At 43.7% G+C, this 115,343-nt stretch carries 108 protein-coding genes, 1 pseudogene and 1 riboswitch (2 of these 110 only partly in view); of the genes and pseudogenes, 44 read left to right on the forward strand and 65 right to left on the reverse strand.

Going from position 1 to position 115,343, the window contains the following annotated elements; genetic code table 11:
* Positions 1-978, forward strand: partial view of a DUF819 family protein gene (locus tag M9194_RS01720; RefSeq protein WP_250610590.1) — the 3' portion only. Its footprint begins 255 nt before the window's first position; 978 of the gene's 1,233 nt are visible here — the last part of the coding sequence; the start codon falls outside the window, past its left edge; it ends in the stop codon at positions 976-978.
* A gap of 81 nt (positions 979-1,059) precedes the next feature.
* On the opposite strand, the gene M9194_RS01725 is transcribed toward M9194_RS01720, so the two are convergent.
* Both M9194_RS01725 and M9194_RS01730 read right to left on the reverse strand, forming a co-directional pair.
* The gene (locus tag M9194_RS01725) at positions 1,060-1,350 is read right to left on the reverse strand and encodes a YciI family protein (protein ID WP_250610591.1); all 291 of its coding nucleotides are present in this window, start codon (positions 1,348-1,350) and stop codon (positions 1,060-1,062) included.
* Between the two features lie 38 nt (positions 1,351-1,388).
* Positions 1,389-2,558, reverse strand: a complete 1,170-nt coding sequence (locus M9194_RS01730; RefSeq protein WP_250610592.1) for an MFS transporter — start codon at positions 2,556-2,558, stop codon at positions 1,389-1,391.
* Between the two features lie 176 nt (positions 2,559-2,734).
* Between M9194_RS01730 and M9194_RS01735 the strand changes: the two genes are divergently transcribed.
* The 3 genes from M9194_RS01735 to nhaD all read left to right on the forward strand — a co-directional run bounded on the left by M9194_RS01735 (position 2,735) and on the right by nhaD (position 6,391).
* Entirely contained in the window at positions 2,735-3,136 is a 402-nt protein-coding gene (locus tag M9194_RS01735) for a VOC family protein (protein ID WP_250610593.1), read from the forward strand.
* Positions 3,137-3,417: 281 nt separating this feature from the next.
* Positions 3,418-4,725, forward strand: coding sequence for a dicarboxylate/amino acid:cation symporter (locus M9194_RS01740; protein ID WP_250610595.1), 1,308 nt, complete (start codon positions 3,418-3,420; stop codon positions 4,723-4,725).
* A 226-nt stretch (positions 4,726-4,951) separates the two neighbouring features.
* Positions 4,952-6,391 (forward strand): sodium:proton antiporter NhaD, encoded by a 1,440-nt coding sequence (gene nhaD / locus M9194_RS01745; RefSeq protein ID WP_250610597.1) that lies wholly within the window; start codon positions 4,952-4,954, stop codon positions 6,389-6,391.
* A gap of 33 nt (positions 6,392-6,424) precedes the next feature.
* Here nhaD and M9194_RS01750 read toward each other — a convergent pair whose 3' ends face one another.
* The 3 genes from M9194_RS01750 to M9194_RS01760 are packed head-to-tail and all read right to left on the reverse strand — an operon-like array spanning position 6,425 to position 8,660.
* Positions 6,425-6,805: a hypothetical protein gene (locus M9194_RS01750; RefSeq protein WP_250610599.1), complete on the reverse strand. Its 381-nt coding sequence runs from the start codon at positions 6,803-6,805 to the stop codon at positions 6,425-6,427.
* Between the two features lie 8 nt (positions 6,806-6,813).
* On the reverse strand, positions 6,814-7,290 hold the full coding sequence (locus M9194_RS01755) for a methylated-DNA--[protein]-cysteine S-methyltransferase (protein ID WP_250610601.1): 477 nt from the start codon (positions 7,288-7,290) through the stop codon (positions 6,814-6,816).
* The gene (locus M9194_RS01760) at positions 7,287-8,660 is read right to left on the reverse strand and encodes a DNA-3-methyladenine glycosylase 2 family protein (protein WP_250610602.1); all 1,374 of its coding nucleotides are present in this window, start codon (positions 8,658-8,660) and stop codon (positions 7,287-7,289) included. Before M9194_RS01760 ends, M9194_RS01755 begins: the two co-directional genes overlap by 4 nt.
* A gap of 662 nt (positions 8,661-9,322) precedes the next feature.
* Between M9194_RS01760 and M9194_RS01765 the strand changes: the two genes are divergently transcribed.
* Together M9194_RS01765 and nagB are read left to right on the forward strand one after the other, a co-directional pair.
* Positions 9,323-9,670, forward strand: coding sequence for a MaoP family protein (locus M9194_RS01765; RefSeq protein WP_250610604.1), 348 nt, complete (start codon positions 9,323-9,325; stop codon positions 9,668-9,670).
* 201 nt (positions 9,671-9,871) lie between these two features.
* Complete coding sequence (nagB, locus tag M9194_RS01770; protein WP_250610606.1) at positions 9,872-10,672, forward strand: glucosamine-6-phosphate deaminase; 801 nt, start codon at positions 9,872-9,874, stop codon at positions 10,670-10,672.
* 62 nt (positions 10,673-10,734) lie between these two features.
* Here nagB and M9194_RS21755 read toward each other — a convergent pair whose 3' ends face one another.
* From M9194_RS21755 to M9194_RS01785, 3 genes are all read right to left on the reverse strand, one after another.
* The gene (locus tag M9194_RS21755) at positions 10,735-11,253 is read right to left on the reverse strand and encodes a restriction endonuclease (protein ID WP_250610608.1); all 519 of its coding nucleotides are present in this window, start codon (positions 11,251-11,253) and stop codon (positions 10,735-10,737) included.
* Positions 11,254-11,578: 325 nt separating this feature from the next.
* The gene (locus M9194_RS01780; RefSeq protein ID WP_250610610.1) at positions 11,579-11,806 is read right to left on the reverse strand and encodes a glutaredoxin family protein; all 228 of its coding nucleotides are present in this window, start codon (positions 11,804-11,806) and stop codon (positions 11,579-11,581) included.
* A 50-nt stretch (positions 11,807-11,856) separates the two neighbouring features.
* Positions 11,857-12,690 carry a MalM family protein gene (locus M9194_RS01785; protein ID WP_250610612.1) on the reverse strand — a complete coding sequence of 278 codons (834 nt, stop codon included), beginning with the start codon at positions 12,688-12,690 and terminating at the stop codon, positions 11,857-11,859.
* 175 nt (positions 12,691-12,865) lie between these two features.
* On the opposite strand from M9194_RS01785, the gene M9194_RS01790 reads away from it, so the two are divergent.
* On the forward strand, positions 12,866-13,129 hold the full coding sequence (locus tag M9194_RS01790) for a DUF3012 domain-containing protein (protein ID WP_250610782.1): 264 nt from the start codon (positions 12,866-12,868) through the stop codon (positions 13,127-13,129).
* Positions 13,130-13,181: 52 nt separating this feature from the next.
* Here M9194_RS01790 and ribB read toward each other — a convergent pair whose 3' ends face one another.
* A complete protein-coding gene (ribB, locus tag M9194_RS01795; protein WP_250610613.1) occupies positions 13,182-13,838 on the reverse strand; it encodes a 3,4-dihydroxy-2-butanone-4-phosphate synthase in 657 nt (218 codons plus the stop codon).
* A gap of 91 nt (positions 13,839-13,929) precedes the next feature.
* Positions 13,930-14,073, reverse strand: a riboswitch (FMN riboswitch).
* Between the two features lie 293 nt (positions 14,074-14,366).
* Here ribB and glgX point away from each other — a divergent pair.
* Both glgX and M9194_RS01805 read left to right on the forward strand, forming a co-directional pair.
* Complete coding sequence (glgX, locus tag M9194_RS01800; RefSeq protein WP_250610614.1) at positions 14,367-16,331, forward strand: glycogen debranching protein GlgX; 1,965 nt, start codon at positions 14,367-14,369, stop codon at positions 16,329-16,331.
* 265 nt (positions 16,332-16,596) lie between these two features.
* Positions 16,597-17,904, forward strand: coding sequence for a GntP family permease (locus M9194_RS01805; protein WP_250610615.1), 1,308 nt, complete (start codon positions 16,597-16,599; stop codon positions 17,902-17,904).
* A gap of 68 nt (positions 17,905-17,972) precedes the next feature.
* Here M9194_RS01805 and M9194_RS01810 read toward each other — a convergent pair whose 3' ends face one another.
* Together M9194_RS01810 and M9194_RS01815 are read right to left on the reverse strand one after the other, a co-directional pair.
* Complete coding sequence (locus M9194_RS01810; RefSeq protein WP_250610616.1) at positions 17,973-18,398, reverse strand: YccF domain-containing protein; 426 nt, start codon at positions 18,396-18,398, stop codon at positions 17,973-17,975.
* Between the two features lie 183 nt (positions 18,399-18,581).
* Positions 18,582-19,274: a sulfite exporter TauE/SafE family protein gene (locus M9194_RS01815; protein ID WP_250610783.1), complete on the reverse strand. Its 693-nt coding sequence runs from the start codon at positions 19,272-19,274 to the stop codon at positions 18,582-18,584.
* Between the two features lie 309 nt (positions 19,275-19,583).
* On the opposite strand from M9194_RS01815, the gene M9194_RS01820 reads away from it, so the two are divergent.
* Entirely contained in the window at positions 19,584-20,240 is a 657-nt protein-coding gene (locus M9194_RS01820) for an outer membrane protein (RefSeq protein WP_250610617.1), read from the forward strand.
* A gap of 65 nt (positions 20,241-20,305) precedes the next feature.
* Here M9194_RS01820 and M9194_RS01825 read toward each other — a convergent pair whose 3' ends face one another.
* The 4 genes from M9194_RS01825 to M9194_RS01840 form a co-directional block, all read right to left on the reverse strand.
* Positions 20,306-20,959 carry a TetR/AcrR family transcriptional regulator gene (locus tag M9194_RS01825; RefSeq protein WP_250610619.1) on the reverse strand — a complete coding sequence of 218 codons (654 nt, stop codon included), beginning with the start codon at positions 20,957-20,959 and terminating at the stop codon, positions 20,306-20,308.
* A gap of 163 nt (positions 20,960-21,122) precedes the next feature.
* Complete coding sequence (locus M9194_RS01830) at positions 21,123-22,016, reverse strand: ROK family protein (protein WP_250610621.1); 894 nt, start codon at positions 22,014-22,016, stop codon at positions 21,123-21,125.
* A gap of 40 nt (positions 22,017-22,056) precedes the next feature.
* A complete protein-coding gene (gene manA, locus M9194_RS01835; protein WP_250610623.1) occupies positions 22,057-23,256 on the reverse strand; it encodes a mannose-6-phosphate isomerase, class I in 1,200 nt (399 codons plus the stop codon).
* Positions 23,257-23,420: 164 nt separating this feature from the next.
* Entirely contained in the window at positions 23,421-25,325 is a 1,905-nt protein-coding gene (locus tag M9194_RS01840) for a PTS fructose transporter subunit IIABC (protein ID WP_250610625.1), read from the reverse strand.
* A gap of 373 nt (positions 25,326-25,698) precedes the next feature.
* Here M9194_RS01840 and M9194_RS01845 point away from each other — a divergent pair, with 373 nt between their 5' ends.
* Complete coding sequence (locus M9194_RS01845) at positions 25,699-26,553, forward strand: helix-turn-helix transcriptional regulator (protein WP_250610626.1); 855 nt, start codon at positions 25,699-25,701, stop codon at positions 26,551-26,553.
* On the opposite strand, the gene M9194_RS01850 is transcribed toward M9194_RS01845, so the two are convergent.
* The 11 genes from M9194_RS01850 to pstS all read right to left on the reverse strand — a co-directional run bounded on the left by M9194_RS01850 (position 26,538) and on the right by pstS (position 36,323).
* Positions 26,538-27,317: a PTS sugar transporter subunit IIA gene (locus tag M9194_RS01850; protein ID WP_250610627.1), complete on the reverse strand. Its 780-nt coding sequence runs from the start codon at positions 27,315-27,317 to the stop codon at positions 26,538-26,540. The genes M9194_RS01845 and M9194_RS01850 overlap by 16 nt on opposite strands.
* Complete coding sequence (locus tag M9194_RS01855) at positions 27,314-27,616, reverse strand: PTS fructose transporter subunit IIB (protein WP_250610628.1); 303 nt, start codon at positions 27,614-27,616, stop codon at positions 27,314-27,316. Before M9194_RS01855 ends, M9194_RS01850 begins: the two co-directional genes overlap by 4 nt.
* A gap of 150 nt (positions 27,617-27,766) precedes the next feature.
* Positions 27,767-28,531 (reverse strand): PilZ domain-containing protein, encoded by a 765-nt coding sequence (locus M9194_RS01860; protein WP_250610629.1) that lies wholly within the window; start codon positions 28,529-28,531, stop codon positions 27,767-27,769.
* Positions 28,532-28,735: 204 nt separating this feature from the next.
* Complete coding sequence (gene pstB, locus M9194_RS01865) at positions 28,736-29,485, reverse strand: phosphate ABC transporter ATP-binding protein PstB (protein WP_250610630.1); 750 nt, start codon at positions 29,483-29,485, stop codon at positions 28,736-28,738.
* Between the two features lie 22 nt (positions 29,486-29,507).
* Positions 29,508-30,371, reverse strand: a complete 864-nt coding sequence (pstA, locus tag M9194_RS01870) for a phosphate ABC transporter permease PstA (protein ID WP_250610631.1) — start codon at positions 30,369-30,371, stop codon at positions 29,508-29,510.
* Positions 30,372-30,376: 5 nt separating this feature from the next.
* Positions 30,377-31,309, reverse strand: coding sequence for a phosphate ABC transporter permease subunit PstC (gene pstC, locus M9194_RS01875; protein ID WP_250610633.1), 933 nt, complete (start codon positions 31,307-31,309; stop codon positions 30,377-30,379).
* 104 nt (positions 31,310-31,413) lie between these two features.
* Positions 31,414-32,235, reverse strand: a complete 822-nt coding sequence (locus M9194_RS01880) for a phosphate ABC transporter substrate-binding protein (protein WP_250610635.1) — start codon at positions 32,233-32,235, stop codon at positions 31,414-31,416.
* A gap of 328 nt (positions 32,236-32,563) precedes the next feature.
* Positions 32,564-33,352, reverse strand: coding sequence for a phosphate ABC transporter ATP-binding protein PstB (gene pstB, locus M9194_RS01885; RefSeq protein WP_431769388.1), 789 nt, complete (start codon positions 33,350-33,352; stop codon positions 32,564-32,566).
* A 50-nt stretch (positions 33,353-33,402) separates the two neighbouring features.
* Positions 33,403-34,239, reverse strand: a complete 837-nt coding sequence (pstA, locus tag M9194_RS01890; RefSeq protein ID WP_250610785.1) for a phosphate ABC transporter permease PstA — start codon at positions 34,237-34,239, stop codon at positions 33,403-33,405.
* Positions 34,239-35,165: a phosphate ABC transporter permease subunit PstC gene (pstC, locus tag M9194_RS01895; RefSeq protein WP_250610636.1), complete on the reverse strand. Its 927-nt coding sequence runs from the start codon at positions 35,163-35,165 to the stop codon at positions 34,239-34,241. Before pstC (M9194_RS01895) ends, pstA (M9194_RS01890) begins: the two co-directional genes overlap by 1 nt.
* A gap of 69 nt (positions 35,166-35,234) precedes the next feature.
* On the reverse strand, positions 35,235-36,323 hold the full coding sequence (pstS, locus tag M9194_RS01900; RefSeq protein ID WP_250610637.1) for a phosphate ABC transporter substrate-binding protein PstS: 1,089 nt from the start codon (positions 36,321-36,323) through the stop codon (positions 35,235-35,237).
* Between the two features lie 384 nt (positions 36,324-36,707).
* On the opposite strand from pstS, the gene M9194_RS01905 reads away from it, so the two are divergent.
* Both M9194_RS01905 and M9194_RS01910 read left to right on the forward strand, forming a co-directional pair.
* Positions 36,708-38,084 (forward strand): sensor histidine kinase, encoded by a 1,377-nt coding sequence (locus M9194_RS01905; RefSeq protein WP_250610638.1) that lies wholly within the window; start codon positions 36,708-36,710, stop codon positions 38,082-38,084.
* Positions 38,084-38,716, forward strand: coding sequence for a response regulator (locus M9194_RS01910; RefSeq protein WP_250610639.1), 633 nt, complete (start codon positions 38,084-38,086; stop codon positions 38,714-38,716). Before M9194_RS01905 ends, M9194_RS01910 begins: the two co-directional genes overlap by 1 nt.
* Before the next feature lie 42 nt (positions 38,717-38,758).
* On the opposite strand, the gene M9194_RS01915 is transcribed toward M9194_RS01910, so the two are convergent.
* From M9194_RS01915 to M9194_RS01935, 5 genes are all read right to left on the reverse strand, one after another.
* Positions 38,759-40,258 carry a peptide MFS transporter gene (locus M9194_RS01915; RefSeq protein ID WP_250610640.1) on the reverse strand — a complete coding sequence of 500 codons (1,500 nt, stop codon included), beginning with the start codon at positions 40,256-40,258 and terminating at the stop codon, positions 38,759-38,761.
* 478 nt (positions 40,259-40,736) lie between these two features.
* Positions 40,737-41,699 (reverse strand): transposase, encoded by a 963-nt coding sequence (locus tag M9194_RS01920; RefSeq protein ID WP_250610641.1) that lies wholly within the window; start codon positions 41,697-41,699, stop codon positions 40,737-40,739.
* Between the two features lie 190 nt (positions 41,700-41,889).
* A complete protein-coding gene (locus M9194_RS01925) occupies positions 41,890-42,804 on the reverse strand; it encodes an omptin family outer membrane protease (protein WP_250610642.1) in 915 nt (304 codons plus the stop codon).
* A gap of 276 nt (positions 42,805-43,080) precedes the next feature.
* Positions 43,081-44,805, reverse strand: a complete 1,725-nt coding sequence (locus tag M9194_RS01930) for an ABC-F family ATP-binding cassette domain-containing protein (protein WP_250610643.1) — start codon at positions 44,803-44,805, stop codon at positions 43,081-43,083.
* Positions 44,806-45,171: 366 nt separating this feature from the next.
* Positions 45,172-46,503, reverse strand: a complete 1,332-nt coding sequence (locus M9194_RS01935; protein ID WP_250610644.1) for a DEAD/DEAH box helicase — start codon at positions 46,501-46,503, stop codon at positions 45,172-45,174.
* Between the two features lie 406 nt (positions 46,504-46,909).
* On the opposite strand from M9194_RS01935, the gene M9194_RS01940 reads away from it, so the two are divergent.
* On the forward strand, positions 46,910-47,155 hold the full coding sequence (locus M9194_RS01940; RefSeq protein WP_250610645.1) for an Lpp/OprI family alanine-zipper lipoprotein: 246 nt from the start codon (positions 46,910-46,912) through the stop codon (positions 47,153-47,155).
* Between the two features lie 72 nt (positions 47,156-47,227).
* Here the strand turns inward: M9194_RS01940 and M9194_RS01945 are convergent, their stop codons facing one another.
* Positions 47,228-47,608 (reverse strand): hypothetical protein, encoded by a 381-nt coding sequence (locus tag M9194_RS01945; protein WP_250610646.1) that lies wholly within the window; start codon positions 47,606-47,608, stop codon positions 47,228-47,230.
* A gap of 572 nt (positions 47,609-48,180) precedes the next feature.
* On the opposite strand from M9194_RS01945, the gene M9194_RS01950 reads away from it, so the two are divergent.
* Positions 48,181-49,890, forward strand: coding sequence for a S8 family peptidase (locus M9194_RS01950; RefSeq protein WP_250610647.1), 1,710 nt, complete (start codon positions 48,181-48,183; stop codon positions 49,888-49,890).
* A gap of 293 nt (positions 49,891-50,183) precedes the next feature.
* Entirely contained in the window at positions 50,184-50,603 is a 420-nt protein-coding gene (locus tag M9194_RS01955; RefSeq protein WP_250610648.1) for a cupin domain-containing protein, read from the forward strand.
* Between the two features lie 16 nt (positions 50,604-50,619).
* Here the strand turns inward: M9194_RS01955 and M9194_RS01960 are convergent, their stop codons facing one another.
* Positions 50,620-51,546, reverse strand: a complete 927-nt coding sequence (locus M9194_RS01960; RefSeq protein WP_250610650.1) for a L,D-transpeptidase family protein — start codon at positions 51,544-51,546, stop codon at positions 50,620-50,622.
* Between the two features lie 250 nt (positions 51,547-51,796).
* On the opposite strand from M9194_RS01960, the gene M9194_RS01965 reads away from it, so the two are divergent.
* The 7 genes from M9194_RS01965 to M9194_RS01995 all read left to right on the forward strand — a co-directional run bounded on the left by M9194_RS01965 (position 51,797) and on the right by M9194_RS01995 (position 60,130).
* Positions 51,797-52,681 carry a metal ABC transporter solute-binding protein, Zn/Mn family gene (locus tag M9194_RS01965; protein ID WP_250610651.1) on the forward strand — a complete coding sequence of 295 codons (885 nt, stop codon included), beginning with the start codon at positions 51,797-51,799 and terminating at the stop codon, positions 52,679-52,681.
* 20 nt (positions 52,682-52,701) lie between these two features.
* Positions 52,702-53,469, forward strand: a complete 768-nt coding sequence (locus tag M9194_RS01970; RefSeq protein ID WP_250610652.1) for a metal ABC transporter ATP-binding protein — start codon at positions 52,702-52,704, stop codon at positions 53,467-53,469.
* Positions 53,466-54,308: a metal ABC transporter permease gene (locus M9194_RS01975; RefSeq protein ID WP_250610653.1), complete on the forward strand. Its 843-nt coding sequence runs from the start codon at positions 53,466-53,468 to the stop codon at positions 54,306-54,308. Before M9194_RS01970 ends, M9194_RS01975 begins: the two co-directional genes overlap by 4 nt.
* A 360-nt stretch (positions 54,309-54,668) precedes the next feature.
* The gene (gene deoD, locus M9194_RS01980) at positions 54,669-55,379 is read left to right on the forward strand and encodes a purine-nucleoside phosphorylase (RefSeq protein ID WP_250610654.1); all 711 of its coding nucleotides are present in this window, start codon (positions 54,669-54,671) and stop codon (positions 55,377-55,379) included.
* Positions 55,380-55,435: 56 nt separating this feature from the next.
* On the forward strand, positions 55,436-56,950 hold the full coding sequence (locus M9194_RS01985) for a lactate dehydrogenase (RefSeq protein ID WP_250610655.1): 1,515 nt from the start codon (positions 55,436-55,438) through the stop codon (positions 56,948-56,950).
* A gap of 128 nt (positions 56,951-57,078) precedes the next feature.
* Positions 57,079-58,563 (forward strand): hypothetical protein, encoded by a 1,485-nt coding sequence (locus M9194_RS01990; RefSeq protein ID WP_250610657.1) that lies wholly within the window; start codon positions 57,079-57,081, stop codon positions 58,561-58,563.
* Positions 58,547-60,130, forward strand: coding sequence for a tetratricopeptide repeat-containing diguanylate cyclase (locus M9194_RS01995; RefSeq protein ID WP_250610786.1), 1,584 nt, complete (start codon positions 58,547-58,549; stop codon positions 60,128-60,130). The genes M9194_RS01990 and M9194_RS01995 overlap by 17 nt, the downstream gene beginning before the upstream one ends.
* Positions 60,131-60,149: 19 nt before the next feature.
* On the opposite strand, the gene M9194_RS02000 is transcribed toward M9194_RS01995, so the two are convergent.
* Positions 60,150-61,331: an MFS transporter gene (locus tag M9194_RS02000; protein ID WP_250610658.1), complete on the reverse strand. Its 1,182-nt coding sequence runs from the start codon at positions 61,329-61,331 to the stop codon at positions 60,150-60,152.
* A gap of 109 nt (positions 61,332-61,440) precedes the next feature.
* Here M9194_RS02000 and M9194_RS02005 point away from each other — a divergent pair, with 109 nt between their 5' ends.
* From M9194_RS02005 to M9194_RS02020, 4 genes and pseudogenes are all read left to right on the forward strand, one after another.
* The gene (locus M9194_RS02005; protein ID WP_250610659.1) at positions 61,441-62,415 is read left to right on the forward strand and encodes an endonuclease/exonuclease/phosphatase family protein; all 975 of its coding nucleotides are present in this window, start codon (positions 61,441-61,443) and stop codon (positions 62,413-62,415) included.
* A gap of 112 nt (positions 62,416-62,527) precedes the next feature.
* Positions 62,528-63,027: pseudogene (locus M9194_RS02010) on the forward strand (GNAT family N-acetyltransferase).
* Positions 63,028-63,190: 163 nt separating this feature from the next.
* The gene (locus M9194_RS02015; protein WP_250610660.1) at positions 63,191-63,370 is read left to right on the forward strand and encodes a hypothetical protein; all 180 of its coding nucleotides are present in this window, start codon (positions 63,191-63,193) and stop codon (positions 63,368-63,370) included.
* Positions 63,371-63,628: 258 nt separating this feature from the next.
* Entirely contained in the window at positions 63,629-64,804 is a 1,176-nt protein-coding gene (locus M9194_RS02020; protein WP_250610661.1) for a patatin-like phospholipase family protein, read from the forward strand.
* A 56-nt stretch (positions 64,805-64,860) separates the two neighbouring features.
* Here the strand turns inward: M9194_RS02020 and M9194_RS02025 are convergent, their stop codons facing one another.
* Positions 64,861-65,571, reverse strand: coding sequence for a TetR/AcrR family transcriptional regulator (locus M9194_RS02025; protein ID WP_250610662.1), 711 nt, complete (start codon positions 65,569-65,571; stop codon positions 64,861-64,863).
* Positions 65,572-65,738: 167 nt separating this feature from the next.
* Between M9194_RS02025 and M9194_RS02030 the strand changes: the two genes are divergently transcribed.
* The 4 genes from M9194_RS02030 (at position 65,739) to M9194_RS02045 (ending at position 71,296) form a co-directional block, all read left to right on the forward strand.
* Positions 65,739-66,770, forward strand: a complete 1,032-nt coding sequence (locus M9194_RS02030) for an aldo/keto reductase (protein ID WP_250610663.1) — start codon at positions 65,739-65,741, stop codon at positions 66,768-66,770.
* A 77-nt stretch (positions 66,771-66,847) separates the two neighbouring features.
* Positions 66,848-68,062, forward strand: a complete 1,215-nt coding sequence (locus M9194_RS02035; protein WP_250610664.1) for a multidrug effflux MFS transporter — start codon at positions 66,848-66,850, stop codon at positions 68,060-68,062.
* 288 nt (positions 68,063-68,350) lie between these two features.
* A complete protein-coding gene (locus M9194_RS02040; RefSeq protein WP_250610665.1) occupies positions 68,351-69,319 on the forward strand; it encodes a TAXI family TRAP transporter solute-binding subunit in 969 nt (322 codons plus the stop codon).
* Positions 69,320-69,376: 57 nt separating this feature from the next.
* Positions 69,377-71,296 (forward strand): TRAP transporter permease, encoded by a 1,920-nt coding sequence (locus M9194_RS02045; protein WP_250610666.1) that lies wholly within the window; start codon positions 69,377-69,379, stop codon positions 71,294-71,296.
* 70 nt (positions 71,297-71,366) lie between these two features.
* Here the strand turns inward: M9194_RS02045 and M9194_RS02050 are convergent, their stop codons facing one another.
* The gene (locus tag M9194_RS02050) at positions 71,367-72,374 is read right to left on the reverse strand and encodes a nuclear transport factor 2 family protein (protein ID WP_250610667.1); all 1,008 of its coding nucleotides are present in this window, start codon (positions 72,372-72,374) and stop codon (positions 71,367-71,369) included.
* A gap of 197 nt (positions 72,375-72,571) precedes the next feature.
* On the opposite strand from M9194_RS02050, the gene M9194_RS02055 reads away from it, so the two are divergent.
* The 3 genes from M9194_RS02055 (at position 72,572) to M9194_RS02065 (ending at position 74,890) form a co-directional block, all read left to right on the forward strand.
* Positions 72,572-73,036, forward strand: a complete 465-nt coding sequence (locus M9194_RS02055; protein WP_250610668.1) for a GNAT family N-acetyltransferase — start codon at positions 72,572-72,574, stop codon at positions 73,034-73,036.
* Between the two features lie 80 nt (positions 73,037-73,116).
* Positions 73,117-73,476: a hypothetical protein gene (locus tag M9194_RS02060; RefSeq protein WP_250610669.1), complete on the forward strand. Its 360-nt coding sequence runs from the start codon at positions 73,117-73,119 to the stop codon at positions 73,474-73,476.
* A 25-nt stretch (positions 73,477-73,501) separates the two neighbouring features.
* Positions 73,502-74,890, forward strand: a complete 1,389-nt coding sequence (locus M9194_RS02065) for a class II fumarate hydratase (protein WP_250610670.1) — start codon at positions 73,502-73,504, stop codon at positions 74,888-74,890.
* Positions 74,891-74,933: 43 nt separating this feature from the next.
* Here the strand turns inward: M9194_RS02065 and M9194_RS02070 are convergent, their stop codons facing one another.
* Together M9194_RS02070 and acnA are read right to left on the reverse strand one after the other, a co-directional pair.
* Positions 74,934-75,764 (reverse strand): isocitrate lyase/PEP mutase family protein, encoded by an 831-nt coding sequence (locus M9194_RS02070; protein WP_250610671.1) that lies wholly within the window; start codon positions 75,762-75,764, stop codon positions 74,934-74,936.
* Positions 75,765-75,775: 11 nt separating this feature from the next.
* Positions 75,776-78,433, reverse strand: coding sequence for an aconitate hydratase AcnA (gene acnA / locus M9194_RS02075; RefSeq protein ID WP_250610672.1), 2,658 nt, complete (start codon positions 78,431-78,433; stop codon positions 75,776-75,778).
* A 331-nt stretch (positions 78,434-78,764) separates the two neighbouring features.
* On the opposite strand from acnA, the gene M9194_RS02080 reads away from it, so the two are divergent.
* The 3 genes from M9194_RS02080 (at position 78,765) to M9194_RS02090 (ending at position 81,919) form a co-directional block, all read left to right on the forward strand.
* The gene (locus M9194_RS02080) at positions 78,765-79,562 is read left to right on the forward strand and encodes a substrate-binding periplasmic protein (RefSeq protein ID WP_250610674.1); all 798 of its coding nucleotides are present in this window, start codon (positions 78,765-78,767) and stop codon (positions 79,560-79,562) included.
* A 116-nt stretch (positions 79,563-79,678) separates the two neighbouring features.
* A complete protein-coding gene (locus M9194_RS02085; RefSeq protein ID WP_250610676.1) occupies positions 79,679-80,005 on the forward strand; it encodes a DUF4286 family protein in 327 nt (108 codons plus the stop codon).
* A gap of 345 nt (positions 80,006-80,350) precedes the next feature.
* The gene (locus tag M9194_RS02090; protein ID WP_250610678.1) at positions 80,351-81,919 is read left to right on the forward strand and encodes an ATP-binding cassette domain-containing protein; all 1,569 of its coding nucleotides are present in this window, start codon (positions 80,351-80,353) and stop codon (positions 81,917-81,919) included.
* 11 nt (positions 81,920-81,930) lie between these two features.
* Here the strand turns inward: M9194_RS02090 and M9194_RS02095 are convergent, their stop codons facing one another.
* The gene (locus M9194_RS02095; RefSeq protein ID WP_250610680.1) at positions 81,931-82,383 is read right to left on the reverse strand and encodes a hypothetical protein; all 453 of its coding nucleotides are present in this window, start codon (positions 82,381-82,383) and stop codon (positions 81,931-81,933) included.
* Between the two features lie 192 nt (positions 82,384-82,575).
* Here M9194_RS02095 and M9194_RS02100 point away from each other — a divergent pair, with 192 nt between their 5' ends.
* Positions 82,576-83,589, forward strand: a complete 1,014-nt coding sequence (locus M9194_RS02100) for a hypothetical protein (protein ID WP_250610682.1) — start codon at positions 82,576-82,578, stop codon at positions 83,587-83,589.
* A 5-nt stretch (positions 83,590-83,594) separates the two neighbouring features.
* On the opposite strand, the gene M9194_RS02105 is transcribed toward M9194_RS02100, so the two are convergent.
* The 5 genes from M9194_RS02105 to M9194_RS02125 all read right to left on the reverse strand — a co-directional run bounded on the left by M9194_RS02105 (position 83,595) and on the right by M9194_RS02125 (position 87,455).
* On the reverse strand, positions 83,595-84,389 hold the full coding sequence (locus M9194_RS02105) for a helix-turn-helix transcriptional regulator (protein ID WP_250610683.1): 795 nt from the start codon (positions 84,387-84,389) through the stop codon (positions 83,595-83,597).
* Between the two features lies 1 nt (position 84,390).
* Positions 84,391-84,873 (reverse strand): YbhB/YbcL family Raf kinase inhibitor-like protein, encoded by a 483-nt coding sequence (locus M9194_RS02110; RefSeq protein WP_250610684.1) that lies wholly within the window; start codon positions 84,871-84,873, stop codon positions 84,391-84,393.
* A 142-nt stretch (positions 84,874-85,015) separates the two neighbouring features.
* Complete coding sequence (locus M9194_RS02115) at positions 85,016-85,441, reverse strand: bifunctional diaminohydroxyphosphoribosylaminopyrimidine deaminase/5-amino-6-(5-phosphoribosylamino)uracil reductase RibD (protein WP_250610685.1); 426 nt, start codon at positions 85,439-85,441, stop codon at positions 85,016-85,018.
* A 108-nt stretch (positions 85,442-85,549) separates the two neighbouring features.
* Complete coding sequence (locus M9194_RS02120) at positions 85,550-86,365, reverse strand: ion transporter (RefSeq protein ID WP_250610686.1); 816 nt, start codon at positions 86,363-86,365, stop codon at positions 85,550-85,552.
* A 181-nt stretch (positions 86,366-86,546) separates the two neighbouring features.
* A complete protein-coding gene (locus M9194_RS02125; RefSeq protein WP_250610687.1) occupies positions 86,547-87,455 on the reverse strand; it encodes an aldo/keto reductase in 909 nt (302 codons plus the stop codon).
* Positions 87,456-87,735: 280 nt separating this feature from the next.
* Here M9194_RS02125 and M9194_RS02130 point away from each other — a divergent pair, with 280 nt between their 5' ends.
* Both M9194_RS02130 and M9194_RS02135 read left to right on the forward strand, forming a co-directional pair.
* Positions 87,736-88,701, forward strand: coding sequence for an HlyD family secretion protein (locus M9194_RS02130; RefSeq protein ID WP_250610688.1), 966 nt, complete (start codon positions 87,736-87,738; stop codon positions 88,699-88,701).
* Between the two features lie 12 nt (positions 88,702-88,713).
* Positions 88,714-90,525 carry an FUSC family protein gene (locus tag M9194_RS02135; RefSeq protein WP_250610689.1) on the forward strand — a complete coding sequence of 604 codons (1,812 nt, stop codon included), beginning with the start codon at positions 88,714-88,716 and terminating at the stop codon, positions 90,523-90,525.
* Positions 90,526-90,888: 363 nt separating this feature from the next.
* On the opposite strand, the gene aroG is transcribed toward M9194_RS02135, so the two are convergent.
* Positions 90,889-91,941 (reverse strand): 3-deoxy-7-phosphoheptulonate synthase AroG, encoded by a 1,053-nt coding sequence (gene aroG, locus M9194_RS02140; RefSeq protein WP_250610690.1) that lies wholly within the window; start codon positions 91,939-91,941, stop codon positions 90,889-90,891.
* Positions 91,942-92,229: 288 nt separating this feature from the next.
* Between aroG and M9194_RS02145 the strand changes: the two genes are divergently transcribed.
* On the forward strand, positions 92,230-92,637 hold the full coding sequence (locus M9194_RS02145) for a hypothetical protein (protein WP_250610691.1): 408 nt from the start codon (positions 92,230-92,232) through the stop codon (positions 92,635-92,637).
* 2 nt (positions 92,638-92,639) lie between these two features.
* On the opposite strand, the gene M9194_RS02150 is transcribed toward M9194_RS02145, so the two are convergent.
* The 7 genes from M9194_RS02150 to M9194_RS02180 all read right to left on the reverse strand — a co-directional run bounded on the left by M9194_RS02150 (position 92,640) and on the right by M9194_RS02180 (position 99,682).
* Positions 92,640-93,287: an ankyrin repeat domain-containing protein gene (locus M9194_RS02150; RefSeq protein WP_250610692.1), complete on the reverse strand. Its 648-nt coding sequence runs from the start codon at positions 93,285-93,287 to the stop codon at positions 92,640-92,642.
* Between the two features lie 80 nt (positions 93,288-93,367).
* A complete protein-coding gene (locus M9194_RS02155; RefSeq protein WP_250610693.1) occupies positions 93,368-93,613 on the reverse strand; it encodes a hypothetical protein in 246 nt (81 codons plus the stop codon).
* Positions 93,614-93,846: 233 nt separating this feature from the next.
* A complete protein-coding gene (locus M9194_RS02160; RefSeq protein ID WP_250610694.1) occupies positions 93,847-94,962 on the reverse strand; it encodes a DUF1513 domain-containing protein in 1,116 nt (371 codons plus the stop codon).
* Positions 94,934-95,977 carry an imelysin family protein gene (locus tag M9194_RS02165; protein ID WP_250610695.1) on the reverse strand — a complete coding sequence of 348 codons (1,044 nt, stop codon included), beginning with the start codon at positions 95,975-95,977 and terminating at the stop codon, positions 94,934-94,936. Before M9194_RS02165 ends, M9194_RS02160 begins: the two co-directional genes overlap by 29 nt.
* An 11-nt stretch (positions 95,978-95,988) precedes the next feature.
* Entirely contained in the window at positions 95,989-97,371 is a 1,383-nt protein-coding gene (locus tag M9194_RS02170; protein ID WP_250610696.1) for a di-heme oxidoreductase family protein, read from the reverse strand.
* Between the two features lie 75 nt (positions 97,372-97,446).
* Entirely contained in the window at positions 97,447-98,685 is a 1,239-nt protein-coding gene (locus M9194_RS02175) for an imelysin family protein (protein ID WP_250610787.1), read from the reverse strand.
* Between the two features lie 430 nt (positions 98,686-99,115).
* The gene (locus tag M9194_RS02180; protein ID WP_250610697.1) at positions 99,116-99,682 is read right to left on the reverse strand and encodes a cysteine hydrolase family protein; all 567 of its coding nucleotides are present in this window, start codon (positions 99,680-99,682) and stop codon (positions 99,116-99,118) included.
* Between the two features lie 146 nt (positions 99,683-99,828).
* Here M9194_RS02180 and M9194_RS02185 point away from each other — a divergent pair, with 146 nt between their 5' ends.
* Positions 99,829-100,716 (forward strand): LysR substrate-binding domain-containing protein, encoded by an 888-nt coding sequence (locus M9194_RS02185; protein ID WP_250610698.1) that lies wholly within the window; start codon positions 99,829-99,831, stop codon positions 100,714-100,716.
* Positions 100,717-100,732: 16 nt separating this feature from the next.
* On the opposite strand, the gene cyoE is transcribed toward M9194_RS02185, so the two are convergent.
* The 4 genes from cyoE to M9194_RS02205 form a co-directional block, all read right to left on the reverse strand.
* Complete coding sequence (gene cyoE, locus M9194_RS02190; RefSeq protein ID WP_250610699.1) at positions 100,733-101,641, reverse strand: heme o synthase; 909 nt, start codon at positions 101,639-101,641, stop codon at positions 100,733-100,735.
* A complete protein-coding gene (locus M9194_RS02195) occupies positions 101,638-102,654 on the reverse strand; it encodes a COX15/CtaA family protein (protein ID WP_250610700.1) in 1,017 nt (338 codons plus the stop codon). The genes cyoE and M9194_RS02195 overlap by 4 nt, the downstream gene beginning before the upstream one ends.
* A gap of 74 nt (positions 102,655-102,728) precedes the next feature.
* On the reverse strand, positions 102,729-103,277 hold the full coding sequence (locus M9194_RS02200; protein WP_250610701.1) for a hypothetical protein: 549 nt from the start codon (positions 103,275-103,277) through the stop codon (positions 102,729-102,731).
* 44 nt (positions 103,278-103,321) lie between these two features.
* Positions 103,322-104,071 (reverse strand): SURF1 family protein, encoded by a 750-nt coding sequence (locus tag M9194_RS02205; protein ID WP_250610702.1) that lies wholly within the window; start codon positions 104,069-104,071, stop codon positions 103,322-103,324.
* Positions 104,072-104,090: 19 nt separating this feature from the next.
* On the opposite strand from M9194_RS02205, the gene M9194_RS02210 reads away from it, so the two are divergent.
* Positions 104,091-104,318 (forward strand): DUF2909 domain-containing protein, encoded by a 228-nt coding sequence (locus M9194_RS02210; RefSeq protein WP_250610703.1) that lies wholly within the window; start codon positions 104,091-104,093, stop codon positions 104,316-104,318.
* 29 nt (positions 104,319-104,347) lie between these two features.
* On the opposite strand, the gene M9194_RS02215 is transcribed toward M9194_RS02210, so the two are convergent.
* The 4 genes from M9194_RS02215 to coxB are packed head-to-tail and all read right to left on the reverse strand — an operon-like array spanning position 104,348 to position 108,629.
* Positions 104,348-105,232, reverse strand: a complete 885-nt coding sequence (locus M9194_RS02215) for a cytochrome c oxidase subunit 3 (RefSeq protein WP_250610704.1) — start codon at positions 105,230-105,232, stop codon at positions 104,348-104,350.
* The gene (locus M9194_RS02220; protein WP_250610705.1) at positions 105,229-105,840 is read right to left on the reverse strand and encodes a cytochrome c oxidase assembly protein; all 612 of its coding nucleotides are present in this window, start codon (positions 105,838-105,840) and stop codon (positions 105,229-105,231) included. Before M9194_RS02220 ends, M9194_RS02215 begins: the two co-directional genes overlap by 4 nt.
* A gap of 12 nt (positions 105,841-105,852) precedes the next feature.
* On the reverse strand, positions 105,853-107,511 hold the full coding sequence (ctaD, locus tag M9194_RS02225) for a cytochrome c oxidase subunit I (RefSeq protein WP_431769383.1): 1,659 nt from the start codon (positions 107,509-107,511) through the stop codon (positions 105,853-105,855).
* Positions 107,512-107,513: 2 nt separating this feature from the next.
* On the reverse strand, positions 107,514-108,629 hold the full coding sequence (gene coxB, locus M9194_RS02230) for a cytochrome c oxidase subunit II (protein WP_250610790.1): 1,116 nt from the start codon (positions 108,627-108,629) through the stop codon (positions 107,514-107,516).
* A gap of 412 nt (positions 108,630-109,041) precedes the next feature.
* On the opposite strand from coxB, the gene M9194_RS02235 reads away from it, so the two are divergent.
* Positions 109,042-110,757 carry a phospho-sugar mutase gene (locus tag M9194_RS02235; RefSeq protein ID WP_250610707.1) on the forward strand — a complete coding sequence of 572 codons (1,716 nt, stop codon included), beginning with the start codon at positions 109,042-109,044 and terminating at the stop codon, positions 110,755-110,757.
* 58 nt (positions 110,758-110,815) lie between these two features.
* On the opposite strand, the gene eat is transcribed toward M9194_RS02235, so the two are convergent.
* The 5 genes from eat to M9194_RS02260 form a co-directional block, all read right to left on the reverse strand.
* Entirely contained in the window at positions 110,816-112,204 is a 1,389-nt protein-coding gene (gene eat / locus M9194_RS02240) for an ethanolamine permease (protein ID WP_250610709.1), read from the reverse strand.
* Positions 112,205-112,369: 165 nt separating this feature from the next.
* On the reverse strand, positions 112,370-113,113 hold the full coding sequence (locus M9194_RS02245; protein WP_250610710.1) for an outer membrane protein OmpK: 744 nt from the start codon (positions 113,111-113,113) through the stop codon (positions 112,370-112,372).
* A gap of 30 nt (positions 113,114-113,143) precedes the next feature.
* Positions 113,144-113,773 (reverse strand): substrate-binding periplasmic protein, encoded by a 630-nt coding sequence (locus M9194_RS02250; protein WP_250610711.1) that lies wholly within the window; start codon positions 113,771-113,773, stop codon positions 113,144-113,146.
* A 201-nt stretch (positions 113,774-113,974) separates the two neighbouring features.
* On the reverse strand, positions 113,975-114,877 hold the full coding sequence (locus tag M9194_RS02255) for an EamA family transporter (RefSeq protein WP_250610712.1): 903 nt from the start codon (positions 114,875-114,877) through the stop codon (positions 113,975-113,977).
* Positions 114,878-115,025: 148 nt separating this feature from the next.
* Positions 115,026-115,343, reverse strand: partial view of an ABC transporter ATP-binding protein gene (locus M9194_RS02260; RefSeq protein ID WP_250610713.1) — the 3' end only. It continues 702 nt past the right edge of the window; the window shows 318 of its 1,020 coding nt (coding positions 703-1,020); its start codon lies beyond the right edge, outside the window; its stop codon occupies positions 115,026-115,028.

The raw sequence follows: 115,343 nt of genomic DNA on the forward strand, positions 1-115,343 counted from the left end.
AAGAAAATTTTCGGACTTGGCCCCAAAGCCGTCATTATGTTTTTCACTGGCACCATCGGAATCATCATCGGTGGCCCTATTGCAATCCTGATAATCGACCAGTTTGATCCTAACCTCGTCGAAGGCGACGTGTGGCGAGGGCTGACAACCGTTGCGGGCTCATGGATTGGCGGCGGTGCCAACCAAGCAGCAATGAAAGAGGTGTTTAACGTCAACAATCAACTCTTCTCAGCCATGATTACCGTTGATGTTATCTGTGCCAATATTTGGATGGCTATCTTACTTATCTTGGCAGGTCGACAAAAGAAAGTGGATAAGTGGCTCAAAGCAGATACAACCGCCATTGAAGAACTTAAAGTAACAGTATCTAAATATGAGAAAGAAAATGCTCGCCCTATCACAACGACGGACACAATCAAAATCATCGCGATTGGTTTTGGCTTAACTGGCTTAGCGCACTTTTTCAGTGATCTAATCGCCCCGTGGATTGCTCATGCTGCGCCAGAGTTGTCTAAGTACAGCTTAACCTCTGGTTTCTTCTGGCTTATCGTATTAGTGACCACGTTTGCGTTGATTGCCTCATCCTTCAAATCAGCCAAGAAGTTAGAACATGCCGGAGCATCCAAAATCGGTTCTGCATTTATTTATATCTTGGTGGCGACCATAGGTATGCAGATGGACATCACTGCCATCTTTGATAACTTGGGTTACTTCTTTATTGGTATCACGTGGTTGACGATTCACGCGGTCTTGATGATAGTGGTCGCTAAATGGATACGAGCTCCATTGTTCTTTATGGCCGTAGGCAGCCAAGCCAATGTTGGTGGCGCTGCGTCAGCCCCCGTCGTCGCTGCTGCTTTCCACCCCGCACTTGCGCCAGTCGGAATATTGCTTGCCGTATTGGGCTATGCACTCGGGACATATGGGGCTTACATCAGTGGATTATTGATGCAATACTCAGCGGCATTGGTGAATTAACACTCTGATATTAGGTTCAAATTCTAAGGTGTGTTAATCAGCCTCCATGAATACACTGAGGCTGATCAGCAACAGGGTTGCTTAGTGTGCAACTAGTGATGAGAGTTCTGGTGACGACTTGGTCGCTGTGAACTCAATTACGTCATACTTAGCAACAGAATGAATCATAAATGGATCTTCAGCTAAAATAGCGTCCAAAGCCTCTCGACTTTCTGCTTTCGCTAATATGACACCACCACTACGTGGAACTTTACGCCCAGATGCTAGAAAATGCCCTGACGCATAATAACGCTCTAAATAATCCACATGATCAGATAGATGAGAATCGACTTCTTTTAAATCAACTAGATAAGTCAAAGATACAACAAACATTCTTCTTCCTTCTTGTTTTACAATACATGCCCCAATGACTAACGACCCACTTCGACATATTTTTTCTGAGGGGATCGTAAGTAAACTAGGGTCAACACCAACATAGCGGCAACGAAAATCACCCCCACTACGTTTACACCTTGCCATCCTAACCCAGCCAAAATGACGCTGGTGACCAAAGACGTCACAGCATTTGAGCCAAATACGACGAGTTCATTGATACCTTGGTAACGAAATTTGTCTTTGGCTGCATAAGTTTGGGTGAATATGGTTGTCGCGCATATAAACGAGACATTCCAAGCTACGCCTAATAACATCAAGCCAATATAATAATGGTGTAGGCTAGTACCAGTTAAGTTGGTCACTAACGAGGCAAGAAATAGTACAATACCAAGAATCACCATATTCACATTGCCCAATTTCCGACATAGCAAACCTATAAATAATGAAGGGAAATACATCGCAAACACGTGCCCCTGGATCACGCTAGCGATTTCATTGAGCGTGAAGCCATTTCCAGACTTCATCTGGATGGGGGTGGAAAGCATGACCAAGGTCATTAAAGAGTAAGATAGAGCCGCAATCACCATTGGCACCCAAGGGGAAAGCTTGGATGCTTTTGTCAGTTTACCAACTGAGTGCTGTGGGGTTTTGGCTTCTGGCTTATAGAACAGCAAAGCAACAAAATTAAACACCGCCATCAGTAGAATAAACGCAAACGAACCCATGTACTTAACCGATAACGACTCTGAAAAATATGATGGAATAGACGTACCAATAAATGCACTTAACACATTGCCGAATAACAAAATCGAAATGTAGTTGGTTTGCTTTTTCTCTTCCAACCCTTCAATGATGGAAAATCGATACTGAAGAATAAAGGAGGCGTTAATACCAAACAATGCCGATGCAAAAGTGAACAAATAAAATGATTCTAACTTAAGTGCCCATAATGCTAACAGCGCGGCCACTATCGAACATGAGCTACCCAAAAGTTGGCCTGTCTTTCGGCCTATTTTGCCCATCAAATTCGCTGAATATTTCGCCGAAATTGCCGAACCCAGAATTAAAAAGGTCAGAGGGAGCGTCGCCAAACTTTGACTTGGTGCTAGCTCTAAGCCAATTAAGCTTCCAAATAAAGTCATTGCAACAGAACAAGTGGTACCAAAAATCTGTGCTGGGAACAGCGAAAAAATATTATTGTTCATGCTAAGGTTTATTTTTCTTTACGAACCCAAAATTGGGCGAATTCAAACTAGGGGTGCAAATTAATTTAACAGGCTACTTGTAACCTATAAACCACGTCATACAAAACGCTTTCATATAGAGAAAACGTCAAACTAAGATTACTCACCTTATCAAGCCCAAAAGTAGGAGGACAGATTTGCACCTCAAGACAAAAACGCTCAGCCATATCGCCATTAGCTGCTCCAACATAGAAACGTCGTTAGCCTTTTATCGTGACCAACTCGGGTTTAACGTGAATGATGCCCTGGGCAGCGTAAAGGGAAATGTTAAATTGGATATAGGTAACGGCACTTACTTGGAGCTTTTCCCTTTTAACGTTTATCAGTCAAGCCTACAGGGGACACTGGCCCACTTCGCTATCGAAGTCCACTCGATAGATGATACGCTCGCCTTTCTAGAAGAAAAATCTATTCCTGTCCTTCGAGGCCCTTTCACGTTGAACACACCCAGTGGTTCTCTCATTAGCAAAGTCGTTTTTATACTTGGCCCAAATCAAGAGGAAATTGAGTTTGTAGAGCGGGCAACGCAACAGTATTAATATTGTTACTAGGTTAATTATCAACCAAACCGTAACGGTATACGCATCTCATTTATTGATGTAATTACTTACTATATTGCATATATATCAAAGTGCCACTACTTGAATAACATCTAATTGTTGGAGAAATAATTGATAGTAGTATGCACTCATTGTAGTGATAATCATCACAAGCTTGCCTACTATTAATTTATTTTCTTTAATTTTTTTGCAATCACCTGTTAACCTTTTCGGCTGCTCCAGAATGACTCTGGTGCATATAAGAAACGGGAGTGTTCAGAATGAATACCAAAAAACCAATGTCTTTAACCGGTCGGGTCCTGCTCGGTATGTTTGCCGGTATCGTCACCGGGTTTTTACTTAGGACGTTATTCGCTGATAACGGATTTGTAGATAATTACATTGTCCACGGGCTGTTTGAAGTCGGTGGTAAAATCTTTATTGCTAGCTTGAAAATGCTGGTCGTTCCGCTTGTGTTTGTCTCTTTAGTGTGCGGTACAAGCTCTTTGAAAGATCTGTCAACTCTCGGACGGATGGGTGGTAAAACGCTGGCGTTTTATATTGTAACGACAGCGATTGCGATAACCTTGGCTCTAACAATGGCGACCCTTTTCCACCCAGGAAGCGGAGCAGATTTGACCTCAGCCGCGAGCTTTAACCATACACAAGCACCTTCGCTGGGCCAAGTCATCGTTAACATGTTCCCTACCAACCCTATCAATGCAATGGCTGAAGGCAATACACTACAAATCATTGTCTTTGCTATCTTATTTGGTATCGCTATCAGTGCAGCTGGGAAGCCAGGAGAAAGAGTTGCTGCTGTCTTTATGGATCTCAATGAGGTCATCATGAAGTTGGTAGCATTGTTAATGCATGTTGCTCCATATGGCGTATTCTTCCTAATGGCCAAGTTGTTTACGGGTTTGGGACTAGATGCGATTCTAAACCTAGCGGCTTACTTCCTTGTGCTCGTTGCCACGTTACTGCTTCATGGCTTTGTTACTTACGGATTGATGCTAAAAGGATTCACTGGTTTAAACCCAATGACTTTCTTTAAGAAGATGGAAGACGCCGTCATGTTTGCATTTTCGACGTCTTCGTCAAATGCAACAATTCCAGTGACTATGGAAACTGCTAAAAACCGTATGGGAGTAGATAACAAGGTTGCCTCGTTTACTGTCCCGCTTGGTGCAACCATCAACATGGATGGCACCGCGATCATGCAGGGCGTGGCGACGGTCTTCATCGCACAGGCATTCAACGTTGACTTAACCATGACGGATTACCTAAGTGTCATCCTCACTGCGACACTTGCATCAATCGGTACCGCTGGCGTACCTGGCGTCGGTCTCATTATGCTGGCGATGGTACTCAACCAGGTTGGTCTACCACTAGAAGGTATCGCTCTAATTATGGGTGTTGACCGTCTACTGGATATGACTCGTACCGCGGTTAATATTACTGGTGATAGTGTTGTGACGATTATCGTTGGTAAGTCAGAAGGCGCGTTCGATGAGTCTCGTTATAACGATCCAAATGCTGGCCAAAAAGAGGAAGAGGTTCACTTGTCACAAGTAAACCAAAGCTAATCTTTTCTTGATTAACGCGCCCCGAGCGATATCTGTCGGTCGGGGCGTTTTTATATTATCCCATGTCATTTCCATACCTTTCTAGGGTGCTTCAGCCTGCTGGGTATATAGCGCTAAAAATCATAGTGTTATGTTGTTTAGTTTTTAACAGTTTGGATACACCTCACTAAGATTTGATTAAAATCGGGGTAGACTGTCAGGCACTCAATTAAATGGAGCAACTGTTATGGATAGACGTTGGTGGGCCATTCTTGGATTGATCGGCCTAGTTCCCTTTCCTTCTTTCTCAGCTGAAACCTCATCCACTTCTCTTTCGCTTACCCACTCTAGCATTGGCATCGCTGCTATTATCGTATTTGCTGTCGCCTACATCGTTGTCATGCTGGAAGAATTTCTTCAATTGAGGAAGTCAAAACCTGTGCTGTTAGCGGCAGGCATTATTTGGGCCATGATTGGCTTTGTCTATCAGCAATCCGGGCACATTGAACTCGCAAAGTCAGCGCTTGAACACAATTTATTAGAATATGCCGAGTTACTGCTGTTCTTACTTGTCGCCATGACATACATCAGTGCCATGGAAGAAAGGCGAGTATTTGATGCCTTACAGGCATGGATGACAAGCAAGGGTTTTGATTTTAAATCCTTGTTTTGGCTCACCGGAATTTTAGCCTTTCTTATTTCCCCAATCGCGGACAATTTAACAACCGCATTGCTTATGGGTGCGGTGGTGCTCAAAGTAGGCGGCGGTAATACGCGATTTATTAATATTGCCTTTATCAACATTGTGGTTGCTGCTAATGCTGGAGGCGCTTTTAGTCCGTTTGGAGACATTACCACCCTGATGGTTTGGCAAGCGGGATACGTTTCGTTTTCTCAGTTTATGCCACTTTTCTTACCGTCATTGATAAATTACTTAGTTCCAGCCCTGATCATGTCGTTCTTTTTACCCAATTCCAAACCCCAAACGACTTATGAACGCGTTGAGCTAAAACGAGGCGCAAAACGAATCATTGGCCTGTTTATCTTAACCATCGCTACAGCTGTCGCTTTCCACGCGGCATTACATTTCCCTCCAGTGATCGGAATGATGATGGGGCTCGCTTACTTGCAGTTCTTTGGCTACTTCCTTCGAGTAACACTTAGACGTTCATTGTCCAAAAAAGCCTCCAAAGCGATTGCGGAAGGCGATGATAGAGCGTTAAAGAACTTAGGTTCAGTTGTGCCTTTTGACGTCTTTAGCCGCGTCTCAAGGGCAGAGTGGGATACGCTGTTATTTTTTTACGGCGTTGTTATGTGTGTTGGCGGGTTAAATTTACTCGGTTATCTGGCGATGGTATCGGACATTATGTATACACAATGGGACCCAGTGTGGGCCAATGTTATGGTGGGTATATTATCGGCCATCGTTGACAACATTCCTGTTATGTTTGCCGTATTGGCCATGGATCCGAGCATGTCGATGGGAAACTGGTTATTGGTGACGCTGACCGCTGGAGTGGGAGGAAGCTTATTGTCTATTGGCTCTGCTGCAGGGGTGGCGCTGATGGGTGCCGCTCATGGAAAATATACCTTCTTTGGTCATTTAAAATGGGCTCCAGTTATACTGCTCGGCTATATCGCCAGTATCGCCGTGCACCTCTATCTCAACGCATCCTTATTCAACTAACGATCTGAATACGATGAAGCAACGCCTCTGTCTTTAAGACTGGGGCGCGGCTCTTTTCCAGCGATTGCCCATTTTATATTTTGCACAAGTCGTGCACGTCAAATATTCTCCTGTGCCATGGATGCTCATCACCAAATCGTCTCGCTTTTCCATCGATGAGTTTCTTAATATGATGCGCACTTGACCGTCTTCCACCTTAAAATTTTTCACCACTTGCATATGCGGTGTCACGTATCTCATCACCCCGTGTTCAAAGCGGATAAAGCTGGCCTCTTCTTCGTCACTTTGATAAATACCATTAAAACCATAGGTATCACTATCTAGCACACGTTCTATTTGCTTTTGAAAACACCCCTGCAAAATTAGTGCTGATAGACCAATGACTAGTCCTTTAGATACTGCTCTTATATCCATATCGTCCCCTATTCCATCACACCTTCCAACTTCAATAACTTCATCTTGCGGTCCATACCACCGGCATAACCGGTTAACTTGCCGTTTTTGCCAATCACTCGATGACAAGGCACAATAATCGAGATTGGATTTTTGCCGTTGGCTAACCCGACCGCTCTTACTGCTTTTGGGTTACCTATCCTCTCTGCCAACTCTTGATAGCTGATTGATGTGCCATAAGGTATCGTTGTCAAAGCGTGCCAAACCTGAGTTTGAAACTTTGTTCCCTGTGCGGCCAGTGGCAAATCAAATGATGTTCGTTGCCTCGAAAAATACTCATCCAACTGCTGCTTGACCTTATTAATTATTGGACAGTCATCAGATTGGCTACCGAGTTGTTCTGGCTGCGTTGTCTGGGATTCAAACCAGACTCCCAACACACCTTCATCGTTAACTTGTATTGTTATCACCCCTAAAGGGCTTTCTATACACGCATACCGTTTCATGATTGATGGCTCCAACAGTGAAATGTGGCATAACTTCCCCAAGGGGAAACGGATTCTCTATCTAAACTTGGGAACTTCGCCAGCATTTTTTTCACCACCAAATCGGTCTCAAGAAAACAATTGGGTAATGAAAGCCCTCTTAACTTGGCGTAATCCGTTGTCCATGGACCAATGCCCTTTATTTCTAACCAATCATTCACTTCGCTATCAGGGTTATTGAGGTAAAATTCCGCAAACCTACGAAGTGTTTGTTTACGGCTTTCTGGCATACGAAGAAAGCCTAAATCTATCGCCAAAATCTCCCGTGGTGTTGGAAAATAAAGGCAACCACTGCTTTTTCTATTTGTATTTGACACTAAAAGGTTTAGCTGAGTTATTGCACTTTTCACCGATACTTGCTGGCCTAATATTGCTCTAACCCCTGCTTCCCATACATTCCAAACACCGGGAATTCGAATCCCTGAGTATTTAATTAAGGGTTGTGACAATAGCCTAAGCTGATTTTCAACTTGCGCAATGTCGGTATCCACATCAAACATTTTTCTTATTTGAGAAACTAATCCCCTTAATTGGGAAATATCCGTCAGCTCAAACTCTACTCTTAATTTATTTTGTATTGGATAAGCTTTAAACCACCCCGAGCAATTATTTAACTTGAATGTCCTTTGATAACTCGTTGCATTTATTTGCTCTACTCCCTCTATCGCCCTTGTTCGATAAAAATTTAGCATGAACTGCCAATTAATTTCGCCATGCACCGTTAAGTCAATCACATTACTCACTTTTTCTAGACTGTGAGTGCTGCGTATTTCAGAAGGTGTCAATTTTAGTTGTTTTATAAATGCATCATTAAAACGACGAACACTTTTGAAACCACTTGCAAAAGCGATGTCAGTCACGCCCATATTGCTAGCGCTGAGCAATTGCTTTGCGAACATTAACTGTAAGTAGAGCGCATACTGTTTCGGTGACATCGAAAGGTACTTATTAAACAACAGCCTTAAATATCGGTCACTAATGCCCAGCCTTTCAGACATCTCGCTCACGCTGGATTGATGCAGCTCACCCGCCTCAATCATCTTCAATGCCCGAATGAAGGTCGTTTCAACTCCCCGCCAAGCCCACGAACTCGGCGCACTGTCAGGACGACAACGTAAGCAAGGCCGATATCCGGCATTAAGTGCTTGAGCCTGCGTATCAAAGTACTCAACATTTTCTTCCTTCGGTAAATTGGCAGGGCAGATAGGCCGGCAAAAAATACCTGTTGTTTTAACTGCAACAAAGAATACTCCATCAAAACGGGCATCGCGTGCCAACCGAGCTCGTTGACATTGTAAATCTGTTAACTGTGAATAATTGGACAAAGTCATCAATAACTCCCTAATTTTACCCAATATTTATATTGTATCGAGCAACAGCAAACCTTCTAGCCATTTTCGGAAGTGAAAATAATCCTTGCCAAACCCCCTAAGTTTTTACTAAATTTTCTAGGACAACGTCACAAAACCTATTAACAAACATAATTAAAAGTAAAGGATACTGGCTATGGTCCTACATACATGCACTATTAAATTAAATAATAATCAGATACTGAAATGTACCACCGTCGAGCAATCACTCGGAATTATTGAATCCCAAGAAGTAAATAGTATTAGTAATGTAATCTTGGATGTCGATGACGGTAACAATATTAAAACTTACCAACATCTCACCCTAGAGGAGTCAATAGAAAGCCTCATGAACTTATAACCCACATTATTTTCTCCGGCCTGATATCAGGCCGGTACCCTCGAGTAAAACCATCCGCTATACATATCTCTTCTACTTTGGTTGTAACAACGCACTTATCATTTCGTGAAGAACAAGATATTCATCACAAGCTATCCCTAATCAGCCGCTTTGTCATAAAGTTGAAAAACAAATCCGCATAATAGTGCTCAAGTACACCGGTAATCAGCAATTAAAATTATTTACGACTACAAAATGCATTATCGATCACATTAATTATTCATTTCAAATCACAGAGGTGGCTATGTCTGAATTTGAGTTTCGCTTCGGCAAGAAACGATTTTATGATAACGTGAAATTCCCACGAGGCTTTGCAAAATCAGGGGACTTTACCCTTGCAGAAGAAGAGTTGCTGCTCCTTTACGGTGACACCATGCTTGGGCTAGAAAATGGGGAACTCTTACCAACCAACTCTGAAGAAAAACGCTTCCTTAAAGTTCTCTCCCAGCCTCAAAAAGCCAAATCGAAACTCGAACGCGTGTGGGTGAAATACACTCAGCTTGCTCGGGGTAGAAAACGCTTCCACTCTCTCAGCGGCTCACAAATGGAATCAAGAAAACCTTCAGACGACCATCTGTCATCTGTAGCATAAAAATTATTAATGACTAGATTTTATCAGTTGTAAATTTTCGATATGAAAAAAGGCTGCCTAAACTAGGCAGCCTTTTACTCTTTTCACATTCATTCAAAGGATCATCTCGATGATGATGGGGAAAATATTGGCGTCAGTCGCAAACTTAATTTATAATGCAAATTATCTTTCAAGCCAAACTGATTTGGATAGAGGCATATCATGAGATTAATCCCACTGCATACCGCATCCCAAGTAGGTAAGTGGTCCGCTGCACACATCGTCAAACGAATTAATGAGTTTAACCCAAGCGAAGATCGACCATTTGTTCTCGGTCTCCCTACTGGCGGCACTCCACTGGCCACTTACGAAGCTCTCATTGACATGCACAAAAATGACGAAGTTAGCTTCAAGCACGTCGTCACTTTCAACATGGATGAATATATTGGCATTCCAGCCGATCACCCTGAGTCCTACCGGACTTTCATGTACACCAATTTCTTCAATCATATTGATATACAAGAGCAGAATATTAACCTGCTTGATGGCAACGCGAAAGATAACGAAAAAGAATGCCAGCGATATGAAGACAAAATAAAATCTTACGGTCAAATTCATCTATTTATGGGTGGTGTTGGCAATGATGGTCATATAGCTTTCAACGAGCCTGCCTCGTCACTTTCTTCTCGCACGCGAATCAAAACACTGACTGAAGATACACGTATTGCTAACTCGCGCTTTTTCAACAACGACATCAATCAAGTGCCAAAATATGCGCTCACGATAGGTGTCGGGACGTTACTGGACTCAAAAGAAATTATGATATTGGTGACAGGGCACAATAAAGCGCTTGCATTAGAAGCGGCTGTGGAAGGCTCAGTCAACCATCTATGGACGGTCTCTGCTTTGCAACTACATCCTAAGTCAGTCATCGTGTGTGATGAACCAGCCACTCAAGAGCTAAAAGTCAAAACCGTAAAATACTTCTCTGAGCTAGAAGCGAAAAACATTGAGGGATTTTAACCGCAACAACCCTCAGTCTGTTGCATAAAATTATTGGGCGAGCGAGAAAGCTCGCCCATTTTCTACCTAATCACCTTCAGCAATTTTAGCAACCTATCACCGCTAATAATGACAGATCGATTCGTGTAGGATTTCGATAAAGAGCCTGTTTTGCCCGTATGGATAAAGTATCCTTTGGTTTTTCTTTTCTTACAAAGATCATCAAAGGCTTTCACATGATTGGCGTTAATGTAGTTAGAATATCGTTTCGACTGGATTAAATACCATTTACTCCTAACTTTTACCTGTCCATCAATTCCCCCATCGTGGCTGTAGGCCTGATTTCTCCGTACTTTATATCCTTGGGATTCAAATGCTAACAATACCAATTCTTCGAACGCATAAGGGCTCATTTTACGCATGTATCTAATTGCTCTCGCAGGAGAAAGACGCCGAATACGTTTCTGTGCTCTTTTTGCCTGCCCAATGTACATTTGATGAGATTTGGGCAAATTCTGAGGTTTAGTACGGTTTCGAAATAGAACCATTAAACTCAGTGCGCAGCAACCCATTGCCAAAACAAACCACCAAATGTTGGTCACTGTTAGGACAGTCGCCAGTAATGAAAGTAAAGATTTAAAGTAGATGATTCCCTTTCGTACAAATTCATGAACGAATAGCGCAACCCACGAAATATGACTGTAGTTAATTATTGTCTCCCCCTTGTTTAGGGCATACTGACCCAAACGCTCACTATTAAACTTTCAACACTTAATTAACATATTAGAGGCAATGCAATAATTTAAGTGTTTGAATTTTATAATAAAGAGATTAAGGTCAGGTTCAATAATTATCTACTTATTGAGGTTTACTGGGCTATTTAATAAACGAAATCCTTTCGATTCAGAAGCACTCTGAATAATAAAGCTAAGCGTTATACATTCGATCAAAGTTTTTTACATTCCAACCTATCATGATTTGATCACCAATTTTTAACACGGGAAGCGAGCGAGCTCCAATCGCGTCTAACTCCTTCCTCCCTCTTTGCAACTTTGCGTTGGTAAGGCGGTACTTGATAGCTTTGGAGTCCAAATAGCGCTGCGCATCTTTGCAGTGGGGACATTTATCTTTTATATATAGTACAACTCTTTTCACAACAACTTACTCATTGATTTCTATACTCGTGCAGCGGCTAGTTTCACAGGCTACTGGGACGCAGCTGTATTTTTCTGAATGGCGTCCACAAACACTTGATCTATACCTTCAATATTTTTCGCTTTTGCTTCCTTAACCAAATCCACCGCTTTAGGAACATTGTTGGACGTAACCGCTGCTTCAATTGCCGTCCGGTAATACTCAGATTGCGACATTACTGGTACGGATCTCGGCTGGGTGTCGAACATTGATTGAGGTTGAGCTTGATACTGGCGGACACTAGCACTGGCATTTTCTACATTAACCGTAATGATCCCCTCGTTAGAATGGGGAACCTGAATATACTTTTTAGGTAGTGTGAGGCCTTGTTGATTTGCTTGAACATACTTCGGATTAATCACTTTGGAATAACCATCAATAGCTGATGGGTTAGTATAGACAATCAAGAAGACGTCACCACTTCCATAAGGTGGCTGAAACGTCTTTTCAGCCACAAGGTGACTACTTAGATCAAGATCTGGCGGCTGATACTTAAACTCACTGCTATTAAAAGACTGTATTATATTTCCCTGAGCATTCATGATGACCGCAGAGGGATAAAAAACACTACTTTTTATTGCACTAGAAATCTTGATATCGAGGGCACCGCTGTCAGCAGGAATATTAAAAGCAGCAACAGGGCTATCGATTGATCCCGATTTTAGATACTGAGTATGTTGATTTATCTCAATGGTGGCAGTACTAGGTACAGTAAGAGTTGTGCGTTGCAATTCAAAAATCGAATGCGATGTTCTTTGACTGACTGGTATCGATTCTTCTACCGTAGTGGTGACACAACCTGACAAGAACAAGCTGCCTACCAATAAAATTAATCGAGTTTTCATACGATTACTACCTCTGCCCTATTCCATTGAGAAGACTCGGACATTCACAAAATTTCTGCTGATGATAGCGACCAATGCGTATTGTGTCTATTATCTTGATTCGCTTAATTTCAGGCTGTTTATCTACAAAAGAAAACGCTATAGTTCAGCGTCTCCTTTTCAATGGATCGTTATGATGAAAAAGCTGTTATTTGTAATTCTTGCCACCCTCGCACTCAGCGCATGCACGGACTCTGTAGGCTCAGTAAATTGGTGTAATCAATTGAAAGAAAAACCAAAGTCAGAGTGGACCACAGACAATGCGGTGAACTTCGCCAAATACTGCGTTTTCCAAAATGAGGTGGGCAGCAAATCTTGGTGTAAAGACATGAGTAATAAACCAAAAGGTGATTGGACTGGCAACGAAGCGGTAGACTACGCCAAATATTGTGTTTTTTAGCTCGCCTATACAGAAATAAACCAGCATCCAGAATGATGCTGGTTTGCCCATTCTATGCCGACTTCTGGTCAATTTGGCTACGATAAAATACGATATCTTCTATAGTGAGTACCGGCATATTATGCTGTTGAGCAAAGGTAACGATTTCGGGCGTTTTCGCCATTGTGCCATCTGGATTGGTCAGCTCGCAAAGCAGACCCGCAGGATTTAACCCAGCTAACTGCATTAAATCGACTGTCCCTTCTGTGTGCCCTCGGCGGCTGAATACACCACCAGAGCGAGCGCGAAGTGGAAATACATGTCCTGGTCTCGCCAAGTCCGAAGGCAAGGCATTTGGGGCAATGGCTGTTTTAACCGTTGTAACTCTGTCTTGTGCAGATACGCCAGTTGTCACACCATGTTTCGCTTCAATAGTCACGGTGAATGCGGTTTGATTTGCACTATTATTGTCTTCAACCATAGGTGGCAACTCTAATTGATTGGCGCGCTCTTCGGTCAAACACAGGCAAATGATGCCACTGCATTCACGAATCATTAATGCCATTTGTTCAGGCGTGATGTGCTCCGCCGAATAGATTAAATCGCCTTCGTTTTCTCTATCTTCATCATCAAGCAGCATAACGCCTTGACCATTTTGTAAAGCGAGGATAGCGTTCTCTACGCGAGAAATTGGTGAGCCATATTGGGCAAGTAAAGATGTCTGATTCATGGTTACTCCTTCAGTTACTACCAGAATCAGGGCTATTTGAGGGACAAAACACAAACCACCAGATCATCGTCAAAGTTATGATCTAGTGTGCGTTAATTCTCTCCCATCCGGACTATCACCGTCGGCTCTGGCTTCTCACCAGATCTGCTGACCTCACAATACGTGAGCGCTCGCGGGCTTACCTCATTTGAGACATACCGCCGGTGGGGAATTTCACCCCGCCCTGAGAATTATTTATTGTCCGTGTTAGCAGACGGAGTAAGGTTATTACAATTAGACTTCGGATGGAACCTAAACTGCGCTTTTATACCCAACAGATACCCAAGTTACTTCGAGATGCAGGATTTAGAGAGAGTATATAAGGTAATTTAATCAAATAACCCCTACATAAGGAGAAACTAGTCACATTTCTTTATGAATCAGATGGATAAGTGAAATAAAATTACAGTAAGGATATATTATGATTCTCTCAACGTAATTTAACAAAGCGATCTCTATAGCTTCGTGAGCACAGCATAACCTATGACTATGACTAAAGTACGTTCTCGCCCCTATCCACTCGGAGCGACGTTAGATTCTAACGGTTGTAATTTTTCTATTTATGCCCCCAAAGATAATGTCAAGTTGGTTCTGTTTGAAGGCAGCGGACATCACTATCATGTGCATACGCTTAATAACGTCGACAACGGCATCCGCCATACGTATATTGACGAAATACACGCTGAGCAAAGGTACGGATACCTAATTGAACTTGAGGGCATTCCTCATCTAATTTCCGATCCTTACGCAAAAGCACTCGATCAACCACTACATTATCAGCCACCTTTTTCTTCTTTGAAAAGCTTCCAGTTGGCCAAATCTGTCGTAATTGATGACGATTTCGATTGGCAACACACTGTAAAACCCGCCATTCCAAGAACCCAATTGGTTCTATTTGAAACGCATGTAAAAGGGGTAACTCAGCTCAATCCATTGGTTGAAGCGGAACATAGGGGAAAATATTTGGGACTAGTGAGCCCGGCGATGCTGGACTTTTACAAACAGCAGAACATTAATGCACTCCAGCTTCTTCCTATTGCCGCCTGCATGCATGAACCGCACTTGCTCGAAATGGACATGGTCAATTATTGGGGATACAACCCTTTCTTGTTTATGGTTCCGGATCCACGATACGCCCTATCCAACGCGCCTTTTGAACTAAAAACGGCCATACGAGAGCTGCACAAACATGGTATCGAAGTTATATTAGACGTTGTGTATAACCACACCGCTGAAGGAGGAGAAACTGGGCCTATTTTCAATTTGAAAGCACTTGATGAGCACTACTACCTTTTGCATGAAGAACAACACGTCAATTACACCGGCTGCGGAAACACGCTCGATCTGACTCACCAACCAAGCCTAAACCTGGTTATGGATACGCTCAGATATTGGGTGACGGAGTATCAAGTCGATGGATTTAGATTTGACTTAGCTGCTACGCTAGGCAGAAATGGCGATGACTTTAACTCCGAGTCAGCCTTTTTTAAAGCCGTTGCTCAAGACCCGATTCTGCGTGACGTAAAACTCATCGCTGAACCTTGGGATATTGGGCCAAATGGTTATCAAGTTGGCCACTTCCCCACGGGTTGGAACGAGTGCAATGACCGATTAAGGGATATAACTCGTAGCTTCTGGCGAGGTGATTTCGGCTTTTTGAATGAGTATGCCACAAGAGTAATGGGCTCAAGAGATTTGTATAGTGCATCTGACTGGCCATACAACCTGACAGTCAACTACATCACTTATCACGATGGGTTTACCATGCAAGATCTTGTCTCCTATAAGCATAAGCACAATGAAGCGAACGGTGAAGAAAACAGAGATGGGCATGGCGATAACCGTTCGGACAACTATGGCACTGAAGGAGAAACCAAAAGCCCTCGCATCATTGCTATTCGTGAGAAGCAGAAACGTAACATGATGGCGAGCTTACTCTTTTCGTTTGGAATCCCTCACATTCTCATGGCAGATGTACTATCGCACTCTCAACAAGGCAATAACAACGCCTATTGCCAGGACAATGAGATCAGCTGGCTTGATTGGACAGACGATACGTCGAAACGCCAGTTTCAGCAGTGGTTAGCGGGTATGGTTCAAGCAAGGCAACAATATATGGCTCCGATCATCGAAGGCTTTTGTGGAGAGAAACGAAATCACAATCGCGTGCTTTGGAAACGATGTAACGGCGAGATAATGGATTATGAAGATTGGAATCAACTGAACTCCCTCGCACTGCATATAAGTATCGGTCAAGATGGTGCCGGAGAGGAGCTTTTTTACTGTATTAACCAAACAAGCTCCCCGACTCGTTTCGTATTGCCTTGTGATAATGAACAACGTTGGACCATGGTCTGCAATACCGCCTGCTATGACCTCAACATCGAAACAAACAAACAAATTGTATTGTTGGCCTCTACTTCCATGGCTATTTTTTATTTCAACCCCGATTAGGGGAAATACCTAAACAACAATGGGTGGCTAGGTCAGTCACCCAATCATTCCTTTCAATCCGTTTTCATATTAAAGAGATCTCGCTCTAACAAATTGTTTACAAAGACAAAGATATTCAACGCACCCATTATATGTCTATTGTTGATTATGCTATGTTCTTGCCCCGAACGTCAGTACTCGATTTCAATTCCCACTATTAAATCATCTGATTGATTCATTGACCTAAAAATACTAATAAATACACCCCATAAGTTTAGGAGTTTATATGATCAGCTTGCTTGGTCTCATTGGTGCACTTGCACTGCTCATCTACCTCACCATCCGAGGGATGAACCTTCTCATCGCTGCACCACTTACGGCGATGATCATTGCGCTTACAGGAGGGCTATCCCTCATGCCAAGTGGCACGCAGAATCACGATTTCATACACAGTTATATGAGCGGTTTTACCAGCTTTATTTCCTCTTGGTTTTTCATGTTCTTGCTTGGAGCACTATTTGGCAAATTAATGGAAGACAGTGGCTGCGCTGACAGCTTAGCTCGGTGGATTGTAAGCAAATTGGGTATACACAATGCCGCTCTGGCCGTTGTTGCGGTCTGTGCCGTGTTAACTTACGGCGGGGTAAGCGTGTTCGTGGTCGCCTTCTCTGCTTACTCAATTGCCCTAAGCCTATTTAAACAGGCTAATTTACCAAGAAGATTTATCCCCGCAGTCATGGCTTTTGGCTCGGTGACGTTTACCATGACTTCCGCAGGCTCGCCAGAAATCCAAAATTGGATTCCGATTAAGTACTTGGGCACTTCTCCGTACGCTGGTTGGCAAGTGAGCCTGATCGTTGCGGTATTTATGGCCTTATTTGGTTACCTTTGGATGCAAAGAATGCTGCGTAAAGCCGTGGCCAATGGCGAGCACTTTCAAGCTCGTGAAGGTGATCCCGTCATTGAAGACAAAGCCTTGCCTAACCCAATGATTGCTGCGTTACCCATTTTTGCTGTGCTGGTAGTCACTTACCTAGGACACAATGCCTTTGCCCAATACGCACTAATCTTAGCTCTATTATCTGGCTGTCTCACCGCCTGGTTGTTAAACACTCGATACATTTCGAATATAAGTATGACAGTAGGTAGTGGTACCACTGGTTCTTTGTTAGCAATCGGCAATACAGCGGCTGTGGTTGGATTTGGTTCGGTGGCGAAAATGTCTCCTGCATTCGCCGGAGCGGTTAACTATTTGACGGCGATGCCAGGAAATGAGTTAGTAGGCGCAGCCGTTGCGGTATCAGCGATAGCGGCAATGACAGGGTCAGCATCCGGTGGTCAATCCATTGCGTTACCTTTACTAGCACCACATTACCTTGATTCTGGTGTCAACCCTGATGCGCTACATAGAGTGATAGCCATTTCATCAGGTGCTTTGGATTCATTGCCTCAAAACGGCTATGTGGTCACCACCATTCGCTCTATTTGCGGGGAAACACACCAAGATGCCTATGGGCCGGTAGCAGCACTTACCGTTATCATTCCACTTATAGGTACCGCGATTGCCGTGGCTCTATTTCAGTGGTTCGGTTAAGCGTAAAGCGTGACTATTGTAAAAACGTCTGCGATACCTGAAATTCAGGTATCGCTGTTACGACTTACTTATCTAGAATACTTTGCCCAAGAAAGCTCACGCTTCGAGACTACGGTCTTGCCTATTGGTGCCAAAGAAATGACCGCTAGCTTCAGGTGCTGTAGGGAAAACGGAATCCCTATAATTGTCACAAAGCACGCGACGGCGGACACCAAATGACCAAGGGAGAGCCAAATTCCAGCAACAAAAAACCAGATAACATTACCAATGAAGCCTAAAGGGCCCGTTCCAATATCTTGTTCACGAAAAATCTCGTTTCTTGAAACGGCTTCATAGCCAAACGGGAAGAAAGAAAATCGGCCTAATACAAAGCACGCTTTTCCCCAGGGAATACCAATAATACTGATGAATGCAATAAGGCCAAACATCCACCACAATAAGCCCATGATCACCCCGCCTAATAAAAACCAAATTATATTGCCTATTGTTCTCATACGTCCTACCTAAATGCTCATTTGCGTTCTTTACCGGAGTGACCTCATATCCACAACTCACAGTAATTTCACTTGACTATATCTTGCTGGACATTACAACTGAATTGGTGAAATTTCTGTCATGATTTCGCACAAATTTAATTCACCAAGGTTATGAATATAACAAAATACATCTAGGCTTGGCTAACCCATAATACCCTGCCAGATCGCAGTTAAGCCACTTACCAAACACAACACAAGTGCACCATAACGAATTTTGTCTTTGGGTAATGAGTGAGTCGTTTTACGCGCGATAAAATAGCCTAGCCAGGCTGGGGGCAACAACGGAATGGTTATCCATAGATGATGCAATGTGAGGTAACCAAATGGAATTTGAACAATCAAAGACATAATCGAACTGAAGACAAAAAAAGCGGCCAAATTTCCTCTTAACTGATTGGCTTCTTGGTGCTGGAGTAATAAAGCCATTGGCGGCCCCCCTATCCCAGAGCTGGTACCAAAAAAGCCCGAGAAAAAGCCAGCAATGCCCATTCGAGTGGGCGTCGGATCGATTCGAAAGGGAAGCAAGCTCACCACAACGGAAAACAGTACCAGTAGACCAAGCCACAACGATAGCATTTGGCTAGACACCATCACTAAAAGAAACCCGCCCGCAATTGAGCCAGGAACCCTGCCATATAAGGCCAGTTTTAACCCACCTACTGACACATCTGAGCGATATTTGATCGCATTGAGTAACGCGACAAACAAGGCAACAATGACGATTGGAGCAGGCACATAACTGGGTGAAATCACAAATAACAAGGGTGCTGAAACAATGGCCAATCCAAAACCAATTGCGGTTTGAACAAACGATCCAATAAAGATCAGCAACATTGCAATAAGAGCAGGAGCAGTAAACCACTCGGACACTACGTACCTCCGGTAAATACATTCAACCTGTGCAAACTAGGTCTCGATACTTGAAGCGTGAAGAATAGCATTAATTAAACGAAAAGAATTAAATTTACATGGCTTTAACACAGGAGTATCGCCTCCCAAGATTTTGTAAAGCTCATGTAAAATGATCAATTAATCGATTGTCTAATTATTGTAACTCCAATCTATTTCTATATACTTCACGCCCTAAAATATAAGCGAATGAAATCTATTCGCAATTTAATCACTTTATATAGAAAAAGCATCATGAAAAAACTTAAGCTCGGATTTTTACTGTCTACTTTATTAGCTTCTGCAGCATCCTATGCCGCTCCTGGAGCGTATGTAGGGGTTAACTTAGGGTCAGGTCGAATGGATACCCCCGATGTTGATTTGGCTTCTTTGGCTACTGGTGGTGCTACAAGTGCTTCCGATGAGCTAGGCGGGGGAGCCGGAAGTATTGACTTGGGCTATCTATGGGGCCAAGAAAAACTTAACTACGGTATTGAACTAGGTGCCTCAAAATATGCCGATAATAAATATACTGTAAACTATGTCGGAGAAACTCTAAATAGGACTTACAAGGGCTATAACGTAGACCTTATGGGTGTCATCAAGTATAACTTCGAATCACGCTACAATGTGTTTGCCAAAGGCGGTGCTGCATACACAAGCCAAGAGTTTGACGTAGACAAAGCTGGTGTCCTAAACAATCACTCTTCGGATAAAAACCATAAAATTCTACCAAAAATCGAGCTCGGTGTAGGCTATGACTACCAAAACGGTTTTGGCGTAAATGTCGCTTACAGCCATATATTTGGAGACAGTCCAGCAGCGTTTACCGATTCAAACGCTACTGCAGATGACCTTAACAAAGTCGCCTCTGTAGATATGTTCACTATAGGTGTGACATACCGCTTTTAAGCCTAACCTAACGAGAGCCCCTTCCCAACTAGGGGTTCTATAAATTTGCTAGTTTGCCTTAAAACTCAACTCTCACCCGTATCCAGCACCGCATCACTTTTAATAAAACCATGGGTCATTAGCTTGATATTGTGGGTCATTAAGTTTTTAAAGAATTCTTCTGAGTCTTCAATACCTTTGCATAGGTCAAAGACACCAGCGGGAAGGAGAAATGGAAACATGACCAAGCTTATCCAGGACAAGCGGCACATTCTAGGATCCATATCCTCACGAATGACTTCATTTTCGATAAGTTTGCTAAATACCACTTCGTATAGGGGTTTGGAGAACTCATCCATCAGGCGCTCTACTAGCTTCCTTTTAGCATCAGATGGCGGCATGTTCATGGCCTGAGTCAATAGTTTGGGGATCATGGGTGCTTTTAAGAATTCATCAGCAATTTTGCTGATCAACTCAATCAGTGAATCACCCGTGGGGTTTTGTACCAAACCTTGCAATTTCTGATAGATAGGGCCCGTCGTTTTTAGAAACATCGCTTCAAACAAGCCTTCCTTACTGCCAAAGTAATAGCTGATCATAGAGCTATTCACTTCTGCTTTATTGGCAATCATGCGAATAGATACTTTCTCATATGGCATACTTGCAAATAAATCTCGTGCACAAACAAGCAGTTTTTCACTGACATTGTCATCCACGTTGGGCCTACCTACTTTTCTCATCGTCAATTCTGTGTAAATTAAATGCTAATTCCTACATTATATACACAAGTTGCTTTGAGATGCTCAGGTATATACCTGAGTAAGCGCGATAAATACGAATAATTACGTTTCCAAAAACATGGGCGCTCCCTGCCCATTTGTTACTTATGCCATAAAATTAGCACTAACTGCACAACCAAGCCGCACCGCGAATACCGCTGCTGTCCCCATATTTTGCTTTGCGGACATTAAGGCGTACTGAATCTGAAAAAACATATTTTTCCATAGCTTGCGGCAAATCTTGATAGAGCTCATCCACATTTGAAAGCCCACCGCCAAGCACAATCACATCAGGATCAAGAATATTTACGATAGACGCAAGACAACGTGCCATCTGATCCACTAACAATGAATAGGCTTGCTTGGCTTTCGCGTTCCCTTCACGGTATTGCTGCATAATCTCAACAGTGGGAACTGGTTGTGAATAAACCTGTTCACCCGTAACACCAAAACCAGTGCCAGAGATAAACGTCTCTATACAGTTTTTGCGGCCACAATAACAGTCTCGCTCAGGGCCATCGATATCAGGCTGATAACTTGGCAATGGATTATGTCCCCATTCGCCGCACAGCGCATTTGGGCCAACAATCACTTGTTTATCAAATACGAAACCACCGCCACACCCGGTTCCAATAATCACACCAAATACCAGCTGACCCTCTTTACCTGCGCCATCAACAGCTTCAGATAGTGCAAAACAGTTTGCGTCATTAGCAATTTGGACTTGCCTATCAAGTTTTACTTCCAAATCATGTTTTAGGTCATTGCCGTTAAGAAATGTACTATTGGCATTCTTAACCAACCCAGTAGCCGGGCTAATAGCACCAGGCAAACCCATACCAATTTTATCGATACGGCCAAACTCCTCTTCACACTCGGCTACGAGGGAAGCAATTTGCTCGATAAAACCTCGGTAGTTTCTCTGTGTCGGTTGTCGCTTCTTTTTTAACTCATGACCTTCATCATCGAGGACACACACTTCTATCTTGGTGCCACCAATATCAAACCCTATCAACATTCAACCCCCCTATAATCATATATATTTTAATTCTTTTGCCTCAGTTATACGCCCTAGCCACTCGGCCTTTGCAGCTCATTTTGTAGTTTTTGGCATACGCTGGAATGAAAACAGATTGTCCGACTTCAATGGTGACCGATTCTCCCGACGAATGGCTCAATTGCAGCACATCATCAATCGGTAAAAGTATTTCAGCACTTTGCACCTCAATTAACCGTTGGCTCGATTGCGAGTACACCGAAAACTTAAAGTCACTGACAGGTATTGAGTAATGTTGTGCCCCCTCCTCGACAGTGGGCGGAAGTACCAGTGATTCTTGCGACTTTTCTTGAAATCGAGTGCAATGAACTAATTCGTCCACGTCCATATGCTTAGGTGTCAAGCCTGCTCGAAGAACATTGTCGGAATTGGCCATGATTTCCAGCCCAGCTCCTTTGATATAAGCGTGAGGTGTTAAGGCATCTAAGTACATGGCCTCACCGGGCTTAAGCGTAATCACATTAAGCATGAGTGGCGCAAATAAGCCGATGTCTCCCGGATATTGCGTTGCCAACTCGACTATCAAGCTATTTGTTGTCGATGTACTATGATTTTTGGCGTAAGTGATAAGTTCGCAAACCGCCTTATCTTTAACCTCGCCTTGCAAAGAAAGTAGCTTTGTAAAGAAACGTTCTAAGCCAGCTGAGCTGACATTTGCCGAAAACTCTTCAACCAGATCCTTTATCGCATTGATATTGGCCTGCTTGAATAATGAAACGATACTGTCGAAACTACGAAATCCGTTCATGGCTTGATAAGGGGTCAGAGCGTAGACAAGCTCTGGTTTATGGTTAGGATCTTTATAGTTCCGATAGCTGGCTTTTAAGGGTATCTGCTGCTCTTCTTCTCTTGCATAGCCTTGCTCGGCCAACGTTTTGCTAGGATGAACTTGAATAGACAATGCACTGTCTGCTGCCAAGATTTTGAATAAATACGGTAATTGACCAAACTTGGCTTTGGTAGCGTCAGACAAGAATGCTGCTTTGTTTTGTTCGATAAGCTCAGCCAGTGAGATTTTTGTTCCATCAACAATAACTTGTGAACAACCATTTGGGTGTGCTCCCATCCAAACCTCTGCTTGGGGTTGTTGGTCTGGGTTCTCGATACCAAATAGTTCCTGAATGGATGTTGTGCTTCCCCACGCATAATGTTGAATGACATTGTGCATGAGATAAAAGCATGAACCTTGGACGTCCGACATTTTGAAATCACCTTAATAAAAAAGCTCCCGAACATGCCTGACCGGGAGTACAACAATTGGTTACGCCTGCGGGAGAGACTCAACCAGGAGCATATGCTAGAACACTAGCGCGTTGTAGAAAATTAGCCCTCTCCCAAAAGAGAGGGCCGAAAAAATTGACTTCTTTAAGCCACAGCGAGTGCCGCCGAGCGCTGTTTACGCACTTTTTTCAATGTGACACAAACAAGCGCTGTTACAATGGCACCGACCAGCATACTTAATAATGCCAGCTCAGGCTTGTTCATTGCACCAAGCAAAGCAACTACGGGTCCACCGTGTGCCACGCTGTCGGTAATGCCAAAAGAGAATGCCATAACTGCTGCCACCATTGAACCTATCATATTCGCTGGAATGACAGAAATAGGATCTTGAGCGGCAAAGGGAATCGCACCTTCAGATATTCCCACCAGTCCCATTGCGCCAGCAGCTTTACCCGCTTCAATTTCTGCCTCTTCGAAGATATCGAGTTTGCGGCCAATAACGGTTGCAATCGCCATCCCTAAAGGCGCAACTGGTATCGCGCAAGCCATAGCGCCCATGAATTGAGTTTGCCCACTGGCAATCATACCCACCGAGAACAAGAAGGCCACTTTGTTAAATGGGCCACCCATATCAAAGCCAGCCATACCACCAAGTACAATGCCCAACAACACAACGTTACCTGTGCTCATCGCTGTGAGAAGCTCTGTCAGTGAATGCATTAAACTTGCGATTGGTGCACCGATAACAAAGATAAATAGGCCTGATATAAACAAGGTACCTGTGATGGGCGCTATCATAATTGGCACGAGAGGCTGAATAAATTTGTGGTAATTTCTGCTTGCTACCCACTTTACAAAATACCCCACCAGCAAACCGGCAATGATCGCGCCAATAAACCCGGTGCCAGCATGTGCGCCGTAAAACGAACCGTTATTAGCAATCCAGCCACCGATCAGACCTGGGGCCAAGGCTGGCCTGTCTGCAATCGCATAGGCGATGTAGCCTGCAAGAATAGGGATCATCAGTTGGAAAGCAACCACACCGACATCCAACACCTTATTCCACATGCTGCCGTGAGGAATTTGCATACCAGATGGCGTGGGTTGGCCACCGATAGCAAGAGATAGCGCAATCAGAAGACCACCAGTCACTACGAATGGAATCATATGTGACACCCCATTCATCAGATAACGGTATAATTCCGAACGAGTGCCTGTCCCCTTATCTGTGGCGCTAGAAGCAAGGCTTCGCTCGTTAGTCTGATAGGGGCTGGCGTCTAACGCTTGTTGAATAACACCAGTGGCATCTTTAATTGGTGCTTTAACGCCTGTTTCAATCAGCTTTTTACCAGCAAATCGTGCCATATCCACTTGCTTATCGCAAGCCACAATAATGGCGTCGGCATTGGCAATTTCTTCCGTGGTAGGACTGTTTTTAACACCAATAGAGCCATTCGTTTCTACTTTGATTTTGTACCCTAGCTCCGCAGCGCCTTTCTCGAGTGATTCTGCCGCCAAATAAGTATGGGCCACACCCGCCGGACAGCCTGTCACGCCAATCAGAAAACCGTTTTCTTCTGATGGTTCAGCGTGCTCAGTTTGATCTTTGGCAAGCAACAACTCAAGCGCTTCCCCCTCATCAGTGGCATTGAGAAAACGCTGTATAAAGCCCTCTTCGATCAGCTTAGAGGACAACTCAGCGAGCACTTCCACATGATGGTTGGCACCACCGTCGGGAGAAGCAATCATAAAAAACAGCTTCGATGGCAAACCATCTTCTGCACCATATTCAATACCAGACTGGCTAACGCCAATGACGACTGCAGGTTCAACCACTGCCGCACTTTTGGCGTGCGGTAGTGCAACGCCATCTTCAAACCCTGTATTACCCAGCTCTTCGCGGGCAAGCACGTCCGCCAAAAAATGTTCTTTGTTATTGATGCGACCTTGCTGATAAAGAATCTCAATCAATTCTTTAAACACATCATCCTTGCTCGTTGCTTTGAGATTCAAATTAATCAAATTCTCATTAATTAATTGAGTGATCATTTGTCCCACCTATATTTGGAATAGTTGTAAACGTTATTCTTGCCCCAGTCACTCAGGCATATAAATTTCTTTATTTCTATTAAATTTTCGAATTTATTTTGTAGCAATATAGCGAGAAGCAATAGTGCAGTAATAATGCATTTACTGGATTATTGTAACATTGTTATATAAACGTGATCTTAGTCTTACTTCTGTCAATAACTAAAATCCTTTAACGAATAATATTTAATCATTAAATTTCAAATAGTTAGTTTTAAATTCTGTAAAACTTTGTTACTTTCTCATATTCCAATACTCATAAACAAAATTTAGAATTGGACATAAGTACCAGTTAAAGACTCACTAATTAGCAGTAAATTCAGGGGGTAAGTCAATGGACAGTTTTAAAGACATCATTGAAACATCACTCAGGGATAGAAGTAATTTTAATCGCATTTGGTTTGGTGGTGATCATTCCACACCTCCACCATTTAGCTATCAAGTGAATTTTCCACGTCTTGAATTAGTACTCAGGGGAACCTACATCAATGAAATTGAAGATCAAGACCACGGCATTAGTACAGTGAATATTCTTCAAGGTGATGCGCTATACGTTCCACCAAACTGTTGGAATAAACCGCATTGGCAAGAATCTTGTCTAGTGCTAAGCCTTCTGTTTGGCCGACGACAATTAGGTTTTAGCTTAGTAGGGAAAAAAAAGGGGCAAGAGGGGTTTACAGACGTACGTAAACACAGCGTACCAACAAGGACAGGCCATGCTATCGATCATATTTTAGAAGCCATAAACGCATTAGCCCGTGAAACCAATAAACAGCCAATGGATGAGCATCTACTTCTAGCACTACTGCATTACTGTAGCAGTATCCTAGATCAGCCAAGTAATGCGACTCACAATCGTGGAGAGGATTTATATCAAGGCATATGCATTTATATACAAGAAAATTTTCATCGCTCCATTACCCGAAGTAATATTGCCAATCGCTTCAATATATCCCCTAACCATTTGTCACGCATGTTTCGCAAACAAGGACATATGACGCTGGCTGATTATATTTCTTGGGTAAGGATTGATAGAGCGAAATTTATGCTCAAACGTTACGATTTTAGGCTGGCTGAAGTGGCCACTCGTTGCGGCTTTCAAGACGTGAATTACTTTTTTAGAGTATTTAAAGCGAAAACGGGCGTTACCCCTAGTGAATACCGTGCCAATTCTCACATTGGCGTATAACTCGCCATCACATGATATAAGATTACTTTGATGAGGAATTCATCATTGTTATTCAGTAAATGACGTTGATTTTCTTCGATTAGTAGCCAACGAGTTAATCGTGTACAAGCGAGCAAAATATCTCTTTCCTTGGTCACTGGCACCAACAAAGTGATAATAATTTCTGGGTTGGGTCGTTCATCTGCCCATGGCACAACGCAATTGGTGTGGTGAACGACGAGAGTGAGCTTATCCACCTTATCGTGGATAATATGCGGTAAGGCTATCCGATCGCTGATTAAGGTAGAAGAAATCGCTTCTCGCGCTTGTAATGCTGCTAATAACTCATCGGCGAACTGGGGGTTAGTCTGCAATGCCGCGCAGGTGAGCACTTCTATTTTGCTCGCCGCACCTTCATCAACAAATGACCAACGAGTGGGCACCGCTAACTTTTCAAAAGGAAGCTGGCGAAAATCTTCCTTTGCCATACGCTTTTGGCTATGTGTCGTAGCAATCAAATGATGATGTTCGGAAAAGTACTCACTAAACACCATACATGCGAGCTCTGCGTCGAGCCCTTCAATCACCAATTGGCACAAATCTCCAGCACAGTTTTTGACGCTCATTGCCTTTAAACTCTGCTCAACGTTAGCTTCTTTACCTCTAGATAAGTTGGTCAGAACGATGACGGAGCGAAACAAACCCGCAATAGTTTTTAACTCATTCAGCTGCCAACCAGGGATCCCCTGATTGGCAACGTAAAACGTCACTCGACTGGCAATCATACCGTTAGGCAGCGCTCTAACACGGATCCCACACTGGTCAATACCTCTTCAATAGAAGCATGCAGAACCTTGCGGTTGGTAAACCTATCGGCCTGTTCCACTTCAACATCGGAAGCAATGAGTACAACATCGCTTTGAGCAATGTCGTTGGAGGTAAGAGGATTTTCGATACCCATCGCGCCCTGAGTTTCGACTTTTAGGCTAATGTGGCGCTTTTGCGCTTCTTTACGTAAACAATCTGCGGCCATATAGGTATGGGCAATACCAGTAGGGCACGCAGTAACAGCAATAATTTTCATAGTAGGATCAGGCAAATTATAATTTTGTAATTAGTAACATATATTAGACCCTAATATTGTCTACGCACGCCCTATTTCGTCAATCTTATTTGCTGCGGGTTTAGTGATATAAACGGATTTTCAGATTTTTGTTAACGATAAACCACAAGATTATAAAAGATATTTATGGATCGATTGATCAAAGCGCAACTTTTCGACCAATTCAATCGAGGTCTCCTGACAGGTCTCTTCAAACTGCACACCATATTTCCAGTATTGGTTAGAGCGTTTTTTATTTTTTATTACCCCTTGCACGACTGGGCTATTGTCAGACAAGATCTGTAACTCAATGTGGTTGCCCACTTTATATTCATTCGCGGTTCTGCTCACGACAATTTGGCATCCATTCGCCGAAATGTCGCGGATTTCACAAAGAAATTTCCTCTCTTCTGGCTCCAAAATGCCCTCCAGCGCAATTTCCAGCCGAGCTTCAGAGCGCAAGTTGTAATCGACTTGAGTTGCGCTTGGTAAAGAGACAATGACAATACTATTGAGTCCAGCTTGCACGACATACTCAATTTTACTTTTGAAATAAATTCTAGCGCCTTCGCCTTTTTGAGAAATCGCACATGCTTTAATCGGAAAACCTCGCTGGAAAAATACCGCAAACTCTTGAGGCGTAACCACTGGGCTTTCAATAAAAAGCAAGTTGTTGGAATGCATGCCGATATATTTAGAGCGACATCTTAGTGTTTTTCCGGTCGGCGTTGAAATGTTATAGGCCATGTCGCTCATTGCATTTACCTGAGCAAACGCATCTTCACCGTTCACCACGTGACTTTCATTAAGCGCTTCTTTATCGTGTGCTGAGGCTTCACCTGAGTGAAAATCTGACGATTGCGGCTTCTCCGCTCCTTGGTCCATTAATTGAGTCATACTAGCCATCCTCGTTACTTATAATTATTCTTTAATATATATTGCATAAATATAACCCGCGCAAGAGTTCAGCACGACATATTGAGCAACTAGTCACTATGACACAAGGTTAAGCTGATAATAATCCAACAAAAAAAGCCCCTTTTTAAAAGGGGCAAAAATACCATCGCTTATAGTTATAATTCCTCCACTTTCGCAACCAAGTTAGCCAAACTCTCCGTTCACATAACCCTGAGTTCGGTCATCTTGTGGCTGCGAAAAAATAATTTGAGTGTCGTCATGCTCAACCAACTCACCCATTAAAAAAAACGCGGTTCGATCTGATATCCTACGAGCTTGCTGCATGGAGTGCGTCACTATCACTATGGTGTAGTTCTTTTTAAGCTCTTCCATCAATTCTTCGATTTTATGCGTGGCTATTGGGTCAAGCGCCGATGTTGGCTCATCCATTAAAATAACGTCGGGTTCCATGGCTATTGTTCGAGCAATACATAAACGCTGCTGCTGACCACCCGATAACCCAAACGCCGGGGTTTTCAGCCGATCTTTCACTTCATCCCAAAGCGCCGCTCCTTTTAAGGAACGCTCAACCACATCATCAATATGCTTTTTATCTTTAATACCTTGAGCGCGCAGTCCATAAGCCACATTTTCATAAATACTCATCGGAAATGGATTGGGTTTTTGAAACACCATGCCCACCTTAATACGAAGATCGGCCACATCAATATTGCCGTAAATATCCTCGCCATCCATTTCAAGCTTACCCGTTATTTTCACGCCTTCAATTAGGTCATTCATACGATTTAAGCAGCGCAATAATGTTGATTTTCCACAACCAGATGGACCAATTAGCGCGGTGACTTGGCGGTTGGGAATAGGCAAGTTAATCGCTTTCAGTGCCTGATTATCACCATAAAATAGATCTAAATTTTCAATATCAAATTTGTTCATTGTCTTGTTCTCTTGTCCACTGCTAGTAGGTTGCAGTATTGAGTTTTCTCGCGATTAACTTGGTCACCATATTAATCAGTAAAACAAGCGCAATCAGGACGGTAGCAGTGCCATATGCCTGATTCCATTCATCAACGGTAAACAATTCCGTGGTGAGTTTGTATAGGTGGACAGTCAGTGTTCGGCCTGAGTCGAGCAGTGACTCGGGAATTCGTGCCACCATGCCTGCCGTTAAAAAGACTGGCGCCGACTCTCCGATGACACGTCCAATACTTAAAATCACCGAAGTTAAAATACCTGGCATCGCGCTTGGCAATATCAACCGCCAGACGGTATAACGCTTAGAAGCACCTAAGCCATAAGATCCTTCGCGATAGGTTTGCGGGACCGCCATTAACGCTTCTTCGGTGGTACGAATTATCACAGGCAGTATCAGAATGCTTAAGGTCAGCGCACCAGATAAGATTGAGAACCCGAGCCCCAAAATGGCGACAAAAAATGTCATACCAAATAAACCAAATATAATCGATGGGATACCTGCTAGTGATTCGGTGCAAAAACGGATCACTTTGACCAAACGGCTGCCCACCTTGGCATACTCAGTCAAATAGATCGCCGTCATGATTCCAAGTGGCGCTGCAACCGCGATTGACGCAAGCACCATATAAATCGTTGCGACAATCATTGGAAAAATCCCTTGTTCATCACCAGTACGGGTATAAATATCTGTGATGAAATTCCAATCTACGTGCTGCAAGCCATTGGACAATATGTACCAAATAATCCAAAACAGTAAACCGACGGTGGCACCAGCTGCGAGCCAAACAAAACCATTTAATAGTTTGTCTTGAAACTCTCTGGTACGTTTGAGCTTGGCTTTATCCATGGTCATTACCTCGCCTTCTCACGATTTAGATAAAGTAACGTAGCGTTGAGTATCATAATAAACGCCAGCAAAACTACACCCGTTGCATACAGAGCGTTGGCGTGAACACCACTGGCGTACGACATTTCAATCGCAATATTTGCCGTTAACGTTCTTGCCGAATCTAAGATACCTTGTGGCATGGCGGGCGCATTGCCCATCACCATAATAATGGCCATGGTTTCACCAAGCGCTCGCCCGATACCTAAAATGATACCGGTCATAATTCCAGAGCGGGCCGCAGGCACCAACAGCTTAAAGATGGTGTATATTTTGGAAGCACCTAACGCGAGCGAGCCTTCTTTGTAAGAGCGAGGCACTGCTCGAATAGACGTTTCCGACACCGTGATTACGGTGGGTAATATCATGATACCTAGAACAATGATCCCAGCTAAGATCGTGTTGCCAGCAGGAACATTGAAGGTCTGTTGTATCAATGGCACGATGATAACAAGACCAAAAAAGCCATAAACAACGGAAGGAATACCAGCCAGCAGTTCAACCGCTGGGCGGATTATATCGGAGACTCGCTTGGGCGCTACTTCGGCGATAAAGATGGCTGTTAGCACACCGATGGGCACGCCAACGACAACCGCTCCTAGCGTGGAAACCACAGATGCCACGATCATGGTGGCCACGCCATATAAAGCAGGTGGCAACCAGTCTTGACCCCAAACAATACCTAAAATACCCGCTTCTTGGAATGCGGGAATACTCTCCATTACGATAAAGTATGCGATCACAGCCAGTGATACGATACCGACGATAGCGTTGGTTAATAGTATTCCGTGAAAAAGGCGCTCTTTCCAATCGACGCGCTTTTTCTCTCGCAAACCCCTTTTCCTAAGTGGTGTCGCTCGAGTATCCATAAACTTGTCACTATTTGTTGCGATGGTCATATAAAGCTCTCACTATTCGATGCATTACAACGACATGTCGAAGTGAACATAAAGCGCTCAGCCCAAATTGGAGCTGAGCAAAATTTAATATAGTTGAAGATGACTTAGTTGACTGAAATGTAGCCTTTTTTTGTGACAATTTCTTGAGCTTGCGGAGAAAGCATCCATGTTAAAAACTTCTCAGCTTCGGGAGAAGGTTGACCTTGCTTGTACAACACTAAAAATGGTCGCGCGACTTTGTAGCTGCCATTTTTCACATTCGCTACCGTGGCGGGTGTTCCATCCACTGATAGGGCGTGAACCGAGCTATCAACCGTACCGAGTGAGATATAGCCAATGGCATATGGGTTAGACGCAACCATGGTTTTCAGCGCACCATTGCCACTGGCGACTTGAGCGCGTTGTGAAATTGCAGACACTTTTTTGCCAGCAATTTTGCGCTTAAGCTTCATGATGTCTTCGAAAGCGCCGCGCGTACCGGACGCCGTGTCACGAGTCACAGCAACGATGGGTTTGTCTGCTCCACCGACTTGCTTCCAGTTGGTCACCTCACCTTTATAAATGGCAGTGACTTGCTCTGCAGAAAGGTTTTTCAACTCGTTACTAGGATTGACAACGACAGCGATTCCGTCACGTGCAATCACTTCTTCGACCAAGCTGGGCTCTTTTTCAGAAGATTTTAGGTTGCGTGAAGACATACCAAGATCCGCAGAACCATTTTTCGCCGCTTTTACACCAGCAGAAGAACCAGGCCCTTGAACCTCAATATAAACATCGGGGTGTTCTTTGCTGTAAGTTTCCGAGAACACTTCCATTAGGGGTGTCACACTGCTTGACCCTACTGCAGAAATGGTTTCCGTCGCAGAAACTGGGGTTATAGTCATAGCACTGAAGAGTGCAATTGCACCGATCACTGTCTTTTTCATCACATTTTCCTTTAGCGGTTAAAGTACCGTCAGTTTTACTTGAACGGTGCCACTGTAAGTGAGCTATGTGACATTTATGTTTCATTTGATTGAAGGATGGATGACAAAGATAATAATCATGAACAGATTAACGAGATACGCATTCAATATTTAAATGTTAGTCACATTGCTGCGTACCCTGCATCTTGAAGTCACTTGGCTATAGAGAAAACATAAAAAATGGCCGCTTACCCAAACTGAGACAGCGGCCATTTTAAGAAGAACGCCTCCTTGCTATGACGACAGATTTTTACAAGGAGACGTGAGCTTAACTATTAGCGAAAAGCGATTAACCGAAATCACCCGAAATATATTGTCGTGTCTTATCTCTAGTCGGGTTCTCGAATAGTTGTTCGGTTACGCCGAACTCTTCTAATTGACCAAGATACATAAAGCCAGTGTAATCCGAGATACGTACCGCCTGTTGCATGTTGTGCGTCACGATAACAATGGTGAACTTATCTCTTAACTCGGTGATCAAGGTTTCAATAGCGGCTGTCGCAATGGGGTCCAACGCTGACGTTGGTTCATCCATCAAAATCACCTCTGGCTCTAATGCGATAGTTCGCGCAATACACAAGCGTTGCTGCTGACCACCAGACAGTCCATTGGCATCGGCATTAAGCTTGTCTTTTACCTCTTCCCAAAGGTGAGCACGCTTAAGTGCTGATTCGACTTTTTGTTTGATTTCCGCTTTGGATTTACCTTGTAGTTTTAGACCAAACGCCATGTTGTCATAGATGGACATTGGAAACGGCGTTGGTTTTTGGAACACCATACCGACTTTAGAGCGCAGATCGTTGACGTCCGTTTTCGAGAAAATCGTTTTACCATCTAACAGGATTTCACCCTCAGCGTATTGGCTACTGTATAGATCGTAAATTCTGTTCATCGTGCGAAGTAATGTCGATTTTCCACACCCCGATGGTCCAATTAGCGAGGTGACGCGGTTTTTATAAATCGGCATTGAAACATTTTTTAGTGCTGGCTTAGTTCCTTTTTTGTAGTAAAAGCTGAGGTTTTGGATCTCCATGCGATGTTTAGGATGAGCTACCTCATCATTTGACGCTAGGTTCATAGTCATTGTTGTCATTTCGCTCTCGCTAATTACTTCTGCTGCTGAGATATTCATGCTTTTCTCGCTTTCATCATCTTAGGCAACAGAGTCGCCAGTATATTCATTATCAAAATAAAGACTGTCACTATCAGCGCACCAGCCCATGCTAGTTGCTGCCACGATGTATATGGGCTCATCGCAAACTGATAGATTGTCACTGGCAAGTTAGCCATTGGTTGGCTCATGTCTTTTGACATAAAGTTGCTGTTCATTGATGTGAACAGTAAGGGGGCGGTTTCGCCGGAAATACGGGCAATCGAAAGTAAAATCGCAGTGATGATGCCCGGTGCCGCTGCTCGATAGCTCAATTGTGTGATGACACGCCACTTAGGTGCGCCTACACCGGAACCCGCTTCTTTTAGGGTTGGTGGTACGAGCCTTAGCATTTCCTCCGTAGAAGAGACAATCATTGGCAGCGCCAACACAGCCAGAGAGATGGCCCCTGCCCAACCAGAATACCCTCCCGTTGGTACCACGATAATTGCGTATACAAATAGGCCAACCAATACCGATGGCGCGCTCATCAACATACCATTTAGAAAACGCACGTATTCTGCAAGGCGATTAGACTTATCTTGATCTGCAAGCCATGTTCCTGCCAACACACCTATTGGTGCCGCGATGACAATACCGACAAAGGTGATCATCAGACTGCCGATTAACGCGTTTTTCAATCCACCGGCCTCACCTGGGCCTGGCGTCAACTCGGTAAATACCGCCCAGTTGATTCCCTTCCAACCATCCAGCACTAAGGTATGCAGAATATTCAATACAATAAACACACCTAACAGCGCAGACGCGGAGCAAAAGCACCAAAATAATAGATTTTTCAGTTTTCTCGTGTTCATCATGAATCCCTCAATAAGCGCTTAGCTAAGACCATGACAATAAAGGTGATAACGAAAAGTACTGCACCTAAACCAATCAAAGAAGAAATATAGATAGTGCCTGTCGCTTCACCAAACTGTTGTGCGATTGTCGATGAGATCGTGCTCGCAGGCATAAATAGTGATTCAGTAATGTTTGCCGAGCCACCGACCACAAAAGCGACCGCCATTGTCTCGCCTAATGCACGCCCTAAGCCCAATATGCCTGCGCTAACAATGGCATTTTTGACTTTCGGGATGAGCACCTTAGTGATGACCTCAAAGTGAGTCGCCCCTGTACCGTAGGCAGCTTCTCGCAGAACATTGGGGATGGAGCACAAAGAATCTCTCGCCAATGAAGTCATGATTGGCAAAATCATGATGGATAAAATGATGCCTGCGGTGAGCAAACCGATACCAATTGGCGGACCATCAAATAAGGGACCAATGACAGGCAGCGTCGCTAAATGCTCGGTTGCCCACATTTGGAAGCCATTGGAAAACCAAGGTGCAAACACGAATAGCCCCCACATGCCGTAAATGATGCTCGGCACCGCTGCAAGCAGTTCAATCGCTTTACCTACAGGTTCACTGATCCAGCTAGGCGTTAGCTCGGCTAAGAAAATGGCTGTCCCTAGGGAAACCGGAACGGCAATAATGATGGCGATGAAAGAAGATACCAGAGTGCCGTAAATTTCAGCTGCAACGCCAAAGTGGCCGCCTACTGGGTCCCATTCACTTTTGTAAATAAAGCCTAGACCGAATTTTTCAAATGCTGGCCATCCACCGTGAAACAGTGAAACCACCAATCCAGCCAAGACTAGAAATATAATTAAAGCGCTAGAAAGACTCAATTTGTTGAAAATTGAATCCCCATTGACTTTATTTTTGAATGTCGTTGTCGTCATAATAATTTAGTCACCCCTATTCACTCAGGCTCATTAGCCGAATGAATAGAGGCGTTTAAGCTCAGGTTATTACTTTGTACTCGCTAGCGTTTTAGCGGTTATCACTTGCTTGCCGTCGTGAGTAATGTCGTTTTGCCATGTTTTTCTAACCATGTTGATTAGGTTTTGTGGCATTGGTACATACGATAGTGACTCAGCAGCTTTAGAACCTTCGCTGTATGCCCAGTTGTAGAACTTAATGACGTCTTTAGTTCTTTCTGGGTTTTTCGGATCTTTTTGAACCAAGATGAAGGTCGCTGCAGTCATTGGCCATGACTCAGCACCAGGCTGGTTGTTTAGTAGCAAGTAGTAACCAGGAGCGTGTTTCCAGTCAGCGTTAGATGCAGCAGCTTGGAATGTCTTCATTGAAGGCTCTAGGTACTTACCGTCACGGTTTTTCATTGCCGTATACGTCAGCCCTGTTTCTTTGGCGTAAGCGTACTCAACATAACCGATAGAGTAAGGAGTGCGAGTGACGTCGTTAGCCACACCAGCGTTACCTTTACCACCTAGGTTAATGGCTTCTTTTGGCCAGCTTACCGATTTAGCGAAACCAATCTTCTTGTGCCAAGTTGGGCTCACTTGATCAAGATATTCTGTGAAGTTAAATGTTGTGCCTGAGCCGTCAGAACGGTGAACAACGTATATTGTGTGATTTGGAAGCTTGAACTCACCTTTTTTGATGGCTTCTTTGTTCAGTGCAACAATCGCAGGGTCATTCCACTTCTTAATTTTGCCTAGGTAAATGTCAGCAATAACTGGACCACTTAGTCTTAGCTCACCCGGCTTGATACCTGGTACGTTGATGGCCATTACTGTCGCACCCATTACTGCTGGCCACTGAACTAAATGCTTCTCTTTCAGTTGCGCTGCCGTTAATGGAGCATCAGTTGCACCGAAATCTACTGTCTTCGACTCAATAGCTCTAATACCCGCACCCGAGCCAACACCTTGATAGTTAATTTGAACATTCGTATCTTTGGCGTACTCTTTTGCCCATTTTGTATAAATTGGGTAAGCGAATGTGCTACCAGCACCATTGATCGTAGTTTGAGCACAAGCACCAAAAGATGCTGCAGCCATTAACGATGATACTAGAGCTGATTTGATAAGTTTCACAATATATCTCCGGATATAGTTTCATTGGTTTTTCGGCCAAATGAACGTTTTTCTTCACATGTTCATGCAGACCGAGTTAGTTTTAGTGTTCAAGTAAAACTAAAGAAAATGATGTCTTTTCTATATGGCCAGCTGGCATTTGGTCAGCTGACGAGACGGAGATTAGAAATTCAATATGACAGATTTATGAAAGATGAGCTAAAACCCTCTGGTAGTGAACAACAATTATCGACACCCCTTAATTTCTGATAAGAAAACTTCACAAAAAGCCGAGAATTAATCAATCCTGACGAATGTATGCATCAACAGTAATATCACTTTCCTATCGTTATCGAGAGTCATACGGATATTGATGTTACACTCAGTGTCGATTAGACTTGCCGTATGGATATGCTAGTTATCTTCAAAATTTACCTGCTTTATGGCCTGATGTTTTTCGCCATATTTTTCGCCATACTATTCAGAAACTTAGCATATAGCCAAATCCGTCTCGCCTCAGCTTTACCGATTTTTGCTGCGTTTGGGCTCATTCATGCCATTCACGAGTGGTCTGAGTTATACCTGCTTATTTATCAACATGAGTTTTTTCCATCCCCAGCTTTAACTTTATTTAAACTGCTAAAATTATGGCTTTCTTACATTGTTTTAGGCATTTTCGCTTGGAAATTGGTAGCTCTCACCAGTTGGCGCTATAAAGCCTGGGTGAGGACCTTGGTTATCGCAGTATTAACCCTATTCGTGGTGAATATTATTTTGCGTTACTCAGATGAAAGCTTTACTTTTTTTGTCCACCACACGGAAATACAGATACGGCTTATTTTCAGTTTCGGCGCAAGTTTGCTGGCAGGCTGTGCTCTGTACAACTACGCCATTTCACTGGAGTTTGATGGACACGGCTCATCGATCCCGTTCAAGTTAACTGGGCTAGCACTGATAACTTACGGAGTCTCATCTGGCATCTTTACTACGGAACTGGGATTATGGGTGTTAACACTGCGCGTCTTTTCTGCTGCTGCCCTACTGGTGACGTTATGGTATGCATTGAGAATATTTGATGACGAAAGAGACAAACAGCTGCAAGGCGCACTCAACCAGTCTTTGCAAGACGCTAAGCTAAAAGAATTAGGCGAACTCACTTCAGCAGTGGCCCACGAGATCAAAACGCCAATCAGTAGCGCGATGATGAGCTGCGATTTACTGGCTAATCAAGTGCCTGAGAATGAAGACTGTCTAAGGCAGCTGGATAGAATTCGCTATGGGCTATCTCGCGCTGCAGAAATCAGCCAAGAGGTGCTAAGTTACGCTCACCACAAGCCTCTACAGCGAAAACCCGTGTATTTACACGCCATTATCGAATCTTCACTTTCACTCAACCAATATCGACTCACTGATTTTCACGTTGATTTGGATGTAGACCGTGATCTTATAATTCTTGGTGATGAAGGTTTACTAGAGCAAGTCGTTAGTAACCTTATTGCCAACTCAATTGATGCAAGTACGAGCAAAAAATATCTACGCGTCGAAGGGCACCAAGATAAGCTTAATGCAACGGTGCGAGTGGTCGATCATGCAGGCGGATTACCAATAAGTTTGATAGATAAAGCGACACAACCCTTTTTTACCACAAAGCCGAAAGGAGAAGGCACCGGAATGGGATTAGCCATTGCCAAACAAATTATTTTACAACATAACGGTACGTTCACACTGTCCAACAGTGAAGGTGGCTTGACCGTTGAAATTCAAATACCAAGGGAAATCTAATGACACTGAAACTGCTTCTCGCTGAAGACGATGAACAATTAAGAGAAGTATTGATTGAAGCGCTGACTTTAGAATCATTCGACGTTTCCGCATACACCAATGCAGAAGACGCACTCGATGCAGCCGCAAATGACCATTTTGATATTGCTCTATTTGATGTGGTCATGTCTGGCATGACAGGCATTGAAGCGTTGAGCACCTTAAGGCGACTTCACCCTAATATGGGGGTCATTATCACCACAGCATTTGCAACGGTCGATATTGCGGTTGATGCAATGAAAAAAGGCGCGGACGAGTTCCTTACCAAACCGTTTAATCTCGCGACTTTATCCATCACATTAAAGCGGGTACACGCGGAGCGCGCGCCCAAAACACCTATAGATGAAAGAAGTGACGATCTCATATTCAATGCCTTATCCAACCCAATTCGGCGAATGGCGGTCAAACAGCTGAAAGCACACCGTAAATTGAAATTTATGGATTTGTGCCGCGTTGTCGGTGTGGAGGACCATACCAAATTCAACTTTCACCTCAAACAACTGGTCAATTGTGGCCTGGTCGAAAAAGAACAAGGACGAGTCTATTCGCTTACCGAAAAAGGCTTGCAAGTCTATTCCAGTATGCTGAGATAATATCCCCAAAATAGGCCCTCCTTAGAAAGGAGGGCGGAACCTCTAGACGATGGCAATGCCTTTATTGCGAAGGGAGTTTTGTAAATAACGCATGACAAACCAAAGAGCCACGCCAGTTACAAATGCCACGAGGCTCATGTTCAAAAAGTAGTCGCCGTAGTTATGGATGGAAGACAGTTTATCTGTGCCATGCGCTACAGCTACGAGCTTACCAAGCTGGCCAGAAATCAAATTTGACATCGATGACGCCAAGTACCAAGCCCCCATCGCAAAGGCAATCATTCTTGGGTGACAGTACAGACCAATCATAGATAGGCCAACCGCACTAACAAAAAGCTCTGCTATGGTGATTAATAAGTAGGAGAGTGCAACATAGTTGCCACTAGAAATGCCTGTCGCGTAACCAGATTCAGCCCCTAGCCAAAGGACTAGAATCGCCAATCCAGCTAAAATCACGCCGACTGAAAACTGATAAGGAATAGTGAACCCTTTAAATTTCCTATAGAAACGAGGCAACAAGCTACCTACTGCTAAGATGATGATAGGATTGATCATTTGGAACTGAGCTGCCTCCAGTTTGACGCCCAATATCTTCAAGTCAGTGTTATTCTTGATAAACATAACCATGGTTGTCGCCATTTGGTTATATAGAACAAAGAAAACGATAGCAACAAGTATCAAAAAGGCCGCTACCAGTTGTTTGGTTCTATCCACGCCTTTTAGCATCATGGTTCGTGCACAGAACAACAGGATACCTACCGTACAACCGAGCCCAATCAGATAAGTGCTTAGATGCGGCTTAAGGAAAGTAACATAAGTCACCAAATAACCAATGACCAAAAAAGCTAAAACCGGAATAAGACGTTTTAACGTCATTTTCGATTTATCCATATTATCTACTACGTTGTCGTAGAGCTTACGTTTAACGATGAAGTTCATAGCCGCTAAGGCCTTACCTACCACAACTAAAGCCAGAACTGACATCACGCCAAGGTGGCTGTTCATCAACATAGGTGCAAGCCCGATACCGATGAGCGAGCCTACGTTGATTGCCATGTAGTAATATGTCATTCCAGACTTGCTACCAACATCATCGTCTTTATAGATTCGACTGACCAATGCCGAAGAGGGAGACATGACCAGAGCATTAACAACTGGCACTAGTGCGTAAGCCAAGATGAAAGCCTGAGTACCAAATACGTGCACGTAACTGCTGCCCACATAAACAAGAGCGTAAGCGATAGCTAATAGAGAGACACCCCATGTGATACCACGGCGGATACCTAGGTATCTATCGATAATCATGCCACCTATGAATGGCATTAGATACCCCATCGCTTGAGTAACCCCCATGAACTCGTACGCTTGAGATTCTGTCATCCCCAATCCATCTTTCACCACCGGCAGGGTTAAAAACAGAATAAAGACCGATATAATTGCATAAGATGCGAACTGGCCTAGAAAAGTGATCGTTGTAACATTGAATACTTGGCTTCGAATCAGCTTGGGTGTTTGAGCTGTGGTTTGTTGTTCTAATTGCAAAATTCGACTCCGCTGTAACTTTTAACTTTAGTCATTTATATTTTCCTTTTTATTTAACAAGTTAATGCACATTGATAAATTTGATGTTCTAAACGAAAATGTAACATAATGCATATATAAAAATTACGCAACAATATGAATTTATTAACTTTTTTATAAATAAGGAGCGCTCCTTTTTTAAAAGGACATACACCTTCAAAGCTTATTAAAGGACATACACCTTCCATCCCATGCCAAAAGAGGACACACACTTTTCTTTGGTATAGGCCTTATAAGGACACTCACCTAAATATCAGATCAAAAGTACAGCACCAGCACTGAGTAGCGTCGAATTTATGAGTTGTTTTGGGCTAGGACATAGCTCAACGAAATCAGAGCTATTTACTGAATTGTTACTGAAGATAAATTAGTTAAAGCATGAAATATCGGGCGCTTTCTAGAGAAGAACTTGCTCATTAAGCTGTATTGAGACTACCACCTAGCCATCCAAACAAAACGAATGGATACGTTTCCGGCTCGTTTGCCGCTTTTGCATTGCTAGACTGCGTGCGCAACCAATCGAGCTAGCTCTGGCTTTCTCCAATTGTGTACAGGCTAGCATCCACTGCTTGGTGGTTAAATTCAGCCGATTCAAGATAGAGGGAGTACTCTCTTTAAGAGAAGCTTTCCCCTCTCGATATTGACGAGCGCTCCAATCCACCAACGTTAGGTAGTCGATGAGACGGAAAGGAAGTCCTTTTATCTGCTCATTATTTTTATTGCCTATGAAGTCGGCTAATCCTGACACAAATGCCTGGTCTCGCTTTAAAGCGCTAACCCGTGCCTTTATCGATGTGTGTGCAGAAGTTTCTGGCATTTCTTCAATTCCTGCTCGCACTGGGTTTAGATCTACGTACGCCATAGCCGCTATCAAAGCTTGTTCATCCATCAACGCTTGGCTTTTGAAACGACCTTCCCAAAAATGGCCTTTACATCCGTCTTCTTGGTTCGCTCGGCAAGCGATATAAAAATTCAGCTCTTTCATAAACCAACTGAGGCTGTAGAGTCGTCTACGCCACTCTTCAATTAAGATCTCTACCGACTCTCGTTCAGCTTGGTTACTCACCTCACCACGCAACCAGCGCTCAACCAATAATGGTAGGCGATGATTTTGTCCCCATCGTTGTACAACCCGCAACTTCGTCAGGGTATCAGCTCCCTCCTTATCGAGATAAACGACGAGATGGTAATGATTGCTCATCACAGCATAGGCGCAGATATCCACACAATAGATATCCGCAAGTTGATAGATTTTTTCTTCAACCCAAGCTCTCCGATGCTCGTAGCTCTTCCCTGTTAACTCATCTTCACCGCATAAATAAGAGCGACGCACGCAACGCGATACGCAATGGTAATAGGCGGTAGATTCAAGGCAAATCAATTGCTTTCGCGCAGTGGTCATTCTATTCACTTCCGTATTTCGTATTGGATATTGAATAGTTTGCAAAGTGGTGAAGAAAAAGAAATCAAAGAGAAGTCAACATGCTACACACAACATTAAAAGTCATACTTTGGCCACATTTAGGCGTCTGTCCCCTATACCCCACATTACCCCACATTGGCTATTTTTTAGTGCCTGTCCCGTATACGAACTAAAACAAATAGTTCAAACCAATAGAGACCGTTGAGTGTTCATTGTCTAAGCCGGCGGCATTTGGTGAGAAAGAGGTCGCGCCTGTGCTGGTGTTAACTGTTGTGGTATCCGCTCGTGCTTCAAAATACTTAGTGTAAACATATTCAGCGTAAATCTTAGTTTGAGAAGAAAAGCGATAACCATAGTTAACTGACAGTGAGACAAAATTAGACAGCTCATTACTGTCATCATAAAACCTCAAATTACGTAAATAGTGGTTGTCTACATCCTTGGCATATACCCATGGACTCCATTTCACAGAGGTGGCAAATTCAGATCGGGATCCCAAGGTGTATTCTCCAGCGAGACCTAAGTAAAATACGCTGTATTGTTGCTTGTAATCGATTACAACAACATCGGCAAAAGAACCAACATTTGCGCCGTTATTGTAAGAAAAAGTCCCGCCTATTCCGTCCCATTTGAATTCGTTATACTGATAACCGCTGAGTAGCCCGACTTTATAGTTGACTTGTTGTACAAACCAATAGATAGAGTTTAAGTCGATTTCAAACGCATGTCGTAACTTGGTGTCAGGATGAATTGAAATATCGGTCGGAGAAGATTGATTCGCATCCTGCCAGTCTCTGTCCTCCATATGAGCGTCTCCATTGCTCGTGAGTACTGACCAAATACGTCCTTGAAGTGTTAAGTCTGACTCGACGTCCCAGATGATACCCAATTTGATAATTGGCACATCCTCAATTTCCCAATCAAGTTGGCTAAGCTTTCTGCCCGAGCTTTCATACACCAACTCTGTTGATGATCCATTTAACACGCCAAGGGAGCCCTCAAAAGTAACATTGCCATTGTTACTCGCCGCCCTAGCTTCAGGTGCGAAAAAAAGAGGAATTAACAACAAGGAGAATTGTTTCATAAGGGGGTATAATACTCCGAGGAAGCATGTATCGATAAATAAATCGATTTTTATTTCAACGTGTTATCGAACAAATATTCAACATTTACTTCAAAACGTAGGGTACAAACGGCAGAGGGTCAATTTGCCGGAACAGGCCATTTAATAAAACGTGATCTTGCTGCGCACCTTCTGATGTTTGCTAAAGGGACAGGCACCATTGTAAGAAGGACAGGCACTATTGAAAAAATGCAAAGGCTGAATTCGCCTTTGCATTTGATATTTACATTCTCCTCTTCACAATTGTAATTGCGTGTTAATCGAGTCGATTTCTTCTCGCCATTGTTTCTGTAAGTTTGGCTTTTGATGCTTAGCTCGCCTGTTGAGATCGTTTTCCAATAAAGACTCCAACTCAATCAATCGTTCAAGTAACTGATCTTGAGTGGATATTGGACTATCTATCCCCTCCTGCATTGGCTGTTCTTTTCCCTTTTCGCCGTTATTTAATATTTCCGGGTACTGAAGCGCCATTTGGAAATACACTTCCTCCGCTGAAAGATATTCCACCAGTTGGCCATTTTGTATTAGCCAAAATCGATTACAACTTTGCTCAATCAAGCTACGGTCATGGCTAACCAACAATGCAGCACCTTGAAACTCAGTCAGGGTTTGGATGAGTTCTTCCTTACCCTCCATATCAAGATGGTTCGTCGGCTCATCAAGGAACAAAAGGTGATGACGAGCAAGTGTTAAACCTATAAATAACAGGCGAGCACGTTCACCGCCGCTCAGTGAATCGACCGTTTGCTGATGTCTTTCATAGCCAAATCCTGCTCGAATAAGTGCGCGCTTACACTGCTCTGAGTTGGTCGCGCCAAAAGAGACAAGAGCATCACTGAGCGTATCTTGATCGCGCAGCTGCTGCAGTGACTGATCGTAATACCCCAAACGACATCGATGGTGAAACGTCACTGACGTCAAATCACCTGCGTTATATGCTCCATGCAGATGGTTAAGTAAGGTCGATTTTCCACAACCGTTTCCACCCAATACAGCAATACGGTCGCCACTTTTGATTCGTATTTCTCCCATCTCAAAAAGTGGCTCACCGCTATTAGGCGGTGTCACATGATAAGGCTTGATTGCTACCAAGCGATCAGCGGGTAACGCCTCTCCATGTAACTTAAGCACCCAAGGTGCGCCTTGACTTAACACCGTTTGTTCTTCTTCCAAACGCTCCTTTCTCGCCATCATGGTTTTGGCTTTTCTGGCCAAATCCTCGTTATCGTAGACTTGCCCCCAAACAGCCAGCCGCTTGGCGCTCTTCTCAATGCGGTCAATTTCCTTTTGCTCAGATAAATGACGTAACCTGTCGGTTTCGTCTTTTTCCAGTAAAGCTTGTCGCGCTTTGGAGCAAGGCATGGAGAAATGGTGTAGACACTGATCACGTAGAATCCAGGTCGTATTGGTTACCGAATCTAGCAAGATCTGATCATGGGACACAATCACAAAACTGCCTTTCCATGACGAAAGAAATTTCTCTAGCCAGATTAGAGAAGGTAAATCAAGGTGGTTACTTGGCTCATCCAACAACAGTAAGTCAGGTTGGTGTATGATTGCTCGGGCAAGCAACAGCCTCATCTGCTGACCGCCACTGCAATTTGCCACAGGCATTTCCCTTTCCGATAAATTAAATCCTAGCTCATCAAGCAAAAGTTCTGCTCGCCAATGCTCATCATCGGCTAATTGAACCGTTAGCGCGGACAATACCGAGGCAGAGTGCAGCGATACGGGAATATGCTGCTCTACATATCTCATCATGCAGTGATTGGCTTTCGCCACCGTGCCATGGCTGGCCTCCAAAGTACCTGCCAAGAGTTTTAGTAACGAGCTTTTACCACAACCATTGTGTCCAATCAGACCAATTTTGTCGTACTTATTGATAGTAAAGTTGAGTCCACTGAAGAGTGTGCTTGACGTATAGGAAAGAGTAAGGGATTGCGCAGTTAATAAAGTACTCATAATTTTCTCAAGAATTTTGGCCATACAAGGCCGTTGTCATAGAGCTGACAATAATCCTGTGAGCTTGAGAGAAAGTACTCGAATGACGTGAACGTCGTTATTTAATGTTTCGCTCAAGTCGAGATTATCGCAGCGCGATATCTAAAACTCTTGAGCGAACTCGATCGCCAAAACAACGTGGGGTTACTGAACACCACATAGACATAGAATCCTCCTTGTATTTCGTTAGTAAAGTGTGACCACTTTAGGTGAATCGATAACAGTATTCTAACCACTTGTTGTAGGATGTAAATACGCAATAAAAAGCGGCATCACACTGGTGACACCGCTTACAAGGAATTGTAGAAATGCTATCGACTGTACTACTTATTCATCGTCTTTCGGAGCCACTTTCTTTTTAGGTATAAACACTGCATCACCCACTGACACATTTTGATGGAAGCTCTTGTCGCGTTTTACTGGCTTCTTAGCTTGATGCTTTGTTTTTACGTTTTTCTTATGCTGCCCAGTTGATTTGCCTTTTTTGGCGTTTGGTTTCTTCGGTTTCAACCCTTTAAATTTCCCCTTTAGATCTTCAAATGCGCTAAAAGATAAATCTTGCTGTAAATAGGTTTCGACCCGTTTAAAGCTCGCCCAGTCTTTAGGCCCAACCAAAGATACCGCATCACCCTTGTTCCCTGCTCGGCCAGTTCGGCCAACGCGATGGACGTATTCTTCTGTGTGCTTTGGCATGTCAAAGTTGATCACGTGCGTCACGTTCGCAATATCCAACCCACGTGAGGCAACATCGGTTGTGACCAAGATTTTGAACACGCCACGCTCAAACTGGCTCATAATCGTGTTACGTTGGGTTTGGTTTAAATTCCCACTCAACGCAATCGCCTTTAGGCCTTGCTTGTTCAGCTTATCTGTCAACCTATCAGTATCATCTCGAGTGGCAGTAAAAATAATCGCCTGGCGGTAATCCGCCTCCTCCAGCACTCGGTTCAGCAGCGCTTCTTTATGATCTAAATGATCACACAGGTAAAATTTCTGCGTAATGTCTTTGTGTTCTTGATTCGATACACCAATGGCGATACGTCTTGGCTCTTCGAGCATTTCAGAAGCAATATCGTTAACTTCAGCGTGATCAAGAGTTGCAGAGAACATCAACGTCTGTCTTCTGCGGTGATTTGCAAGCTTGTGAATTTTTCTTAGCTCAGCTGCAAACCCAAGATCAAGCATTCTGTCTGCTTCATCAAGAATAAGCGTCTCTAAGCCATCGATATACAATGAACGATGCTCTAGGTGATCGGCCAGTCTACCCGGTGTTGCGACGATAAATTTTGGATAACGTCGGAGCGCCTTTACTTGGTCATTAAAGTTTTCACCACCAACAATAAGCGCTGCCGTATAAGATAAGCCACCCAGCATACCACGAAGCTCACCATACACCTGTTTTGCTAATTCACGAGTCGGTGCCAGTATCAACCCCCTTGGGTCGCGTGCAGAAAATGCCTTGTTCTTTAGCGATTTATGAAGCATAGGAAGAACAAACGCCAAGGTTTTCCCTGAACCAGTTTTGGACGAAGCCAGTAAGTCTTTGCCTGCAATAGCAACGGGGATGGCTTGCTGTTGGATATCCGTCGCTTGCTTAAAAGCATAGTGGTCAAGGTTTTTTAGTAGGCGGTTGTCTAAACCTAACTCTTTAAATTGCAAAAGATGCTCCTCTATTAAGGTTTCTCAATCATGTTAATTTCACATAGACTCTCCAATGCGAGGCGAGCGCAACTGAGAGACTAATAAAAAGCAGCGTATAATACCTCAACCAATGTAAGAAGGCCAAAACTGTCGGTGTTGTTTCGTTAAAGATACAAGTTATAAACGAGAGACTCCTGTAAAAAACGCTAATTTAGCCACCATACAAGCCTTGATTTCACATAAAATTTCATCTCAGCAATGAGACTTCAATCAATAATTCGAGGTATTACTTGAATAGTTAGGATAAATTGGCTTTTCAAATGTGGGTCATTTGTAGGATAGTGTCTACACTTTATTTCGTCACTATATAATGAAGAATGTGTAGGGCGACTTTTGATACTTAGTTAATACAAAGGAACAGTATATGAACAAAATCATTCTGGCAGCTGCAGCTTCTTCTGTACTTCTACTCGCTGGTTGTGCAGCAACGGATACGGAAACCGCGTCAAAAGTAGACGCTTTGACCAATAAAGTTGATGAATTAAGCCAAAAAGTTGATTCGTTGTCTTCTGAGGTTCAAAAGAATCAAGCGACATCAAAATCCGCTCAAGAAGAAGCCACTCGTGCCAATGAGCGAATTAACAACATCGCACAATCCTACACTAAATAGCTTCATATAAAGAGGGCCTAAGTTAATTAGGCCCTCTTCAGATTTCTACTGAAATATTCTTACTCTCAGCCGCTATGCGTTCGTTGGCGCTTGGCTTTCACAAGTTTGTTCGTTGTAGTCTAGCGTTGTACCACCAAGGCCTTCGAGTTTAACTCGAACCACCATGCCCGCTTTCACAAAATCACGTAATTGCTTACAAGCGACGCGATAGCTCGCCGTTTGCGAAGTCGCAGGATCCCACATGTAGCGAGTCCCCAAAACGCTTTCATCAAAGTAAATCACACCGTTATCAAGCACTTTAACATGCTTAATATTCGCTAGATCTTTTTGTGCAGTCGCAATGGTTTGTGGAGACGCTGTTGTTTTGATATTGGCAGGATTAATGGTTTGACAACCGGTCAACGTTAGACCTACACCTGCTAGTAATAGACTGAATTTTAATAACGTTTTCATCACGCTCTTTCTTATTCTGATGCTAAATCGCGGCGAATATAAAAGAATAATGTTGTCCCGTCTAGGGCCCATAAAGAGCAAAATTAGCTTTCCGCCTTAGTGATATCATCTATTTATTTATATATATCAAAAAGATAATGAACACTAGTACGTATTTAAGGCCTGAGAAACTATTTTTACATTTGCTTACATATTCAATTTTAAAGTACTATACCGCACTCATACCACCTCTTTATTCCGTATTAAATACTAAATAAAAACAATGTATTAGTTATCATCTAACCTCTTTACGTTACCTACTTACCCATTGCCTCAGTTTAAATGATCGACAGTAATGCAGGCCACTTGTTCAGAACACACCATCTAGATCTCTTTTTTCTGGACCAAATAATTAACCACCTGATTTAAAAGTTAATTATATCAATAAAACTTATCTCAAAGTTTGAGTAATAAACTTCGAGAATAATGAGATCTCAACATCATTTTATTGGCTATATGAATGATTTACTCGCTGTTACATTTTATCTTTTTGTGCGCTTTTCGAGCGCATAATTAAATAGGATGTAATTAAAATGAAAAATGGATGTAAACTATCATTCCTTGCTGCTGCCATCATGGCTACAGCGTCGGTTTCAGCTAGCGTCATTGTCGAACCGGTTCCGGTTAACTCTCCTTTTATCAAAGATGTAAAAGGTAATATTATCGAGGATTACTCTCGCCAGTCAGACAAATCCGTTCCATTATTTTCAATGCGAGCACTGGTTCAGAGCTCTGAACAACGGGGAGATTGGTTCAATATGTCAGCGAACTACACCAATGTACAAGGTGTAGGCGCCGACTATGTTTATGGCTCAGTCATTCCACCATTGAAACCACAACCGATAATCGTTGCAGTACTAGACTCTGGTGTGGACATAGATCACGAAGATTTAAGGAACAAATTGTGGACCAATAAGGGCGAAATCCCAGATAACGGCATTGATGATGATGGTAACGGCTACGTTGATGATATTCACGGCTGGAATTTTCTGGGTAACTCTTTTGGCGTGAATGTCGATCAGGATACATTGGAAGTCACCCGTGAATACAAAAAATATCTTGAGTTGGTCAAGAATCAGCAATGGATTCCACCTAGAAAACGGGAATATTATAAAAAGGTTGAAGCGGAATACCTTGAAGCCGTCGCAAACTATCAACGCTCTCTAGAAACCGTAACAACGACACTCGAGCAAGCCAACCAATTTAAAGAGACGATCACTGAGCTTACCGATCACAAAGACTTTACCGTTGACGGGCTTCAGGTGTTATTAACTCACCCAGATCCAAAAGTCGTCCAAGCTGCCGAAGGATTATTAACCATCTTTGATTCTTGGTATTCCTTTGATTATTTGGAATCTCGCAAAAACAGTTATCAAACCTCTCTCGATTATCACTACAACTTAGAGTTAGATACCCGTCGGGATATTGTCATGGATGATATCAATAACCCATGGGAAAAGGGCTATGGTAACAACGATGTTAAAGGCCCCGTTGGCTCACACGGGACTCACGTAGCTGGGATTATCGCTGCTCAGCGCAATAACGGCATTGGCATCGACGGTTTAGCCGATTACGCTCAAATCATGGCAGTGCGTATGGTGCCAAATGGTGATGAAAGAGACAAAGATATCGCCAACGCTGTTCGTTATGCGGTCGACAATGGGGCAAAAATCATCAATATGAGTTTTGGTAAAAGCTATTCCCCTCGCAAGTTTATCGTCGACAACGCATTCCGTTATGCCGCACGTAAAGGCGTGCTTATAGTGCATTCTGCTGGTAATAGCAGCAACGACAATGATATCAAACCAAGTTTCCCCAACCGCTTTGCCAAGTTCAAATGGTCTAGGCCCATCTCGACATGGCTGGATGTCGGTGCTTCAGCGCAGTACGCGAATGACTCTCTGGTCGCCAGCTTTAGCAATTATGGTAAAGAAACCGTAGATGTCTTTGCCCCTGGCTACCGGATATTGTCATCCACACCAAACAATACTTATGCCGTTAAAAGTGGCACCAGTATGGCAGCACCAGTGGTTTCAGGAGTAGCGGCCATGGTATGGTCCCGCTATCCCGACTTATCCGCGGTTGAGCTGAAAAAGCTGTTGATGGACCAATCTCGCCCTTATCCTGGCCTTCTAGTGAAAAATCCATCTTCCCCACAAGACTTGGTACCATTTAGCGATTTATCAATCTCTGGAGGTGTAGTTGACGCAGAGTCGATTTTTGCCAACTTGCAAAATCGTTAGCACGACAGCGATTAACTCGCTACTTTAACGTCCTTCCCTAGCGGATCTTCTCACTAGGGAAGGATTTTAAATGGTGCACACTCCACATTCCCCTATCGCAATACCAAATCTCCAACTTAAAAGCGCAAGTTCCAGCGAGATAGATTATCTGAAGAGAAATCACACATATATATAAATAGCCTTGGATTTGGGCATGTATCTATATACATTCTGCGCCCTATGTTTCACTTCACCTATAACCTATAACCTATAACCTATAGCAAAAACAACACTGTAAATTGGAAGGGAGTTCAATGAAAAAGCTACTTGTCGGTATCGTATTTTCTTTGCTTGTAACAACAGCGAACGCAGCAAGTTCGGTGGATCTAAATAAATCAACTAAATCATGGAATGGTAATGATCTGCCATCCATATCGCTGACTTCTCCCGAAGTTACGATAAAAGAAATCATCGTTGAGCCAGGAGAAAAGCTGCCGGTGCATCTACACCCAGTGATTAATGCAGGCATCCTGCTTTCGGGTAAACTCACCGTCTATACAGAAAACAAAGATAAAGTACTCCACCTGGAAGCAGGGACACCAAACAACACCATCATTGAAATGGTTGACACCTATCACTACGGTATAAACGAGGGCAAGATACCTGCTAAGATCGTGGTGTTTTACGTCGCAGAAAAAGACGCAGCCGTCACGGAATTAAAGCACGATCACTAGGGCGCGCCCTACTTAATCAAAGCTTACGCCCAAACTCAGGAGTGGCAATTTCAACTGGCACTCCATTTTGGGCAAGAATCACGGCTTTCACTTTGTCATCAGACATATGAAATTCATCCAACCACCAACGTAGCTCCTGAGGAATACGTAGAATTTTTTTGCTGCCATCGCTTCTTGTTAGTGGCTCATGCGCTTCAACGAATACACTGCGATCTGGCTCTAAGGTCATTTTGATCGGCTCATCAATGATCGTTACCTTTTGACCAACTTGTGAGTGCTCAAACAACCATTTGATGTCTTTCGGCTCCATGCGAATACACCCAGAGCTCACTCTCAGCCCTATGCCGAAATTCTTGTTGGTACCATGTATTAGATAGTCTCCGACACCATAAGCCAAACGCAACGCGTAATCGCCAAGGGGATTATCTGGGCCAGATGGAACGATTTTAGGCAATGTAATGCCTTTATCAGAATACTCTTTTCGAATGGACTCAGGAGGCGTCCATGTAGGGTTCTCTCTTTTTTGACTTATACTGGTCTCCATTTCTGGCGTATCACGACCAATCCGCCCAATTCCTACAGGAAAGATGTGTACAATGTTTTTGTCAGGCTCAAAGTAATAAAGCCTTAACTCAGCCAGATTAATGACAATCCCTTCTCGCGGTACATTCGGTAAAATAATTTTCGTTGGAATCGTCAGCACATAACCGGGTTTCGGCAAAAAAGGGTCTACACCTTTGTTTGCTGCCATCAAAGACAAAAAGCCAACGTCATATTGCTTGGCAATATCGGCTAGGCTCTCCCCTTTTTTGACAACGTGGTATTGTGTACGGCCAACAATTTGGCTGCCTTCCATTGGTAATTGATAAGTTGCTGCTAGCGCTGTCAGGCTCGACAAACCCACCATTAAAATCACAACTTGTCTAATCAACCTTGTCCACATTTATTTATACCTTTTCCCTTTGGATACCCTAAGGTTAGCCTTGTTTAAGCTAAACAATCAACCCATCTTCGCACTTGAGGAAACTAAGAACAATTTGAGAAAAAGAAATCTTCTTCGAAAGGCAAAAAATCATTTTCTTTACTATTGTTATGTTATAACATTCGCAACATTATCAATAAACATGCTATTCCTTCGCTTTGTTGATGTCAGTTCGGAAGGGATAGCGACAACATTTAGTATGGAGTACTTCATGAAGTTTCGGTTTTCGCGTTTCACTTTACTGGCAGCAGTGCTTAGCCTGTTTGCATTCCAGTCTTTTGCTAAGGAACAACCTATGCAGGTGACTGTGAGCATCGTGCCACAGAAATATTTTGTTAACGAGATTGGCGGTAAATATGTCGAGGTGAACGTTATGGTCCCACCAGGCGCCGAGCCTGAAGACTACGATCCAACCCCTCTGCAGGTAACTAAGCTTCATGAGAGCAAGCTTTACTTTGCGGTTGGCGTACCATTTGAAACGACTTGGTTAGAAAGATTCCATAGCGCTAACCCTAAAATGACCATCGTCAAAACCCAAAAAGGCATAGAAAAAATGCCAATGGAGTTTGATGACCACGGCCACCACCTATCTAGCACTGCGGGCATCAAAGACCCACACATCTGGCTATCGCCTGCGCTAGTGCGTATTCAGGCAATGAACATTCGTGACGCGCTCACTAAAGCAGACCCAGAGCACGCCCAATATTATCGCGAGAACTACATGAAGTTTGCTAAAGAAATCAATGCAATTGATGAGCAAGTTATCAGTATTACTTCAAAGATCCCTGCGAAAGACAATCAGTTTATGACCTTCCATCCTGCATGGGGCTATTTCGCTGCTGACTATGGTCTACGCCAATTCCCTATCGAGCAAGAAGGCAAAGAAGCGAGCGTTAAACGTTTAAAACAGCTTATTGATATTGCTAAAAAAGAACACATTAAAGTTGTATTTATTGAACCACAATTCTCTAAACAACAAGCAAAGGTGATCGCGAATGAAATCGGTGGTAAAGTTGTCGCCATTAACCCTCTCGCAGAAGATTGGGGACAAAACCTTGTCTCTATTGCGAAAGCGTTCAAAGCAGCTGCAATTTAACCTATACATATTGAGATAAAATGGAAAGTATTGTCGACGTCCAAAACCTGAGTTTTGCTTATAAAGGCAACTTGGTTCTAAAGGATGTCAGTTTTAAACTTAAGAAGGGCGACAGGTGCGCCCTTCTTGGCCCCAACGGGGGCGGAAAAACCACCTTGGTAAAACTGCTTTTGGGCCTAGAAAAAGGCTATCAAGGAAACATTAGCTTATTTGGTCGCCGTCCAGGTAAAGCACCTGATCTTGTGGGTTACGTACCTCAACAGCACCATGTGAAACCTATTCTGCCTATTCGTGTGAAAGACGTCATTCTCATGGGCACAACAAAAGCGCAATATAAGGATAAAAAAGCCCTCAAAGAATGGCTTCGAGAAGTGGTTGAAGTGCTCGAAATTGAGCATATACAAAGCAGTATGTTTTCCGAGTTATCAGGAGGACAGCGTCAGCGCGTCCTGGTCGCAAGAGCATTAATGGGGCATCCCAAACTGCTTATTCTCGATGAGCCAACCAGTAATGTTGACCCAAATATGACCGCGTGCTTTTTCCAGCTATTGGCAAAACTGCCAGAGGACATCGCCGTACTGGTTGTCAGTCATGATCTAAGTATTCTTAGCCACAACATTAATCGTGTATTCGGTCTTAACCAGACCATCCGCATGCAAGAAACCGCCGAGCTCACACCAAGTATGTTGGATCACCTTTATGGTATGAATTGCCATCACCTACATATTCAAAATCAAATCATTAAGCCTACGCAATGCGAGCTTGAACATTGTGAGGAACATTCATGATTGAATTGCTTAGCTATAACTTTATCCAGCATGCCATCATGGCAGCGGTATTGGTTAGCATCGCTGCAGGCATTATTGGTGTGCTCGTCGTGGTCAATCGCTTGGTGTTTCTATCTGGCGGCGTCGTTCATACTGCGTATGGCGGCGTGGGGCTGGCTATCTTTACTGGCAGCACGAGCATCATGCCAGCGACACTAGCTTTTACTAGCTTGAACGCACTACTTTTAGGCGTAATTAGTCTTAAAAAGCATGAACATATTGAGATTTTTGTTGGGTTAATATGGTCATTTGGTATGGCTCTGGGGGTCATGTTAATGGCGTTAACCCCTGGCTATGGCGCGAATTTAGCCAGTTATCTTTTCGGTAGTATTCTCACCGTCCCTATCGATACCATTTACCTAATGCTGACGATAACCGCGATAGTAGTCTGCTATACCATCTACAATTATCGCTCTTTAGTATTAATGGCCTTCGATTCAGAGTTTGCACAAAGTAAAGGGGTCAAAATCAAGCGCATCTACCTATCGTTGTTGGTATTGGTTGCCATCACTAGTGTGGTGATGGTGCAAGTTGTGGGTATTATCATGGTCATTGCTTTATTAACAATGCCCGCCTATTTGGCCTCTCAATACGTCAAATCGACAGCAGCCATGATGATACATAGTATCTTATGGTGCTTGATATTTACCTTAGTGGGACTGGTGATTTCGTTTTATACCAACTTGCCATCTGGCGCGACTATTGTGACCACCGCATCGGCATTTTTGGCGCTAAGCTTCTTAGTTAAAGCCATCGTCAAGTTGGTCAAAAAACCAAAACAAGCCGTCACCGCTGTTTAAACTCACTCTGAGCTAGGGGCATCGCCCCTAGTTACCTTATCCGTCATTATGTAAATGATCTCCAACCTCTAAGGCTACACGGCTACTCTCATTCAAATTTCATATAACAGCCAGCCTTTAAATAAGCGATGAAATATCGGCCAGAAAGATCAACAAATTTGGTTATTACATGCTAGTATTTTATAAATTTCTCAATAAAATGTGACTTAAGTCGTAGGGAGAACGGCGAATTATGACTAGTATCTCCTCAAATTATTGAAACCAAATCAACATATGCGGTTATATGACTAAGGGTGACAAGGTCATTGAATATCAATATAGCCCATATTAACAACGAACCTTTTATTGGAGTTCTACGCTATGACGACCCCTCATATTAATGCACAAATGGGTGATTTTGCTGAAACAGTACTAATGCCTGGTGATCCGTTACGTGCAAAATACATTGCTGAAACATTCCTAGAGGACGTTAAGCAAGTATGTGACGTTCGCAATATGTTTGGCTTCACTGGCACATACAAAGGCAAAAAAGTGTCTGTTATGGGCCATGGTATGGGTATCCCATCTGCTTGTATCTACGTACAAGAGTTGATCGCTGAATATGGTGTGAAAAACGTTATTCGCGTAGGTAGCTGTGGCGCAGTGCGCAAAGACGTCAACCTGATGGACGTTGTGATCGCTATGGGTGCGTCAACAGACTCTAAAATTAACCGCATGCGTTTCAACGATCATGATTACGCAGCGATTGCTGATTTTGACCTGCTAGAAACGGCAGTTGCTGAAGCAAGAAAACAAGACGTGGAAGTAAAAGTTGGTAATGTATTCTCAACTGACGTCTTCTATCACCCACAAACTGACATCTACGAGAAAGTAGAAAAACTCGGTATGCTGGGTGTTGATATGGAAGCAGCTGGTATCTATGGTGTTGCTGCTGATCTTGGCGCAAAAGCACTCACTATTCTGACGGTTTCTGATCACATCATCAAAAATGAACAGCTAAGTTCTGAAAAACGTCAAAAGTCATTCAATGACATGATGGTTGTTGCACTAGAAACGGCAATCAACATCTAATGACTCGAGGCCAACGGTAAGCACGGTTGGCCTTACATTCTATAAGGGGAGAAGTAGTGCCAAATGAAGGGCTACCAGTAGAAATCGAAGGGTTGCAACTCAACTTTTGTAAAACATTGGCGTGTGACAACTTTGGATTGAGCGATGCAAAACATTATATTTTGCAACACACCAACCCTCATAGACCTACGATGATATGCCGAGACTGCGGTGCTTTTCCCCCCTTGCTTAACAACCTAGAAGTGTTAAATGAACTTCGTCGCCTGCGCAACCAACACAGCGACGGCCTTCCCACCTGTAAAAACGAATCTTGCCATAATTGCGGCCTCGCCGTTCAAAACCACCAACATCTGTATCAGTCATTTGGCTTCAGTGGAGATAGACAAAGATATCGCTGCAAGAGTTGCCATACGACCTTTGTCGACAAGTGGTCTGGAGAAAACAAAAAAGTCAGCTTTCAAGAAGCTCTGTTGGGTCTGTTGTTTACTGGCTATTCAGTACGTGAAATTTGTCGCAAACTGCAGATCAACCCAAAAACCTTTTATGACCACTTAAAGCAGATTTCAAGCCGATGTCGACGTAAGTTGGCTGAGTTTGACACACGTTGGATGCATGGTTCAACGTCCTATGAGCTAGCCTCTCACTTTCAAGCGCTTCAACCAAATAGTAAAAATGGGGTTCTGTGGATCGCAACTGGTGAAGCCAATAGTGGCTACATCCTATGCCAGCACATCAACTACTCTTCTGATATTACACCACCACTCGAGTCAAAGCATGACCCGTACAAAGACAACGCTCGTCTGCTACCCACAAATTTCACACCTATACAAAAAGGCATAGTGAAAAAGCCAGGGACTAAATATTCATCTGAACGCCATCATGAGAGTGAGCACCATTTTGAACGTATTCACGAGCGTATCGATGCACGCTATAAAGCGATCCTAGAGCGAAATAATGTCGAAGATCCCATGGAAGAGTTCGACCAATTACACTACCCAACAAAAGGCACACTGATACGGCCTCAATATACCTCTCACGCTCATTATCTGCATATTTTGGATTGGTGTGATGACAAGAACAGAGTTTCTTTGTATTTGCCGCAAGATCCACTGCTACGCTCCGCCGCCATCAGTGTGAACCTTAATCGGATTAAACAGCAGAACATCGATCTACTGTATGTTGAAGAAGATAAGGACTGGCAAGACACACAAGCCATCAAGAAAATAGATATTGCCCGGATGGGATGGTGGCGAGATCGCTGGGCGATTGCCAATCAGAAAAATGCGGCTAAAGGTATATGTTACCTCGCGGGTGACAACTTCGCGCCTGAGTTTTGGTTAAAACAAGCCACGCTGAAGAAAACCCAGTTCTATCAAGATCGTTTCCAGCTGCTATTTTCCTCGTTTATCAATGAGCCAAGACGCAAGTTTCGTCCAGCTGGCATACTCCCACTTCTCGATATATTCAGAGCATGGCACAACTTGTGTTACCAAGATAAAAATGGACTGACGGCTGCACAGCACCTGAAACTTGCCGATCATCCTCTCACCTTGTGTGAGCTACTCAAGTAGCGCGATTTTTGAATCAATACTGTGAGCTACTTCTGTTTTATGCCATACGGCATAAAAGCAAAAGCCCAAACACTTCTTATACTTAACCCTAATACTGAATAAGGAATCTAGCGAAAGGACTTGGCGCTGTGGATAAAAAGAGGCATCTACTTGAAGCAGAAATTCAGCAGTTAAAGAGTCGAATTGGTGCTGAGCCAGAAGCCGTCCTTGAACTCGCCAAGCAATACGTCGAGCACTCAATCCGCATACGATTTGCAGAAGGTTCTATTGTCAGTTTAATGATCATGTCCCGCTGTTATTGGTGTTTGATGGACTACCGTAACGGCCTCAAATGCATCAAGAAAGCCAACAGTGAACTCAATTCTCTTGATACCGACGACTATCGCACCGAAATCTTACATCTACACGCGTTACAATATTGGGGCCAAGCCAAATATTATTCAGCACAAAAGTTTTGGGTCAGTGCGCTTGAACACTCTTCGCTAACTGGTGATGCCGAAATTCAAATTGAGTGCTTAATTGGACTCGGTAATGTGTGGCGTATTACACAAGATTATCACTTGGCAAAATCCACGCACGAGCTCGCGGTAACCGTAGCGAATAATATGCGCTTCGAAAGCCTTGAAGGCAAAGCCCGCATACTCCTGAGCTGGGATCTGTATTTACTCAACAATTTCATCGAAATGCTAAGCGTACTCGATGGCGCAGAGGAAGTATTAAGTAACGCGCCAGACACAACGTGGCAGGCCGAAGTATGGGACTTTAGAAGCTTAGCACTCCTCGCATTGAACCGCAGTGATGATGCCAAACTGGCGGCTGTCAACGCCCATGAGCTGGCAAAAAAACATAACCTTGTTTGGATCATGGCGCGATCATTCGTCAATTTAGCCAAAATTGCACTACTCGAGCATAATATTGATACTGCTGCTGAGCTATTATCCTGTGCAGAAGCATCAGCGAAACAATTTAAAGACAACGAATTACTCTCGCAAATATACTTTCATCAATCTCAAGTTGCGCAGCAACAAAGCGACCTATCCCGCGCACTCAAAGCGTTTAAAACCTACCGACGTTACTCGGTGGCAATGGTTAAAAAGCAAACCTCTGTTGCTAACCTTGATACCGCCCGCGAATCAAAAAACAAATGTGCCCAAAAAGCGAGACAGCTTATTCATCGAATTCGAGAACAGCACGAATACCACCCAGAAAATCGTCTCAATCAAATGGTGTCGGAAACATTTTGGTGGGAACAACTTGTGTTGTTTAAAACCGAGCTACGGCACTCAAAACACAGCATCATTCTCATTCGTCATCCCGATCCTAGTTACTTAAGTATTTGCGCAGAAATTGCCCATTGCTTATGCGGACCTCAAGATTTACTTTCTCTTTTAGGCAAAGAAAGGATCGGAATTTTATTGTCGGAAAAAGAGCAAGAAGCACAAAGTATATTCAAAATACTGTCTAAAATGATCGAACTTTACCCCTGGGCTCGCAAAGGGCTGCGTGGAAAACTACCCAACTTATCTCTGCAAAACATACTGACTTTCCCATTTACTTTAGAACAATTGGAGGAGCTTCCCTTTGATGCAACTACAAATGGATACCCTGCTTGAGAAAGTATCTGATTCGGGGCTAGATGCAACGTCAGTAGACGGCAAGGACGCGCTCAAATTTTGGGACAAGGTTAGGAACCATTTTGTCGATACCCCTTCAGAGAGAGCACTTTGTTATGTCATCAGCGCTAAATACCAACATGAGTTGAAACAGTATCAAGAAGCAATCGATGAGCTTCTATTGGCGTTAAATCTGCTCGAGCAACCAGATAATACCGAATTTGTTTTGTACGTAAGGCACTGGCTAAGTAAGGCCTTTATTCGGCAGGGCAATTACCAGCTCGCATTGAATGAATATATTGCCAGTTCAATCATCGCTGTAGAGAGGGGGTTTATTGATCAATACGTCCAAGCCGTGATGGGAATGGGAAATTTGTGTTTCTTCTATGGAGACTACGCTCGCGCATTGAACTACTACAAGAAAATTGACAGCATCGATCACGCCATTAAAAGTCGGCGGCTGCGTTTAAAATATAAAATCTATCAACTGTCATGTTATTTGAAGCAAAAAAAATTTAAATCAGCGAAAGCACTCATTAAAGAGTGCATTGAACTGAGTATTCTTATTAGTGACAAAAGCCTATCCGTTCGAGTGTGTATTTTACAAGCGCGTTTGCTGCGCTACGAAAAACACTATCGAAAGTCTCTGCTTGCCCTTGCTGAAGCACGTAAAAATCTGCGTGAAGGTCAAACCAAAAATATCAGTAACCTACTGCAAATCGAAATTGCTTTAGGGCTATATGAAGTCAGAAAATTCGATATCACTACGCTGTTGATGGAAAATGTCAGCAAGAAAGTGGACGCACTCGATTCGCCGGTGTTGAAAAAAGCCCTCAATGATTCACTCAGCTTTCTCCATGAAGGTTTAGGAGATTTCCAACAAGCCCTACACTTTGAAGAACAAGCCTACAATACGGAAATCGAACTTATCAGCCAAATCCCCATTGGCGATTTAGGTGCTGCGCAGCTTAGGCGACTGTCTCGGTATGAACTACAACTCAAGCTTATTTTGTCGGAGCTAGAAAACCGTGAGCTGAAAGCGACCACAGAAACCCAAAAGACAACCGTTGCTCAGCTCCAACAAGATGTGTTTACCGACCCACTAACCATGCTGCACAATCGACGCTGGCTTGACGTTAAACTCAAAGATCTTCTTCTCCATGAAACACCGTTTATCTTGTTGGTGGTTGATATAGACCATTTTAAATCCATCAATGACGAGTTGAGCCACCTAGTTGGCGATAAAGCCATCGTATCCGTATCACAAGAGCTTGCTCTACACTTTAAATCTAAGCAGGCTTCCTGCGTCCGATTTGGCGGCGAAGAGTTTCTGGTTATTTTGGAAAACACCACTATCGAACAAGCCCGAGCAAACGCAGAAAGATATCGCGAGCGAGTATATCAATTCAACTGGCAAGAAGTATTGGGCGATCGCGGCTTAACCGTCAGTATAGGCATTACTCAACATATCTTGGGCGAAAATACTCAGAAAACATTCTACCGAGCGGATAAAGCACTCTATCAAGCAAAAGCAAACGGACGTAACCAGACATGCGTTGAGTTTTAATATTCCCAAGCCGCTTCCCTTACCCCCAGCGCAATACATTCACTTCATTGCCTTCCTCAGGTTTGATCGGAATGTTTAATGACAACAGCAATGAAACAATTGCCATGCCCGCGCCAATAAAAAACACAGACGAAGGTGATACGAGCCATATCAATCCGAATGAGATAGGAATAACAACAGCAGCAATATGGTTAATAGTAAATGCGACGCCCGCAGTGGATGCCATATCCGCTGGATCGGCAATTTTTTGAAAATAGGTTTTAATCGCTAAGGCTAAGGCAAAGAACAGATGATCCACGACATACAGAATCGCTGCCCAATGGGATGACTCAACTAGCCCATAGCCAATGAACACAAACACTAACCCAACATACTCAAACATGAGCGCTTTGCGCTCACCAACAACGCCAATAAGCTTGCCTATATGCTTAGCAAATAAAAAGTTAAACAGGTAGTTAATTAAAAACAACAAGGTGATATCGGCCGCGGTATATCCGAATTTTTCCACCATCAAGAAGCCCGCAAACACCACAAATATTTGTCTTCGTGCTCCACTCATAAAGGTCAATGCGTAGTAGAGCCAATAGCGTTTTCTTAGCACCAGCTTTTTCGTCTGAGGAGTATCGGTTTTGAACTCGGGGAAAGTAGCGAATAACCACAAAACAATCGCTAGGCCAGCGCCACCGCTAATCAGATACACCCATTTAAAATCCAACTGCGCCTGTTTTAACAAAAGCCAAAGGACGCCATAAGTGCATAAGGACGCCAACGCGCCTACTGATATCATTTTACCTAGCATTTCCGGGGCTTCATCTTTACTTAACCATTGCAACGACAGAGATTGCTTTAGGGTTTCAAAGTAATGAAAGCCAGTAGACATGAGCAATGTAGTCAAAAGTAAGCCCGATAGAGATGGAAAAAAGCCAGTCAGCGCAGTACCAATCGTCAGCATCAATAAAGACAAAATAAGAAAGCGCTGCTCTCTAATAAATAGCAGGACAAACACGGCCGTGAAGGCCAAAAAACCTGGTATCTCACGAACGCTTTGCAATAGCCCTATGTCTGCGCCATCAAAGTGTGCGCGTTCAACGACAAAGTTGTTCAGTAGCGCCATCCAACTCGAAAATGCTATCGGCACCACAACAGAGATAATTAGCAGAAAGTTTTGAGGTGTTTTCCATACTTTCTCATACTGACTCATACCACTCCCTATGGTCTTGAACAAAACGGTCTTAGTCTGCCAAAAATTATAAGGCAAACCGTTACAAAATATGCCAGATTAAAACTATAGCAAACGAATGGAGTATGACGTGAGCGAAGCAAGAAACGCCAATGACAGCAAAGAGATGACTGTCACAACATTAAATTTGTTCAACTATTTATCGCCGCCCAATGCTTTCTATAGCCAAGAAAATATCTATACAGAGGCGCAATGGCTGCAAAAGCAAAATTGGCTTGACGATCATTTGTCGAAACAAGATTCCGATATTGTCGCTTTTCAAGAGGTATTCAGTATCGAGTCTCTCCATTCACAGGTTGCAAAACTCGGCTACCCTCATTTTGCAACGGTAGATACCCCCTTTATTGAGCACAACTTCTTATATAGTCAACCTGTGCTCGCCCTCGCCTCGAAGCATCCAATTGTCGACGTTCACCCCATGAAGATTAATAGCGCCTTATTGCCCTATGATGCATTTGAATTCAGTCGTTCGCCAATTCATGCTGTTGTCGATATGCCAAATCTGGGCCTAGTAGACATTTACGTTGTCCATTTCAAATCCAAACGCTTAGAACTTGAAAACGAGCGAGAGTTACTCGAAGTTAATCGATGGAGCTCAAATACACTGGGACTTTGGTATTCCACCGTCCAACGCGGCTTTGAGGCCCACCTGTTATTTACCTATGTTGTCCAAAACAAGCACAAACACAGTCGGCCATTTATGCTGATGGGCGATTTCAATAATGCGATAGAAGGCGACGAATTTGCCTGCTTTAAGCCCTCAGGTACTAGTCAAAATCATGAACTGGCGAGCTATGGATTCCACGATGCTTGGCATCTTGTTCAACATCACACCCCACGCCCACCCACACACTATTATGGCAGTCACTCTCAAGTATTGGATTATATCTTGTTATCGGACGAGTTCAGCCCTAGCTCAGCCAATCGACTGGCGACTGTCAATGGTTACTCTGTTAACGATAAGCACCTCATCGATCCAAGATCTGACCAAGACCTCTACAGCAGCGACCATGCCTCAGTGTCCATTAACATTTCGTTCGATTAACTCGACTCACCACTATGCAATCATTGTTACCGATGATAAGTTGATGTGAGTCAGTGCCCAAAGTGACTAATTGCTAATAAGAAAACCAATAAGAACAATAGAAAGGAATACTATGGAAGTGATCATTCGTCCCACTCAACTCAGTGATGCACAAGCTTTGTGTGATATTTATAGCCAGCCTCTTGCACAACGAGAGACACTGCAACTACCCAATTCTTCTCCTCAATACTGGGAACAACGACTTAGTCACCTTAGTCACCCCCTACGGGCTTTTACACATTTGTCGCAGAAGTAGATGGCAAAGTTGTGGGTAATATTGGCTTTGAGCACAATCAGCGACCAAGAAAACTGCATTGTGCCACCTTCGGCATTGGTGTACATGATGACTATCAAGGCATGGGAATAGGCAGCAAACTGATACAAACCGTGATCGACCTTGCCGATAAATGGTTACAAGTAAAACGCATTCATATTGAAGTCAACACCGACAACCAACGCGCCATTCAATGTTACAAAAACTTCGGTTTTGAGATTGAGGGTGAGAGCATCAACGCTTCATTTCGAGATGGCGAATACATCAATACCTACACCATGGCACGACTTAATTTCTAACAAATTCAATAGTTTTTTAACAACCCAAATGGGGATTAGTGAAACATAAATGATATATTTATGAAACTTGATGTGCATAGTTATCTATGTTAGAACAAACAAGCTGGTTATTCATACTGCTGTACAAATAGCGATTCATATCATCCAACAATAGGAGGTTACTATGGAAAGACGTTGTCCAAATTGTAATATTGAATTGGTGAAAAGAAGTATGACGTACGTTTGCCCGCGCCACGATATCGGTGAATGTACTTACGAGCCAACTTATTTCGACAAAGCCGATGACTATGCCTACCCCAAAAAGAGCGAGGTTGTAGAGCGCGAAGCCGATACTGTCACCTAAGCTCTCAAACGATATGAACTCGTAATGTATAGAGTCGTTTCCATTGCTCACCGAACAACGTGGGCAATGGAATTTTTAAATCTTCTATCTCGCCCAATCTTCTTCCGTCACGATCACTTCGATCAGACGTACAAATTAAGCCCAGAGTTAATTTATCGCTATATAGCTAACATCTCCCAATTGCATAAATAACATTATTCGGATTTTTGCACTATACAGTTGAAGGCGTTAACAAAATTTCAACATGGAGGAGATGCAATGGCGAAGATACAAGCAGTAAAAAACAAACCAAAAGTTTGCTTGGTATTACAAGGTGGGGGCGCTTTAGGGGCCTATCACATTGGTGCCTATCAGGCGATGGAGGAAGCTGGCTACACCCCAGATTGGTTCGCTGGTATCTCCATTGGCGCATTAAACTCTGCCATCTTGGCAGGCAATCCACCTGAGAAGCGACTTAGCAAGCTAGAAGAATTTTGGCAAAAGATATCTTGGCCTGGCACAGATTGGCAGATCCCAACCAGCTTTGCGCCATTTTTTAACACGGCCAGTGCCGCCACTGCCCTAATTGCCGGCCAACCTAGCTTCTTTTACCCCAGGCCCATCAACCCTTGGTTCGCCTGCCCCGGAGAAACCGCAACCAGCTTTTACGACACTCAGCCTATTTTTAATACGCTCGAAGAAATGGTCGATTTCGATCTCATCAACAAGGGTAAAACCCGCCTAACGGTTGGGGCAACTCGCGTGACAGATGGTGAGTTGGTATTTTTTGATAGCGATAGTGATTCGATGAATCCCGCACACGCTGTTGCCAGCGGCTCCCTACCACCTGGATTCCCACCGACCCAAGTGGGGGATGACTATTATTGGGACGGTGGCGTTGTCTCAAACACACCACTCAATGGCATCCTAGACTTAGCCGGAGATCAAAGCCTGCTGATTTTTGTTGTCGATTTATGGAACGCGGTCGGGGACCTGCCGAAAACAATGAGTGAGGTATTATGGCGCGAGAAAGAAATCCAGTATGCCAGCCGCAACAGCCACTCCGTTGAAGCGCTGATTGCGCAACGTAATCTCGCTCATGTCGCCACCAAGGCGCCAGATCTCATTGACAGCAGCCAAATACCAGACGTGCCAGCTCTCACTGACGGCACAAAAATAGACATTGTCCACATCACCTTTGATCCACTGCCTGGCCACATTCCGCTCAGCGACGCTGAGTTTTCAAGGCGCTCTATCCGCTTGCGTAGCGAGCAGGGCTATCACGACATGAAGCAAGCCATTTCAGAAACGCCTTGGACTCAGCACACAGCGGGTTTACCCACACACTTTTATAAACGACAGAAAAACGGCTCCTGGTTAGAAGACAACAAGCCTTTAAACCAGAAGAAAAAAGATAACGTTAAGCGCATGCCAAAGCGGAAAAAGGCATCATAGAAACATAAAAATGAACCTTGAGCCAAATCTCAAGGTTCACTTTAGTAATCAGCACTTTATTGTTGAGAAACTAGGTTCAAGGACGCTAACGCCTTATTCACCGTCACTAAACTGCTGTCGTTAAGCGGAGTTTTCCATTTAAAACTATTAATAAATCGAAATACATTCTGAATCTGGATAGATTTTAGCGATTTAATGGGTAATTGGGCCATCGAAGTTTGCCTTTCAATATGAGCATTTCCAACCGCTAATGCCCACAGGCCAAATTCCAATTCAGTCAAACCATCTGGACCTTCATTTTGCAATTCAAGCTCTGAGCTATCTATTGCCTGTTGCAAGATACCGCGAAATTGTTGGTAAATTTGATGATTAATCTGGCGCAATTTGTCGTTCCAACCGATTGAGCTTTTCTGCATTATGGCTTCGTTAGCCATAAGGTGCTCTAATGACTTATCGAAGGAGTATAGGTTCAGCACTTCATCACTCACCAAATGCACACCCAATAATTTCTCTGGTGTGGTCATAGGCAATTCAAAATACGGCTTAAATAATTCAAAGCGATGTTTCAAAAACGACACGGTTAATGCGACCAAAACATCTTCTTTCGCTTGGACGTGTTTATACACCGAGCCCATCGAAATCCCCGCTTCTTTCGCTATTGCAGACATTTTAAAATTAAGCAGCGAGCTCTCTTCAATGACTTTTGCAGCAGCATTTAATATCAATTGCTCTTGCTGCGCGTATCCAAAACGTGGCGCTGGGCTCATATTCACTTCCAAAGGTAATCAGTAATTTTATTCGAACAGGTCTTATTTTCGCATAAACAAAAACTAAATCTATCTTGACAAGTCACACATAACTTATATAGATTTACATTCGAATTTTATTCGAACAAAATTCAAATCACGTAAAACACTAATTTGAGGAGAGGAATATGCAGTATCGTAGACTGGGTAATACCGATTTTAATGTCAGCCAATATGCGCTTGGCACTATGATGATGGGTTCGATGGGCAACAATGATCCTGCCGAATGTTTGCAAATGGTCCATAAGGCCCTTCACTCTGGTATCAACCTCATTGATACGGCTCCCTTTTACTCGAACGGCGAGTCAGAATCGTTGTTAGGTGATGCTTTACAGGGCATGAGAGAACAAGTGGTAGTCTCAACTAAATTTACCTTGAACCCGGACAGATCACTGCCACTGAAAGAAGAAATCACCCAACAAGTCAATGCGAGCTTAAAGCGCCTGCGTACCGACTATATCGATATCTATCACCTAGCCCGCTTCGATTACACAACACCGATTGCAGAAATTTTGCATGTTTTGAATCAACTGGTGGCGCAAGGAAAAATCCGTGCTTATGGCACCTCTATGTTCTCATCCGATCAAATCGTTGAAAGCCAGTGGCAGTCGAGCGAGATTGGTGTGCCCTCTTTTGTCTCTGAGCAACCGAATTATTCCATTTTATCGCGCAGTATTGAGGCGAACGTACTCCCTGTATGCCAACGTTTTCAAGTCGGCGTTATCGTATGGAGCCCTCTTGAAGGTAGCTGGTTAACAGGACGTTATCTCACACAAGAAGATTTAGCGGGCAACAACCGCATCAGTTTTTCAGCAAAATGGACCGGACGTGAGCTCGATGCGAGTTCACCAGCTATTCTTGCTAAACTCAATTCGGTCCAACAGCTCAACAAGGTTGCGGAAGAAGCAGGGATAAGTTTAAGACACATGGCTATGGCATTTGCAACCGCACATCCGGCCATTACCAGCGCGATTGCGGGGCCACGTACGCTCTCACAGCTGGACGACCTGATCGAATGTTCCAATTTGGTCCTCTCGAACGAAACACTAGATAAGATTGACGCTATTGCCGCTCCAGGCACGAACTTCAGCGGCGTTAACCTAACAGCCGTTCCAGAAGGACTTCGCTCTGTAGAGATGCGCAGGCGAGAACCAGTTTAACTCTACTGAGCGATCAGTCGCTCAGACGGGCGGCACTCAGTCCCAAACAATCCACCACTTTGAGGCACCAGATACTCATGAGAGTACAACAACTACAAGAACGCGGCTTTATTGCACTCATGGCCCTTTTAATGACGGTGACTGCACTGGGCACGGACATCATGATGCCCGCTCTATCGCAAATGAGCCAAGATTTTCACCTTGGGCACGCCAATCAGATCCAACTTGTTATTGCCGTCATCTTCTTTGGTATGGCATTGGGCTTTTGTATCTACGGGCCATTGTCCGATGCGTTTGGTCGAAAGCCGATACTCTACCTAGGGCTTTCCATCTATATCGTGGGGTCCTTACTGGCTATTTTCACAACCCATTTCAACGTATTGCTATTTGCTAGGGTGCTTCAAGGCTTTGGCGCAGCGGCCTGCCGAATCATCCCAGGAGTCATGATTAGAGATAAATTTAGCGGTGATCGCATGGCGCAAATATACTCGTTAATTATGGTGCTGTTTATCATAGAGCCCGCGGTGTCCCCTTCCATCGGACAAGCATTTCTTTTATTTAGCGATTGGCGATTTTTGTTTGTTGTTTTACTCGTACTCGGAATCGTATGCGCTTTTTTGGTGTGGAAGTATCAGGAGGAAACCCTAGCGAAAGAAAAACGTATTCCATTAAATACCAAAAATATTCTTTCTGGTGTTAAAACCACGCTGACCCACCCAGTGAGTGTAGGTTACACACTGATATCCGGGCTCATCGCTGGTGCATTCACCGCGTATCTTTCTACGGCTCAGCAAATACTACAATCACACTACCAACTAGGAGCACATTTTCCATTAGTGTTTGGCGTGCTCGCTTTGTGTATTGGAATCGGCTCCTATTTCAACTCCAAGTTAGTGATGACGTTTGGCATGAACCGCATGAGCCTATGGGGAGCAGGCACTCAGTGTGTGTTGTCATTATTCTTAGCACTTTACATGTTATCCAGCCGAGAACTTTCTCTCACCAGCTACCTGTTATATTTGTCTGTCACCCTGTTCACCATCGGTATGTTGTTTGGCAACCTTAACTCATTGGCGTTAGAGCCCATGGGTGAGATAGCGGGCATTGCGAACTCTGTCATCAGTGGGATCCAAGCGCTGATGTCTGTGTTCGTGGGGATAGCCATTGGCTATTTTTATTCCGATTCTGCCTTTCCGTTGATCGCAGGTTTTTTCATTACTAGTGCTGTTTCCGTCGTCTACCTTCGATACCTAGCACGCTTCTCCGACAGGCAAAACTCCGTGTCTATGTAACCCACCATACCCAGCTCCCGTTCATTCTGTTCAGGGAGCTGAGGTTTGGATAACACCAATCAACCAATAAAAATTCAAAATAACTACAAGAAAATAAATTCACAAAGAAAATAAACCCTTCACCGCATTGATAAAGTTATCGATCCAGCTTCTCATTTTTTTATCGATTTTGTTAAAAGCATGTGATGACGAGTTCATAATATTTGCCTGTTCCATTAAGGTCTATCGTAATTTTGTGATAATCATTGCGATAGGTTGCATATATAAAACGTTAAGGAAGCAAATAACATGAACAGTTGGCTAACTAACAAGGGAAGGAGCGTTTTAGGGATAATTGCTGCTCTACTCATTTCGCCAATGGTCTTGGCGGACAACTACACGATCGGCACAGGGAGCCAGAGTGGCACATACTACCCATTAGGAGGCATGCTCGCTAACGTTTGGAGCAAAAATATCCCAGACTTTCATATGCGCGCTGAAGTCACCGCCGCCTCGGTAGAAAATGTGATTAAAGTAGCGATGAACAAGCAGTTAGTTGGTATTGCGATGGAAAACGTCGTTATGCAAGCCTACGAAGGAAAAAAGCCCTTTCCTAAAGCTATGAACGTCTCTGTACTCTACGCACTCTATCCTAATGTTGTCCAATTTATTGTCCCTGCAGACTCAGATATCACATCCATAGAACAGTTGAAAGGCAAGAGAATTTCACTGGGTGCACCCGGCTCTGGTACTCGAGTCAGCGCGATCAATATTTTAAAAGCGCTCGGTATCGACGAAGATGATATAAAAGGTCAATCGTTGAACTACACCGCAACGACCAACGCTCTGGCAAACGGTCAAATTGACGCTGGTGTGATTGTGGGAAGCTTAGGGGTTGGAGCGATTACCGAACTTGCACTGACACGCCATATTCGAATTTTATCCTTTAGCAAACAAGAGATGACCAAGATCGTCGCTGCATACCCTTACTATGAAAGTATTGATGTTCCAGCAGGCGTCTACAAAAATGTTGCCAATTTTCATGCTCCTGCGGTATGGAATGTTTTAGTTGCCAATAAAAACATGAGCAACAAGATGGCCTATGAACTCACGAAAGTGACCTTTGATAATATCGACAAAATTCGCGCTTCTATTGGTTTGCCCAACATATCCAATGTGCAGGAGCTGCATCAATTGACAGGCTTTCCACTTCACCCTGGTGCCGAAAAGTTTATCAAGGAATACAAAACTGAGCATACCTTATCCGCCGTAAAGTAAACCCATATATACCCAAGTTACTTGGGTATCATCTAGCTTGATCAATGGAGTTGATCCATGAATAAACACAGTTTTAGGTTCCACCAAGCGTTAACCGACAAACTTGTTCACATTGCCACAATACTCGCCATTGGACTGACTGTTTTCCAGCTATGGCAAGGCATCACAGCCAGCCTTTCTGCACCTGTGTTCCGTCCCCTGTACTTAAGTTGGGTTTTGTCCTTGGTGTTTTTGGTTTATCCGTTTAGCAAAAAAACCAAATCAAATCGTTTGTATGCTGCTAGCCGCTTGATCGATTTTGGCTTGGTGATCGCCGTTTGCTGGGCTGGGACACAGTTGATCCAGTTTGACTACGACGACATCAGTTTCTTGTTAAATGGCCTGCAACCGGCCGACGAGATCGCTGGCGCTATTATTATCGTCGCTCTGCTAGAAGCGACCAGAAGAACCGTAGGCTTGGTCATGGTCGCTATCGCGGCCATGTTTCTTCTCTACGCTCTGTATGGCAATCTGCTACCAGACACCATTGCCAGTACCGGATTTAATACAGAAGAAATCATTCGTTTTCATATCTTTTCTACCAATGGCATCTTTGGCGCGCCGCTTGCCATTGCCGCAGGCGTCGTGTTTATCTTCGTATTATTTGGTGCTTTTTTACAGGTCACGGGGGCTGGGCAATTTTTTATCGATATCGCCTTTGCAGCCGCGGGGAAATACAGAGGTGGTCCTGCTAAAGCCAGTGTGTTGGCGTCCGCCGCATTAGGCTCAATTACAGGCTCAGCGATTGCTAACACTGTCACCACAGGCTCTCTTACCATACCTATGATGAAAAAGCTCGGCTATAAACCTGAACAAGCCGCTGGCATAGAGGCGGCAGCATCAACAGGGGGGCAAATTATGCCACCCGTGATGGGGGCTGGAGCTTTCGTTATGGCTCAATTTACTGGTATTCCATATAGCGAAATTCTCATCGTATCTATCGCGCCAGCGATTCTCTATTTCCTGTGCACGCTATTCTACGTGCACTTGATGGCCTGTAAGCTTGGTATTCAGGGTATGCCTAACACAGAGAAAGTGCTTACTGTGCTAAAGAAAGGTTGGCACTTTTTGGTCCCCTTGCTCCTTATCACTACTCTGCTGCTGATGAGTTACACACCCGTCCTTGTCGGTATCGCAGGCTGCGCGGCCATAATCATTGCGGCGATGTGTAGAAAGCAAAGTCGCATTACCCTGTCTAAGCTGATCGAAGGTATGAAAACCGGTGCCATCATGGCGTTACCCATATCCATCGCCTGCGCAACTGCAGGAATCGTAGTCGGTGTGGTAGGCCAAACAGGTATCGGGCTGCAGTTTACGCAGTTTTTAATTGCTTTATCTGGTGGACAACTTTGGTCCGTATTAGCATTGATAGCGGTAGCTGCAATCGTACTAGGCATGGGCCTGCCAGTTACGGCTGCCTATATCGTATTGTCTGTTATGGCAGTTCCCGCGTTAACCAACCTCGGCGTCGGTTTACTGGCTGCTCACATGATCGTATTTTGGTTGTCGCAAACTTCTAATGTCACCCCACCTATCGCATTAGCCGCATTTGCTGGCGCAGGAGTGGCGAAAGCGCGGCCGATGGCTTCTGCCATTCAAGCTTTCAAGCTCGCGTTAGGTTTTTTCTTCATCCCAACCATGATGGCGTTTTCGGGACTTATCTGGGTACATGGACAAAGCATGGATTTTGTCGTTTCAATATTAGCGACAATTGGGCTCATTATCGCCTTTGCAGGAGGCATTGAAGGAAGGCTGTTTCATGTTTTGCCCACCTATCAGCGTGGGCTGCTTCTCACGTTAGGCGCTGCCATGATTTTCAGCTCTGATCCTATACGGTTAACCTTACTGGTGGGTATTGTGCTTATTGCCATATTGAATCACCGCCGAGCTAGCACCCAACTACTAGACTCAGAGCAACCATGTGCCTCAAAAACTTAACCCGCATCCAATCTATCCTCGCCCTCAAATAGAGGGCGAAAGATGTATATACCCAAGTGACTTCAAGATGCTAGGGGTTCATAATTTGCTGAGTACGCTCAAATACATCCAACCCCTGCTGTTTGAGCCAATATGGAATGTCAATCAGTACCCAGTTTTCCGACAGCTTGTCCCCTTTCCGATAATACACATCCACCACCTGCATATCGGCACGAATTTCCCCTCCCGGCATGCCCAGAAAACCGCCAATAGGCGTATTCGATAAATTTGGCCACCCAAAGAAGCAAGCAAAGTTACCCTCAGCAAAGCGACATACATGACCATTAAATTGTTTATCTTTGAGATTATTGCGAAATGGCAGTTGGTGCTGCTGTTGATAACGAGGAATAGTGTAGGAGGCGCCAATGCCACAGGGCCCGTACCATACCATGTCTTTACACCAGCTTTTTTCTAATACTTCTGGTGGGCAACTCATTGAACCACTCTCATTAAGGGCGCTGAGATCATCGACCATCTGATTGACAAGGGCTAACGTCTCGGCACCCTGTTCTTCTGGGGCATCATCAAACAGCAAGCCATTGTGGTCACGAGGTCCCGGATAAACAAAGTGTCTGCCCGTCGAAGGGGGTAAAGGATAACAACCTGCCTGTTCCATCACACCAAGTAAATCGATAAATAAGCCCGTTTTAGTGATTTTGCCATTCTCTACACAATTAAACTCTGCATAACGAATGTTGACCATTTTTCTGGTCGCGCGAATACCTAGCCAATCCTTATCAAAAAGCCCCATAAAGTGGCCCATACTCATCACCCACTGCTCACCATTCATCTCATTGTTGCCAGCAATAAAGATATCCTGACGCCGTTGCAATCGGGTCATTGATTGCAGGAGTGGTGTCCAGAACGCGTTCGCAACTGCAGTGATTCCTGTTTGTTCGCGAAACGGATACACTCCTTGCCAAACATAGTCCTCACTAACATAATCGTTGAGCACACTCACCACAGCATCTGGCGCGGCTCTTTCCATCGCATCAAAATATTCCCGTACTACACGTTTTGCCTGCTGAAATTTGCTCATACTAATTCCTAATAATGTTATTGTTATCTGCTGACGTCCGATACTACCCACAACCTACTCAGTAAAACCGTGATACAAATCTCTATATTTTGAATACGTATCCAAACCAATAAAAAAGCCACGCTGTACGAGCACTTGCCTCGAATAGCTAATCTGATAGTCTAATTCGCTCTGGTCATAGAAAAGGAAGTAACCATATGAAAGTTAAAAATTTAATGGATGAGCCAACACACCTGAATCAATTAGCAGTTTGGCACCACCAAGAATGGACACATTTAAACCCAGGTCAAACGCTCGAAGAGCGGAAGGAAAAAATGCGCCTTTATCTTGGGCCTGAATTACTTCCAAGCACATTTATCGGCAAAGTCGATGAAGAGTTGGTCGGCTCTGCGGCCATTGTCGAGTGTGATATGGACAGCCATCCAGAGCTATCACCATGGTTAGCCAGCGTTTTTGTCGCAGATAGTTTTCGCCAACAAGGATATGGCGGCCGTTTGGTCAAACATATTATGAGTGAAGCCAAAGCCGCTGGTATTGAAAAGCTGTATCTGTTTACCCCTTCGCAAGCTAAGTTTTACGCTAGCTTAGGTTGGAAGGTCCACAGTGAGGAACGGTATCGTGGTGAAAACGTTACGGTAATGGAAGTCTCCCTACATAAATAATAATAAATCTCATTTGCATTTATAAGTTATAGGTGGCATGGTAATGCATCATTGGTTTAATCATTCGTAGAGCGAGAACAATGGACACACCGACTCCTTGCCTTAAACTCATTCGAGATAAGATTCGCTTCGGCCAAGAGCCAGATAACCCGACACTGGTTTCTCTTTGGCTTCACGCTGAACAAAACGAGCTAGATCACCACTTGTCCACTCACATCCTACGCCAGTCTTATGAGGCACAGTTTTACTTATTACTAGAAGCGATCGTTGATGAGCTGGTTTCTCGTCAATGGCGCTGCACCTGCCTTGACAACATTTATCGCCCCCTGAGTTGCTTGCAAAAACTCAGTAACTCTAAGGCATCGTGTGAAAGAATCAGAGACTTAATGAAAGAGCTGGCAGTGACAAGTCGATATGTCGAGCACAGCCTACGCATGTAAACGAGTTAACCCTACGAGGAATACCATGAATAATGTTCGGATAGAAAAAGACAGTATGGGCGAGTTAGAAGTGCCAGCTGATGCACTGTATGCTGCCCAAACCCAGCGGGCAATCAACAATTTCCCAATCAGTGGACAAAGTATGCCCTCGTCTTTCATTAAAGCGTTGCTGCTAGCGAAATATGCCGCGGCGCAAGCCAATGCGCAATTGGATATCATACCAACCTCAATGGCAGAGGCGATTTGTACATCAGTGAATGACCTACTTAATGAGCCTAACTTCATGGATCACTTTCCCGTTGACGTGTATCAAACCGGCTCAGGCACCAGTTCTAACATGAATGCCAATGAGGTGTTAGCTACCCTAGCAACAAAGCACTATGGACAGAATGTTGGTGCCAACGACCACATCAACTGCGGCCAAAGTAGCAACGATACCATTCCATCCGCCATTCATATCAGCGCGGCCATAGAGCTCGAAGAAAAACTGCTTCCGGCGCTTGCGCATCTAGAGAAAACAATACGTAAAAAAGCATCAACGCTAGATGGTTATGTGAAAACCGGGCGCACCCATCTCATGGATGCCATGCCAATCCGACTGAGCCAATCTCTTGATGCATGGGCAGATCAGATAAAGCTCAACATTAAACAGCTAACCGAATACCAGCCTACTATTCAAAAGTTAGCCCAAGGTGGGACCGCTGTCGGTACGGGTATTAATGCGCATGCCAAGTTTGCCACTGCGTTTAATAGCGCACTGAGCAAAAAAACGGGCATACCATTTGCCGCCGCAGAAAACTTCTTCACGCATATCGGCACAATGGATACCGCAGTCGGTTTGTCAGGCCTGCTAAAAACCTCTGCGGTATCGCTGCTGAAAATCGCGAATGACTTACGCTGGATGAACTCAGGGCCATTAGCTGGACTTGGTGAAATTGAGTTACCTGCGCTGCAACCAGGATCGTCGATCATGCCCGGTAAGGTCAACCCTGTAATACCAGAGGCTGCCGCTATGGTGGCCGCTCAGGTGATAGGAAATGATGCGACCATTACGGTAGCAGGACAATCTGGCAACTTTGAACTCAATGTCATGCTGCCAGTGATTGCTAAAAACCTGCTTGAAAGCATCGAGCTGCTGAGCAATGTTTGTACCTTACTTGCCGATAACGCCATTGCTGGATTCACGGTAAGAGAAGATAAGCTTAACGAGGCGTTAGCACGTAACCCGATACTGGTTACTGCCCTTAACCCCATTATCGGCTATATGAAAGCGGCGGAAATTGCCAAACTGGCCTACCAACAAGGTAGACCTATTGTCGACGTTGCCGCTGAACATACCGATTTAAGCCGAGATGAACTCGTCGAGCTGCTGTCACCTGAGAAACTCACCCATGGAGGCATTCATCAGCAGTGACGGCTCACATGTAGCTAAGCATACGCCTGAGCAAACGTCAGGTTCAGGCGTTCAGCACCTTCTTTGTGCCAATAATCTCTTCTCTTTCCGCAAAGCTGACTAACCGGTCTTTTATGCCTTTCGAGTGTCCATGCACTCGGATCTCCGCCAATGTATCTTGCATCGCTTTGATCGAAGCACGCTGTAAGTCACTTGGATCGACGACTAAGTTGTAACCCCACTCTTTCAATTTATCTAACGCGACAACAGGCGTTTTGCCGCTATAAAACATATTCAGTAATTTAGGGTAGTGTAGCTGCTGACCAATATATTTAATTTGCTCTTCAGTTCTCGGCGCTTCAACAAAAATCATATCCGCTCCAGCTTCCATATATTGATGGGCTCGCTCAACGGCATCTTCAATGCCATTCACCGCAATCGCATCGGTCCTTGCAATCAGGTACAAGTCATCCCCAACGCTGTCTTTAAATGCTTTTATTTTGTCGGAAAATTCACTGACACTCACGATTTGTTGACCATCATAATGCCCACAGCGCTTAGGCAATTGTTGATCTTCCATATGAACGCCCGAAACGCCTGTGGCCTTAAAACGTTTCGCCGCAAATGACACGTTGACTTGGTTCCCGTAACCGTTATCGAAATCCCCAATGACCGGAACAGATACCGATTCAGCGACTTGATATAATATATCCGCTATCTGCGTGTAGCTTAATATTCCCAAATCAGGCAGCCCTGTACTTCTAGAAATCGCGCCACCAGAAGCATAGATTATTTCAAAGCCTGCTCGCTCCGCCAATTTTGCCGATAGCCCATTGTATACACCTGGAGCCACAAATAGTTTATCTTGAGAAAATAATTCAAATAATTTGTTCATAGTAATATCTCTTATTTGTATATATTTTTAAAAGCCGTTTGTATCAATCCACCATTGGATAGATATTGAGATTCCAATTTCGTTTCAACGCATAGCTGGGCTGTAAACTGGATATCATGTATAGCACTTTTAGCAGTTACCCGGATGAGCCGTTCATTGCCTTCTATCGCTGTAAAAGAGAAATGTTCATCGCCCACAATACCTAAACTTTGGGCGGAATCGCCATTGATGAATGAAAGAGGGTAGACGCCCATCGCCACCAAGTTACTACGGTGAATTCGCTCAAAACTTTCTGCAATGATCGCTTGAATCCCCAATAATGCCGTGCCTTTTGCTGCCCAGTCTCTGCACGACCCCGTCCCATATTCCTTGCCCGCTATCACTATCAAAGGCGTGTTATCTTTGGCATATCGCTGCGCTGTCGAATGGACCGTATCAATTTCGTTCGTAGGGTGATAAACGCTGTATCCCCCTTCTTTTCCCGGCACCAATAGATTTTTCAAGCGCAGGTTGGCAAATGTCCCTCTTACCATCACTTCATGGTTGCCTCGTCGAGCACCATAAGTATTGAACTCTTTTTTCGAAACATGGTTAGAGAGTAAATATTGTCCGGCTGCCGAGTGCTCATCAATAGCCCCAACAGGAGATATATGGTCGGTCGTAATACTGTCGCCAAGCTTTAACAATACCCTGGCATTATGTATTTGGCTTACATCACTGCTAACTTCAGTATCAAAGTAATCTGGGGATTTGAGGTAAGTAGACTGCTTAGAAAAAGAGTAAACTTGGCCATGTTTCACGGGTAAACTATCCCACTCTTTAAAACCAGAAAATATATCTTGGTAAGCCTTTTCAAATAATGATGAATGTAGATGTTCAGACTTGATCTGCGCTATTTCGTCTCGCGTTGGCCAAACTTCCTCTAGGTACACAGGCTGATCATGTTTGTCGTTACCCAATGAGTCGGTTTCTTTATCAAATTGGATCTTGCCGAAGACGGACAGTGCGACAACAAGCAATGGAGACATAATGTAATGAGACTTCACCAGAGGGTGAACCCTACCCTCAAAGTTTCTATTTGCCGAGGTAACAGCGGTCACAATGAGATCTTGAGATTTAATCTGATGCTCTATCTCATGGTTTAAATCACCAGAGTTTCCAGCACAAGTTGCGCACCCATATGCGACAATATTAAAGCCTAGCCGCTCAAGGTAAGGTAGTAGTCCTGCATTCGATAAATAATCGTGGACCACTCTAGAGCCTGGCGTGAATGACGTCTTAATGTTTTGATTGACCCTTAGCCCTCTCTCAACCAATTTTTTTGCCAGAATGCCCGCACCAATTAATAAATCAGGATTCGAGGTGTTAGTGCACGAAGTAATCGCAGCAATCACTATGTCACCATGGTTTAACCCTTCAACCTGATCCTGTCTGTGTGCTTTCTCTATACCGTAACCTTGTCTGACAGCGGGCGCTGTTAATGCATCGGTAAAGTTTCGTTTTAGATCTTTCAGCCTCACTTTATCTTGAGGTCTTTTGGGGCCTGATAGAATAGATTCGATATCACAAAGGTTAATCTTCACCACATCTGAATACTGGGGAGTGATCGTAGAGCCATCTCTAAATAAACACTGCTGAGCCATGTACGCTGCCGTTAGTTCCGCATACTCCCCACGGTTGGTTTGATGATAATATTCCATGGTTTTTTCATCGATTGGGAAGTAACCCATTGTCGCGCCATACTCTGGTGCCATATTGGCGATGGTCGTCCTATCATAAACCGATAGCTGCTCAATTCCCTCGCCAAAAAATTCAACATAGCAATTCACCACGCCATGTTGTCGCAGCCGGTTGGTAATGTATAACGCGACATCGGTTGTCGTCACTGTATCGGTGATGCTTCCAGTGAGATTAACCCCGATCACCTTCGGCAGCCGGATGACGTAAGGTTGACCTAACATGACGGACTCGCCTTCAATACCACCGACGCCCCAGCCGAACACACCAGCGCCATTAATCATAGTGGTATGTGAATCTGTTCCGATTAGCGAATCTGGGCAAACTATTGTTTTATCACCGTCTGTAGAAAAGCAGATACCTTTGGCCAAATATTCCAAGTTGATTTGATGGATAATTCCTTTACCTGGGGGGATTAAATGAAAGTTATTAAACTCTTGCGCTCCCCACTTGAGTAAACTGTATCGTTCCTGATTCATCTGGATTTCACGTTCAACATTTTGACTCAGCGACTGATTCGTTCTGACGTGATTCACTTGCACAGAATGGTCAACGACCACATCCGTTCGAACCAAAGGATTGACTTTTCTTGGCTCAAAATCTCGCTTAATCGCCTCGCTTCTGATTGCCGAGAAATCCACCAACGCAACCACACCAGCCAAATCATGCATCACAATTCTCGTTGGCATAAACGGAATTTCTTTATGGTGGTGTTGATGTTCTACCCAGCCTAACACTGTTTTTAAATCATCAATTGTTGTAAACGAAGCATCCAAATTTCGTAGCACGTTTTCGGCTAATATTCTGATTGAGAAAGGTAATCTCGATATATCTATGTCTAATGCGTTTGCTGCTTTAGTAATACTATAACCATGGTACTCTTTATCATTACATCTGAAAGAAAACTTTGATTGTTGTTTTAATTCCATCATACTGACCTCATCATACTTGCAAAAAGCAAATAATCATTTATCAACTACGAAATATCTGGCTCTTTAAATAAATTATTTATTCAAGCCAAAAAACAAACCTAAACCACCTCAAGTGAATAAATATAGAATCTCTATAAAGCACTTGAAAAATAGTCATTTCAATACATGGCTTTATATACGCTTTGACAATAGTATGCCTATAAAACACAAAATGGTTTATTAAATTAAACTAACATGTCTGTTAGAAGCTATGTTAAATCAGCCTTTCTCCCAATATCTGCAATAGCCAACTACACTGATACTATGTTGTCACAAATTTAATATAGGGCCCATGCTCCGATTCCTTCTAGCCTTCTCACTCATATTCAGTGTGTTACCTGCTCAGTCTCAAACCCAATCTTGGGATGACATCACCTGGATAACTGAAGAGTTTCCACCATGGAGTTATACCGAAAATGGTGAGCTCAAAGGCTTTTATATAGACTTGTTAGAAGCGATTTGGGCTGAGCTCGGAGTAAATAAAACCAGAGACGTAATCCAAGTATTGCCATGGGCAAGAGGTATCTACTACCTGGAACACCGACCCGGGACGGCACTGTTTTCTATCGCTAAATCCAAAAGTCGTGAAAAACTCGGCTTTCAGTGGGTTGGCCCAGTGAATGCCAATAATCGATTGGTCTTCACTGTAAAAAAAGATAGCCAATTAGCCATCTCTTCGATGACAGAGGTTAATACAGGATTTGGTAAGCAGTCTATCGGCGTGATTAACAAGGATATTAGCGAAGAGATTTTTCTAGAAAACGGAGGAAGTGAGGCAAAATTGCATCGACTAAACTCGGGCAGTGCTTTAGTCAAAATGCTGGTTGCTGGCAGAATATCAGCCATATACTACAAACACTTTCAAACCTTTTATCACATCAGAGCGCTAGGTTACGACGCTACTGAATTTGAATCCATATACGTGGTTGGTTCATCAGGCCCAAATCAAGACAGCTATTTTGCTTTCCATAAAGATACGGATTCCAAGTTAGTAGAGAGTTTTAGAACGGCGTTTAAAACGCTGGAAGAAAAAGGTGTCATTAGTGATCTGCTGCTCAAATACAGTCCTCCGAAGTTATCCTCTGAGTAGCGACGTTAACGTATAGGTTTTTGTACATGGCTAACTGATTAAATCCCGGTAAGCTCTTGATATAAAAACCGATAAGAACAACAATATGTTAACTTAATTGCAACAGGGAAAGACTGATGATTTTGTATGAAGTAAACCTCGATATTTCCGATTCCATTTATGATGACTATATGGCTTGGCTAACCCCCCACATTAAGGAGATGCTAAAGTTTGAGGGCTTTATAAAAGCCGATATTTTCCACAACACAGAAAGCGAAATCGGCGTGAAAAAAGTCACCGCCGCTTACTTAGTCGATAGTGAAGAAAATTTAAACCACTACCTCAGCGAGATGGCCGCCAGTATGCGCTCTGACGGCATCAATAGATTTGGAGATAAGTTTTCCGCCACTCGAAGAGTGTTAAGGCTGACGGAAAGTTATGAAAGTGAAGTGAACCAACTTTGATTCAACTTCTACAAGCAAACTGAATATTTAAAAGCTTTGTGCAGACTTGTCTTTATTCTGAAGTAGCCCATTCAGAATAAAGACAACATTGTTGACTCGAGATATTAAAACTCGCTAGTATCAAGCAACCAGTTCCCAAGGAGTCTACGCCGTCATGAACAACTAAACCTGTTCGTCCATTTTTTATCATTATTTTTTTGGATACACAGGGTTAGTAGGCGTAGCTCACTTTCCAGCATTTCTACGCAGGCATGGTTTTCCACACCATCAATATTTGAGGTCTTAGCGTAGAATACATCTCTGTATATTAGCTACGGCTGTTGCCCCTACCTTAAGGAGGCAAGAATGCCAGTTCTACACGCAACTAATATTAGCTATCAGTTTGAAGATGGAGAGACTCTATTTCACAATTTGTCATTCACAATGGTAAAACAGCGTGTCGCTTTAGTTGGACGTAACGGCGCAGGAAAGTCGATATTGGCTTCTGTTATATCTGGAGAAAAAAAGCCATCCACAGGTGCTATTACTCTTCCAGACTCTCACGCGGTATACCATCAACAGCCGTCAGAATTGATGTCCAGCGAACTTTCTGTCGCGCGATTCTTAGGTAAACATCATGTCCTTAAAGCAATACAAATGATCGAGTCTGGTCATTGTTCACAACACTGGTTTGACATTGTTGGTAATGAGTGGGATTTGCCGGAGCGCCTTAGAAATCAGCTCACGAACTTGGGGCTACCATCTGATCCTTACATGCCCTGCTCTCAACTAAGTGGCGGTCAGCTGGCACGACTGCGCCTTTACCAAATATTTCAAAACGAAGTGGAACTTGTTATTCTTGATGAACCTTCCAATCACCTTGATGCGTCAGGTAAGCAATGGCTGATTGAATCAATGCAAAGCTTCCCAAGATCTGTTCTACTCATCAGCCATGACCGTGAACTGTTATACCAAATGGAAGAGATTTGGGAGTTATCTAGCCTAGGTTTGCGAGTTTATGGCGGTAATTACGATACTTATACCGAGCAAAAACGTACTGAATCAGAGTCGGTTGAACGTCAGCTTAACCAAGTCAATAAACAAGCTAAATGGCTAAACCTACAAGCGCAGCGTAATCGAGAAAAGGCAGATAAAAGAGCGGCTAAAGGCCGCAAACTAAACAAAGAAGGGAGCCAATCCAAGCTACTGCTTAATAGTAAGAAAGACAAAGCCACTTCACGCGTTTCTAGTCGCAATAAAAGTGAAAAATCACGTCAAACCACCCTACAACACACCGAGCTCGCGCTAAATGCTAGAAAAGAGCATATCGCTAAACAGTATTTATGTTTTTCCAACCATTCAATTCGCTCTCGCAAAGTCATCTCTGTATGCGAAGGCGTGCTACCTTTTGGCAATGCAAAACCTATCACGTTTCAATGCCATTCAAATGAGAAACTGCACCTAACAGGCAACAATGGCTCAGGTAAATCAACCTTGCTACAAGTAATTACCGGGAAAGCATGCCTAAAACAAGGAACACTACTAGTTAATACTCCATTGTATTTTTTAGATCAACATTTTACGGCAATACGTCCAAAGCTCAGTATTCTCGAAAATGTGATTCTACAATGTGATAAGGCGGCAGAGATGAATGCTAGAACCTTGCTTTCAGGTATCGGGTTTACTCGTGAGCGCGTATTTCAGTTAGGTAATACGCTCAGTGGAGGAGAGAAGATGAAGTTAGCGATGCTCATAGCTAGCCAACAGGCCACCTTGCCTTTGTTATTACTGGATGAGCCTGATAACCATCTCGACCTCGACTCAAAATTAACCTTGGCAAACGCCCTGAAAAAATATCGAGGCGGTTTCATTCTTGTTAGCCACGACAAAGATTTCGCTGAAGAAACGGGAATCACTCGACAGATAAAATTGTAGCTAGGCTCCTTCTAAACGAATAACCCGAACAAGCGGTGTCTAAAGTTGTTGCCTGAGCGACTAAACAGAAGCCATGAGTAGAACACGGAACCAATGAGGACACCAACAAACCCACCGCCAAGGAAATTTATGGGAGACGCTAGTGCTCCCCATAGGGCAAATTGTTTTGCGAATACGAAACAGACAACATTGCAAACGCTGAGCACAAAGGCAGATATCGCGAATCCACTGAAAAACGCCACACGGCCAAGCTTCAATTTTGAAAGTAGTAGATAACTTAACGCGCCCATCGTTGACCCCATTGCCAAACCACATGTCGCAGCCCAAATTAGCGTTGTGATTGGATATCCAGGATAAAGCACTAAGCCATAGACGACCCAAAGAACAAACTCGCCAAACAACGAAAGCCCAATCGCCCAAAGCAACATTAAGCGTGCTCTATCTTGTGAAGTGTCTTCGAACATGGTTATACCCTCTGTCACATAATCCTATACATCGTAAACCTTGACCTTTAGGTAAGGTCAATATAATTTATTTTTATGCAACCATATTTATATCATCTAAGCTAAGACATTAAGCGGTAGAGGGAATTACCGTTTGCATAGAACATCCAAAAATACACAAAGTCAAATGAAATTAACCAGTTAGGGATCGACATGGCTAAAACAATCGTATTTTTTAATCTCGCAGACATGCATGAGCATGGACTCGCCAAAACCAGCGTTAAAGCATTGGAGAATAAATACCCCAAATATTCATGTGTCTATGAATTTTTCGCTGGGGCCAACAAAGTTTATCAGATTAATCTATTTGGCCTACTCAAAGGCGATTCCGACCCCAAGTCTGGTGTACCTGAGACCCCGATAAATCTGATCAGCCGACCTGAAATAGCAAACAACCCAATACTCCGAGAGCGCTCGGCTATTACGATGCTTTGCAGCACAGCGGATAAAATTATGCTGGGTATACATGGAAATTTTGATAACACCGAAGAGGGTTTTGCTGGCCTTGGTTGGGGTTGTGGCACTGGGGTCGTGGGGTCTTATCGAGAGTTTACTAAACTTCTATCCAGTTTCTTGATGCCAACCAAACACTATAAGTTGTCTCTTATCGTCTGCTTTGGCGCTAGATCTCAGAACTATAAAGTGAACCATGACGGTGACATTGACGAGTACGATATAAAAAGCAGTTTTGCCTACAAATTCTATTCACAGATCTGTACCAAATTTAACGTGACCATGACTGCCCGAACCGGGTCAGTGAGCTTCGATAGCCAAACTGGTCGATCTTTGGTTCAGTCAGAAGCCGCCGTTCGCGCAGCGATAGAAGATGCAGAAATACAATCGGCCGAACAAACAAAACGCGTGGCAAGAGATTACCAGCAGCTACAAGAATTTATGACGCGAAATGAAGACGGGCAAAAAAAGTATATGGCTATGTTGGAAAGAATGGATAACCCCCACGCCCTACCCCGTAACCCACCTGAACGAATCATAAAATCGTACAACACTATTCGAACTAATGTCAGCAATCTCTCTAGTCTCTCATCTGAAATGCTGTCCAAATATGGGAAGTTTGTGTATTCCTACGATGCGGGTGTCGTCACTGTCTGTCGAAAGTATGAACAAGGACAAAAAGTCATGAATGTGCTTTATCAAGGGGCACTATAGTAGGTTTAATCTTTTAGAGTATTCATATACTCCCTTGGCGTAACGCCAAACTTTGCTTTAAACCTCTGGCTGAACCTGCTTTCTGATTGGTAGCCACAGAGCTGTGCCAGTATCGATACTGGCATTTTCTCTTTTTGCATAAGGTTTAACGCATGATTAAGCCTCACATCAGTCAACAATTCTCTAAACTGAATGTCTTCTTTGTTCAAATGGCGAATGAAAGTGGCGCGGCTCATAGCAAAGGTCGCTGCAATAGAAGTCAGTGTATGAGGTTTTGCTGGAGAGAAAGAAAGATAGTGACTGACTTTTTGGCTCAGCGTTAATTGGTTACTGGCAAATAGGTAATGAAGCACGCCTTTTTCTGCGAGGTGCTGATATAAAGCCATCAACAAAAAAGTTTGTGTTTCACCGCTAAGATCTGACTTGCCTAGCTCACTGAGCGCATTCAACATATTCAATAGTGCTTTATCACTTTTGATAATTGGCACGGTATTTTTGGTGAGAATGCTTTGACTTAAACTGAGCAGAGCTTCCGTTGGTTGGCAAAAGAAGCTAAACACTTTCGACGAAAAGTAGCCGTTATGTGGTTGATTTTCGAAGTTAAGAGAAGTTGCAGCACCACAAAGTAGAAGTGATGTATTGGATATGATCATCGAATTATCGTGCCAATACAGTTTTTTACTGCCCGACAGTACCTGAATTATACTGGGAGAATGAGCCTTTACGTTTCGCAGCTTCTGGAGCTGCTCTGCTCGGAAGCGAGTAACTTGATAAAGGCTCTTGTCTATTGAACTAAACATCCTAACGAGTATAGGTTGCCGTCAAAGTAGATTTGGCTATTGCAATACTATTTAAATTGAATCCAACAACAGCTGACGTTGCGCCTTCAAGTTCTAATGCACTTTCTGGTAACGCCCACACCGTAAATTGATAACGATGCATCCCATGACCTTCAGGAGGACAAGCGCCACCAAAACCAATCTCACCGTAATCGTTGCGAAGCTCGATTGCACCGAGTTCTTGCATGTCTACACCACGAGGAAGTTCTGTCGTCTGGGCTGGAATATTGAATGCAATCCAATGCCAAAAACCACTGCCCGTTGGCGCATCAGGGTCAAATGCAGTAATAGCAAAACTTTTCGTGCCTTGGGGCACATTATGCCATGACAACTGAGGTGATAAGTTGTCGCCACTGGCTCCCCAACCTGAAAACTCGAATGTTTTCGCCATTGGGTGACCTTCTTTGATATCTTCACTGATTAAAGTAAATTTTTCGGTGCTCATTGTTATTTCCTTCACTTCGATAAGTGGGCTTATTATAGAGCCGCCAAACATTCAAAACCTAACATTAAGTCTCATAATTAACAGCATCACCGTGTAATATGATACTTTAGGTACACTTAGTGAATTAAAGGAAATAAACCGCTCACGATTTACCTAAATACGGGGTTAAAAATGGGCTCACCTTGTTCGAGCAACTGCCAACCTCTACCTGGATGCCCGCTTGCTGTAAAATCTCAATACCTTTACCGCTATTTCTAGGATCGGGATCCAGCATAGACACCACGACATTTTTAATCCCCGATTGAACCAAGGTTTTCGCACATGCTGGGGTCCGTCCAACGAAGGAGCAAGGTTCCAACGTGACATAAGCCGTGACGCCTTCCATGGTGCCTTTGTAAGCCTTCAGCGCTTCAACTTCCGCATGATTGCCGCCGACTTCTTGCGTGTGGCCTTGTGAGACGACTTTGCCATTTTTGACCAATACACAGCCAACGGGAGGGTTCGGTTTGCATTCAGGCAGTGCCTTTCGTGAGACTTCCAAAGCCTTCAACATATACTTTTCGGACATAAGTACAACATTACTAAAGTGTTCAGTTTTGCGTGCTCCGAGTATACGCCTGCCATTATCTCTAACTCAAGCCTTGCTACACGCAATATCATTACTCATCTTTACCGACTAACGCTGCCCTTTATTATTCGCGTGAAGTATTGCCTTGATCTCAGCCAACTCTTGTTTGAGATCGGAAAGTGTAGGTTCGTTGTCTATCTTAGCTTGTTCTTGCTTCGCACTGGCATGTTCTTGTTCTAGCACATTCACAACAATACCAATCACCATATTTAAAAATGCAAACGCGGTAAAAAATATAAAAGATAAATAGTAGAGCCAGCTAAGTTTATACACTGTCATCGTCTCATACATCACATCCGTCCAATCTTCAAATGTCATCACCCGGAATAAAGTGAGAAGGCTAATCGATATATCACCCCACAAATTAGGATTTATTTCACTAAAGAATGTGCTTCCCACAGCGGCGTAAATATAGAAGATAATAAACATCAGCAGCATCACATAGCCTAATTGGGGCAATGCTTTGATCAATGAGTTCAGTAGCATTCTCAGCTCAGGAATAATGGAGACCATCCTAAGCACTCTGAAAATCCGAACCAAGCGACCAACCAGGGCGAGCTCACTATCTGAAATGGGGATTAAACTCACTATCACAATAAGCGTGTCAAACACGTTCCAACCATTATGGAAAAAACGCTTTTTGTCTTTTTCTGCTGCGAAGCGAATGAGGATCTCAAACAAAAAAATCAACGTGATCATCCAATCGAGAACGTGGATGAGACGTAGCACAAAATCAGGTAACGAATAAGTCTTCGCCCCTATCACCAATGCAGAAAAAATAATGACACCGACAACAAATAGCTCGAAGATTTTGTTACTTCTTAGCTGCTCAAACCTAGCTTGCCATGACAGTGACGATTCCATTCTTTAGCCTCCTTTCCAACACCAAAACCTTAGTGTTTCCCTTTAGCGTACTTCATGTACGTACATAACAACTTTCTGATTAATACCTTAAATCCAGCAAAAAGTTCAAACTAAAAAGCCCCATAATTTTACGCTCATAGGGCTTTTATATCGTTATGTGATTTAAACGAGTAATTTGAGTCTATGGCACACCGTGCCCTTTTGAAGCGACCCAGATTCTAAACCATTGTTCGCGGCTTAATTCAATATCTAAAGCTTTAACCGCTGTTTTTACACGCTCTATTTTACCAGAGCCTAGAATGGGTAAAGGACGACTTGGTAATCGGTTCACCCAAGCGTAAATCACTTGGTCAATAGATGAAGCACCAACTTCCTCGCCAATCGCCTGTAGCTCAGTTCGTACTCTTTTCGCTTGGTCACCGACACCATCAAATAAAGCACCACCAGCAAGACAAGACCATGCCATCGGTCTGGTACGCAGCAATTGAAGTTGATCCAAAGTACCATCGTGAATCACATTAAAATTGAGTGGGTTTATCTCGACTTGGTTGGTCACCAAAGGCTTATTTAATCTGGATTGCAATAAATCGAATTGATATGGGGAAAAGTTAGACACGCCAAAATGCTTTACCTTGCCTACTTTACGTAACTCATTGAACGCTTCTGCGACTTCATCCGCATTCATCAATGCATCGGGGCGGTGAATGAGTAGTACATCTATTTCGTCAACTCTCAGCCTTTCTAGAGAGTTATCAACGGATTGATAAATATGTTTTGCGCTCGTGTCATAGTGATTGATTTTTCTATCTGGCGTTTTGTCACCACACAGTTTGATATCGCATTTAGTGACAATTTGAATTTCATCGCGAACCGCTTTATCTATAGCTAGCGCTTCCCCAAACAAATTCTCACATTCATAATTCCCATAGATATCAGCATGATCGACAGTGCTGATACCAAGTTCAATATGTCGCTTTAAGAAGCTAAGACGCTGTTGTGGCGACATGTTCCATTCGGCTAACCGCCAATAACCCTGTACTAACTCTGATAATTCTGGCCCTTGCGGTGCGACCAGCGCTTTTGCAACCATGAGTTTCTCCTTTAGTTAATCTCACCAGAGAGTAAGTTGCTTAAATGTTTTTCTCAAGCGTAACTTCGACTAAACAAACATTGCGCCATTGCTAAATCACTAACTCAAGTAGCCTGTAATTTACCACGTTCCGATAAGTACATAACTTACTGTAAAGTAATACATTTCACCTACCTTTGCAGCCCCTGCAAAAGTGCTTTGCGTTCATCGTGTTGTGACATGGATCACCAAGCATTAATCTCTCCCTCATTGAAAGCAAATAGAGACCTGAGAGCGAACCATGTCAAAGCATCACTGGCTATATACCATCCTCGCGTGTGTTGTACTTTATGCAGCCTACTACACGTCTGGATACTTCTTTGTTTACAACAATGATGCGTATGTCAACTCAGACTGGGTTAATGTTCCAAGCCAACTTGACGGCAAAATAGTTAAAGTCTTGGTTAAGAATCACCAAAAAGTGACTGTTGGACAGCCATTAGTCCAACTCGATGCCACCAACTACTCACTCGCTCTGAAACAAGCACAATCCGCGTTAGCTGCTACTAACAGCACGATAGATATCGACAACTCGAATATTCACTCTGCAAATATCAAGCTCACACAAGATAAGTTTCAACTGAACTTAGACCAAAAAGATCTCATGCGAGATGTTGCGTTAGAAGCCAAACACTTAATTGCGAAACAGTCAGTAGATGCCGAACAAACCAAAACGAAAATCGCTCGTTTGCAAGTCGCCAGCGATAAAGTCGCACTCAGCAAAACTAAGCAACAACTTCTGCTAGATCAAAAAAATGTGCAGAAACTGCAAGCGACAGTCGCCAAAGATCAATGGCAGCTGAACAATACGACCATTCGGGCCAGTGTTTCTGGGTATGTGAGTAATCTTGACCTACAGCCTGGTGATTATGTTCAACAAGCGGACAACTTATTCAGCATCGTAAAGGATAACTGGTGGATCACAGCAGATATCAAAGAAAGTAACTTGATAAAGATTCAACCAGGGCAAACCGCCTGGGTTTATCTAACGAGCAAACCTGGCCACTTATACAAAGCCCATGTCGTCAGCATTGACCGTGGTGTCGCACGCTCACAAAATGAAACAAGAGGTGGCCTGCCCTATGTTGCGCCAGCGACCAGCCTGATACGCTATGAGTATCGAGTACCAGTAAAACTTCAGCTCGATGAACATATTCCCGGATTGATAAAAGGACTCAGCGCTAAGGTATTTGTGTTCCCAGCTTAGAGCGTGTAAATCATGATAAAACTCAACAATATTCGATATCAACATGCTGCAAGGATCGCACTAGCCGTTGCATTAAGCATGACCGTTACACAACTTCTTCATCTAAACGAAGTATACTGGGCAGGCATTAGTGCGGCCGTCGTTGCTTCGTTTAACGAAGTCGGTCATGTAGCCAGTAAAGCCAAGCAACGTATTGCTGGCACAGTGTGTGGCTGTGTACTTTGGGGCATCATTTCATTCTTTTTTCCATCTTATGGAGCCGTCTATCTGCTCACTTTAATTCTGGTAGCGACACTCGCCTTTACCAATTCCAAGCTAGATCTAAGACACAGTTATTTCTGGCTCTACGGCGCGATCACTTTTTTGCTGTTTAGCACACCTATGGGGCTACCGAACGATACGATAGTACAACTTCATATTGCGCGTATGTACGAAATCATCATAGGCTCTGTGATTGGCTTAGCCACTCACTGGCTAAGTTTTAGCTATCGCGCTTCGAAAGAGCTCGACGAACTGTGGGAAGAGTATCAAAACCAATTTGGCGAGTTTGTTTGGAAACTATATTCTGATTTGAAGACAAAAAATTATACCCATCAAAGTCAGCTCCTATTCGAAGTCAGTAATATCCTTGCCAGCACTAAAAAGCTGGAAGCGAAAATAGCTTCTGCTCAGATGGAAAGAAAAAACGCTCGATATATAGAAAAGATCCGCTTGTGTCGCCAAATCGAGCACTACTTGTATAGTATCAATCATTTGATCTCGGGTTTAAAGGAAAATAAACCGCAAACAGACACTACTACACGTGAGCAAACAAACAACAAAGAAAGAGACTTAGTCGTTAAGTTTGTCGATACGGTATTTAATCACAGCTCTGAGCTTAGCGAGCGACGTATAACACGTATCTCACAATATGTCGTTAAACATCTACTCACTCAAGATGAATATGTAGAGCAGTTTTGGCATCAGTCGTTAGGCTTCATTCAAAATATCGCCAAGGCCATTGAACCTAGCAAACCATATCAACGCCAATGGACCAAACAAGTCACTCGCTTTGAATATTTTAACGCCCTAAGATGGACACTAATTGTTGTGTCATTACCTCTATTTTGGTTATTCCTTGGTTACCAACCCAATGTACAACTTGCCATTACCTCTTTACTTGTGTTGATGTTTTATGAGTCAAACGCAATGCATAAAGGTAAACAAAGGCTGCAGGGCGCAGCGGTCGGATTTTTGTTAGCGGTGCCTGCTTTGGCCATCATAAGTGGAAACCCCATCATTTATTTTATTGTCATACTGGCGGTTAGCTTTGCGTTAGAAGTGACTTTTTTTGCAGCAAAACACAATTACATCGCTCTGCAAGGTGTTATATGCTTTGTTGTTGGCATCGGCTCTGATTCACATCTCGACGCTTCAGTGTCACGGGTTGTGGGCATATTTTTTGGTCTGGTCATTACCTATCTCATTGTAAGGTGGATATGGCCAAAAAATTTGCAGCGTGAGAAAGAAGTGCTAGTAGCACAATCACAGTTTTCGCTGCAGCAATATATAAAGGCGATTAAAGATAGTCGTATACACAGCTATCTTTTTGGCCAAGACAGAACGTTCAATAGCTACTGGCACTGGCAAATCGAGCACGACTTAAATCAGTTGAAAACGGTGGATGTGAACAAGGCCTCTGAATATCTCAATATTTACAACAAATTAAGTCACGACGCCTTTCTTCATTCTTCTCCTATGCCAGGTCATCAGCTAGATAAACATGACGTGTTGCAGCAACTTAGAAATATTTACGAAATAGAACAAAGGCTGTTGAACGTATAGTGATTCTAAACTCTACTTAAGGGTGGAAGGACAAAACAATTCAGGCCCCAAAACGGGGCCTGAAATAATTAGCAATTTACAATGTAAAATTGTTATACCCAAGTTACTTCAAGATGCAGGATTCAGAGCGATGTGAGTGGCCCAACTTAAGGAAAAGGTCTGCCGGAATGGCCATCCATTTCAAAGGCCTTTGACGCGAAAGTGGGCCACTCACACCGCTCCCAAAGGGCGAGTAGATAAGGCTTCACTGCGTTGTTAGGGATGCTCGCCGTAGAATGACTATGCCTCACATCCCTGCCTAGCAGTGAAGCCTTATCTATCTCGCTGAAACTCGCATCTCGAAGTAATTTGGGTATAAAGCAGTTAAATATTTCGTCTTGCTTCAACGGCATCAGCCAACTCGCGCAGTACTTTTTCCGTATCTCGCCAACCGATGCATCCATCAGTGATAGATTGACCGTACACTTCCGCTTTGCCATTCACCAAGTCCTGACGACCTTCTACTAAGTGAGATTCAATCATCACACCAAATATGGCTCTATCGCCTCGCGCTATTTGCGCTGAAACATCTTCAGAGACAATCATTTGTCGCTTGAACTGTTTAGAACTGTTGGCATGACTAAAATCGATCATCAACTTTTGTGGTAAATCAGACGCCGCCAATTTATCCTTGATTTCACGCACGTGCTCAGAGCTATAATTTGGCTCTTTGCCACCACGCAATATGATATGGCAATCTGGGTTTCCAGCGGTTTCAACAATGGCAGAGTGGCCGTACTTAGTTACTGACAAGAAGTGATGTGACGCGCTTGCCGAGCGGATTGCATCTGAGGCGATCTTGATATTACCATCCGTGCCGTTTTTGAAACCCACAGGGCAAGACAAGCCTGAAGCGAGTTCACGATGAACCTGAGATTCAGTGGTACGTGCACCAATGGCTCCCCAGCTAATTAAATCGGCCACGTATTGAGGCGTGATCATATCGAGGAACTCACTCGCTGTCGGAAGTCCCATATCGGTCAAATCGAGCAGCAATTTACGACCAATACGTAGACCATCGTTGAGTTTAAACGTGTCATTCATGTAAGGGTCATTAATTAGCCCTTTCCAACCTACCGTAGTTCGTGGCTTTTCGAAGTAGACTCGCATTACAATTTCAAGCTTATCGCCGAGTTCATCTCTCAGCACTTTTAATCGCTTACCATACTCAATCGCCGCTTCTGGATCATGAATTGAACAAGGGCCTACAATCACTAAAAGACGATCATCTTTATCATTCAGAATATTATGAATCGCTTGACGAGACTGAAATGTCGTTGAAGACGCAGTTTCCGTCGCCGGATATTTTTCCAATACAGCTACCGGCGGTAGTAGCTCTTTTACTTGATTAATTCTTACATCATCGGTTTGGAACATTGCTTCATTTTCCTATTTCATCACTGCGCCCGATTTCACGGTGTCAATCGGTATCTCTTCTCTCTAATGGGAGTAACTTATCGGTTTACACGCAACAGTGCAATCATTAATTTCAACAAAAGGCAATATTAAGTTCGACTTTACATTAATTTCATTTTGTAAACATTAATATACACCCATTTATGGTAAAAACACTCCACCTGCATACCCGTGATTTGAATGCACAACCATTATTTTTGGCCGTTAGCTATACTGATTCAATAAATATATGTGGGATGGATCAGGGAAATGGTGGGAAGAAATGTCCATGGTTCTTGGACGATGAGTTTTGAAGATAGAATTCTAAAGACCAAAGTCACCGGGGCGACCAATGCTGAAGCGGCTAAAATATGGCTTTTGGAAGCAAAGGAGTTAGTTTTATCTTCTTCAGAAGCTGATAGCACACCTTGGGGTGTGTTGAACGATTGCCGCGAGTGGGGGACTTCTGGCTTAGACGATTGGGAATCACACAACCAAACTGTCGATTGGTTAACTCGCCATAACTGTGTCATTTTCGCACTTGTACTAGCGAGTAAAATACAGCATTACTCTGTCGAGCATGGTTTCGTCAATCAGAGCATCGTTAACATTTTCTCCGATTATGACGAAGCTTACCAAGCCTGCCTCAACAAACTGAGTGATCTCAATGGCGGGTAAGCTTACTTCAATAAGTAGTCTATCTCTTGGTCGCTACAAGTACTTTCCATCCAATCTCGTGGACTCATACCAATTGCGTTGGCCACACTCATATTGTGCCTTTGTCGATTCTCATTGAGCATAGTCTTAGCCATCATCAGCTTATCAAGGCGATGGGCCGAATTTTTCTCATGATTTTTCATTACCCAATGTAGCGGCAACGCATCGAACATATTGCCACTATCAGATAAGCTTTTTAAACACTCCCAGTGATGAATATGACCTTTCTCAGCCGAGATATGCAGCGGGCTAAAGCCCCTCTCGTCAAACATAGAAGTGTTTTTCTCTGGCATATAATATGCGAGATCTATTGAACGATGAAATGCAGCGAAGTGAACAGGCAACTGTCCCTGAAGGTTTTTTTGACTTTTAAGTGATGGACGTTGCTGCGCGATCAACTTCGCGTAAGGGTTATTGATCATCAAGGCGTAGTGCAGCATATTATTGCCATTAGAACAGGTTTTATCGCTAACTGGGCCACATTGTTGAATCGTATCCAGAAACCAATCGCAGTCTTCATTTTGAAGCGACTCTAATGGGTTGTAAAACAAGGAGAAAAGATCAACCAAGCCCTTGTTTTTTCTGAACACCTCAATAGATATTTTCTTCATCTAGTACGACCTTTATTGTGAGTATCAATAAAATTTATCTGTTCTACAGTCACTGCTCTCAAACATCCAAACATGACAAGTCAATTTCTATGTTCGTATAGCTCAACATTGGCGTTGATAATCCCCACGTCTCGCAAGGTATCTAACGCTGAATCAGCACTGTCAAAAAGCATAACTTCGTTATTTGATTTCGAAAGGGTCAATATTGAAGTGTCTTTTGTCTGGATCTCTACGATATAACCCGGCCGGTGCTCTTTAACGATAACTTTAACGACATAGCCAAGAGACTCCATTATCTGCAATTTTCCTTGTGTAATCAAAGACATTTTCATACCTATTAATGAATCGACAATTTAACTAGGAAATAGCGGCAAACAACGCAATAGTTGCTCGCAAAAACAATTATTTCCAAGGCCAGGTTTATCTACCATGAGAAAGCGCTAGACTCTAGCATACTCTGTTTCTGGTTTAAATATCTTAAATATAACAAGTGATTAGGTTACGCTACTTATTATTCGCATTTTGTCTAATGCAACTTAGGCACATACTCAGAAGGGTTCTATACTTCCACACTCGTCCAATGATTATCCCAAATAATCCCTGTGTTCACTCGCCGTCTTAGCGACTCCTCTTGTGCAAAGACAATTTGACCTGAGCCAGAACTTAAACAAATCATGTCTTCTCTTACAGCAACTCCGGATACATCCATCAATGGGGCGAGTTCAACAAGATTGCGGGTTTTAATTGACCATATGCCGTAGCAATTCCCGCGTGGAGAAGTAGCGACGACATACTCCTCGTTACACGCGACGCTACCTATGTAGCCGTTAAATCTATCCCACTCTTCAGGCTCTGCATAAAACTCAAAACTTTGCTCTGTCATTTTATGACCGGCGAGTAAAGGGCGAGACTGTAACTGCTGCGCATTGCTTTGCTGACCAAAAAACACCATATCAGTCTTCGAGCAAACCGATAGGTGACGAATACTTAACTGATGGTGCGTCAGTGTTGCTTGCTCCAGTATCCGACCTTGCGGGTTCAAATAGATGAGGCTAGGCTGCATGGTATCCAAGTTCTGTTTTTGTCGCCCTTTAGTGACAATGCCTCCAACTGCAACGACTATTCGGCCATCTTCCATTACCGATAATTCATGTGGTCCAACACCAAACCCCGTTAGCTCATCAACTTTGTTGAATGCTCTATCGGCGTCATAAACGCCGACAATTCCTCTGCAAGTGCCAATTTCTCCCTCACTGGCGTACAACCAACGTCCGCAGTTAGAAAACGCCCCATGTCCATAGTAGAAGCGCCGAGGTGATGACTTTTCAACGTGAACATTTTCACCCGAAGTATAATTAAATACAGTGAAATACGTGCCAGGACGGCGAGAAAATACCACAGCTTGTTGAGAGTTTGGCTCGATGGCTATCCCATGGCCACGTTCTGGCAGAGGCATGCGCAAGATCGGTGTGCCAGCCTTATCGATGACAACAGCAAGATACTCGTTAGAAGTACCCGCTTTTGCTGTTCCAATTAAAGCAGGTTGATCTTGGTCTAGCCCCGCCGACAACATTCGTGACTGGCAACCTAATAGCGTGGGCGACAAAGTCAGCAGCGCGGCTCTAAGTACTGCTCGGCGCGTATGGTCAATCGCCATCAGTGGAATTAAATCCAATAGTGACGCCCAATTTGACTGGCACTTGATCTTGGATCAAATACCTTAATTGATATAGCTTATTAAACTGCAATAGAAGCGACTGGTAACCTTTATGAGTCTGAAGCATCTCAAACAACGTATGCTGATTTGGCCAACTCGCGAGAATAGATTCAAACTGAGCTTGAATGCTGTTTGCAAGCTGCTCATCACCTCGACTTCGCAGAATCCTATCCATGCCATGGCCATCTGCGACATACAGTCTTTGCAGCGCGAGAACATTGAACTTGATATTCTGTATAGAAGTTTTCGAACGCCAAGATTCTGCAAAGTAAGGCTTTGGATATCCTATTTTTGCCATTGTCAGCGATAACTTTTTCATGGTGTAGTCAAGCTGATGCGATAATAAAGAGGTATACGTTGCGAGCCATACTGAATCAGTCAGCTCTCTCCAAGGGTTGTCTTTCTCCCATGCTTTACTAACCGCTAAGGCGTTACGCTCTAGGTTTTTACTTATTGCAACAGCAAGATCACAACTATTGTTATCTTGGCCCAACGTCGATGATGAATCATAGAGTAGCCACTCAAGCGAGCCTAAGCCTTGCACAGCAACGCTTTGCTGTGAGATCTCTGTTGCTGTCCAAGATTTGTTCTGCTGCAATAATCTGAGCATTTTTCGCCCTGTGGTATTCTTTTTATCTGGCCAAAACTGTATGTTCCAGCTTTGTTGTAGCGCCTTTTCTGGCCCCACTTCTTGACCCTGTAAAGCCATCCAGGCTTGCATCGTTTTATACCACACAGATTTTACGCTAGCGTCTGAGTTATTATTTTTCGGTTGAGAACAATACCTCTGAAACGCTAACGTTAAGGTTTTTGCTTGGTGTGCAAAATGCTCTGCCGCAGCGCACTCGACACCGTATACCGATTGATTACTATTGGCGACTGTAGAGTCAGTGCTTGTTGATAGTTGGGTTGACTGACAACCAACCAAAGCCAAGCTGAGCGGATACAATATAAACTTCAATGTCAGTTTCATCTGCGAGCCTCCTACAGAGAATTCAAAAAAGCGATCAAGGCGTCACGTTGCTCATGGTCAAGTTGCAACACGTTGTTTTTCGAGTTTTCGGCTTCGCCGCCATGCCATAATATGGCCTCCATTAAGTTTCTCGCTCTCCCATCATGGAGAAAATAGGTATGCCCGTTCACTTCTTCGGTATAGCCAATCCCCCATAATGGTGGAGTGCGCCATTCTCGACCATTAGCAAGGTACTCAGGGCGATGGTCCGCTAAGCCTTCTCCCATATCGTGCAAAAGCAAATCTGTATACGGGTGAATAGTTTGGTTTGAAAGTGCAGGAAGCCCCTCTCGAAAGCCCGTTTTAACGTCCGTCTTGTGGCAGGCTGCGCAGCCAGATTGAACAAATATCGATTGTCCTTGCTGCACTTGTTCGTTGTCTGCATTGCGACGGACGGGCACGGCTAGATGTTGAGAATAGAATTCGACGAAACGTAAAATATTATTGCTGACTTCTGGTTCTCCACCGCTAGGAAGCTTCGCGCAAATCTCTTGTTTGTCTGTGCAGTTTTCATTAGGGAAAAGCGCACTTGTTAGACCAATATCACCATTAAATGCTGCTGCATTTTGCTGCATTAGTGTAGGCTGACCCGCTTTCCATCCAAAACGGCCGACCGCAAACTTCTCTTTTTGTACATCCCATACCCAGTTAACTTTCCCTGATACACCGTCAGCTCCTGAGTTTTGCTCTTCCGCCCATTTTAAAAGAGTTGCTTCAGGAATACTCTCCAATAGCCCTAAACCAATCATCGGCGGCGCAACTCGAGCAGAGAATTGTGTTCCAGGGTGCATAGGGCCATATTGCAAATCGACAATTTCGACCTTTGGTTGTCTTAACGTCACCTGAGTCCCATCGGCAAACAAGATCGATTTGTCACTATAAGTAATATGGACTCGCCCTTCAGACAGTTGGTTTGGCAAAGCAAAATCTTGCAGCTGGCCACCGTAAGTTGGCTCAGGCACTACACCCTCACGTTTTAAGGTTTGTTTTTGCACATCTGTCGATGCAGGAATACTGAGACGGACAAGCATAGATACTGCATGGGGATCACCTTTCTCAGGAGGGTGACCTCGTCCATCTTTTATATGACAATTCTGACAGCCGTTAGTATTGAATAAAGGACCTAAACCATCTCTGGCGTCGGTAGAAGCAGGGGCTTGTACCCAAGGGTTACGAAAAAAGCTATTTCCAACACTAAAGTCGAGTTTTTTGCTCAGTGGTAGGTTAGATGCAGGCAAAGAAAAGGCATTCGGTCCTTCTTTTTTGACACTTGTTGCGCCACCGGAGCGCGCATCAAAAGCAAAAGTTTGACTAGAAGCGAAAATGGCCAGAATAATTAGTGAATAAAACTTCAAGTGTATCTCGTATTTCTATAAGTTAGGGCAAACAACAAAGGGCTCAAACGAGCCCTCAATTAAGCGTAATTGGTGTCAGAAATCATGGTCTGCGGTATCAGGGTTTAAGTCGGTAATGCCAATAATGCTCGCCGCCCTTTCAATCGAAGCGGTCTGATTGACTAAGGCCACAATTGCGCCATTAACTATCTTATGACCTCGCTTGTTGTTTGCGGCAATGAGCTGATCAAAGTGTTGGTTGTCTTTTTCTGCAGAATCAACAAGCTTGTGAACTTCGCTTAACGCATTATCAAAGTCTGTTTTGATTTGTCGCTCCGCTTGCTGATTTGTTTGTGCCACTAGGCTTGCAATACTTGCACCACGCAACGTTGAGCCATCGACTCGTAGATAAGTTCCGGTATAAACATTGTAGATACCTTTCTCATTGTAATAGTGTGAATAGTGGGTATTGTCGGAAAAGCAATCATGCTCGTCTTCAGTTGAATTGGCTTCAAGTGCGACTTTCATCCGTTCACCAGCCAGCTCACCGAGTGACAGTGACCCCATACCAAATAGAATTCGACGCAAGCCTTTTTCCGCAGACTCATTCAGTAGGGTTTGCCTATAATTATTTTTACTATTCGCAGACCACTGCCCTTCCATCCAGGTGAGATCGTTGACCAATAAATCTGCTGCTGCTTTTAAGTATTGGCTACGGCGATCACAATGACCATTAGTACAACCTTTACCAACAATAAAGTCTGTGTAAGGTCGATTCCCTGCCCCACTCTGGGTACCATTCAGATCTTGTCCCCATAACAAAAATTCAATCGCATGATACCCTGATGCGACATTAGCTTCAGAGCCGCCAAGTTCGTTAAGCTTCACTAACAACTCAGCGTTGAGTTCACTGGCATCGATGCTATTGTTACCCACTTTTATTTTTTCGTTGGCTACTATGTTCGCAGTAGCACCTTCATTGCCTAGCTCGTACTGATAGTCAGACGACACATAGTCAATCAGCCCTTCATCCAGTGGCCACGCATTCAGCTGCCCTTCCCATTCATCGACAACAGGGTTTCCAAAGCGAAAGACCTCCGACTGCTGATAAGGTACACGTGATGCGCGCCATTCATTTTTAACCTTCTCCAAACCAGATTTTGAAGGTGAGGCGAGAAACGTATCAATTGAGCCTTGCAATCGCTTTGCCGTAATCAATGCATCAGAATATACCGCATGAGCGAGATCGGCATAATGTTCAACAACTTGTTGCTTGGTTACCTCTGCACTGGCTGTGCTGCTAAAGGTCGCAGTGAAGGACATGCCCAACACCATCCATAACTTGTGAGTATCCATTTTATTCTTCCTTGAACCTCTTTTAGGCATCGAGTGAAAGTTGCCAATAACCCAATCGCTAATGAGATTAATTATTAATTACATTTGCAGAATGTAACTATTATTTTGATATTTGCAATTCTTTATCATTGAAAAACAAAATGGATCACAATTAAAAAGATATAAGATGGGAATGATTGGATTGATTATATGAGCATGTTTTCACTGATATAGAGAGGGAAAACTGTCGAATTGTTGGATAAGAACTAACGGTTTAGCTCTTCAAATAACTTGGTGTTGGATCTACTCTCGATGAGTCAGGTCGCAGAAAATAAAAAATCGCCCGCGTAGCTGAGGGCGAAAAAATAAGACATCAATGTCTTAAAATATAATGAACACATAGGAAAAAACAAAAGCTAATGCTCTAAAATTACGCTATTTCATCGGCTCTAATGATATTCGCAATTCGTGATAGCGTATTGATTGACGTAACATGCTCTTCTTGATCAGCAGCAGCGCAAGCATCTTCAATAATAGTGACTTTATAGTCTCGGTCATGCGCGTCACGTGTCACCGCTTGGATAGCCCATGTCGTGCTTACCCCGCAAACGTACAGTTCATCGATTTTATTCGCACGTAATACAGGCTCAAGTGTTGTGCCATAAAACGGGTTCACGCGTGGCTTCGCCAGTACAAAATCCGTCGATTTCACATCTAAATCTTCATGAAACTCTGTACCAAACTCTCCTAACTCGAGAGCTTTAAACTCGTTAGCTTTACCGAAAACTGGTGAGCTCTTTGGCTGAGCATGATAGTTAGACTCAAATCCAACCTTCACTAAAATAGTTAGCCAATCGTTGTCACGAGCATATGAAAGCGCTTTATTGGCATGTTCAATAGCGTTTTGCTCTTTAGTGTGCGCAGCACAAGAGGGAATTTTACCATCTGGGTGACAAATATCGTTGATAAAATCAATTACGAGAAGTGCTTTACTCATCTTTTAAAACCTTTCTTAGTGGGGTAAGCAACCGCCTTAAGTCAAGCGGTCAGTCTATTTTTCATCTGCAAACAGTATATTGTTGTAGCACTAAAATAAAAATCGATATACATTAACTAATATGTAAGGTTTGCTAACAAATCAATATGAGAGATCTCCCTCCTTTAAAAACGTTGCCCGTATTTTTGAGTGTTTGCCATCACTTAAATTTTACAAAAGCGGCTGAAGAGCTTTGTATTACTCATTCTGCGGTGAGTCAAAACATTCAAAACTTAGAATCTTTTCTGGGCAAAAAACTAATAAACCGGACAACTCGCCACATGGAGTTAACCGCAGAAGGAGAGCGCTACAGGCAAAGTATTGAAGAAGGAATGAATCTCATTGTCAGAGCAACACAACGTGAAATGCAGTCTGACAAACAAGTGTACCTCAATTCTATCCCAACACTTGCGCTAAAATGGCTGATTCCAAGGTTGCCAAACTTTACTACTTCGTATCCTGATATTGAATTGAGACTATCTGCCATATCATTGTCTGACTTTGATATCGATGCGGATAATTTGGACTTGGCGATAGGTTATGGGAGTAGCCCCGATTGGTGGCCTGAAAGTGTTGCCAAAGAGTGGATTCAAGACCAAATATTACTCGTTGGACAGCCAAGCATTTTAGAAAAGTACCAATCATTGGAAGAAATACTCGCCAATGAAACTCAAATTTGGGTAAAAGATCGATATCGACAGCCAGATTGGCAGCAATGGGCATCCGCTAAAAATCAGTCACTTAGCGCCCATACGAAAAAGCAAGTGTTTGAAAATTCCACTCAAGCTATCCAAGCGGCCATCGCTGGACTTGGCATTTTTGTCACGCATAATATATTCGTAACCGACGAGCTATCTTCCGGGTTACTCAAAAATTTAGCTGAACCTGCTGTGACCATTGACTCTTGGTACTACATACTTTGCCGCCCAGACAAAGTACGCAGCAAAAACGTTAAAGCCGTCATTCAGTGGCTTATGGAACAAGTCAAAGATTAGCGTGTGTGAACCCAAATCACATCAAGTAGTGGTCAGCTAACAAAGCAATAAACAGCATCATCAAATGGTAAATAGAGAACTTAAATGTGCTTATCGCTGATTTTTCATCTTGATAGTATTTTAGCTGCCAAGCGGAATAAATAAATCCGGCACTCAGCACCGATGAAATGACCAGATAAATAATACCCGACATACCCACTAGCACAGGCAGTAAGCAGACAATACTAAGCAGCACCGTATAAAGCAATATAGATGTTTTGGTGTACTCTACGCCGTGGGTAACCGACAGCATGGGGATCTTAGCCTTGGCATAATCGTCTTTCCTGTGAATCGCTAAAGCCCAAAAATGAGGAGGCGTCCATACAAAAATAATCATGACTAACAGCCAAGCGTGGGCGTGCAGTTCTCCGGTCACCGCGCACCAGCCTAATAATGGAGGCATAGCGCCTGCTAACCCAGCGATCACGATATTTTGTGGTGTCGCTCTTTTCAGATACATAGTGTAAACCACCGCGTATCCCAGCAAGCTAAATAAAGTCAACCAAGCGGTGAGCTTATTCACGCCCATATACAGTGCCACGAAACCAACCACACCGATGGAGGTGGCAAACATAAACACTTTGGATGACTGAATATCCCCGGAAGGGAGAGGACGTTTGAATGTTCTCGCCATAACCGCGTCGATCTTTTGATCGATGAGATGGTTATAAGCGGCAGCTGAACCCGCCATCAAGCCAATTCCCAGCAACCCAAGTAAAGCCTGCTGAATAGGTAACGCATCTGGTAGTGCCAAACACATCCCGACTAACGCTGTCAGGAGCATAAGCGCCACAACTTTTGGCTTGGTCAAAGCTAGGTAGGTTCTCCAAACGGGTTTTGAGCCTGTTTTCGACAAGCTCAGCTCTGAAGTCACAACTTTACTCATTGAACACTCTCCTTGTTCAGCTCCATTACACTGACAGGCTGCCACATTAAATAATTAGCATATAAAACAGTCACTAGAAGCAATGCCGCGCCAATATTGTGAGCTACCGCTACTGCTAAAGGAAGGGCAAACACGACATTGCTAACTCCGAGTAAAATTTGCAACGCCAGTACGATGAGCAAGTACCAGCCGACTTTCGAAAGTAATTCATCCTTCTGCCGTAAACATTTGACTGCTAATGCTATAACAACAATCGCCGTTACGATTGCACCAATTCTATGAGCCACGTGGATCGTCATTCTTGCTTCGTAATCTAAAACACCAAATTCATAGTTGTCATAACCAGAGTGAACTAGCGTAAAAGCGTTCACCACATCAAGGTTATTGACCCAATCTCCTTCGCAAATAGGCAGCCCCGTGCACATGAGCGCAGCATAATTTGACGACGTCCAACCGCCTAACATGATTTGCCCGATGACAAAGACAAAAGAGATCATCGCTAACACGGGAAGAATGGGAGAAAAGGATTGATAGCCTGTCGATAATCGCCGATCGGTAACTTTCCAATATAAGATAAATAGGGCACTAAGAAGAGCAAAACCGCCCAATAAATGCCCCATCACGACGATAGGCATCAATTTTAAGGTCACTGTCCACATTCCAAGTAGCGCTTGAAATACGATCAGAGAACAAAGCCCTATCGAGAAAGTTAACGGGACTTTTTTCTGCCATGCGGCAACAAATGCGATGACGAATACTAGCAGCCCTAGGGTACCAGCAAAATATCGGTGAATCATTTCAAGCCAAGCTTTATCGGCCTCGACCTCCAAGCCAGGAAAAAGAATATTTGCACGTAAAATATCTTTTCCATCGGTGGGCACAGCAAAATGCCCATAACACCCAGGCCAATCCGGGCAACCTAAGCCTGCATCTGCTAAGCGCGTGTACGCCCCAAGCATGATAACAATAAACGTTAGAACTAAGCTCAACCTTACCAACACTTGCAATTTCATACGCTCTCCTTAGCTTTGCATACAGGTTGTGACAACTTTGGCTCAATCAGCAATCTATCTATTCTTTGTTCGCTTTACCCCACTCGAGATAACTTCAACAGTTTTTTGAGATCAGCCAGGAGTCCCTTCGATTGAGAGACCAGCATATTGGCGTTGTCTGGCTTCGGGTAACGCATAACGAGCTGTCCTAATGGGTCAACAATGACGTATTCGGAATCATGTACTTGAGAGGTAAACGCGTTACTTACATCTATAAATTTGAATGGGTAATCTTTTTTGACGGAAACGTCACTAGTGGGGCTTAAGAAAACAACTGGAGTCACCCTTGCTTGATATTTACCTAATGCGGTATAGCTTTGACCAAGCAAATATAGCTGCTGACCACAAAACCTATCGCACTTTTCTGGCACAACAAAACCTAGTTGCCAGGTTTGACTTTGTAGCGGATTTTGTAATCCCAGAGATTTGAAACTGACTGAAGGCTCAAACAACTCACCGTTATTTGTTACCCCCGATTGGTACCAGTTATTACTCAAAATGAGCTTCGCCACAATGACGGGCAGTACAAACAATACTACTAAGCTAATGAGTATAAGGCGACCTCTAACAACTCGATTTTTCACTACGTACTCCTAGGGTCTCGTGACCTATTATTAGGTCGTTGTTTTTATGTACCTTGAACAGATTTATGCTTGTGTCTAATTCTTATTACCGCTCGGCATAGTACCCAGCCAATGAGTATCACCAATGCCATTGCCATGGAGAACCATTGCAGTGCGTAACCAAAATGTTTTTGCGAGCTGAGAGGCACGGGCTGCCATGGTTGAGGGTATAGCCAGCCTTGTTGGATCGGTTGAAACAAATAGGGCTTGATTTCAACGCCAAACACCGCTTCTAATTCACCCATATTCAAATTTTGCACTCTGATTGGCTGAGTATTTTCCAGCCCTAGTTCATTGCTAAGAGGGTTTGATAAACGCTGGTATATTCGACCCTGCAAACTTTCTGGCTTTGATAACCACTCAATAGTTGGTAGCTGGCTTCTGTCTTTACTGCCTTTTACGAACCCTCTCTCCAGTAAAAAATAACGGCCTTGCGTACTAACCATCAATTGGTAGGCTAAATACCCTACATTACCTTTCAACGTTTGGTTGTCTAACAACAAATATTTACCTGCTACAGGAGTTACTCTAGTTTTCACTTTTTGTCCTGTATAGCCCATATTTTCATCACTCTGTCCCAGACTTAAAAACTCATCAAAATCGATAGGATCTTTTGCAACGTTTATTTCAAGCTGTGACTCAATTCGTTGTTTTTCATATCCACGAGATAGTTGCCAGAAGCCTAATTTGACCAATAAGAAAAGTACGACCAATGTTAATACTGCACATGCCCAAAAGTTCTTTGATTTCAACAATATTAAAAGAGGATTCGTTATGGTCTTAGTGTTCAAAATTGCGTTAGTTTTTATGCTACTTTTCATCGTGTTTAACCTTGCAAAAGCAATGGTTCAAATGGTCAAAGAGCCGTCCAATGACACTGAAAGCGTTAAGCCTATGAGCCATTACTTAGGTAGACGTGTTTTGTTATCTGCGATCGTTGTCCTTATGCTCATTATTGCGCTGACCAGTGGCTGGTTAGAACCTAACCCAAGGCCATATTAACGGCCTAAAAAACCTCTATGTCCTGCTCATCACAGGACATAGACAAAGATAAACAAGCTCAACCAAACCACATCAACGAAGTGCCAATACCAGCTTCCAGCTTGGAATGCGAAGTGATCTTTGGGAGTAAAGTGATCTTTGGCAATGCGCCCTAGTAAAACGATAAGGAAAATGGTACCTAAGCAGACATGGAGTCCGTGAAAGCCCGTTAGCAAAAAGAAGGTATTGCCGTACACACCTGACTGCAAAGTAAGTCCAAGTTCCTCGTAAGCATGAATGTACTCTATTGATTGGTAATATAAGAAGAAGCCCGCCAGAATGATGGTGATTTCTAACCAGACAATCAGAGCCATGCGTTTGTTTTTTTCTAGACTGACGTGTGCGAAGTGTAGCGTTACCGAAGAAAGTAGAAGAATGATGGTGTTCATTAAAGGCAGGCCATCCCATGGCATGGCTTGTGTGAGTTCACCCGCTGGCGTTTCAAGCAATGGCCAAACAGCTTCAAAGGTTGGCCACAATACCTCGTTTGTCATCGCATTGTTCGACGCACCACCCAGCCAAGGCACAGAGATCATGCGAGCATAAAACAGCGCCCCAAAAAATGCGCCAAAGAACATGACTTCCGAGAAAATAAACCAGCTCATCCCCTGCCGAAACGAGCGGGTAATTTGAGGAGAGTAATAACCTGATAGCGATTCGGTAACCACATTAGTAAACCAACCCGCCAACATATACAAAAGGATAACGAAACCGATGGCCAGGACAACATTACCAAATACTCGGCCCGTACCACCCGTTTCCATATGTTGAACCGTTAGTCCCGCACCGACGGCCACTAAGAAAAGTGCTATTGCCCCGACTATCGGCCAAGCGCTGTGCGCCGGGACATAATAGCGTTGAAATTTTGAACTCATAACTTCGCTCCTTGTTGTGAGCTAATTTCCATATTGTTTGTAGACTTGCCCTTGGCTAATGTATTGTCCTTATTCACTTTCTCACTGATATTAAACAAGGTGTAAGACAGTGTTAGGGTATGGATAGACTTGGGAATATCTGGCTCTATATAAAAAATCAATGGCATCTTTGCTTCTGACTTACCATCTAGTGGTTGCTGATTGAAACAAAAACACTCGATTTTATTAAAGTAGGTAGCACCTAAACCTGGAGACACCGAGGGTACAGCTTGACCCGTGGTAAAACTGCCGGACAAGTTTTTTGCTATGTAATTGGTTTGAATCACTTGCCCCGGATGCACTTCCATCACTTTTTGCTCTGGCACAAATGACCAAGGCATATCGGGATTAATGTGAGACATAAACTCGATTCGCACAATACGAGAGGTATCGGGTACCATACCCTTGGGTTGAATAGCAGAAACCGTATTGGTTTTGCCATTAATCCCTAATGCATCACACATAACGTCATACAAAGGAACAAGCGCAAACCCAAAGCCAAACATCCCTACTACCGCTATCAATAGCTTCACGATCAGCGCTTTATTTTTATTTTCCACTTGCTCCATTACTGCACCTTATCAATCAATTTTCGGTGGAGTTTCAAATGTATGATGAGGCGCTGGGCTTGGCACCGTCCATTCTAATCCTTCGGCTCTCTCCCAAGGTTTCGCTGGCGCATTTTCTCCACCACGAATGCACTTGATAACTAACCAAAGGAATATGAGTTGAGATAGGCCGAACGCAAACCCACCAATCGAGACGATTTGATTCACATCAGCAAATTGTATGGCGTAGTCAGGAATACGCCGTGGCATACCCGCTAAGCCAAGGAAGTGCATAGGAAAGAATAGGAGATTGACAGAAATGATTGAGCACCAAAAGTGCCACAAACTTAATCGGTGATCGTACATATGTCCGGTCCATTTTGGCAGCCAATAGTATGCGGCCGCCATAATGGAAAATACTGCGCCTGACACAAGAACGTAATGGAAATGCGCGACAACAAAATAGGTATCATGGTATTGGAAATCAGCTGGTACTATCGCGAGCATCAACCCTGACAAACCGCCAATGGTGAACAAGATGATAAAGGCGATAGCAAATAGCATCGGTGTTTCAAATGTTAACGCGCCACGCCACATCGTCGCCACCCAGTTAAACACTTTAACTCCCGTTGGCACCGCAATCAGCATAGTGCAGTACATGAAAAACAGTTCGGCAAAAACGGGCATTCCAGTGGTAAACATATGGTGGGCCCAAACGATGAACGACAACAAGGCGATACTGCATGTCGCGTAGACCATAGAATGGTAACCAAACAGCTTCTTACCACTGAAAGTAGGGATAATCGCAGACACAATGCCAAACGATGGCAAAATCATGATGTACACTTCTGGGTGGCCGAAGAACCAGAATATGTGTTGGAACATCACAGGATCACCACCGCCAGCTGCATCAAAGAAGCTTGTGCCAAAATACTTATCGGTAAGTACCATGGTGACGGCCCCTGCGAGAACCGGCATGACTGCAATTAATAGGAAAGCGGTAATCAACCAAGTCCAAACAAACATAGGCAACTTGAACCACGTCATGCCAGGCGCTCGCATATTGAAAATCGTGACAATGACATTAATGGCGCCCATGATGGAGCTGATCCCCATGATATGGACTGAGAAGACAAACAAGGCCGTACTGTCTGGCCCGTAGGTAGTGGATAACGGGGCGTAGAAGGTCCAACCAAAATCAGGTCCGCCTCCTTCGGTAAACAAAGACGCGAGCAATATCAGAAACGCAAAAGGCAAAATCCAAAAACTTAAGTTGTTCAACCGAGGCAACGCCATATCTGGCGCGCCAATCATCATTGGGATCATCCAGTTTGCAAGGCCGGTAAATGCAGGCATCACGGCACCAAAAACCATCACCAGCCCATGAACGGTGGTCATCTGATTAAAAAAATCTGGATCGACAAGCTGTAACCCTGGTTGAAACAGCTCAGCCCGAATCACCATGGCCATCGCACCACCAACCAAAAACATGATAAAACTAAACCATAGGTATAAGGTGCCTATATCTTTGTGATTGGTAGAATATATCCAACGAGCAATGCCTGACGGTGCATGATGATCATGGTCATGACTTATATCATGCTCATCGACCGCGATAGTGCTGTTGGCTCCTCCCAATTCGGCATCAGCGACTGGAGCGGATTTTATCTCATGTTCTTTAGACATCGTCATGGTCACTCCTTGGACTCTTGGTCTATTACCGCATTGACATCCGCCGCTTGGACAACGTCTCCCATATCGTTACCCCACGCATTTCGTTGATATGTCGTTACCGCAGCTATTTCTTGTTGAGTTAGTTGGTTGGCAAAGGCTTGCATCGCTGTACCACTTTTACCGTTGATAATGATGTTTAGGTGGTCAGTAACGTCTCCTGTAGCAATTTTACTTCCTTTAATCGCTGGGAATGCTCCTGGGACGCCGAGCCCATTGAGCTGGTGACATACCGCACATCGGTCAATGTACACTTGCTCACCAATACTCATGAGCTCTTCTTTCGGTAACACGTTACCTAATGCCGCTTGAGCGGCTTTTCGAGCTTCTGCCATTTCGATTTTTTTGCCAGCAAGCCATTGATCATATTCACCCTCTTCAACCGCTTTCACCACAATCGGCATAAAGCCATGAGCTCGGCCGCAAAGCTCGGCGCACTGGCCTCGATAAACGCCCGGTTTATCGATTTTTGTCCACGCTTCATTGATGAAGCCTGGAATAGTGTCTTTTTTCACCGCAAATGCAGGTACCCACCAAGAATGAATCACGTCATCAGACGTCAATAAAAATCGAACTTTTCGGTTAATCGGCAAGACAAGTGGATTATCAACTTCAAGAAGATAGTTAGCCCCCTTGGGCTCTTCTCCATCAATTTGCTTCGCTGAGGTCGAAAGCAAACTGAAAAACTCAACATCTTCACCAAAATAGCTGTAGTGCCACTTCCATTGGGAGCCGGTAACAATTACTGTCAGATCTGATTGACTAGTGTCTTCCATTGCAACCAATGTTTTTGTTGCAGGTATTGCCATTGCAACCAATATAATGATGGGAATCACCGTCCAAATGATTTCTACTTTGGTGCTTTCATGGAAATGCGCTGCGACAGCCCCTTTGGATTTACGGTGATAAATGATGGAGTAAAACATGGCTCCGAAGACAACAATCGCGATGACAACACATATCCAGAAAATGAGCATGTGCAAATCGTAGACTTTACTGCTGATGTCCGTGACACCCTTCGTCATATTAAATTGTTGTTGCTCGGCGGAGACAGCCGGATACGTAGCACCCAAGAACATGAAACCGGCATACAGCCCACGCTTGCTTATTGACCTATTCAAAAGACTCTCTCCTCTCTACCCTGATTTTTAAATATGCCTTACTTGGCAACGGTCTTTTCGCGTAAAAGCCCTGAGCGCTATTCCAACTCGTTTAGGTCTCCCTAAATACAGCGGATTTATCGATGCGCTTGGTGGGTTTTGTTATATTTATGTAAGTTAACGTTAGTTAACGATTTTGATTAGTTCAAGAAAGTCCTAGCGCATAAATTTTTTACATTCATTTCTGATGCTTACGTCAATAAATGATAAAAAAATACCAATATTTTTGAGGTGTGTATCACTGAACGAATTTATACTAAATAAGTAACATTTTAGTCACTATATTAAACTTAGAATTCGACCTCTAATTAATACGAGTAAGGCTTCAAATATGAACCCCAATGTGACCCACTGGTTAGAAAGAGATCCAGACCCACGAACAAGAGAAGAGCTGCAATATCTTATCGAAGAAAAGATGCTCGACGAGATAGAAGACAGATTCAAAGGTCGCCTAGAATTTGGCACAGCGGGCCTACGCGGACTTATGGGCTGTGGTCCAAACAGGATGAATAGACTTGTCATTCAAGAAACCGCTACCGGCCTAGGGCACTACCTGATTCGACACGTAAAGAACGCCGTTTCAAAAGGCGTCATCATTGGCTACGACGGCCGATTTGATTCCAAACAATTTGCTCATGATACTGCCTCCGTATTAGCCGCTCTGGGTATTAAGGTATACATCACGAGTAAAGAGTCGCCAACACCGCTCATTGCCTTTGGTGTCAAGCACTTAAATACGGCAGCCGGTGTTGTCGTTACTGCCAGCCACAACCCTCCGGAGTACAACGGTTTTAAAGTGTACTGGGAAAATGGCGCACAAATTATTCCACCTCATGACAGAGGCATCGCAGCTGAAATTGAAGATGCATCAACAAAAGCTATCCCGCTCATGTGTCTTGATGATGCCAAGAAAAAAGGTCAACTAGAGTGGCTGTCTGATGAGTACTTTAACGCCTATCGCCGTTCAATGGTCAACAGCCCAATTTTGGGTAATCATACCAACCCAGCTTGCCTGACCATTGCTTACACTGCCATGCACGGAGTGGGCGCAGAGATGGCGGAAGGGCTCTTACACGATATCGGCTTTAAAAACGTGTTAAGTGTGGTTGAACAACGTAGACCTGATCCTAACTTTCCTACTGTCAAATTTCCGAACCCCGAAGAAGATGGGGCGATGGACAAGGTCATCGAAATGGCTGAATCACTCAAAGCGCAAATTGCTTGCGCCAATGACCCAGACGCCGATCGATTCGCCGCAGCCGTACAACAACCGAACGGCCAATATAAGATGTTAACGGGTGATCAAATAGGTGTACTCTTAGGCCATTACCTGCTAACGAAAACTGATCCCACAAAACAACTGGTCGGAAATACCATTGTTTCCTCTCGTTTACTCGGGAAAATTGCTACCGAAATGGGCGCTAAACACTACGAAACGCTCACTGGTTTTAAGTGGCTCAGCAATATGGCTATGCAAATCGAATCCGAAGAGCATCAGTTTTTATTCGCCTACGAAGAAGCCATTGGCTATACGATTGGTAAACAAGTTTGGGATAAAGATGGTATATTTACTTGCGCGGTATTCGCACAGCTGGCTGCTGAAGCGTACAACCAAAACAAGACCATCTGGGATTACTTAGAGTTTCTATATCGAAAATACGGACTCTATTTGAACGCTCAAAAAAGTATCCACCTAGAGCCCGACTCTAAACCCATCGGTGATCAGTTACGGAAAAACCCACCAAGCCGTATCGCGGGATTACAAGTCGTGCAAATCGATGATTTTAAAGAGTCTCTACGTTTTTACATCGATGAGCTGACCCAACCGTTACCTTATCCAGCCAGTGATGTGGTGATTTATTATCTAGAAGATCAATCTCGGATCATTATCCGCCCTTCCGGCACCGAGCCCAAAGTAAAATGCTACTATGAGGTCGTTGGCGAGATAGCCCAGCAAGAGAGCTACCTCGACGCCATGAAACGTGTGGAAAGCCAAATGGAGACGTTAGTCTCACAGCATCAGCAGAGTTTAAGTCAATTGGATTAGAGAGTTATGCCGATTTGGTCTAATTGACGATTAGGCCAAATCGGTACCGCTTCACTCACTACGACTCAAGTTCAATTTCTGCTTGAGCTAACAAGGCAAACTCTTCTTCTGCACTTTTTGCTACCCGTTTATGCTTACCTGTTAAGAAGTAGTAGCCGACACCGACAAGCAGCAATGCCATGGTGTAGAGAAACGCATGTTCGTTGTAAGCAAAAACACCGGTCAGCGCGACAAGCGACAGCAATAGAGCAAGGCCCGAGGTCACGATGCCTCCAGGCGTTTTATACGGCCGAGGAAGGTTTGGCTGTTTAATACGCAGTACAATATGACTGGCTGACATCAATGCATAAGATACCGTTGCCCCAACAACTGCCATGGCAAGAATGAGATCACCTTGGCCAGAAAGCGAAATCAAAAAGCCTATTATCGCGGGGAACACCAAGGCTCGAACTGGCACCTTACGTTTGCTCGTTAGTGACAGCTTTGCAGGCAAGTACCCTGCCCGAGATAAAGCAAACGTTAATCGACTGTAACCAAAAATAGTTGAAAAAAATGATGCGATTAAGCCCGCAAGCCCAAGGATATTAACCAAAATAGCAACATGGCTGTGTCCTGTGGTTTTGAGGGCATCAACAAGTGGTACCGCACTACTACCAATGAGTTGAGCGCCCGCGGCACCCGCGAGTAAAACCACCACCAATACTGCGGTCACCGTTAATATCAACATCGCGCCAATAGTGGCTCTAGGGATATCTTTCGCGGGATCTTTTGCTTCTTCAGCTGCCAAGGGTACGCCCTCAACGGCTAAAAATAACCACATCGCAAAAGGTAACGCTGCCCAAACTCCATAATAACCGAAAGGTAAAAAGCTATTTCCACTCCCTTCTGGAACAATATCGAACAAGCGTGTAGCATCGAATTCTGGAACAAGCGTAACACTCGTCAAGACAATCGCAACTATGGCTAAAGCACTGATGACCATCATCGCTTTTAACGCTTCACCCGCCCCATAGATATGTATGCCGACAAACACCAAATAAAATACCGCGTAGACAAGTGGGCCGTTAAATCCCGTTAGTTCATGAACCGCAGAGCCAATAAAAATGACCACAGCCGCTGGTGCCAATGCATACTCGATTAATACGGACAGTCCTGCAATGTAACCTCCTAGCGGCCCCATTGCTTGGCGTGCAAAGCTACTGCCTCCACCTGCTGTGGGGATGGCGGCGGACATTTCCGCAAGAGATAGCACAAGTGCAAAGTACATCCCCCCCATTAATAACGCCGCGATAACGAAGCCACCCCAGCCTGCTTGAGCAATACCAAAATTCCAACCTGCGAAGTCTCCTGAAATTACGTAGGACACGCCCAATCCCGCGAGCAAAATCCATCCACCTGCTCCTTTTTTTAATTGCCGTTTGGCTAAGTAATCTTCATTTGCAGACATAGACACTTCCTTCTCAAATTTGGCTGAATCTTGCGACAGCCAATGTTAAAAGAATGTTTCAGTGTATCTTTATGCAGGAAATCTGACTTACTTTGTACAGTAATTACATGGATTTATAGTCAAACTTGAGAGCACAAGCGTGATTAGTTCAACGTTTCACAGCGTTTATGGAAGGTTAAATTGCACAGAATAAATAACGGCGTTGGTGTTTACCGGGAGAAACAAGTTGTTATACATAAATCGGTAGCGAATACCCATAGAGACAGTGTCATTGGCTTGCCACAAAATAGCTAGAGCACCATTGAGAGACGCTCTCGATGTTTCAGACATAACCGCTAAGTAGCTCGCGTCACGAGAGAATTCTGTTTCATTCCATCCAACAATACGAAATTTTTCCTCCATTATCTTGAAAGTATAAGCACCTCGGATGCCAACGATTCCACCATTAAAACCGTTGTAGCCGATGCTTTGTCTTTGGGTATTGGAGTATAGCGCGCCAACCCAAGGGGCCACAAACCAACCTTGGCCTTCAAATCGATAACTTAAGCCCATCGCTCTCTCATCCACACTAAATCCAGGACCATCCACTGAATGGCTTTGAGCATAGAGCCGCAATTCTTTAAACCCAGTTTTATACGCGACACTGCCTTTCAACCTAGTTCGCCACTGCTCTGAGCTCTTATTGAGATAATGTAGGGAAGCGGTACCGTACAATTCTCCCCAATCAAAGCGGCTTCCACCATACAGAGCCACACTGGTGTTATCCACATAAGGGGAACGATCTTTGGTGCCGGGAGAAGGCACATAATAATTGGCTGCCACTGAGCCAAAACCGGACAAATATTCAGCTTGAGTCTCAAATATCGCAAAACTGCTAAAGAGAAAAATAAGTGGAGTAAATCGCTTCATCCAGCTACCATTTTCTCTCGTTGGTGATATTTATTGTGTCGCCGCTTCATAACTTTCTGGTCGTTTCTCTTGCATGAGGCGTTTTGCCGCACTTTCTAATTTCGGCAACAAGTGTGCATGTGACTTGTGAATATAGTGATAAAGGGGCTCGTATGAGATAACAGGGCTGGCCACTTTTATTTGCGGGAATTTATCTTTTAAAGAAAGGTACATCACTTTAGGAGCAAACCACACGTCCACCCGGCCTTTCTCTAGCATCATTGCCCCTTGCATGCCAGAATCTACTCGGTAGATTTTTTTGTATTCCTTCAGCTTTTCTACGTAACGCATGCCTAAATGCGCGGCGACCACCTTATCTTCGATTTCTGAAAGGTGGGAATAATACTCTGGGCCAACACTAAACAAAAATATTTCCATATCTGCTAGCGGCACATCGACCCTAACCAGATTTTCTTCGTTTTCAAGGTGACCAATTCTCAGGTCTAACGCATCATACTGCCCCTGATTGGCACTCCTTAGCGCCCTTTCATTTGGCAAGTAGACAAACCGGACATCTATACCCAACGCATTGTAAATGTATTTCAGATCGGGCTCTAACGTGACACCAAATTGCTTTGCAAGCTCTGCATCTCTATACACATTGCCAATTGCTATCGTCATGGTTTCTGCGTGAACATTCGAGGATAAAAGCGACAGAGAGGCTAAGGCGAGCAGAAAAGCTTGATGCCTTCGCCTGATTGGATGAATGAATAACCGCCGCCAAATCGACATTTTGTTTGCTATCCCTAGTCTTGTGACACTTTACTACCCATAATCATAGACTAATCCGAAACATCAACAGGGTTATCGCATTTTCAACGTTTAACTTAAAGACAGCACCAACCCCACTAAGATCATCGTAACGCCAGCCATGCGAGCATAACTCCACGATTCTTTTAGAAAAACACAACCCATAATGACACCAAATACAATGCTTACTTGACGAAGCGCTACTACAAGACTGACGTTTGCCGTCATATCCATTGCAATGAGCACCAGTCCGTAAGTCCCTGCCATCATTACGCCCGCCACCCCAGCTTGCTTTTTAATCTTCCATGCTTGCCTGATTTCGTTGGTCTTAAAGGTAAAGAGGCACCAAACCAATATAGGTAGAGCGATAGCCAAAAACTGAACGCCCAAATAGAAAATGGCGGTATAAGTATCACTCATCACTTGCTGGGTTAACTTGGATGCCAAACCAAGTGCATGTTTATCCACGATGGAGTAGCCTGTCGTACCAATGGCGGCAATGAATGACCAAAAGACGCCAAGGTTGCAATAGGATCGCCATTTTAAGTCGCGCATACTGGTTAATGGCACCAATACGCATCCCAAAGTGATTAACACAAACCCACTCCACTGAGTCGCATTGAGTAAGCTACCAAGAAGGGAGGTCACTATCCCAACCATCAGTACGGGCAAGGCTCGGACTATTGGATAAATCACGCCGATTTCAGCATGTTTGTAGGCAACGATCAGACCGACCAAATAGACAATTTGGAAAATGCCACTCGCTAACACCATAATCCAAAATGATTCGGGTAAAGTATGCCAACCTATTTCAAGCAAATACCAAATAATATAAGGCGTAAGAATCACCGACACTGTCGCACTAGCGGAAAGCGTAAACGCGACACCCGAACCACGACTGCTCTTACCAAGAATATTCCAGCCAGCATGAAAAACAGCGGAAATGATGACTAATGTCATCGCAAAGGTGTTCATTATCGCGTCTAGACCTGTGACAAAATTGGTGATAGATAAGAGGTCACTTGCATTTGGGTATAGCTATAAAATAAGCTTTGCTCAACCTCTTCGTTGAGCGCTAACAATAACGTAACTTATTGAGCAAAGCTATGTTTTAGAAGGGCAATCACGACACTTGTTTGACTTCACTCGTTGCAAGACAAATTTCAATCGATGAGCCAATATCGTGCAACTGACGGGTATTACGAAATAAGGTATCAACGGTTAACAGCACTGAGTTCGACTCAACTTGATAACGAATAATATTCCCCAATAGAGCGCGCTTTTTCACCGTGGCTTGATAAACGTCGCTATAGCCTTCTCCACGAATCCTGATATCATTTTCAATGATGTATATCGACTCAGGTCGAATCGCTACTTGGTCTACCACCTGATGCAACCCAAACTGCTCGGCTTCATGTTTATTTAATATGTTAAAATTGCC

This window comes from Vibrio sinus, from assembly GCF_023634645.1.
In the GTDB taxonomy this organism is placed as follows: Bacteria; Pseudomonadota; Gammaproteobacteria; order Enterobacterales; family Vibrionaceae; genus Vibrio; species Vibrio sinus.

What these genes read in the sequence shown, in the direction of transcription:
- M9194_RS01725 (WP_250610591.1), bottom strand. Translation starts at nt 1,350, where the DNA reads ATGTTTGTTGTATCTTTGACTTATCTAGTTGATTTAAAAGAAGTCGAT.
- M9194_RS01730 (WP_250610592.1), bottom strand. Translation starts at nt 2,558, where the DNA reads ATGAACAATAATATTTTTTCGCTGTTCCCAGCACAGATTTTTGGTACC.
- M9194_RS01740 (WP_250610595.1), top strand. Translation starts at nt 3,418, where the DNA reads ATGAATACCAAAAAACCAATGTCTTTAACCGGTCGGGTCCTGCTCGGT.
- nhaD (WP_250610597.1), top strand. Translation starts at nt 4,952, where the DNA reads ATGGATAGACGTTGGTGGGCCATTCTTGGATTGATCGGCCTAGTTCCC.
- M9194_RS01750 (WP_250610599.1), bottom strand. Translation starts at nt 6,805, where the DNA reads ATGGATATAAGAGCAGTATCTAAAGGACTAGTCATTGGTCTATCAGCA.
- M9194_RS01755 (WP_250610601.1), bottom strand. Translation starts at nt 7,290, where the DNA reads ATGAAACGGTATGCGTGTATAGAAAGCCCTTTAGGGGTGATAACAATA.
- M9194_RS01760 (WP_250610602.1), bottom strand. Translation starts at nt 8,660, where the DNA reads ATGACTTTGTCCAATTATTCACAGTTAACAGATTTACAATGTCAACGA.
- M9194_RS01765 (WP_250610604.1), top strand. Translation starts at nt 9,323, where the DNA reads ATGTCTGAATTTGAGTTTCGCTTCGGCAAGAAACGATTTTATGATAAC.
- nagB (WP_250610606.1), top strand. Translation starts at nt 9,872, where the DNA reads ATGAGATTAATCCCACTGCATACCGCATCCCAAGTAGGTAAGTGGTCC.
- M9194_RS01785 (WP_250610612.1), bottom strand. Translation starts at nt 12,690, where the DNA reads ATGAAAACTCGATTAATTTTATTGGTAGGCAGCTTGTTCTTGTCAGGT.
- M9194_RS01790 (WP_250610782.1), top strand. Translation starts at nt 12,866, where the DNA reads ATGAAAAAGCTGTTATTTGTAATTCTTGCCACCCTCGCACTCAGCGCA.
- ribB (WP_250610613.1), bottom strand. Translation starts at nt 13,838, where the DNA reads ATGAATCAGACATCTTTACTTGCCCAATATGGCTCACCAATTTCTCGC.
- glgX (WP_250610614.1), top strand. Translation starts at nt 14,367, where the DNA reads ATGACTAAAGTACGTTCTCGCCCCTATCCACTCGGAGCGACGTTAGAT.
- M9194_RS01805 (WP_250610615.1), top strand. Translation starts at nt 16,597, where the DNA reads ATGATCAGCTTGCTTGGTCTCATTGGTGCACTTGCACTGCTCATCTAC.
- M9194_RS01810 (WP_250610616.1), bottom strand. Translation starts at nt 18,398, where the DNA reads ATGAGAACAATAGGCAATATAATTTGGTTTTTATTAGGCGGGGTGATC.
- M9194_RS01815 (WP_250610783.1), bottom strand. Translation starts at nt 19,274, where the DNA reads ATGTTGCTGATCTTTATTGGATCGTTTGTTCAAACCGCAATTGGTTTT.
- M9194_RS01820 (WP_250610617.1), top strand. Translation starts at nt 19,584, where the DNA reads ATGAAAAAACTTAAGCTCGGATTTTTACTGTCTACTTTATTAGCTTCT.
- M9194_RS01825 (WP_250610619.1), bottom strand. Translation starts at nt 20,959, where the DNA reads ATGAGAAAAGTAGGTAGGCCCAACGTGGATGACAATGTCAGTGAAAAA.
- M9194_RS01830 (WP_250610621.1), bottom strand. Translation starts at nt 22,016, where the DNA reads ATGTTGATAGGGTTTGATATTGGTGGCACCAAGATAGAAGTGTGTGTC.
- manA (WP_250610623.1), bottom strand. Translation starts at nt 23,256, where the DNA reads ATGTCGGACGTCCAAGGTTCATGCTTTTATCTCATGCACAATGTCATT.
- M9194_RS01840 (WP_250610625.1), bottom strand. Translation starts at nt 25,325, where the DNA reads ATGATCACTCAATTAATTAATGAGAATTTGATTAATTTGAATCTCAAA.
- M9194_RS01845 (WP_250610626.1), top strand. Translation starts at nt 25,699, where the DNA reads ATGGACAGTTTTAAAGACATCATTGAAACATCACTCAGGGATAGAAGT.
- M9194_RS01850 (WP_250610627.1), bottom strand. Translation starts at nt 27,317, where the DNA reads ATGATTGCCAGTCGAGTGACGTTTTACGTTGCCAATCAGGGGATCCCT.
- M9194_RS01855 (WP_250610628.1), bottom strand. Translation starts at nt 27,616, where the DNA reads ATGAAAATTATTGCTGTTACTGCGTGCCCTACTGGTATTGCCCATACC.
- M9194_RS01860 (WP_250610629.1), bottom strand. Translation starts at nt 28,531, where the DNA reads ATGACTCAATTAATGGACCAAGGAGCGGAGAAGCCGCAATCGTCAGAT.
- pstB (WP_250610630.1), bottom strand. Translation starts at nt 29,485, where the DNA reads ATGAACAAATTTGATATTGAAAATTTAGATCTATTTTATGGTGATAAT.
- pstA (WP_250610631.1), bottom strand. Translation starts at nt 30,371, where the DNA reads ATGGATAAAGCCAAGCTCAAACGTACCAGAGAGTTTCAAGACAAACTA.
- pstC (WP_250610633.1), bottom strand. Translation starts at nt 31,309, where the DNA reads ATGACCATCGCAACAAATAGTGACAAGTTTATGGATACTCGAGCGACA.
- M9194_RS01880 (WP_250610635.1), bottom strand. Translation starts at nt 32,235, where the DNA reads ATGAAAAAGACAGTGATCGGTGCAATTGCACTCTTCAGTGCTATGACT.
- pstB (WP_431769388.1), bottom strand. Translation starts at nt 33,352, where the DNA reads ATGAACCTAGCGTCAAATGATGAGGTAGCTCATCCTAAACATCGCATG.
- pstA (WP_250610785.1), bottom strand. Translation starts at nt 34,239, where the DNA reads ATGAACACGAGAAAACTGAAAAATCTATTATTTTGGTGCTTTTGCTCC.
- pstC (WP_250610636.1), bottom strand. Translation starts at nt 35,165, where the DNA reads ATGACGACAACGACATTCAAAAATAAAGTCAATGGGGATTCAATTTTC.
- M9194_RS01905 (WP_250610638.1), top strand. Translation starts at nt 36,708, where the DNA reads ATGGATATGCTAGTTATCTTCAAAATTTACCTGCTTTATGGCCTGATG.
- M9194_RS01910 (WP_250610639.1), top strand. Translation starts at nt 38,084, where the DNA reads ATGACACTGAAACTGCTTCTCGCTGAAGACGATGAACAATTAAGAGAA.
- M9194_RS01920 (WP_250610641.1), bottom strand. Translation starts at nt 41,699, where the DNA reads ATGACCACTGCGCGAAAGCAATTGATTTGCCTTGAATCTACCGCCTAT.
- M9194_RS01925 (WP_250610642.1), bottom strand. Translation starts at nt 42,804, where the DNA reads ATGAAACAATTCTCCTTGTTGTTAATTCCTCTTTTTTTCGCACCTGAA.
- M9194_RS01930 (WP_250610643.1), bottom strand. Translation starts at nt 44,805, where the DNA reads ATGAGTACTTTATTAACTGCGCAATCCCTTACTCTTTCCTATACGTCA.
- M9194_RS01940 (WP_250610645.1), top strand. Translation starts at nt 46,910, where the DNA reads ATGAACAAAATCATTCTGGCAGCTGCAGCTTCTTCTGTACTTCTACTC.
- M9194_RS01945 (WP_250610646.1), bottom strand. Translation starts at nt 47,608, where the DNA reads ATGAAAACGTTATTAAAATTCAGTCTATTACTAGCAGGTGTAGGTCTA.
- M9194_RS01950 (WP_250610647.1), top strand. Translation starts at nt 48,181, where the DNA reads ATGAAAAATGGATGTAAACTATCATTCCTTGCTGCTGCCATCATGGCT.
- M9194_RS01955 (WP_250610648.1), top strand. Translation starts at nt 50,184, where the DNA reads ATGAAAAAGCTACTTGTCGGTATCGTATTTTCTTTGCTTGTAACAACA.
- M9194_RS01960 (WP_250610650.1), bottom strand. Translation starts at nt 51,546, where the DNA reads ATGTGGACAAGGTTGATTAGACAAGTTGTGATTTTAATGGTGGGTTTG.
- M9194_RS01965 (WP_250610651.1), top strand. Translation starts at nt 51,797, where the DNA reads ATGAAGTTTCGGTTTTCGCGTTTCACTTTACTGGCAGCAGTGCTTAGC.
- M9194_RS01970 (WP_250610652.1), top strand. Translation starts at nt 52,702, where the DNA reads ATGGAAAGTATTGTCGACGTCCAAAACCTGAGTTTTGCTTATAAAGGC.
- M9194_RS01975 (WP_250610653.1), top strand. Translation starts at nt 53,466, where the DNA reads ATGATTGAATTGCTTAGCTATAACTTTATCCAGCATGCCATCATGGCA.
- deoD (WP_250610654.1), top strand. Translation starts at nt 54,669, where the DNA reads ATGACGACCCCTCATATTAATGCACAAATGGGTGATTTTGCTGAAACA.
- M9194_RS01995 (WP_250610786.1), top strand. Translation starts at nt 58,547, where the DNA reads ATGGATACCCTGCTTGAGAAAGTATCTGATTCGGGGCTAGATGCAACG.
- M9194_RS02000 (WP_250610658.1), bottom strand. Translation starts at nt 61,331, where the DNA reads ATGAGTCAGTATGAGAAAGTATGGAAAACACCTCAAAACTTTCTGCTA.
- M9194_RS02015 (WP_250610660.1), top strand. Translation starts at nt 63,191, where the DNA reads ATGGAAAGACGTTGTCCAAATTGTAATATTGAATTGGTGAAAAGAAGT.
- M9194_RS02020 (WP_250610661.1), top strand. Translation starts at nt 63,629, where the DNA reads ATGGCGAAGATACAAGCAGTAAAAAACAAACCAAAAGTTTGCTTGGTA.
- M9194_RS02025 (WP_250610662.1), bottom strand. Translation starts at nt 65,571, where the DNA reads ATGAGCCCAGCGCCACGTTTTGGATACGCGCAGCAAGAGCAATTGATA.
- M9194_RS02030 (WP_250610663.1), top strand. Translation starts at nt 65,739, where the DNA reads ATGCAGTATCGTAGACTGGGTAATACCGATTTTAATGTCAGCCAATAT.
- M9194_RS02035 (WP_250610664.1), top strand. Translation starts at nt 66,848, where the DNA reads ATGAGAGTACAACAACTACAAGAACGCGGCTTTATTGCACTCATGGCC.
- M9194_RS02040 (WP_250610665.1), top strand. Translation starts at nt 68,351, where the DNA reads ATGAACAGTTGGCTAACTAACAAGGGAAGGAGCGTTTTAGGGATAATT.
- M9194_RS02045 (WP_250610666.1), top strand. Translation starts at nt 69,377, where the DNA reads ATGAATAAACACAGTTTTAGGTTCCACCAAGCGTTAACCGACAAACTT.
- M9194_RS02050 (WP_250610667.1), bottom strand. Translation starts at nt 72,374, where the DNA reads ATGAGCAAATTTCAGCAGGCAAAACGTGTAGTACGGGAATATTTTGAT.
- M9194_RS02055 (WP_250610668.1), top strand. Translation starts at nt 72,572, where the DNA reads ATGAAAGTTAAAAATTTAATGGATGAGCCAACACACCTGAATCAATTA.
- M9194_RS02060 (WP_250610669.1), top strand. Translation starts at nt 73,117, where the DNA reads ATGGACACACCGACTCCTTGCCTTAAACTCATTCGAGATAAGATTCGC.
- M9194_RS02065 (WP_250610670.1), top strand. Translation starts at nt 73,502, where the DNA reads ATGAATAATGTTCGGATAGAAAAAGACAGTATGGGCGAGTTAGAAGTG.
- M9194_RS02070 (WP_250610671.1), bottom strand. Translation starts at nt 75,764, where the DNA reads ATGAACAAATTATTTGAATTATTTTCTCAAGATAAACTATTTGTGGCT.
- acnA (WP_250610672.1), bottom strand. Translation starts at nt 78,433, where the DNA reads ATGATGGAATTAAAACAACAATCAAAGTTTTCTTTCAGATGTAATGAT.
- M9194_RS02080 (WP_250610674.1), top strand. Translation starts at nt 78,765, where the DNA reads ATGCTCCGATTCCTTCTAGCCTTCTCACTCATATTCAGTGTGTTACCT.
- M9194_RS02085 (WP_250610676.1), top strand. Translation starts at nt 79,679, where the DNA reads ATGATTTTGTATGAAGTAAACCTCGATATTTCCGATTCCATTTATGAT.
- M9194_RS02090 (WP_250610678.1), top strand. Translation starts at nt 80,351, where the DNA reads ATGCCAGTTCTACACGCAACTAATATTAGCTATCAGTTTGAAGATGGA.
- M9194_RS02095 (WP_250610680.1), bottom strand. Translation starts at nt 82,383, where the DNA reads ATGTTCGAAGACACTTCACAAGATAGAGCACGCTTAATGTTGCTTTGG.
- M9194_RS02100 (WP_250610682.1), top strand. Translation starts at nt 82,576, where the DNA reads ATGGCTAAAACAATCGTATTTTTTAATCTCGCAGACATGCATGAGCAT.
- M9194_RS02105 (WP_250610683.1), bottom strand. Translation starts at nt 84,389, where the DNA reads ATGTTTAGTTCAATAGACAAGAGCCTTTATCAAGTTACTCGCTTCCGA.
- M9194_RS02110 (WP_250610684.1), bottom strand. Translation starts at nt 84,873, where the DNA reads ATGAGCACCGAAAAATTTACTTTAATCAGTGAAGATATCAAAGAAGGT.
- M9194_RS02115 (WP_250610685.1), bottom strand. Translation starts at nt 85,441, where the DNA reads ATGTCCGAAAAGTATATGTTGAAGGCTTTGGAAGTCTCACGAAAGGCA.
- M9194_RS02120 (WP_250610686.1), bottom strand. Translation starts at nt 86,365, where the DNA reads ATGGAATCGTCACTGTCATGGCAAGCTAGGTTTGAGCAGCTAAGAAGT.
- M9194_RS02125 (WP_250610687.1), bottom strand. Translation starts at nt 87,455, where the DNA reads ATGGTTGCAAAAGCGCTGGTCGCACCGCAAGGGCCAGAATTATCAGAG.
- M9194_RS02130 (WP_250610688.1), top strand. Translation starts at nt 87,736, where the DNA reads ATGTCAAAGCATCACTGGCTATATACCATCCTCGCGTGTGTTGTACTT.
- M9194_RS02135 (WP_250610689.1), top strand. Translation starts at nt 88,714, where the DNA reads ATGATAAAACTCAACAATATTCGATATCAACATGCTGCAAGGATCGCA.
- aroG (WP_250610690.1), bottom strand. Translation starts at nt 91,941, where the DNA reads ATGTTCCAAACCGATGATGTAAGAATTAATCAAGTAAAAGAGCTACTA.
- M9194_RS02145 (WP_250610691.1), top strand. Translation starts at nt 92,230, where the DNA reads ATGGTGGGAAGAAATGTCCATGGTTCTTGGACGATGAGTTTTGAAGAT.
- M9194_RS02150 (WP_250610692.1), bottom strand. Translation starts at nt 93,287, where the DNA reads ATGAAGAAAATATCTATTGAGGTGTTCAGAAAAAACAAGGGCTTGGTT.
- M9194_RS02155 (WP_250610693.1), bottom strand. Translation starts at nt 93,613, where the DNA reads ATGTCTTTGATTACACAAGGAAAATTGCAGATAATGGAGTCTCTTGGC.
- M9194_RS02165 (WP_250610695.1), bottom strand. Translation starts at nt 95,977, where the DNA reads ATGAAACTGACATTGAAGTTTATATTGTATCCGCTCAGCTTGGCTTTG.
- M9194_RS02175 (WP_250610787.1), bottom strand. Translation starts at nt 98,685, where the DNA reads ATGGTGTTGGGCATGTCCTTCACTGCGACCTTTAGCAGCACAGCCAGT.
- M9194_RS02180 (WP_250610697.1), bottom strand. Translation starts at nt 99,682, where the DNA reads ATGAGTAAAGCACTTCTCGTAATTGATTTTATCAACGATATTTGTCAC.
- M9194_RS02185 (WP_250610698.1), top strand. Translation starts at nt 99,829, where the DNA reads ATGAGAGATCTCCCTCCTTTAAAAACGTTGCCCGTATTTTTGAGTGTT.
- cyoE (WP_250610699.1), bottom strand. Translation starts at nt 101,641, where the DNA reads ATGAGTAAAGTTGTGACTTCAGAGCTGAGCTTGTCGAAAACAGGCTCA.
- M9194_RS02195 (WP_250610700.1), bottom strand. Translation starts at nt 102,654, where the DNA reads ATGAAATTGCAAGTGTTGGTAAGGTTGAGCTTAGTTCTAACGTTTATT.
- M9194_RS02210 (WP_250610703.1), top strand. Translation starts at nt 104,091, where the DNA reads ATGGTCTTAGTGTTCAAAATTGCGTTAGTTTTTATGCTACTTTTCATC.
- M9194_RS02215 (WP_250610704.1), bottom strand. Translation starts at nt 105,232, where the DNA reads ATGAGTTCAAAATTTCAACGCTATTATGTCCCGGCGCACAGCGCTTGG.
- M9194_RS02220 (WP_250610705.1), bottom strand. Translation starts at nt 105,840, where the DNA reads ATGGAGCAAGTGGAAAATAAAAATAAAGCGCTGATCGTGAAGCTATTG.
- ctaD (WP_431769383.1), bottom strand. Translation starts at nt 107,511, where the DNA reads ATGACGATGTCTAAAGAACATGAGATAAAATCCGCTCCAGTCGCTGAT.
- coxB (WP_250610790.1), bottom strand. Translation starts at nt 108,629, where the DNA reads ATGTTCTTGGGTGCTACGTATCCGGCTGTCTCCGCCGAGCAACAACAA.
- M9194_RS02235 (WP_250610707.1), top strand. Translation starts at nt 109,042, where the DNA reads ATGAACCCCAATGTGACCCACTGGTTAGAAAGAGATCCAGACCCACGA.
- eat (WP_250610709.1), bottom strand. Translation starts at nt 112,204, where the DNA reads ATGTCTGCAAATGAAGATTACTTAGCCAAACGGCAATTAAAAAAAGGA.
- M9194_RS02245 (WP_250610710.1), bottom strand. Translation starts at nt 113,113, where the DNA reads ATGAAGCGATTTACTCCACTTATTTTTCTCTTTAGCAGTTTTGCGATA.
- M9194_RS02250 (WP_250610711.1), bottom strand. Translation starts at nt 113,773, where the DNA reads ATGACGATAGCAATTGGCAATGTGTATAGAGATGCAGAGCTTGCAAAG.
- M9194_RS02255 (WP_250610712.1), bottom strand. Translation starts at nt 114,877, where the DNA reads ATGAACACCTTTGCGATGACATTAGTCATCATTTCCGCTGTTTTTCAT.